Source organism: Methylobacterium endophyticum (assembly GCF_050591105.1).
In the GTDB taxonomy this organism is placed as follows: Bacteria; Pseudomonadota; Alphaproteobacteria; order Rhizobiales; family Beijerinckiaceae; genus Methylobacterium.
The window spans coordinates 1-112,616 of record NZ_JBNHES010000015.1 but is presented as its reverse complement, the minus strand read 5'-3'; the positions used below and the strand labels follow the sequence as shown (position 1 = coordinate 112,616).

Annotated in this window: 101 protein-coding genes and 1 tRNA gene (1 of these 102 running past the window's edge); 24 read left to right on the top strand and 78 right to left on the bottom strand. The window is 68.9% G+C overall.

The features are described 5' to 3' along the window. Window positions 1-1,017, bottom strand: partial view of a M24 family metallopeptidase gene (locus ACP56T_RS16620; RefSeq protein WP_430913246.1) — the 5' portion only. The gene continues 813 nt to the left of window position 1, outside the view; the window shows 1,017 of its 1,830 coding nt (coding positions 1-1,017); its start codon is at window positions 1,015-1,017; its stop codon lies off the left edge, out of view. Between the two features lie 39 nt (window positions 1,018-1,056). Further along, window positions 1,057-1,974, bottom strand: a complete 918-nt coding sequence (locus ACP56T_RS16615; RefSeq protein WP_430913245.1) for a 50S ribosomal protein L11 methyltransferase — start codon at window positions 1,972-1,974, stop codon at window positions 1,057-1,059. A gap of 182 nt (window positions 1,975-2,156) precedes the next feature. Here ACP56T_RS16615 and ACP56T_RS16610 point away from each other — a divergent pair, with 182 nt between their 5' ends. The 3 genes from ACP56T_RS16610 (at window position 2,157) to modC (ending at window position 4,281) form a co-directional block, all read left to right on the top strand. After that, the gene (locus tag ACP56T_RS16610; RefSeq protein ID WP_430913244.1) at window positions 2,157-2,360 is read left to right on the top strand and encodes a hypothetical protein; all 204 of its coding nucleotides are present in this window, start codon (window positions 2,157-2,159) and stop codon (window positions 2,358-2,360) included. A 119-nt stretch (window positions 2,361-2,479) separates the two neighbouring features. Continuing rightward, on the top strand, window positions 2,480-3,175 hold the full coding sequence (gene modB, locus ACP56T_RS16605) for a molybdate ABC transporter permease subunit (protein WP_430913243.1): 696 nt from the start codon (window positions 2,480-2,482) through the stop codon (window positions 3,173-3,175). Further along, window positions 3,172-4,281, top strand: a complete 1,110-nt coding sequence (modC, locus tag ACP56T_RS16600; protein ID WP_430913242.1) for a molybdenum ABC transporter ATP-binding protein — start codon at window positions 3,172-3,174, stop codon at window positions 4,279-4,281. Before modB ends, modC begins: the two co-directional genes overlap by 4 nt. Window positions 4,282-4,507: 226 nt before the next feature. Here modC and nudC read toward each other — a convergent pair whose 3' ends face one another. From nudC to ACP56T_RS16580, 4 genes are all read right to left on the bottom strand, one after another. After that, window positions 4,508-5,428 (bottom strand): NAD(+) diphosphatase, encoded by a 921-nt coding sequence (gene nudC / locus ACP56T_RS16595; protein WP_430913241.1) that lies wholly within the window; start codon window positions 5,426-5,428, stop codon window positions 4,508-4,510. Window positions 5,429-5,430: 2 nt separating this feature from the next. Next, the gene (locus tag ACP56T_RS16590; RefSeq protein WP_430913240.1) at window positions 5,431-5,847 is read right to left on the bottom strand and encodes an HIT domain-containing protein; all 417 of its coding nucleotides are present in this window, start codon (window positions 5,845-5,847) and stop codon (window positions 5,431-5,433) included. 51 nt (window positions 5,848-5,898) lie between these two features. Beyond that, entirely contained in the window at window positions 5,899-6,762 is an 864-nt protein-coding gene (locus ACP56T_RS16585) for a universal stress protein (protein WP_430913239.1), read from the bottom strand. A 90-nt stretch (window positions 6,763-6,852) separates the two neighbouring features. After that, window positions 6,853-7,947 carry an acyltransferase family protein gene (locus ACP56T_RS16580; protein ID WP_430913238.1) on the bottom strand — a complete coding sequence of 365 codons (1,095 nt, stop codon included), beginning with the start codon at window positions 7,945-7,947 and terminating at the stop codon, window positions 6,853-6,855. Window positions 7,948-8,171: 224 nt separating this feature from the next. Here ACP56T_RS16580 and ACP56T_RS16575 point away from each other — a divergent pair, with 224 nt between their 5' ends. Further along, the gene (locus tag ACP56T_RS16575) at window positions 8,172-8,879 is read left to right on the top strand and encodes a DUF4142 domain-containing protein (protein WP_430913237.1); all 708 of its coding nucleotides are present in this window, start codon (window positions 8,172-8,174) and stop codon (window positions 8,877-8,879) included. A 64-nt stretch (window positions 8,880-8,943) separates the two neighbouring features. Here ACP56T_RS16575 and ACP56T_RS16570 read toward each other — a convergent pair whose 3' ends face one another. Next, window positions 8,944-9,609 carry a carbonic anhydrase gene (locus tag ACP56T_RS16570; RefSeq protein ID WP_430913236.1) on the bottom strand — a complete coding sequence of 222 codons (666 nt, stop codon included), beginning with the start codon at window positions 9,607-9,609 and terminating at the stop codon, window positions 8,944-8,946. Window positions 9,610-9,669: 60 nt separating this feature from the next. Further along, window positions 9,670-10,194: an NUDIX hydrolase gene (locus tag ACP56T_RS16565; RefSeq protein ID WP_430913235.1), complete on the bottom strand. Its 525-nt coding sequence runs from the start codon at window positions 10,192-10,194 to the stop codon at window positions 9,670-9,672. 111 nt (window positions 10,195-10,305) lie between these two features. On the opposite strand from ACP56T_RS16565, the gene dut reads away from it, so the two are divergent. The 3 genes from dut (at window position 10,306) to ACP56T_RS16550 (ending at window position 12,583) form a co-directional block, all read left to right on the top strand. Further along, window positions 10,306-10,791 (top strand): dUTP diphosphatase, encoded by a 486-nt coding sequence (dut, locus tag ACP56T_RS16560; RefSeq protein ID WP_430913234.1) that lies wholly within the window; start codon window positions 10,306-10,308, stop codon window positions 10,789-10,791. A gap of 42 nt (window positions 10,792-10,833) precedes the next feature. Further along, window positions 10,834-11,331 (top strand): RrF2 family transcriptional regulator, encoded by a 498-nt coding sequence (locus ACP56T_RS16555; RefSeq protein WP_430913233.1) that lies wholly within the window; start codon window positions 10,834-10,836, stop codon window positions 11,329-11,331. A gap of 205 nt (window positions 11,332-11,536) precedes the next feature. After that, window positions 11,537-12,583: an HD domain-containing phosphohydrolase gene (locus ACP56T_RS16550; protein WP_430913232.1), complete on the top strand. Its 1,047-nt coding sequence runs from the start codon at window positions 11,537-11,539 to the stop codon at window positions 12,581-12,583. Window positions 12,584-12,603: 20 nt separating this feature from the next. Here ACP56T_RS16550 and fabI read toward each other — a convergent pair whose 3' ends face one another. Then, a complete protein-coding gene (fabI, locus tag ACP56T_RS16545) occupies window positions 12,604-13,434 on the bottom strand; it encodes an enoyl-ACP reductase FabI (protein ID WP_430913231.1) in 831 nt (276 codons plus the stop codon). 153 nt (window positions 13,435-13,587) lie between these two features. Here fabI and ACP56T_RS16540 point away from each other — a divergent pair, with 153 nt between their 5' ends. Further along, complete coding sequence (locus ACP56T_RS16540; protein WP_430913230.1) at window positions 13,588-14,031, top strand: DUF3291 domain-containing protein; 444 nt, start codon at window positions 13,588-13,590, stop codon at window positions 14,029-14,031. Here ACP56T_RS16540 and lpxB read toward each other — a convergent pair. From lpxB to rseP, 8 genes are all read right to left on the bottom strand, one after another. Continuing rightward, complete coding sequence (lpxB, locus tag ACP56T_RS16535) at window positions 14,006-15,193, bottom strand: lipid-A-disaccharide synthase (RefSeq protein ID WP_430913229.1); 1,188 nt, start codon at window positions 15,191-15,193, stop codon at window positions 14,006-14,008. The two genes, ACP56T_RS16540 and lpxB, sit on opposite strands and share 26 nt — an antisense overlap. Beyond that, entirely contained in the window at window positions 15,178-16,038 is an 861-nt protein-coding gene (locus ACP56T_RS16530; protein ID WP_430913228.1) for an LpxI family protein, read from the bottom strand. Before ACP56T_RS16530 ends, lpxB begins: the two co-directional genes overlap by 16 nt. A gap of 38 nt (window positions 16,039-16,076) precedes the next feature. After that, window positions 16,077-16,892, bottom strand: a complete 816-nt coding sequence (gene lpxA, locus ACP56T_RS16525) for an acyl-ACP--UDP-N-acetylglucosamine O-acyltransferase (RefSeq protein ID WP_430913227.1) — start codon at window positions 16,890-16,892, stop codon at window positions 16,077-16,079. Next, window positions 16,889-17,353, bottom strand: a complete 465-nt coding sequence (fabZ, locus tag ACP56T_RS16520; RefSeq protein WP_430913226.1) for a 3-hydroxyacyl-ACP dehydratase FabZ — start codon at window positions 17,351-17,353, stop codon at window positions 16,889-16,891. Before fabZ ends, lpxA begins: the two co-directional genes overlap by 4 nt. Before the next feature lie 105 nt (window positions 17,354-17,458). Continuing rightward, a complete protein-coding gene (locus ACP56T_RS16515) occupies window positions 17,459-19,705 on the bottom strand; it encodes a hybrid sensor histidine kinase/response regulator (RefSeq protein WP_430913225.1) in 2,247 nt (748 codons plus the stop codon). 127 nt (window positions 19,706-19,832) lie between these two features. After that, the gene (lpxD, locus tag ACP56T_RS16510; protein ID WP_430913224.1) at window positions 19,833-20,900 is read right to left on the bottom strand and encodes a UDP-3-O-(3-hydroxymyristoyl)glucosamine N-acyltransferase; all 1,068 of its coding nucleotides are present in this window, start codon (window positions 20,898-20,900) and stop codon (window positions 19,833-19,835) included. Window positions 20,901-20,944: 44 nt separating this feature from the next. Beyond that, window positions 20,945-23,497 (bottom strand): outer membrane protein assembly factor BamA, encoded by a 2,553-nt coding sequence (gene bamA, locus ACP56T_RS16505; RefSeq protein ID WP_430913223.1) that lies wholly within the window; start codon window positions 23,495-23,497, stop codon window positions 20,945-20,947. 386 nt (window positions 23,498-23,883) lie between these two features. Then, window positions 23,884-25,035 carry an RIP metalloprotease RseP gene (gene rseP / locus ACP56T_RS16500; protein ID WP_430913222.1) on the bottom strand — a complete coding sequence of 384 codons (1,152 nt, stop codon included), beginning with the start codon at window positions 25,033-25,035 and terminating at the stop codon, window positions 23,884-23,886. 339 nt (window positions 25,036-25,374) lie between these two features. Between rseP and ACP56T_RS16495 the strand changes: the two genes are divergently transcribed. Beyond that, window positions 25,375-25,578 (top strand): hypothetical protein, encoded by a 204-nt coding sequence (locus ACP56T_RS16495; RefSeq protein ID WP_430913221.1) that lies wholly within the window; start codon window positions 25,375-25,377, stop codon window positions 25,576-25,578. Window positions 25,579-25,645: 67 nt separating this feature from the next. On the opposite strand, the gene ACP56T_RS16490 is transcribed toward ACP56T_RS16495, so the two are convergent. After that, window positions 25,646-27,160, bottom strand: coding sequence for a DHA2 family efflux MFS transporter permease subunit (locus tag ACP56T_RS16490; protein WP_430913278.1), 1,515 nt, complete (start codon window positions 27,158-27,160; stop codon window positions 25,646-25,648). Between the two features lie 71 nt (window positions 27,161-27,231). Continuing rightward, window positions 27,232-28,452 carry an HlyD family secretion protein gene (locus tag ACP56T_RS16485; RefSeq protein ID WP_430913220.1) on the bottom strand — a complete coding sequence of 407 codons (1,221 nt, stop codon included), beginning with the start codon at window positions 28,450-28,452 and terminating at the stop codon, window positions 27,232-27,234. A gap of 141 nt (window positions 28,453-28,593) precedes the next feature. Between ACP56T_RS16485 and ACP56T_RS16480 the strand changes: the two genes are divergently transcribed. Continuing rightward, the gene (locus tag ACP56T_RS16480; RefSeq protein WP_430913219.1) at window positions 28,594-29,262 is read left to right on the top strand and encodes a TetR/AcrR family transcriptional regulator; all 669 of its coding nucleotides are present in this window, start codon (window positions 28,594-28,596) and stop codon (window positions 29,260-29,262) included. Window positions 29,263-29,264: 2 nt separating this feature from the next. On the opposite strand, the gene dxr is transcribed toward ACP56T_RS16480, so the two are convergent. From dxr to ACP56T_RS16400, 16 genes are all read right to left on the bottom strand, one after another. Continuing rightward, the gene (gene dxr / locus ACP56T_RS16475; RefSeq protein WP_430913218.1) at window positions 29,265-30,443 is read right to left on the bottom strand and encodes a 1-deoxy-D-xylulose-5-phosphate reductoisomerase; all 1,179 of its coding nucleotides are present in this window, start codon (window positions 30,441-30,443) and stop codon (window positions 29,265-29,267) included. Window positions 30,444-30,455: 12 nt separating this feature from the next. Continuing rightward, complete coding sequence (locus ACP56T_RS16470) at window positions 30,456-31,307, bottom strand: phosphatidate cytidylyltransferase (protein ID WP_430913277.1); 852 nt, start codon at window positions 31,305-31,307, stop codon at window positions 30,456-30,458. Window positions 31,308-31,309: 2 nt separating this feature from the next. After that, complete coding sequence (locus tag ACP56T_RS16465) at window positions 31,310-32,092, bottom strand: isoprenyl transferase (protein ID WP_430913217.1); 783 nt, start codon at window positions 32,090-32,092, stop codon at window positions 31,310-31,312. 244 nt (window positions 32,093-32,336) lie between these two features. Further along, the gene (gene frr, locus ACP56T_RS16460; RefSeq protein WP_430913216.1) at window positions 32,337-32,900 is read right to left on the bottom strand and encodes a ribosome recycling factor; all 564 of its coding nucleotides are present in this window, start codon (window positions 32,898-32,900) and stop codon (window positions 32,337-32,339) included. A gap of 114 nt (window positions 32,901-33,014) precedes the next feature. Further along, a complete protein-coding gene (pyrH, locus tag ACP56T_RS16455) occupies window positions 33,015-33,737 on the bottom strand; it encodes a UMP kinase (RefSeq protein WP_430913215.1) in 723 nt (240 codons plus the stop codon). 222 nt (window positions 33,738-33,959) lie between these two features. Then, a complete protein-coding gene (gene tsf / locus ACP56T_RS16450; RefSeq protein ID WP_430913214.1) occupies window positions 33,960-34,886 on the bottom strand; it encodes a translation elongation factor Ts in 927 nt (308 codons plus the stop codon). A 124-nt stretch (window positions 34,887-35,010) separates the two neighbouring features. Then, on the bottom strand, window positions 35,011-36,078 hold the full coding sequence (locus tag ACP56T_RS16445) for a 30S ribosomal protein S2 (RefSeq protein WP_430913213.1): 1,068 nt from the start codon (window positions 36,076-36,078) through the stop codon (window positions 35,011-35,013). A gap of 165 nt (window positions 36,079-36,243) precedes the next feature. Then, complete coding sequence (locus ACP56T_RS16440; protein WP_430913212.1) at window positions 36,244-36,984, bottom strand: pseudouridine synthase; 741 nt, start codon at window positions 36,982-36,984, stop codon at window positions 36,244-36,246. Then, on the bottom strand, window positions 36,981-37,901 hold the full coding sequence (locus tag ACP56T_RS16435; protein WP_430913211.1) for a class I SAM-dependent methyltransferase: 921 nt from the start codon (window positions 37,899-37,901) through the stop codon (window positions 36,981-36,983). Before ACP56T_RS16435 ends, ACP56T_RS16440 begins: the two co-directional genes overlap by 4 nt. A gap of 330 nt (window positions 37,902-38,231) precedes the next feature. Continuing rightward, window positions 38,232-39,134, bottom strand: a complete 903-nt coding sequence (era, locus tag ACP56T_RS16430; RefSeq protein WP_430913276.1) for a GTPase Era — start codon at window positions 39,132-39,134, stop codon at window positions 38,232-38,234. A gap of 70 nt (window positions 39,135-39,204) precedes the next feature. Further along, window positions 39,205-39,981, bottom strand: a complete 777-nt coding sequence (gene rnc / locus ACP56T_RS16425; RefSeq protein WP_430913210.1) for a ribonuclease III — start codon at window positions 39,979-39,981, stop codon at window positions 39,205-39,207. A gap of 35 nt (window positions 39,982-40,016) precedes the next feature. Then, window positions 40,017-40,790, bottom strand: a complete 774-nt coding sequence (gene lepB, locus ACP56T_RS16420) for a signal peptidase I (RefSeq protein WP_430913275.1) — start codon at window positions 40,788-40,790, stop codon at window positions 40,017-40,019. A 184-nt stretch (window positions 40,791-40,974) separates the two neighbouring features. Beyond that, window positions 40,975-41,388 (bottom strand): holo-ACP synthase, encoded by a 414-nt coding sequence (acpS, locus tag ACP56T_RS16415; protein ID WP_430913209.1) that lies wholly within the window; start codon window positions 41,386-41,388, stop codon window positions 40,975-40,977. Then, complete coding sequence (locus tag ACP56T_RS16410) at window positions 41,385-42,149, bottom strand: pyridoxine 5'-phosphate synthase (protein WP_430913208.1); 765 nt, start codon at window positions 42,147-42,149, stop codon at window positions 41,385-41,387. Before ACP56T_RS16410 ends, acpS begins: the two co-directional genes overlap by 4 nt. Window positions 42,150-42,333: 184 nt before the next feature. Further along, window positions 42,334-43,077: a class I SAM-dependent methyltransferase gene (locus ACP56T_RS16405; RefSeq protein ID WP_430913207.1), complete on the bottom strand. Its 744-nt coding sequence runs from the start codon at window positions 43,075-43,077 to the stop codon at window positions 42,334-42,336. A gap of 80 nt (window positions 43,078-43,157) precedes the next feature. Continuing rightward, window positions 43,158-43,919 carry a sulfotransferase family protein gene (locus ACP56T_RS16400; RefSeq protein WP_430913206.1) on the bottom strand — a complete coding sequence of 254 codons (762 nt, stop codon included), beginning with the start codon at window positions 43,917-43,919 and terminating at the stop codon, window positions 43,158-43,160. A gap of 365 nt (window positions 43,920-44,284) precedes the next feature. Here ACP56T_RS16400 and ACP56T_RS16395 point away from each other — a divergent pair, with 365 nt between their 5' ends. Beyond that, complete coding sequence (locus ACP56T_RS16395; RefSeq protein WP_430913204.1) at window positions 44,285-49,234, top strand: methyltransferase domain-containing protein; 4,950 nt, start codon at window positions 44,285-44,287, stop codon at window positions 49,232-49,234. 276 nt (window positions 49,235-49,510) lie between these two features. Here ACP56T_RS16395 and ACP56T_RS16390 read toward each other — a convergent pair whose 3' ends face one another. The 5 genes from ACP56T_RS16390 to ACP56T_RS16370 all read right to left on the bottom strand — a co-directional run bounded on the left by ACP56T_RS16390 (window position 49,511) and on the right by ACP56T_RS16370 (window position 55,441). Then, window positions 49,511-50,629: a GNAT family N-acetyltransferase gene (locus ACP56T_RS16390; RefSeq protein ID WP_430913203.1), complete on the bottom strand. Its 1,119-nt coding sequence runs from the start codon at window positions 50,627-50,629 to the stop codon at window positions 49,511-49,513. After that, window positions 50,626-51,972 (bottom strand): lipopolysaccharide biosynthesis protein, encoded by a 1,347-nt coding sequence (locus tag ACP56T_RS16385; RefSeq protein ID WP_430913202.1) that lies wholly within the window; start codon window positions 51,970-51,972, stop codon window positions 50,626-50,628. The genes ACP56T_RS16390 and ACP56T_RS16385 overlap by 4 nt, the downstream gene beginning before the upstream one ends. A gap of 73 nt (window positions 51,973-52,045) precedes the next feature. Further along, complete coding sequence (locus ACP56T_RS16380; protein WP_430913201.1) at window positions 52,046-53,086, bottom strand: SGNH/GDSL hydrolase family protein; 1,041 nt, start codon at window positions 53,084-53,086, stop codon at window positions 52,046-52,048. Beyond that, window positions 53,053-54,144, bottom strand: a complete 1,092-nt coding sequence (locus tag ACP56T_RS16375; protein ID WP_430913200.1) for an OpgC family protein — start codon at window positions 54,142-54,144, stop codon at window positions 53,053-53,055. The genes ACP56T_RS16380 and ACP56T_RS16375 overlap by 34 nt, the downstream gene beginning before the upstream one ends. A 118-nt stretch (window positions 54,145-54,262) precedes the next feature. After that, entirely contained in the window at window positions 54,263-55,441 is a 1,179-nt protein-coding gene (locus ACP56T_RS16370; RefSeq protein ID WP_430913199.1) for a hypothetical protein, read from the bottom strand. Window positions 55,442-55,561: 120 nt separating this feature from the next. Here ACP56T_RS16370 and ACP56T_RS16365 point away from each other — a divergent pair, with 120 nt between their 5' ends. The 3 genes from ACP56T_RS16365 to der all read left to right on the top strand — a co-directional run bounded on the left by ACP56T_RS16365 (window position 55,562) and on the right by der (window position 58,413). Beyond that, window positions 55,562-56,155 (top strand): NnrU family protein, encoded by a 594-nt coding sequence (locus tag ACP56T_RS16365; RefSeq protein WP_430913198.1) that lies wholly within the window; start codon window positions 55,562-55,564, stop codon window positions 56,153-56,155. A gap of 130 nt (window positions 56,156-56,285) precedes the next feature. After that, entirely contained in the window at window positions 56,286-56,996 is a 711-nt protein-coding gene (locus ACP56T_RS16360) for a tetratricopeptide repeat protein (RefSeq protein WP_430913274.1), read from the top strand. 76 nt (window positions 56,997-57,072) lie between these two features. Next, window positions 57,073-58,413, top strand: coding sequence for a ribosome biogenesis GTPase Der (der, locus tag ACP56T_RS16355; RefSeq protein ID WP_430913197.1), 1,341 nt, complete (start codon window positions 57,073-57,075; stop codon window positions 58,411-58,413). An 84-nt stretch (window positions 58,414-58,497) separates the two neighbouring features. Here the strand turns inward: der and ACP56T_RS16350 are convergent, their stop codons facing one another. The 13 genes from ACP56T_RS16350 to rpsF all read right to left on the bottom strand — a co-directional run bounded on the left by ACP56T_RS16350 (window position 58,498) and on the right by rpsF (window position 70,637). Beyond that, window positions 58,498-59,622: a carboxylate-amine ligase gene (locus ACP56T_RS16350; RefSeq protein WP_430913273.1), complete on the bottom strand. Its 1,125-nt coding sequence runs from the start codon at window positions 59,620-59,622 to the stop codon at window positions 58,498-58,500. A gap of 159 nt (window positions 59,623-59,781) precedes the next feature. After that, window positions 59,782-60,189, bottom strand: a complete 408-nt coding sequence (locus ACP56T_RS16345) for a dihydrofolate reductase (protein ID WP_430913196.1) — start codon at window positions 60,187-60,189, stop codon at window positions 59,782-59,784. Window positions 60,190-60,195: 6 nt separating this feature from the next. Beyond that, on the bottom strand, window positions 60,196-60,939 hold the full coding sequence (locus ACP56T_RS16340) for an SDR family NAD(P)-dependent oxidoreductase (protein ID WP_430913195.1): 744 nt from the start codon (window positions 60,937-60,939) through the stop codon (window positions 60,196-60,198). 11 nt (window positions 60,940-60,950) lie between these two features. Continuing rightward, the gene (gene purF, locus ACP56T_RS16335; protein ID WP_430913194.1) at window positions 60,951-62,432 is read right to left on the bottom strand and encodes an amidophosphoribosyltransferase; all 1,482 of its coding nucleotides are present in this window, start codon (window positions 62,430-62,432) and stop codon (window positions 60,951-60,953) included. Window positions 62,433-62,535: 103 nt separating this feature from the next. Next, entirely contained in the window at window positions 62,536-63,150 is a 615-nt protein-coding gene (locus tag ACP56T_RS16330; protein WP_430913193.1) for a CvpA family protein, read from the bottom strand. 181 nt (window positions 63,151-63,331) lie between these two features. Next, window positions 63,332-64,768 (bottom strand): DNA repair protein RadA, encoded by a 1,437-nt coding sequence (gene radA, locus ACP56T_RS16325; RefSeq protein WP_430913192.1) that lies wholly within the window; start codon window positions 64,766-64,768, stop codon window positions 63,332-63,334. A 39-nt stretch (window positions 64,769-64,807) separates the two neighbouring features. Next, entirely contained in the window at window positions 64,808-65,902 is a 1,095-nt protein-coding gene (gene alr, locus ACP56T_RS16320; protein ID WP_430913191.1) for an alanine racemase, read from the bottom strand. Then, on the bottom strand, window positions 65,899-66,393 hold the full coding sequence (locus tag ACP56T_RS16315; protein ID WP_430913190.1) for a DUF29 domain-containing protein: 495 nt from the start codon (window positions 66,391-66,393) through the stop codon (window positions 65,899-65,901). The genes alr and ACP56T_RS16315 overlap by 4 nt, the downstream gene beginning before the upstream one ends. A 34-nt stretch (window positions 66,394-66,427) precedes the next feature. After that, window positions 66,428-67,915, bottom strand: a complete 1,488-nt coding sequence (locus ACP56T_RS16310; RefSeq protein ID WP_430913189.1) for a replicative DNA helicase — start codon at window positions 67,913-67,915, stop codon at window positions 66,428-66,430. 247 nt (window positions 67,916-68,162) lie between these two features. After that, a complete protein-coding gene (gene rplI, locus ACP56T_RS16305) occupies window positions 68,163-68,735 on the bottom strand; it encodes a 50S ribosomal protein L9 (protein WP_430913188.1) in 573 nt (190 codons plus the stop codon). A 39-nt stretch (window positions 68,736-68,774) separates the two neighbouring features. Then, window positions 68,775-69,761 (bottom strand): DUF2232 domain-containing protein, encoded by a 987-nt coding sequence (locus ACP56T_RS16300; RefSeq protein WP_430913187.1) that lies wholly within the window; start codon window positions 69,759-69,761, stop codon window positions 68,775-68,777. A 135-nt stretch (window positions 69,762-69,896) separates the two neighbouring features. Then, window positions 69,897-70,163 (bottom strand): 30S ribosomal protein S18, encoded by a 267-nt coding sequence (gene rpsR, locus ACP56T_RS16295; protein WP_430913186.1) that lies wholly within the window; start codon window positions 70,161-70,163, stop codon window positions 69,897-69,899. A 3-nt stretch (window positions 70,164-70,166) separates the two neighbouring features. Then, window positions 70,167-70,637, bottom strand: a complete 471-nt coding sequence (gene rpsF / locus ACP56T_RS16290; RefSeq protein ID WP_430913185.1) for a 30S ribosomal protein S6 — start codon at window positions 70,635-70,637, stop codon at window positions 70,167-70,169. A gap of 569 nt (window positions 70,638-71,206) precedes the next feature. Between rpsF and ACP56T_RS16285 the strand changes: the two genes are divergently transcribed. From ACP56T_RS16285 to ACP56T_RS16270, 4 genes are all read left to right on the top strand, one after another. Further along, window positions 71,207-72,250, top strand: coding sequence for a GHMP family kinase ATP-binding protein (locus ACP56T_RS16285; RefSeq protein WP_430913184.1), 1,044 nt, complete (start codon window positions 71,207-71,209; stop codon window positions 72,248-72,250). A gap of 105 nt (window positions 72,251-72,355) precedes the next feature. Next, window positions 72,356-73,594 carry an HAD-IIIA family hydrolase gene (locus tag ACP56T_RS16280; protein WP_430913183.1) on the top strand — a complete coding sequence of 413 codons (1,239 nt, stop codon included), beginning with the start codon at window positions 72,356-72,358 and terminating at the stop codon, window positions 73,592-73,594. A gap of 1 nt (window position 73,595) precedes the next feature. Next, window positions 73,596-74,741, top strand: coding sequence for an AGE family epimerase/isomerase (locus ACP56T_RS16275; protein WP_430913182.1), 1,146 nt, complete (start codon window positions 73,596-73,598; stop codon window positions 74,739-74,741). A gap of 261 nt (window positions 74,742-75,002) precedes the next feature. Next, window positions 75,003-75,710, top strand: coding sequence for a glutathione binding-like protein (locus ACP56T_RS16270; RefSeq protein ID WP_430913181.1), 708 nt, complete (start codon window positions 75,003-75,005; stop codon window positions 75,708-75,710). Between the two features lie 6 nt (window positions 75,711-75,716). On the opposite strand, the gene ACP56T_RS16265 is transcribed toward ACP56T_RS16270, so the two are convergent. From ACP56T_RS16265 to ACP56T_RS16185, 17 genes are all read right to left on the bottom strand, one after another. Beyond that, on the bottom strand, window positions 75,717-76,583 hold the full coding sequence (locus ACP56T_RS16265; protein ID WP_430913180.1) for an MBL fold metallo-hydrolase: 867 nt from the start codon (window positions 76,581-76,583) through the stop codon (window positions 75,717-75,719). 85 nt (window positions 76,584-76,668) lie between these two features. After that, a complete protein-coding gene (locus ACP56T_RS16260; RefSeq protein ID WP_430913179.1) occupies window positions 76,669-79,878 on the bottom strand; it encodes an efflux RND transporter permease subunit in 3,210 nt (1,069 codons plus the stop codon). 129 nt (window positions 79,879-80,007) lie between these two features. Further along, window positions 80,008-81,099 carry an efflux RND transporter periplasmic adaptor subunit gene (locus tag ACP56T_RS16255; RefSeq protein WP_430913272.1) on the bottom strand — a complete coding sequence of 364 codons (1,092 nt, stop codon included), beginning with the start codon at window positions 81,097-81,099 and terminating at the stop codon, window positions 80,008-80,010. Window positions 81,100-81,299: 200 nt separating this feature from the next. Continuing rightward, window positions 81,300-81,623 carry a rhodanese-like domain-containing protein gene (locus tag ACP56T_RS16250; RefSeq protein WP_430913178.1) on the bottom strand — a complete coding sequence of 108 codons (324 nt, stop codon included), beginning with the start codon at window positions 81,621-81,623 and terminating at the stop codon, window positions 81,300-81,302. Between the two features lie 137 nt (window positions 81,624-81,760). Beyond that, window positions 81,761-83,038 carry a glycosyltransferase family 4 protein gene (locus ACP56T_RS16245; RefSeq protein WP_430913177.1) on the bottom strand — a complete coding sequence of 426 codons (1,278 nt, stop codon included), beginning with the start codon at window positions 83,036-83,038 and terminating at the stop codon, window positions 81,761-81,763. Between the two features lie 209 nt (window positions 83,039-83,247). Continuing rightward, window positions 83,248-83,325, bottom strand: a tRNA-Pro gene (locus ACP56T_RS16240). 70 nt (window positions 83,326-83,395) lie between these two features. After that, window positions 83,396-84,958, bottom strand: a complete 1,563-nt coding sequence (locus ACP56T_RS16235) for a SpoVR family protein (RefSeq protein ID WP_430913176.1) — start codon at window positions 84,956-84,958, stop codon at window positions 83,396-83,398. A gap of 238 nt (window positions 84,959-85,196) precedes the next feature. Further along, a complete protein-coding gene (locus tag ACP56T_RS16230; protein ID WP_430913175.1) occupies window positions 85,197-86,498 on the bottom strand; it encodes a YeaH/YhbH family protein in 1,302 nt (433 codons plus the stop codon). Window positions 86,499-86,592: 94 nt separating this feature from the next. Then, window positions 86,593-88,545 (bottom strand): PrkA family serine protein kinase, encoded by a 1,953-nt coding sequence (locus ACP56T_RS16225; protein WP_430913174.1) that lies wholly within the window; start codon window positions 88,543-88,545, stop codon window positions 86,593-86,595. A gap of 205 nt (window positions 88,546-88,750) precedes the next feature. Beyond that, a complete protein-coding gene (locus tag ACP56T_RS16220; RefSeq protein WP_430913173.1) occupies window positions 88,751-89,215 on the bottom strand; it encodes a 4-aminobutyrate aminotransferase in 465 nt (154 codons plus the stop codon). A gap of 131 nt (window positions 89,216-89,346) precedes the next feature. After that, the gene (locus ACP56T_RS16215) at window positions 89,347-89,766 is read right to left on the bottom strand and encodes a hypothetical protein (RefSeq protein WP_430913172.1); all 420 of its coding nucleotides are present in this window, start codon (window positions 89,764-89,766) and stop codon (window positions 89,347-89,349) included. 86 nt (window positions 89,767-89,852) lie between these two features. Further along, window positions 89,853-90,359, bottom strand: coding sequence for a MerR family transcriptional regulator (locus tag ACP56T_RS16210; RefSeq protein ID WP_430913171.1), 507 nt, complete (start codon window positions 90,357-90,359; stop codon window positions 89,853-89,855). Between the two features lie 44 nt (window positions 90,360-90,403). Further along, the gene (locus tag ACP56T_RS16205) at window positions 90,404-90,724 is read right to left on the bottom strand and encodes an integration host factor subunit alpha (RefSeq protein ID WP_430913170.1); all 321 of its coding nucleotides are present in this window, start codon (window positions 90,722-90,724) and stop codon (window positions 90,404-90,406) included. Between the two features lie 139 nt (window positions 90,725-90,863). Beyond that, window positions 90,864-91,841, bottom strand: a complete 978-nt coding sequence (locus ACP56T_RS16200) for a beta-ketoacyl-ACP synthase III (RefSeq protein WP_430913169.1) — start codon at window positions 91,839-91,841, stop codon at window positions 90,864-90,866. A 25-nt stretch (window positions 91,842-91,866) separates the two neighbouring features. Continuing rightward, the gene (gene plsX / locus ACP56T_RS16195; protein WP_430913168.1) at window positions 91,867-92,901 is read right to left on the bottom strand and encodes a phosphate acyltransferase PlsX; all 1,035 of its coding nucleotides are present in this window, start codon (window positions 92,899-92,901) and stop codon (window positions 91,867-91,869) included. Between the two features lie 111 nt (window positions 92,902-93,012). Further along, window positions 93,013-93,540 carry a YceD family protein gene (locus ACP56T_RS16190; protein WP_430913167.1) on the bottom strand — a complete coding sequence of 176 codons (528 nt, stop codon included), beginning with the start codon at window positions 93,538-93,540 and terminating at the stop codon, window positions 93,013-93,015. Next, the gene (locus ACP56T_RS16185) at window positions 93,537-94,082 is read right to left on the bottom strand and encodes a ubiquinol-cytochrome C chaperone family protein (RefSeq protein WP_430913166.1); all 546 of its coding nucleotides are present in this window, start codon (window positions 94,080-94,082) and stop codon (window positions 93,537-93,539) included. The genes ACP56T_RS16190 and ACP56T_RS16185 overlap by 4 nt, the downstream gene beginning before the upstream one ends. Window positions 94,083-94,280: 198 nt before the next feature. Here ACP56T_RS16185 and ACP56T_RS16180 point away from each other — a divergent pair, with 198 nt between their 5' ends. Beyond that, window positions 94,281-94,778: an outer membrane protein assembly factor BamE gene (locus ACP56T_RS16180; RefSeq protein WP_430913165.1), complete on the top strand. Its 498-nt coding sequence runs from the start codon at window positions 94,281-94,283 to the stop codon at window positions 94,776-94,778. A gap of 7 nt (window positions 94,779-94,785) precedes the next feature. On the opposite strand, the gene ACP56T_RS16175 is transcribed toward ACP56T_RS16180, so the two are convergent. The 4 genes from ACP56T_RS16175 to ACP56T_RS16160 all read right to left on the bottom strand — a co-directional run bounded on the left by ACP56T_RS16175 (window position 94,786) and on the right by ACP56T_RS16160 (window position 99,609). Continuing rightward, entirely contained in the window at window positions 94,786-95,451 is a 666-nt protein-coding gene (locus tag ACP56T_RS16175) for an HAD hydrolase-like protein (RefSeq protein ID WP_430913271.1), read from the bottom strand. Between the two features lie 19 nt (window positions 95,452-95,470). Beyond that, the gene (locus tag ACP56T_RS16170) at window positions 95,471-97,348 is read right to left on the bottom strand and encodes a PAS domain S-box protein (RefSeq protein WP_430913164.1); all 1,878 of its coding nucleotides are present in this window, start codon (window positions 97,346-97,348) and stop codon (window positions 95,471-95,473) included. A 138-nt stretch (window positions 97,349-97,486) separates the two neighbouring features. Continuing rightward, a complete protein-coding gene (locus ACP56T_RS16165) occupies window positions 97,487-98,578 on the bottom strand; it encodes an alkene reductase (RefSeq protein WP_430913163.1) in 1,092 nt (363 codons plus the stop codon). A gap of 296 nt (window positions 98,579-98,874) precedes the next feature. Then, window positions 98,875-99,609, bottom strand: a complete 735-nt coding sequence (locus ACP56T_RS16160) for a class I SAM-dependent methyltransferase (protein WP_430913162.1) — start codon at window positions 99,607-99,609, stop codon at window positions 98,875-98,877. Between the two features lie 301 nt (window positions 99,610-99,910). On the opposite strand from ACP56T_RS16160, the gene guaA reads away from it, so the two are divergent. Both guaA and ACP56T_RS16150 read left to right on the top strand, forming a co-directional pair. Continuing rightward, window positions 99,911-101,470 (top strand): glutamine-hydrolyzing GMP synthase, encoded by a 1,560-nt coding sequence (gene guaA / locus ACP56T_RS16155; protein WP_430913161.1) that lies wholly within the window; start codon window positions 99,911-99,913, stop codon window positions 101,468-101,470. Window positions 101,471-101,788: 318 nt separating this feature from the next. Beyond that, a complete protein-coding gene (locus tag ACP56T_RS16150; protein ID WP_416418135.1) occupies window positions 101,789-103,045 on the top strand; it encodes a tyrosine-type recombinase/integrase in 1,257 nt (418 codons plus the stop codon). Here the strand turns inward: ACP56T_RS16150 and ACP56T_RS16145 are convergent. Both ACP56T_RS16145 and ACP56T_RS16140 read right to left on the bottom strand, forming a co-directional pair. Then, complete coding sequence (locus ACP56T_RS16145; RefSeq protein ID WP_145752293.1) at window positions 103,023-103,307, bottom strand: helix-turn-helix transcriptional regulator; 285 nt, start codon at window positions 103,305-103,307, stop codon at window positions 103,023-103,025. The genes ACP56T_RS16150 and ACP56T_RS16145 overlap by 23 nt on opposite strands. Window positions 103,308-103,463: 156 nt before the next feature. Beyond that, a complete protein-coding gene (locus tag ACP56T_RS16140; RefSeq protein WP_242219595.1) occupies window positions 103,464-104,093 on the bottom strand; it encodes a hypothetical protein in 630 nt (209 codons plus the stop codon). Window positions 104,094-104,284: 191 nt separating this feature from the next. Between ACP56T_RS16140 and ACP56T_RS16135 the strand changes: the two genes are divergently transcribed. The 3 genes from ACP56T_RS16135 to ACP56T_RS16125 are packed head-to-tail and all read left to right on the top strand — an operon-like array spanning window position 104,285 to window position 107,611. Continuing rightward, a complete protein-coding gene (locus ACP56T_RS16135; RefSeq protein WP_416418139.1) occupies window positions 104,285-105,778 on the top strand; it encodes a recombinase family protein in 1,494 nt (497 codons plus the stop codon). After that, window positions 105,778-106,683 carry a plasmid partitioning protein RepB C-terminal domain-containing protein gene (locus ACP56T_RS16130; RefSeq protein WP_416418141.1) on the top strand — a complete coding sequence of 302 codons (906 nt, stop codon included), beginning with the start codon at window positions 105,778-105,780 and terminating at the stop codon, window positions 106,681-106,683. Before ACP56T_RS16135 ends, ACP56T_RS16130 begins: the two co-directional genes overlap by 1 nt. Further along, window positions 106,676-107,611 carry a plasmid partitioning protein RepB C-terminal domain-containing protein gene (locus ACP56T_RS16125; protein ID WP_416418142.1) on the top strand — a complete coding sequence of 312 codons (936 nt, stop codon included), beginning with the start codon at window positions 106,676-106,678 and terminating at the stop codon, window positions 107,609-107,611. The genes ACP56T_RS16130 and ACP56T_RS16125 overlap by 8 nt, the downstream gene beginning before the upstream one ends. 202 nt (window positions 107,612-107,813) lie before the next feature. Here the strand turns inward: ACP56T_RS16125 and ACP56T_RS16120 are convergent, their stop codons facing one another. Further along, on the bottom strand, window positions 107,814-110,822 hold the full coding sequence (locus ACP56T_RS16120; protein WP_416418144.1) for a helicase: 3,009 nt from the start codon (window positions 110,820-110,822) through the stop codon (window positions 107,814-107,816). Further along, the coding region (locus ACP56T_RS16115; RefSeq protein ID WP_430913160.1) for a phospholipase D family protein at window positions 110,819-112,616 on the bottom strand (1,798 nt) is incomplete at its 5' end. The genes ACP56T_RS16120 and ACP56T_RS16115, both read right to left, overlap by 4 nt.

The following is a 112,616-nucleotide window of genomic DNA, read 5'->3' as shown; positions in this document are numbered from 1 at the left end:
CAGGAAGCGCACCAGCGCCACCCCGTCGCGGCGATGGGCGGCGCGCGTGCCCGCGATCTCGGCGGCGTTCTTCACCGCCTTCATCGCCGTGACCGGGTCCGGCCCGACGTCGGCGGTGCCGCCGCCCGCCTCGACGGCCAGCTTCAGCGCAATGCCGGCGGTGGCCGCGTCGAGCCGAACGCGCAGGCCGTTCAGAGCGGCGAGCGCATCGGCGAAGGCGGCGCGCGGCTTCAACTCGGCCACCGGGGCGAGCGCGGCGCGCAGGTCCGGCGCGATATCGGGAGAGGTCAGGAACAGCGCCGGCCGCCCGTCGCGGGGGACGAGGGCATAGCCCAGCGCCAGCGGGGTATGGCCGACATCCTGGCCGCGCAGGTTGAACGTCCAGGCGAGGTTGTGCGGATCGGAGATCACCAGGTCGTCGCACCCGGCCTCCGCGAGGGCGGCGCGGATGCGGGCGAGCTTGCCCTCCACGCCCTCCCCGGCCAGGGCCTCGGGATGGGCCACGACCCGGCCGGAAGGCGGCTTCGGACGGCCGGCCCAGACTGCGTCGACCGGGTTCCCGGCAAGGGCCTTCAGCGTAGCGCCGGCCTTGGCAGCGGCCCGCTCCAGCCGAGCGACGCCCTCGGGCGTGTGAAGCCAGGGATCGTAGCCGAGGACCTGTCCCGCCCCGAGAGTCTCGCCGATCCAGGCTTCCGCCGTCCGCTTCGCCAGCGGCACCACGGCGATCACCCCGGTATCGACCTGCGCGGGCGCCTGGAGCGTGTAGCGGCCGTCGACCACCAGCGCGGCGCAATCCGCAAGCACGATCGCCGTGCCGGCCGAGCCGGTGAAGCCGGTGAGCCAGGAGAGCCGCTCGGCATCGGCGGGCACGTATTCGGACTGGTGCTCGTCGGCGCGCGGCACCACGAAGCCATCGACGCCGGCCTCCCGCAGCGCCGCCCGCAGCGCGGCGATCCGCTCGGGGCCCTTTCGGTGGCCGGGATCCTCGAAGGTCTGGAAGCGGGGGCGGCTCGTCATCCCGCCAGGGTTAGCCCGCGCGCCCGAAGGCGACAATGCTCACAGCGGCCGCGCGGCGGCGCCGCCCCTCCGCAGCACCAGGGTCGCCCATCCCTCGATGACGCCGCGATGCGCCAGCCGGAAGCCGCGATGCCCGTAGGTGGAGAGCACGCCGGGCACGTCGCGCTCGATCAGGCCGGAGAGCACGATGGTGCCGCCCTCGGCGACCACGGCGGTCAGCGAGGGCGCGAGCTTCTTCAGCGGGCGGGCGAGGATGTTGGCGAAGACGAGATCGAACCGGCGCGGCCGGTCGGCGAGCGCGTGGCGCACCCCCGGCCCCTCGTAGAGGCGCAGCGTGGGCCCAAGGCCGTTGAGGCGGGCGTTGGAGCGGGCCGTCGCCACCGCCTCCGGGTCGAGGTCTCCGGCGATGACGGTGCTGCGCAGCGCCTTGGCGGCGGCGAAGGCGAGGATGCCGGTGCCGGTGCCGACATCGAGCACATGGGCCGGGCGGCCCTTCTTCAAGACGCCGACGAGCGCCCGCAGGCAGCCCAGGGTGGTGCCGTGATGCCCGGTGCCGAAGGCGAGCGCCGCCTCGATCTCGATGGCGAGGTCGTTCGGCCGTACCTGCTCGCGGTCATGGGCGCCGTGGACGACGAAGCGCCCGGCCCGCACCGGCTTCAGTCCTTCGAGGGAGGCGCGGACCCAGTCCTGGCGCTCGATGGTCTCGAACACCGCGTCGTCGGCGCGCTCGCCCACCACCGCGCGGATCATCTCGCGCACGCCCTCCTCGTCGGGCTCCTCCGAAAAGTAGGCTTCGAGCAGCCAGCTCTTGCCGTCGGCGGCCTCGAAGGCGGCCACCGCCGTCTCGGTGGGATCGAACATCTCGCCGATCAGGTCCGTCGTCGCCCGCGCCGAACGCTCGTCCGTCGAGAGACGCATCACATGCGTGGGGCGGTTCGGGTGCAGACCTTCGAGCATGGCGGCGCTCTAGCACCCGCGCGCGCGCTTCGCCACCGAAGCCGCGCGCGCCGCGAAAACGCACAGCGATGCGGCAAAATGTTCACAGAATAAGCGTATCTGGGTCGGGAACGGAGGCCGTCGCGCCGGGTTGCCGCTCAACCAATGGACCGAACGCGATCACCGAGGCCCGATTCAGCGCCATGACTCCCCGCCGATTCCGCCGCCGCGCGCCGATCGTCCTGGCCGGGAAGGCGCGCCCCCGCCGCCGGCCGGACCGCGAGCGCGATGCCGTGCTCGGCGGCGACGCGCTGGAGGCTCCGGTGCCCGGCCAGCTCCTCGTGCTCCTCAGCCGCCTGCACCGCGCCGAGCCGCCGCAGCCCGGACGGGACGACGCCGAAGCCTGAGCGCTTCCACGCCCGCCGCCGCTTCCCTATGATCGGCCGTATACGGCGGTCGCGCCGGCGGACGGATCCTTCATGACACCGATGCGGAGCCTGCCGGGCGGCCGGAGGGCGGGCGCCCCTTGCTCGATCTGACCCCCGACGAATGGAGCGCGCTGGCGCTGAGCCTGCGCGTGGCGGGGGTGGCGACGCTGGCGAGCCTGCTGCCGGGGCTCGCCACGGCGTGGCTGCTGGCGCGGCGCGACTTTCCCGGTCGGGCGCTGCTCGACGGTGTCGTGCACCTGCCGCTGATCCTGCCGCCCGTGGTGACGGGCTACCTGCTGCTGCTCACCTTCGGCCGGCGCGGGCTGATGGGCGGTCTGCTCGCCGAGATCGGCATCGTCTTCTCGTTCCGCTGGACGGGGGCGGCGCTGGCCTGCGCGGTGATGGGCTTTCCGCTGATGGTGCGGGCGATGCGGCTCTCCATGGAGGCGGTCGACCGCGGGCTCGAACAGGCGGCCTCCACCCTCGGGGCCTCGCCGGTCATGGTCTTCCTCACCGTGACGCTGCCCTTGAGCCTGCCCGGCATCCTGGCCGGCGCCGTGCTCGCCTTCGCCAAGGCCATGGGCGAGTTCGGCGCGACCATCACCTTCGTCTCCAACATCCCCGGCGAGACGCAGACCCTGCCCTCCGCCATCTACACCCTGACCCAGGTTCCCGGCGGCGAGGCGGGCGCGCTGCGGCTCACGCTGATCTCGGTGGCGGTCTCCATGGGGGCGCTCCTCGCCTCGGAATGGCTGGCGCGGCGCGCCGCCCGCCGCATGGGCGGCCTGTCATGAGCCTATCCGTCGACGTGGCGCTCACCCGAGGCGCCTTCTCCCTCGACGTCGCCTTCGAGGCCGGCGCCGGGCTCACCGCCCTGTTCGGGCGCTCAGGCTCGGGCAAGAGCACGCTGATCCACCTGATCTGCGGCCTCGCCCGGCCAGACCGGGGCCGCATCGCCGTGGACGGCCGGACGCTCGTCGACACGCAGGCCCGCATCCGAGTGCCGGTACACAGGCGGCGGATCGCCTGCGTCTTCCAGGACGCGCGGTTGCTGCCGCATCTGAGCGTGCGCGCGAATCTCGGCTACGGCCGCTTCTTCTCCGGGCGCGGCGAGCAGGCCGGCGCGCCCGATGTCGGGACCGTGGTGGAGATGCTCGGCATCGGGCACCTGCTGGAGCGGATGCCGGCGGGACTCTCGGGGGGCGAGAAGCAGCGCGTCGCCATCGGCCGGGCGCTGCTCGCGCGCCCCCGCCTGCTGCTCATGGACGAGCCGCTCGCCGCGCTCGACGAGGCGCGCAAGGCCGAGATCCTGCCCGCCATCGAGCGGCTGCGCGACGAGGCGGGCGTGCCCATCGTCTATGTCAGCCACGCGGTGGCGGAGGTGGCGCGGCTCGCCAATACCGTGGTGGTGCTGGAGGGGGGACGCGTCGCCGCGACCGGCCCGGCCGACGCGATCCTGCGCCGGCCCGATCTCTTCCCCGACCGGCAGGCGGAGGCCGGCGCCGTCCTCGACATGATGGTCGAGTCGTCGGACGACGCTTCGGGCCTGACCCAGCTCTCGGGGATCGCGGGACGGCTGAGCGTGCCCGGCCTCGCCCTGCCGGCGGGAAGCCCGGTGCGCATCCGCATTCCCGCCCGCGACGTGCTGGTGGCGACGCAGGTCCCCGTGGGCCTGAGCGCCCGCAACGTGATCGCCGGCGAGGTCGCCGCCCTGACGCCGCTGGGCGCCGCCGTGATGGTCGAGATCGCCTGCAACGGCGCCGTGATCCCCGCCCGCGTCACCGGCGCCTCCGCGCGCGACCTGGGGCTGGAGGTGGGACGGCGGGTCTATGCGGTAATCAAGAGCGTCGCCTTCGATCCGGCCGGCGTCGGCACGGGACGGCGGCCCGTGGAGATCTGATACCGTTTCCGGCGGATACATGCGTTCAGCTACGCGCGTCCTCCCTCCCCCCGCTGCGGGGGAGGGTGGCCCTCGCGTCAGCGAGGGTCGGGAGAGGGGAGCGCGCTATCCGGCACCGTCGCTCCCCTCACCCGACCCGCTTCGCGGGCCACCCTCTCCCGCAGGGGGGAGAGGGGCGCCGGGCGGCGTCGGACGCATCGACCGGAACCCGTATGTGGCCACCGGCTCAGGCCTGCCCGTCCACGAAGGCGCGCATCAGCGCATGCGCGATGGCCATGGGCTGAGGCGCGGAGATGCCGGCCCCATGCCGGCGCCCCAGCATCGCGGCGACCTCCTCGCGCGGGAACCAGCGGGCATCGGCGAGCTCGGTCGGGTCGGGGACGATGGTCTCGTCCAGCGCCTCGGCGACGCAGCCGATCATCAGCGAGGACGGGAACGGCCAGGGCTGCGAGGCGAGATACGAGACCGCGCCGATGCGGATACGGGTCTCCTCGTAGGTCTCGCGGCGCACCGCGTCCTCGATGGTCTCGCCCGGTTCGAGGAAGCCGGCGAGGCAGGAATACATCCCCTCGGGGAAGCGCGGCGCCCGCCCGAGCAGGCAGGCGTCCCCCCGGCGGATCAGCATGATCACCACCGGGTCCACGCGCGGGAAGTGATGGGCGCCGCAGGTCGGGCATTCGCGCCGGAAGCCGCCGGCGCGCACAAGAGAGGGCGAGCCGCAATTGGCGCAGAAGCCGTGCCGGGCGTGCCATTGCAGCAGCGAGCGGGCGGTGGCGAGAAGGCCGAGCTCGTGCGGCTCCAGCGATCCCTCGACGGCGAGGCCGCGCAGGTCGACGCAGCGGAAGGCCGGCTCGTCGGCGAGCCGGGGAGCCTCGGCGGGATCGATCTCGGCGGCGAAGACCGGGCGCCCGTCGAGCCGGCCCAGGAAGATCTCGACGGCGGCGCGGCCGGCGCGGTCCCGGTTGCGCGGGGCGAGCAGGGCCGATCCGCCGGCCACCAGCACCTTGTCCGCGCAGAAGGCGGCATGCAGTCCGTCCTCCGCGCCGGACGGCGGCACCGTCGCCTCGTCGGCCTCCGCCGAGTGGCGCACCAGCCGGCTGCGGACGAAGCCCAGCCGGGCGAGGCGCTCGTCGGGCATCTCCGGCATGGTCAGGCCGCCGCGAACAGCGCGGCCGCGCGCTCGGCGAGCTGCGCGGCGGCATGGGGCGGATAGGGCCGGCGCTCGCCCTGCCCCCAGACCGGGCCCGGCCAAGCCGGATCGGAGCGGAAGCGCCCCACCACATGCAGGTGGAGCTGCGCGACCACGTTGCCGAGCGCCGCAACGTTCACCTTGTCGGGCCTGGCGAGGGAGAGCATTACCCCCGCCGCGAGGCGCGCCTCCTCCCAGAACGCGCGGCCGTCCTCGGCGGAGAGATCGGTGATCTCGCTCAGGCCCGCCCGGCGCGGCACCAGCACGAACCAGGGGAAGCGCGCATCGTCCATGAGCAGCACGCTCGACAGGGGCAGGTCGCCCACCGGCAGCGTGTCGGCGGAGAGACGCGGATCGAGGCGGAAGCCGGTATCCATGCGCCGCTGTTTAGCGGGCTTGGCCGGTGGAAGCGAGGTCTGCCGCGTCCCTCAATGCGCCATCAGCACCGGCAGATCGGCATAGGCGAGCAGATGGCTCGTCGGGCCGCCGAAGATCATCTGGCGCAGGCGGCTCTGGGTATAGGCGCCCTTGATGAGCAGGTCGCAGCCGAAATCGGCGGCCTCGGCCAGGAACGTCTCGCCGGGGGTGCGGCGGTCGGCGGGCAGCGCCTTGTGGGCGGCGTCGACCCCCTCGCAGGCGAGCGCGCGGGCGAGATCCTCGGCGCTCGGCCCCGGAACCATGCCGCCCTCGACGGTGAGCACCAGGATGCGCCCGGCCGTGCGCAGGAAGGGCATGGCGAAGGCGACGGCGCGGGCGGTCTCGGTGGAGCCGTTCCAGGCGATCACGATCGACTCGCCGAGGCTTTTGGGCGGGGTCGGCGGCGCCAGCAGGATCGGCCGCCCGCCCTCGAACAGCGCCGTCTCGAAGGTGCTCATGCGGGGCGAGCCGTCCTCCGAGCCGGGCCGCCCGACGATGGTCATGGAGAACAGCCGCGCATATTGCCCGAGGAAGGCGTCCCCCGCCGGCACGTCCTGGCGCCAGCGGAAACGGGCGCTCGATTCGGCGATCTTCTCGGGGATGCAGCGGCCGTCGCGGGCGTGGCGGGGCACGCCGTGGCCCTCGAGGAAGGCGACGAAGCGCTCGCCCGCCTCCTCGGCCTCCGCCCGGTCGGCCTCCTCGTCGCGCAGCCAGGTCATGCCGCCGACCATGTCGACGGGCACGTATTCCGCCAGCGCCGGGCGCAGGGACACGCCCTCGATCAGGCTGCCGAAACGGCGCGCGGCGAGCAGGGTCGTCTCCAAGACGGAACCGAGCCCGTCATGCAGCGCGACGGGGACGAGGAGGGTCTTCATCGCGAGGGACCTCGACAAGCGGAGCACGGGCGCGGACGGACTCACGCTAATTCCCTTCCGCCGCGCGGGAAACCGGGCGGCGGCGCGGGCTCACACGGTTTTCCCCGCATCCGGCGAGGGGCCGGGATCGAGCAGCCGCCGCGCGCGGCGCGTCATCGGACGCTCGATCAGGCGATGGACGGCGAGCGCCGCCGGCACCGTCAGCGCCAGCATCAGCCACAGGCACGCCTCCGGCCCGAGGAGGGAGGCGGCGCCGGAGCGCAGCAGCGCCTCGCGCGCGGCGCGCAGCACGAAGGGATGGATCAGGTAGAGCGCGTAGGAGGCGTCCCCGACGGCCGAGAGGCCGAGGAGGAGCCGCGAGGGCGCTTCCCCCGCCGGCCGCGACGGTCCGAACACGGCGGCGGCCACGAGCAGCATCGCCGGCAGCCCCTGCGTCAGCGGGCGCGCGAAGCCCCCCGGCTCGCCGATGCTGCGCGCCACGAGGGCGAGCAGCAGGAGGCCGGCGAGCGCGCAGGCGGCGCGCACCACGCCCGACAGGCGAAAGCCCTCGGCGCGGGCCAGGCCGAGACCGGCCCCGAAGGCGAATTCGAGGATCACGGGCTCCGACCAGAAGGCGAGCGGCATCGGCAGACCCGGCACGAGCGCGCGCATCAGCACCAGCGCCCCGAGCGCGCCCGCCACCGCCGCCACGGCGGCGCGGCGGCCGAGCCCCAGGACCAGGGCGAAGAGCGCGTAGAAGGCCATCTCGAATTCGAGCGTCCAGCCGAGCCCGTAGAGGGGCTGGGCCGTGCCGTCCGGCCGCAGCGCCGGCCAGAACAGGAAGGAGGCGGCGACATAGGCCGGATCGGGGGCGCCCTCGGCGGCGACGAGGCCGGGCCTGGCCAGCACGACGGCGAGATAGAGCCCCGTCACCAGCCAGTAGAGCGGCACCACCCGCGCGAGACGATGCGCGAGGAAGACCCGCCGCCCGCCCTCCCGCCCGTAGAGCGGCGCGGCGGCGTGGACGATGATGAAGCCCGAGATCACGAAAAAAACGTCGACGCCCGCCGCCCAGGGTAGCAGCCGGCTCGGGACGAAGGCGGCGCCCGTCCGCTCGGCCAACGCGGCGGCCTCGTGCTGCGCGTGATGCATGGCGACCAGGAGCGCCGCGAGCGCCCGCAGCACCTGAACGAGGACGAGCCTCACGCGCGGCCTCCGCGAGGCAAGAGGGACATATGCGCGCAGCAGATTCCCATCCGATGTGAAGAAGTCACGCGATACGGCCAAGTCGACGACAATGGACGTCCGGAAAAAGCCGGAACAATAGCCTTCCGGACCCGTTGAACGCCCGAAGCGCCCGCCGCGTGCCGTCGAGCCCGCTCGCGAAACACGCTGGCCGCGCGTCGCTCATCATGTTTCCAGAGGTTCTTATGCTCAAGACGTATACTGCCGCCGCCGCCCTGCTGTGCGCCGTTTCGGCGCCCGCCTTCGCCCAGGGGATGCCCGGCGATTTCCGCCTCCAGGCCATGCAGGCGAACGCGTTCGAGATCCAGTCCAGCCAGATCGCGCTGTCCAAGACCCGCAACGCCGCCGTCCGCTCCTATGCCCGCGACGCCCTGCGCGACCATCGCTCGGCGAATGTCGCGCTTGCCGGCGGCGAGCGGAACTACGTCGCCGCCCGCGCCGGCGGCCCGGCCGACCTGATCGGCGCCCCGCTGGCGGTGGCCGGCGGCGCGGTGGGCGCGGCGACGGGGGCCGCGGCCGGCGTCGTCGGGGGCACCCTCGAGGGCGGCCCGGTGGCGGGCGTCGAGGGCCTCGGCTCGGGCGCGGCGCGCGGTGCCGCCGCCGGAAGCCGGATCGGCCGCATGGATGTGGACGAGACCGCCGGCACCACCGTGGTGGCCCCGAGCCCCGAGCAGCAGCAGATGCTGGCCGAGCTGTCGTCCACCCCGGCGGGCGCGCGCTTCGACCGGGTCTATGCCCGCCAGCAGGTGCAGGCGCATCAGATGACCATCGGGATGACGCAGGCCTATGCCTCCACGGGGCCGAACCCGGCCCTGCGCAACTACGCCCAGCAGGCGCTGCCGGTGCTCCAGCAGCATCTCGCCATGGCCGAGCGCCTGCCCGGCGCCCGCTGAGCCCGGAGCAGGCACGACCTTCGGAAGGGGGCGGCGGGAGGGATCCCGCCGCCCCTTTCTCGCGTCACGCGCAGGAGATGAAGGCGGCCGGGTTCGGCGTGCGCCCGTCCGCCTGGAGCAGCGGCGCGAAATCGCCGGTCGCGGGATCGCGCACCTGAAGCTGGCCGGTGGCGACGCCGAAATGCGCCCCGTGCAGGGACAGCAGGCCGTTCTTCACCCGCGCGGAGACGAAGGGGAAGGTCATCAGGTTCTCGATGCTCTGGCTGACCATCGCGTGCTCGAGCCGGGTGATGAAATCGGGCGCCGAGGATTCGCCGGCCTTCTCCACGGCGGGGGCGACGAGCGACACCCACTTGCCGATGAAGTTGCTGCCCGAGAGCGGCGCCACCCGGTTCGCATAGGCCTTGATGCCGCCGCAGGAGGCATGGCCGAGCACGACGATGTGCTTCACCTGGAGCGCCTGCACCGCGAACTCGATGGCCGCCGAGGTGCCGTGATACTCGCCGCCGACCTCGTAGGGGGGCACGATGTTGGCGACATTGCGGATCACGAACAGCTCGCCCGGCCCCACGTCGAAGATGGCCTCGGGGGCAACGCGGCTGTCGCAGCAGCCGATCACCAGAACGTCCGGCTCCTGCGAGGTGCCGAGTTCGGCGTAGCGTCGGCTCTCGTTTGCGAAGCGCCCCTGCATGAAGGACACGTAGCCGTCGGTCAGGCGCTTGGGCAGCATCGGGAAACGTCCTCCGGTCGATCTTTTCGGCGACGGACTTGTCCCGAAGCGCCGCCGGGTTCAAGCGCCATGCCACGCAAGGCGCACCGGCTCCGGTGGAGTATCGCCCGCCGCCACCCGGCGCGCCAGCGCCGCGAGACCCGCCGGCTCCACCCGCTCGGCGGTGGCCGCGAGCTCGTCGAGGCTCCACCAGCGCGTGCCCCGCACGGGATTGTCCTCCGTCTCGGCGAGCCGGCTCGTGTCCACGCGGTCGTCGGGAAGGCGGACGACGAAGTAGCGCTCGCGGGCATGGCGCGGCTGGCGGAAGAGCGTGAACGGGCCCTCGCAGCGCGCCACCTCCGGGCCGATCACCGCGTCCGCGACGCCGATCTCCTCCGACAGCTCGCGGCGGCAGGCCTCCACATGGCTCTCGCCCGGCTCCAGGCCGCCGCCGGGCATGAACCAGAAGACGCGCTCGTCCGCCGCCGCGCCGGGGACGGGGCGCACCGATTCGTAGGCGATGAGCAGGAGCCGCCCCGCCGGATCGAAGACCAGGGCGCGGGCGACGTCGCGGGCGGGGAATTCGGTCGTCGTGTCGGCGCTCATGCCCGAGCCGATAGCAGGAATCCGCGCGCCGCTCACGCGGGCCGGGCCGCTTGTCCCCGCCGGACGGGGGCGGTATCCGCCGCCTCCAGGGCCGCGCGGGGACAGGAACCGATGATCGATCAGCCTCCCGGCGTCGGCGTGCGCCTGCTCGACCCCCGCCTGACCGGCTGGGGCTTTCCGCGCTGGGGCTCGGCGGCGGCGGCCGGGCTCGACCTGCACGCCTGCATCGAGACGGAGCTCGTTCTGGAGCCGCAGGCGCCGGCGGTGCTGATCCCGGCGGGCATCGTCGTGACCATCCGCGATCCCGACTGGTGCGCCCTGGTGCTGCCGCGCTCCGGCCTCGGCCATCGCGAGGGGCTGGTGATGGGCAACGGCACCGGGGTGATCGACGCGGATTACGAGGGGCAGATCCTGATCTCGGCCTGGAACCGCAACCCGGCGCCGGGGCCCGGCATCGCCGTCGCGCCCGGCGACCGCATCGCGCAGCTCGTGTTCACGCGGATCGGCCGGCCGCTGCTCTCCATCCACGAGGACGCCCCCGAGGGGCCGGGCTCCGGGCGCGGCGCCGGCGGCTTCGGATCGAGCGGGCGGCGCTGACCCCGCGCAATCGCGCGCCGAACCGGGTAAGACTTGGCGCCGATGCTCGATCGACCTGAGTCCGCGCCCCCCTCGACACTCGCCCGCGACGCGGCCGGTCCGGTCGCGCTCGGCCGCCTGCGCCTCGCCGTCGCGGCCGTGGTGGACATCGCCCTCCATGCCCGCCCGCAGCCGGTGAACGCGCGGCTCCTCGCCGAGCGGCACGGCCTGCCGCCCCGCCATCTGGAGACCGTCCTCCAGGCCCTCGTCCGGCACGGGCTGCTCAAGGGGATGCGCGGGCCTCGCGGCGGCTACGAGCTCGCGCGGGAGCGCCGCCGCATCAGCCTCGGCGACATCGCCCGCGCCACGGCCGGCGACGGAGCCTCGGAGGGGGGAACGGCCCCGCCCGCCATCGCCGCCCTGGCGGAACCGGTGCTGCGGGAGGCCCAGGCCGCCTTCCTCGCCGCCCTCGACACGGTGAGCGTGGAGGATCTCTGCCGGCGGGCGGAGGCCGCCTCCGCCACGCGGACCCAGCCGGCCCCTCCCCAGTTCGACATCTAGAGTCCGTCCGGGAGAGGGGCATTCCGGCTTTTCGCCCGGACATACGCCGGCACAACAACCTGAAGTTCGTCCGACGCTCATGACGGCGCCGGACGCGCTCGGGCGCCGTCATCGAAGCCGGCTTTCAGCCTCGCTTAACGGGCTGCGTCGCAGGATGGCATCGGACGTCCCCCAAGCTCGGGCGGGCGTCCGGGAGTTCACCGAGATGGCATACGAGGGTGCGGGGCTGCCGATCGCCGTCCTGTCGGCGAGCATGCCCTTGCAGATCGTGCTGAGCCTCCGCGCGCTCGGCTACGAGACGCATGTCTTCCAGCCCTCCGAGGTGGCGCTGATCGAGGGGGGGCCCTGCGCCCTCGTCATCGTCGACGCGGAAGGGCTCGACGCCCCGCCGCTGATGCGCGGGCTGCGCGGATTCTGCCGCCACGAATCGACGCCGCTCCTGCTCGTCGCCTCCGGCAAGGCGCCCGCGCAGCGCCGGGAGGCCCTGGAGGCCGGCGCCTCGGACATGATCGAGCGGCCGCTGGACCCGCTGGAGCTTCAGGTCCGCGCCCGCAACCTGATCGATCTCGGGCTCGCCCGGCGCGAATCGCAGCGGGCGGCCTCGCTCCTGCGCATGCGGATGGCGGAGGTGGAAGCGGCGGCGCGCGAGCGCGAGCGCGAGACCATCCACCGCCTGATGCTCGCCGCCGAGTTCCGCGACGACCAGGCCGCCGACCATCTCACCCGCGTCGCCGGCTGCTCCATCGCCATCGCCGAGGGGCTGGGCCTGAGCGAGGACGAGGCGAACGACATCGCGCTCGCCTCCACCATGCACGACATCGGCAAGATCAGCGTTCCCGACAGGGTGCTGCTGAAGGCCGGCCCGCTCGATGCCGAGGAGCAGGAGGAGATCCGCCAGCACACGGTGCGCGGGCACATGATGCTCGCGGGCAGTTCCTCCCAGCTCCTGCAACTCGCCGCGCAGATCGCCTTGAGCCATCACGAGCGCTGGGACGGCAAGGGCTATCCGCATCGGCTGGCCGGCGAGGCCATCCCCATGGCGGGCCGCATCGTGGCCGTGGCGGACGTGTTCGACGCCCTGGTCTCCGAGCGGGCCTACAAGAAGGGCTGGCCGCTGGAGAAGGCCCGCGACCACCTGATCGCCAATGCCGGCAGCCATTTCGACCCGGTCTGCGTCGACGCCTTCCTGTCGCGCTGGGAGGACGTCGTCCTGCTGATGCGGGAGCGGCCCTCGACCTACAAGGCCGCCTGACGCGCTCGCTCCGACATGCTTCAGGCGTCGCCGACGACGCCGGCCTCGTCCTGCGCCTGGAGCACGTCGGGGCGCGGCATCGAGATGATGTTGTAGCCCGAATCCACGAAATGGACCTCGCCGGTGACGCCGCCGGACAAGTCGGAGAGCAGGTAGAGGGCCGAGCCGCCGACCTCGTCCTGCGTCACCGTCCGCCGCAAGGGAGCGTGCGCCTTCTGGTGGTTGAACATCAGCCGCGCGTCGGAGATGCCGGCCCCTGCGAGCGTCCGCATCGGACCCGCCGAGAGCGCGTTGACGCGGATGCCGTCCGGCCCGAGATCGGCCGCGAGATAGCGCACGGAGGCTTCCAGCGCGGCCTTGGCGACGCCCATCACGTTGTAGTTCGGCATCACCCGCGTGGAGCCGCCATAGGTGAGCGTCAGGAGCGAGCCGCCCTTGTCCATGCGCCTGGCCGCGCGCTGCGCGATCTCCGTGAAGGAGAAGCACGACACCGTCATCGTGCGCGAGAAGTTCTCGCGGGTGGTGACGTCGACATAGCGGCCCTTGAGCTGCGCCTTGTCGGAGAATCCGATGGCGTGGACGACGAAGTCGAGCCGGCCGTCGAAGCGCTCGTCGAGCCCCGCGAAGGTCGCGTCCACGGAGGCGATGTCCTCGACGTCGCAGGGCAGCACGATGTCGGAGCCGAGCTTCGCCGCGAGGGGCGTCACCCGTCGGCCCAGCGCCTCGCCCTGATAGGTGAAGGCGAGCTCCGCGCCGTGGGCGTGCAGCATCCGCGCGATGCCCCAGGCGATCGAGTGATCGTTGGCGACCCCCATGATCAGGCCGCGCTTGCCCGCCATCAAACCCGTCATACGCTCGGCCCGCTTCGGTTCGCGGCTCCCTTTCGGGCGCCCGGATCAGGCCACGACGCTTAAAGGGGGCCCGGCGCGCTGTCCAATCCGGGTGTTGCACAGACGCCGCGAGGGATGCGCTATGGGGCCTCGTCACCGGGGGATCGCGCAGGAATGGCCTTCATCAGCGTCACGCGGCTGCGGATCCGCTCGATCCGCTTCCTGCCGGCCTTCGCGCTGGACGCTTGGCGGACCAAGAGGCAGGCGGCGCGGGCCGAGGGCTTCCTCGGCGGCTCGCTCCTCGGCGGCCGGGGCCGGGCCTTCTGGACGATGACCGCCTGGGACGGCGAGGCGAGCATGCGCGCCTACATGACCGGCGGCGCCCATCGCACGGCGATGCCGCGCCTCATGCACTGGTGCGACGAGGCGTCGGTGACGCATTGGATCGAGCCGGGCGAGGCGCTCCCCTCCTGGACGGAGGCCGTGAGGCGCATGCGCGCCGAAGGCCGCATATCGAAGGTCCGCCACCCGAGCCCCCGGCACGCGGACATGAGCTTCGACGATCCGCGCCTGACCGGGACGGCGATCCCGATCAGGCCGGCGGCGGGGCGGGTCTGATCCGGGCGGCGGACAGCACGATCCCGGCGGCGCTGCGGCTCGGGTCCCCTCCGCAGGGCAGCCGCATCAGGCCGTCCAGCCGGTCGAGAGCGCCGACCTGACGGTCCCGCTCCGGGCCGCCGGCGAGCAGCGGCGCCAGCGCGTCGGAGAGGGTTCTCGGGTTGCAGTCGGCCTGCACGAATTCCGGCATGGCGTTCTCGGCCAGGATCAGGTTCGGCAGCACGATGCTCGGCACCTTGATGAGGCGGCGCGCCACCACCTCCTCGATCCGCGAGACCTTGTAGCCGACCACCATGGGCACGCCGGAGAGCGCCAATTCGAGGGTCACGGTGCCCGATGCGGCGAGCGCCGCCCGCGCCCGGCGGAAGGCGGCGAATTTCTCCGCCTCGCCATGCACCAGCCGCACCGGCACCGTCCAGGCGAGCGCCAGCCGCTCGATCAGCGCGCGGTGACGGTTCACGGCGGGCAGGGTGGCCTCGACGGGACCGATGCGCTCGACGACGCGCGCCAGGGTCTCGCCGAAGACCGGCATCAGCCGCTCGATCTCGGAGCGGCGCGAGCCGGGCAGCACCACGAGATGCCGGGGCTCGCCCGTGCGCAGCAGCCGCTCCGCCGGGTCCGGGCGCAGCACGTCGAGCCGCTCGATCAGCGGGTGGCCGACATAGGTGCAGAGGGGACCGCCGAGCCGGCGATGGGCCTCGGGCTCGAAGGGCAGCAGCGCCATGACGTGGTCGATGAAGGGCCGCATCTTCGCCGCCCGCCACGGGCGCCAGGCCCAGACGCTCGGGCTGACGTAATCGACGATTGGGATATGGGGCGCCGCCTTGCGCACCTTCGCGGCGACGGCATGAGTGAAGCCGGGGCTGTCGATGATGACGAGCACGTCGGGATCGGCCGCGACCACGTCGGCGACGGTCTCGCGGATGCGCCGCAGGAGCGTGCGGGCGCGCGCCAGCACGGGCAGGTAGCCCATCACCGCCACGTCATCGAGGGGGAAGAGCGAGGCGAACCCCTCCGCGATCATCGCCTCGCCGCCGACGCCGCCGAAATCGATTGTCTCGCGCGACGTTTCGCGCAGCACGCGCATCAGCTTGGCGCCGAGCTGGTCGCCGGAATCCTCCCCCGCGACGAGCCAGATTCTCTTGGTCACGCGCGGCCCCATGCGGCTGGCGGCAAGCCGATCAGGAACAGGCCGAGCCTGTCGGCTTCCGCCGCCGTCTCGGACCGGTCGATGACGAGCGTACGCCCGGCCTCGATGCCGATCCCGCAGCAGCCGGCGGCATGGGCGGCGCGCACGGTACGCGGTCCGATAGCCGGCAAATCGACGCGCAGGTCCTGGCCCTCCTTGGCGAATTTCACGAGCACCGTCGCGGCATGGGGCTTTCCCCGGCCGAAGGGCTTGCGGCCGAGGGCGCGGGCGCGGGCGAGCATGCGGTCGGTGCCCTCGGGGCCCTCGACGGCCAGCGCCCGCTCGGAGGCGACCACCGCCGCCTGCCCGACATCGTAGGGCGAGAGCGCGGCGAGCAGCGCTCGGCCGGTGGCGAGGGAGGCCAGCGCGCCCGCGTCGGGGGCATGCCGGCCGAGCTGCCCTTGCGGGCTCAGGAGGTCCGGCGCGGCCTCGTGGACGCCGAGGACATGGTGCCCGTTCTCCTCCAGCAGGGTGAGCGCGGCGCGCAGCAGGCGGTCGTCGCCGCCCGCCGTGATCCGGCGCAGGGCCTCGCGGTTGCGGAGCGCCGCGGCGGCGTTGAGGATCGCCGCGGGGCTCGGGCGGGCGACGCCCCCGGCGGGGATGACCTGGGCCGGCCCCCACCCGGCGAGGATCCTCAGCGCGCCTGCCACGTCGAGGAGATCGACGCTGGCATCGGCGCGGGCGCGCAAGGAGCGGTCGGTGAAGCCGCGCAACGCCAGGATGCGGAACGGGCGCCCGGCCTCCCGCAGGGAATCGGCGACGAGCTCCGGCAGGCGTCCGGCGCCGGCGACGAGCACGAGCGTCCCCCGCCCGTCCATCGCAGCCGGAGCCCGCGCCGTCGCCTGCGGGGCGGCGCTCAGGCCGGCCCCGCCGGCGGCGTCCCGCGCGGGGTGCAGATCGAGCGCTTGCCGCCTTCCCGGACGAAGTCGAGGATCTCCCGCACCGCCGGATGCGCCTCGAACTCCACCGCCACGTCCTCGACGCGCTCCAGCAGCGTGCCCTCGGGCGCGAACAGGGCGCGGTAGGCCCGGCGCAGGGCGTGGATGTCCTCGCGCGCGAAGCCGCGCCGCTGGAGGCCGATGATGTTGAGGCCCGAGAGATAGGCGCGGTTGCCGACCACCATGCCGTAGGGGATGCAGTCGTTCTCCAACCCCGAGAGGCCGCCGACGAAGGCATGCGCGCCGACCCGCGCGAATTGGATCACCGCCGCGCCGCCCCCCAGGATGGCGTAGTCGCCGACGCTGCAATGGCCGGCGAGCATGACGTTGTTGGAGAAGACCACCCCGTTCCCGACCCGGCAATCGTGCCCGACATGGGAATTGGCGAGGAAGGCGCAGCGGTCGCCCACCACCGTCTCCATGCCGCCCCCGGCCGTGCCGGGATTCATGGTGACACCCTCGCGGATCTGGCAATCGGCGCCGATGCTCAGCGTCGAGGGCTCGCCCTTGAACTTCAGGTCCTGCGGCTGGTGGCCGATGGAGGCGAAGGGGAAGATCCTCGTGCGCGGCCCGATCGTGGTGCGGCCGGCGACGACGACATGGCTCACGAGCTCGCAGCCCTCGGCCAGCACCGCCTCCGGGCCGACATGGCAGAACGGGCCGATCGCGACGCCGTCCCCGATGCGGGCGCCGTCCTCGACGACGGCGCTCGCGTGGATGCGCGCGGCGCTCACTCGGTCACCAGCATGGCGCCGATCTCGGCTTCGGCGACGAGCGCGCCGTCGACCCGCGCCTCGCCGCGGAACCACCACATGGTCCTGCGCTGGTTCAGCTTTTTCATGTGGTAGCGCACCGTATCGCCCGGCACGACGGGCTTGCGGAACTTGCACTTGTCGATGGTCATGAAGAACACCTGCTTGGTCCTCACCTCCTGCGTCATGATGTGACGGCAGCAGATGGCGCCGGCGGTCTGGGCCATGCCCTCGATCAGCAGCACGCCGGGGAAGACGGGCAGGTTCGGGAAATGGCCCGTGAACTGCGGCTCGTTGACGGTGACGTTCTTGATGCCGACGCAGCTCTCGTCGCGGTCGATCTCGACGATCCTGTCGATCATCAGGAACGGATACCGGTGGGGCAGGTATTCGAGCACCTTCTGGATGTCGGCCGTCCCGAGGTCGCTTGTCGTCTCGCTCATGAAATCCCGCTCGCCGCACCCGCCCGTCATGCCGCCCCGAAGGCGGCGGTCGCGCCGTCTTCGGCAGAAATCGGCGCGGATGCAAGCCCTTGCGGCCGCGCGGGCTCAGGCGCCGGCCACTACCGCGCGGACCTTGCGCCCGAGGCTCGCCGCCGTGAACGGCTTGACGATGAGATGCACCCCGTCGTCGAGGCGGCCGTGGTGGATGACCGCGTTGCGGGTGTAGCCGGTGGTGTAGAGCACCTTGAGCCCCGGCCGGCGGCGCGCCGCCTCGTCGGCGACCTCGCGGCCGTCGAGCGGGCCGGCGAGCACCACGTCGGTGAAGAGCAGGTCGAGCTCGGGATGGGCGTCGAGGAGGTCGAGGGCCGCCGGCCCCTCCGCCGCCTGGATCACCCCGTAGCCCGCCTCCTCGAGCGCCGCGACGGAGAAGGCGCGCACCATGGCGTCGTCCTCCACCACGAGTACGGTCAGCCCCGCGCGCGGCGCCCGCTCCAGCGCGCCGGGGATCAGGGTCGGCGTCTCCATGGCGGCCCGCGCTCCCGAGCCCCCCTCCTCCGCCATCGGGACGTGACGGGGGAAATAGAGCTTCACCACGGTGCCCTCGCCGGGCTCGGAATAGATCGCGGCATGGCCGCCCGACTGCCGCAGGAAGCCGTAGACCTGCGCCAGCCCGAGCCCCGAGCCCTTGCCGCTCGCCTTGGTCGTGAAGAACGGCTCGAACACGCGCGGCAGCAGGTCGGCCGGCATGCCGGAGCCCGTGTCGCTCACCGCCACCAGCACATAGGCCCCCGGCGCGACCTCGTGACGGGCCGACGCGTAGGCGTCGTCGAGATGGACGTTGCCGGTCTCGATAGTGAGCCGGCCGCCCTCCGGCATGGCGTCGCGCGCGTTGACCGCGAGGTTGAGGATCGCGTTCTCGACCTGGTTGACGTCGGCGAGCGTGCCCCAGAGGCCGCCGGCCAGCACCGTCTCGACGGCGATCCGCTCCCCCAGCGTGCGGCGGAAGAGGTCGGACATGCCGGCGACCAGACGGTTGAGGTCGACCCGCTCCGGGGCCAGCGGCGACTGGCGCGAGAAGGCGAGGAGGCGCTGCGTCAGGATCGCGGCCCGGCGCGCGCCCTCCATGGCGTTCTCGATGCCGCGCATCGCCCGTCCGCCGGCCTCCCCCGCATGGCGCTGGGCCATCTCGAGGTTGCCCATCACCACGGTGAGCAGGTTGTTGAAATCATGCGCGACGCCGCCGGTGAGATGGCCGACCACCTCCATCTTCTGGGCCTGCCGGAGCTGCGCCTCGGCCCGGCGGCGCTCGGCCGCCTCCGCTTCGAGGGCGTCGGCGGCCTGGCGCCAGCGCGCGGTGGCGAGACGCTCCTGCCGGCTCTGGCGCTGCGCGAACAGGGACGCCGCCAGCAGCGCCAGAGCCGCCAGCGCCGCGACGGCGCAATAGCCGGCGAGGTTGCGCCGCCAGGCCGCCAGCACGCCGCTCTCGCTCAGGCCGAAGCCGATATAGACCGGATAGGGATCGACCTTGCGGAAGGCGAAGATCCGGTCGATGCCGTCGACGGACGAGCGCGCCGTGTAGGGACGCGCATCCCCCGATGCGATCGCCCTGAGCATCGGCGCGACGGCCGGCAGCCTCGTGTTCTCCGCGCCGGGCTCGCGCACCAGGATCTCCCCGTCCGCCCGGATCAGCACCACCGCATGGGCGATGTCGGGATCGATCTCCCGGTAGAAGCGCTCGAAATAGGAACGGTCCACGGACAGGGCCACGGCCCCGGCGAAACCGCCGTCCGGTCCGTCGAGCCGGCGCGCGAGGGTGAACACCGTCTGTCCCGTCTGGCGGCCGACATAGGCGCGCGACACGTAGGTACCCCGCCGCCCGGAGGCGGAGAGCACCCGGAACCAGTCGCGGTCCGCGAAGGACACCGCCGAGCCGTCGCGCGGGGGGTGGCTGCCGGCCGCCATGCGCCCGTCCGCATCGGTGACGGCGATGGCGGCGACCTGATCGTAATCGTTCGGCAGCGAGGCGAGGAAGGTCTCGAAATCGGCCTTCGTCCGGGGATCGCGCAGGTCGACGGTGCGCAGCCGCCCGGCGACGCGGTCGAGGATGAGCCTCTGCGTCTCGAAGACCTTGTTGGCGTGCTCGTGCAGGACGCGGACCGTGCGCTCGACCCGCTCGCCCGCCTCGCGCAGCACATCGCGCCGGTTCTCGAGAGCCGCCAGGACGAGCACCGCGAGAGGCAGCAGGACGGCGAGGAGGACGAGCATGCGCCCGGCCCGGATCGCCCCCGTCGTGCCGGCCGGCGCCGGGGCCGGCGGCGCCCGGTCGGGCTCGCGGGCGAGGCCAATGCCCATGCTGGCGTCGAATCCCTGGCGGCGAATCGGAGGCCGGCAACCTTAGGGAAAGAGGCGCCGGGACGGAAACCCTTTGCCCGCCGCGACGGTCAACGCGGCATGAACGCGATGTCCGAAAGCCGCCGGATCAGGCGTCCGGCTCCCCCGGCCCCTCGGCCTTCCCGCCGGACCGCTCGGCCAGCCGCGCCAGGGTCGTCAGTTCGCGGAACCAGGCCCGCACGGGCTTGGCCGGCGTGCCGCCCCAGCGGCTGCCCGGCGGCACGTCGCGGTTGACGTTGGAGGATCCGGCGATCTGCGAGCCGCGCCCGATGCGCAGATGCCCGACGACGCCGACCTGCCCGCCGAGCACGACATAGTCCTCCAGCGTGGTCGAACCGGAAATGCCGACGCCCGAGACGATCACGCAGTGCCGCCCGACGACGACGTTGTGGGCGATCTGCACGAGGTTGTCGATCTTGGTGCCCTCGCCGATGATCGTGTCGCGGCTGGCGCCCCGGTCGATGGTGGTGTTGGCGCCGATCTCGACGTCGTCCTGGACGATGACCCGCCCGATCTGCGGCACCTTCAGGTGGCTCGCGCCCATGGCGAAGCCGAAGCCGTCCTGGCCGATGCGGGCGCCGGGATGGACGATGACGCGGTTGCCGACGAGGGCATGGGTCAGCGTGGCGCCGGCCCCGATGGAGCAGTCGCGCCCGATCCGCACGCCCGGTCCCACCACGGCGCCGGGACCGAGCACGCTGCCCGATCCGATCTCGGCCCCCGGACCGACCACGGCGCCGGGATCGACGCGCACGCCCGCCTCCAGCAGCGCATCCGGGTGGACATGGGCGCCGGCCGAGACGCCGGGGGAGCCGTAGAGCGAGCCGGGCCGGGCCGCATCCGGGTGGAAGCGGGCGAGAAGGCCGGCATAGATCCGGTAGGGGTCGCGCACCACGAGCGCGACGGTGCCCGCCGGCACGCGGGCGGAGAAGCGCGGCGCCACGAGGCAGGCCCCGGCCCGCGTCGCGGCCAGCGCGTCGCCGTAGCGGGCGTTGTCCATGTAGGCGAGGTCGGACGGGCCGGCGCTCTCGAGGGGCGCCGCTCCGGTGAGGAGCACCGCCGCGTCGGTGCCGGGCGGCAGCGAAACGCCGGCAGCCTCGGCGACGGCGCCGAGGCTGAGGGAGGTCGCAGCGGTGAAGAAGGTTGTGCTGTTCATGCCGGACAACGCGCCGCCCTCGCGGACGGCGCGTCGGTCCCTCGTCAGAAGCGCGAGCCGCCGGAGAAGCGGAACGCCTGCGTCTGGTCCTTGCCGACGCGGAAGTTCGTGCCGGGCACCTTCACGCCCTCGTCCTTGGTGACGGCGTAGGCGTAGTCGAAGCGGATCGGGCCGAGGGGCGAGTTCCACAGGATCGAGGCGCCGATGGACGAGCGGATCGCGGCCTTGTCGTGGACGTTCACGCATTCCGGCTCGACGCCGATGGTGAAGGCGTTGAAGCTGCAGGTCCCGTTCGGGGCGATGCCGTTGATGAAGGCGTCGCCGTTGACGTTGAAGGCGCGCCGGCCGTGATAGCCGAACAGCGTGCCGGCATCGGCGAACACGGCGCCCTTCAGGCCGAGATCGCGCGGGATGCCCCAGATCGGGAACTGAACTTCGAGCGTGCCGCCGACATAGGTCGAGCCGCCGATGGCGTTGGAGCGGCTGTCGGCGATGCCGACGTCGCGCGGGCCGATGCCGTTCGGGGCGAAGCCGCGCACGAGCGACGGTCCGAGGAAGAACTGGTCGGTGATGCGCAGGGGCTTGTCGTCCAGCGCGGTGACGTGACCGCCCTGGAACTTCACGAAGCCGACCACGTCCTCCCAGAGTTCCTTGTAGTAGCGCGCCTCGCCGGTGACGCGGAAGAACTTCGAGTCGCCGCCGATGCCGGCGACGTCGGGCTTCAGCTCGGCGTAAAGGCCGTTCTTGGGCGAGCTGAGGCTGTCGAGGTCCGAATAGGCGAGCGTCAGACCGGCGAGCGAGGTCAGGGTCGAGGCCTGCGAGCCCTTGATCGCGATCGACGCCTCGCCGTTGTAGGCGCAGTTCGGATAGATCGCGAGACCGCCGACGTTCTGGCCACCGATGATCGTGCCGGGAGCATAGACCTGGGTGAGGCCGGGGATCGGGATCGAGCAGTCGTTATAGGGCTTCTTGATGCTGTTGGGCACCTTCAGCTCGGTGTTGTAGAGCGAGTAGCGCAGCGTCACGCCGAACTCTTCCGTCACCGGCAGGCCGACACGGACCTGGCCGCCATAGACGGTGGTCTCGTAGCGCGAGTAGCGGGTCAGGTCGCTGTACTTGTAGAAGGCGTCGAAGCCGGCGGCCAGACGGTAGCCGAGGAAGTACGGCTCCGTGAACGAGAAGTCGATGCCGCGCGAATACTGGCCGCCGGTGGCGGCGAGGCGCACGAACTGGCCACGGCCGAGGAAGTTCGATTCGGAGACCGAGACCTCGCCGATGATGCCGTCCTGGCTCGAGTAGCCGCCGGCCACCGAGAACGACCCCGTGGGCTGATCCTCGACATCGATGTTGATGATCACGCGGTCCGGCGAGGAGCCCGGCTCGTTGGAGAAGCGGACCTTCTTGAAGAAGCCGAGGCCGTTGATGCGGCGCTCCGCGCGGTCCGTCAGGACGCGGTTGTAGGCGTCGCCCTCGGTGATATCGAGCTCGCGGCGGATGACGTAGTCGCGGGTGCGGGTGTTGCCGCGGATATTGATGCGCTCGACATAGACGCGCGGGCCGTCCTCGATGACGAAGCCCAGCGCCACCTGATGGGTGGCGCGGTCGCGCTGGCCGGTGGGACGCACCTGCGCGAAGGGGTAGCCCTGGCGGGCCACCTGCGTGGTGACGCCGGTGAGCGTCTTCTCGACGTCCTCGGCGTTGTAGACGTCGCCGACGGTGGCGCGGATGTCGCCGTTGAACTGCTGCGCGTCGAGGCCCGACAGGCGCGAGTCGATGGCCACCGCGCCGACGCGGTACTGCTCGCCTTCGTCGACGGTGATCGTGACCACCCAGCCCGTCTGGTCGGGGCTCTCGACATAGCGGGAATCGGCGCTGACGACGCGGAAATCGGCATAGCCGTTCTTCAGGTAGAAGCGGCGGACGAGCTCCACGTCGCTGGCGATGCGATCGGGATCGTAGACGTCCGAGGTCTTGACGAAGCTCAGGAAGTTCATCTCCGACGAGGACATCAGGTCACGGAGCTTCGACTCCGAATACGCCTGGTTTCCGACGAAGTTGATCGCCACGATGCCGGTCTTGTCGCCCTCGTCGATCGTGTAGATCACGTCGATGCGGCCGTTCGGCAGGTCGACCGTGCGGTAGCTGACCTTGGCGGTGCCACGGCCGGCACGGCGATAGACTTCCTTGATCCGCTGGATGTCGGAGTTGATCACCGCCGGGTTGAAGGCGCCGCGGCCCTTGGCCTCGACCTCGGCCTCGAGCGTGGCCTTCTCGACCTTCTTGTTCCCCTCGAACACCACCCGGTTGATGATGTTGTTCTCACGGACGGTGACGACGGTGCTGGCGCCGCTGCGCGAGACCTTCACGTCCGAGAACATGCCGCTCGCCAGCAGGTTGCGGCGGGCTTCCTCGACCGAGCCGGAGGCGGTGCCGGTCACATAGGAGCGGATCGTGTCCGAATCGACGCGCTTGTTGCCCTGAACGACGATCTGCTGCGCCTGCGCGGAACCGCCAAGCACCACGCCGGCCGCGGTGGCGACTAGGACGATGGCCCGTTCCACCGACTTGCGCCGGCGCTTCCCCGTCATCGACATCATTCAATCGCCCGTCTGTCTTATTGTTCGGAGCGGGTTTGCACCCGCAGACAGGCGATCGTTGGCCGATCGTCCCGTCCTCTGGTCCCGGCTGAGCTTCTAACGGGAAACGGGGTCGAAGCAACCGCCGGCCCGTGCCGCGAGGGGGATTCTGAGAGGACGTGGCCTTCGCGCCACTTAACGGGCGCGAAACGCTGTTTGGTATCTCGCATCAGAGTGAATGCGGCGTAAATGCAGCCGCTCGCTGAGCTTTCCGAAATGAGACAGCGGTTGCCGCAACACTTCGTTAACCATAAGGCCCGGCCTTGGAACGACTCGAAAGGAGCCGCCCGGCCGAGCCGAGGAGACCGTCCAGGCAGGGACGCGGCGGGCGCCCGAGGGAGGCCCGCTCAGGTGCCGCTGCGCAGGTAGGCGCCGACGGTGTCGTTCCAGGTAGCGAACAGCATCAGCATCAGCACCAGGGCGAGACCGATGCGGAAGCCGATCTCCTGCGTGCGCTCGGGCAGCGGCTTTCCGCGCACCGCCTCGAAGGCATAGAACAGCAGGTGCCCGCCATCGAGCAGCGGCACGGGAAACAGGTTCAGCAGCCCGATCGAGACCGAGAGCAGCGCCACCAGCCCGACGAGGCCGCCGACGCCGCCCACCTTCGCCACCTCGCCGGAGACCCGCGCGATGCCGATGGGGCCGGAGAGCTGGTCGGCGGATTCGCGCCCCGTCACCAGCTTGCCGAGATAGCTGAAGGTGCGCTCCACCACGAAATAGGTCTCGTGGACGCCGAGCGAGAGGGAGTCGACGGGCCCGTACTGCACGAGCTTCGCCTCGCTGCCCTTCGGCCCCTGGATGCCGAGCCGTCCGAGCCGGTGCCGCCCGAAGGGCGTGCGCTCCTCGTAGACCTCCGGGGTGGCGGTGATCTGCTTGGCATCGCCGGCCCGGTCCACGGTGAAGACGAGGCTCGTATCGGCGCTCGACGAGACCGTGCGCTGCATGGCGACGAAGTTGCCGACCGGCGCGCCGTCGATGGCGGTGATGACGTCGCCCGGCTGGAATCCGGCGCGGGCGGCGGCGCTGTTCTCCATCACCGCCTCGACGCGGGCGGGCAGCTCGTAGCGCCCGCTGACCCAGATGGCCCCCGAGAACAGGGCGATGGCCAGGATGAAGTTCGCCACGGGGCCGGCCACGACGATGGCCGCGCGCTTGGCGACGGGCTGGGTCGGGAAGCTCGTCGCGCGCTCCTCCGGGCTCATCCGGGCGACCGCCTCGGGGTCGGGCACGCTGGCGCCGTTGGCGTCGCCCTTGAACTTGACGTAGCCGCCGAGCGGGATGGCCGAGAGCTTCCAGCGGGTGCCGTGGCGGTCGTTGAAGCCGAAGACCTCCGGCCCGAAGCCGATGGAGAAGGCGTTCACGGAAACGCCGCACCAGCGCCCGACGAGGAAATGGCCCAGCTCGTGGACGAAGACCACGATGGTCAGCACGATGAGGAACGGGATCACCGCGCCGAAGAAGCCGGCGGCGGTGCCGCCCATGGCGTTCAGGAAGTCCATCAACCGTCCCTCGTGGGCCCGCGCGCGGGGACGACGTCGAGCCCGCCGCGATCCATATCAGATCAGGGGGGCGCCCCGCCAACGCAAACCGCCGGTACTGTGACACCGCGCCCCGCCGCCGGGGATGCGGCCGCCGGCGCCGTCCCCGGAATCCCGCCGCGACCGGGAGGATGGATCGCCGGAAGGGTTAACGCGCGGCTTCCGCCGGCACCCGAGCGCCCAACCTCGGGCCCGTGTGCCGTTCGTTACCGACGCCCGCGCCACGGCCGATCTAAACCAACCTCACACCGGCACCGGCTCGGTGCCACCGGCCGCAACGCAACACCTTGGAGAAGCCCGATGTCCGACCTCGCTTTCGACACCGCCCGCACCGCTCTCTCGACGATCGCCATCGCGCCGCAGGCGATCGATCAGCACCTGGACACGGACGAGCTGAGCATGGACGAGCTCGACGAAGCCGATGGCGGCCTGATGATTCCCCTGCTCTTCGCCGCCGGCTTCTTCGGATACATCGGCTACCACCACCTGCGGTATTGCAAGTAAGGGCTGGCTCCGCGCGGCTTCGGACCGACATCGGACGGCCCCTGGACGGGGGGCTGCCGACCTCCCCTCAATGGGCGCCAGCCGCAGCCGGCGCCGGGCGCGGCCGGCGGATCAGGGGCGTGGCCAGCGCCATGGCCAGGAACAGGCCGGTCAGCACCAGGAAGACGTCCGAGAAGCCCATGATCAGCCCTTGCATGCGCACGGTGTTGGTCATGGCCTTGAGCGCCTGCGCGTTCGCATCTCCCCCGAGCACCTCGAACTGACAGCGCATGGCGTCGAGCCGCTCCAGCGCGGCGGTGTTCGTCCAGGTGAAGCGGTCGTGGAGCCGCGCGAGGTGGAGGTCCCAGCGGTCGTTCAGCATCGTGTTGATGAGGGCGAGCCCCACCGCGCCGCCGAGGTTGCGGGTGAGGTTGTAGAGGCCCGAGGCGTTCTTCATCCGGGCCGGCGGCAGCGTGCCGAGCGCGATGTTGTTGATCGGGATCATGCACAGCATCAGCGAGCAGCCGCGCAGCACCTGCGGCCAGAGCAGCTCCCAGAAATCCCAGTCCTTGGTGATGCCGGTGACGATGAAGGTCCCGGCGGCGAAGCCCGACAGGCCGATGGCGAGCAGGATGCGCGGATCGGCCTTGGCGAGGAAGCGCCCGGCGATGGGCGCCGTGGCGAACATGCAGAGCCCCGAGACGAACATGGTCTCGCCGATCTGCAACGCCGAGTAGCCGCGCACCCGCGCGAGATAGACCGGATAGAGATAGGTCAGCCCGTAGAGGCCGATGCCGAGCACGAAGCTCGCGATGCAGCCGGTGGCGAAGTTGCGGTCGGCGAAGGCGCGCAGGTCCACGATGGGCTCAGCAGCCGTGAAGGCCCGCCAGAAGAACGCCACCCCCGAGACCGCGCAGACGACCGCGCAGGCCAGCACCGCCTCGTCGGCGAGCCAGTCGTGGTTCGGGCCCTCCTCCAGCACGTATTCGAGGCAGCCGAGGAAGCCGGCCATGAAGGCCAGGCCGAACCAGTCGAAATGCTCGAACAGGGCGAGGTTGGGCTTGTCGAAATCGACGAGCAGGAAGGTCGAGACCGTGACGACGATGCCGGGGATGGCGTTGATGAGGAACAGCCAGTGCCAGGAGAAGAGGTCGGTGAGGTAGCCGCCCACCGTCGGGCCGATGGTGGGAGCGAGCGTCGCCACGAGCCCGATCATCGGCGAGACGATGGAGCGCTTCGAGGGCGGGAAGATCGTGAAGGCCGAGGCGAACACGGTCGGGATCATGCCGCCGCCGATGAAGCCCTGGAGCGCGCGCCAGACGATCATCTCGCCGATGCTGCTCGAGGTCGCGCACATCAGGCTCATCAGCGTGAAGCCGCCGGACGCGATCACAAACATCCACCGCGTCGAGATCACCCGCGACAGGAATCCCGAGAGCGGGATCATGATGACCTCGGCGATGAGGTAGCTGGTCTGGACCCAGGGGATCTCGTCGGCGGAGGCCGAGAGCCCCGCCTGGATCTCGTTGAGCGAGGCCGAGACGATCTGGATGTCCAGGATCGCCATGAACATCCCGAAGACCATGCACAGGAACGCCACCATGCGGCGGCGGTCGAGCGGCGGCTCCGCGGCGGGCGCGGGTATCGCGGGGACGGCGGCCACGGCGCCCCGCCCTACTGCGCGATCGCCGTGCGGACGCGCGGCTCGCGCCCGTCGCGGGTATCGACCCTCACGTAGACGGAGAGGCCCGGCCGAAGCAGGCCCTCGCGGGCGACCTCCTCGGGCACGCGCACGCGCACGGGCATGCGCTGGACGATCTTGGTGAAGTTGCCGGTGGCGTTGTCGGGGGGCAGCAGGCTGAACACCGAGCCCGACGCGGGCGAGAGCGCCTCGACCTGCCCGACGATGTCGCGGTCGGGATAGGCGTCGACGGCGATGTGGACGGTCTGGCCCGGCCGCATATGGGCGAGCTGCGTCTCCTTGAAGTTCGCGTCGACGCGCACGCTCTGGAGCGGCACCAGCGCGGCGATGCGCGAGCCCGGAGACACGTAGGCGCCCGCCTCCACCGCCTTGTTGCCGACGACCCCGTCGAAGGGCGCGCGGATCACGGTGAAGGTGAGGTCGCGGGCGGCGCGGTCCTCGGCGGATTTCAGCTCCACCGCCAGTCCCTCGGCCTCCTTCTGCTGGGCGCGCAGCACCTCGACATTGGCCTTCATGGCGACGAGGGCGGCCTCGGCGCCCTTCACGGCGGCGTCGGTGCGGTCGCGGTCGGCGCGGGCCTGCTCAATGCGGGACTTGGCGACGTAGTCGGACTTCTCGAGCTGCTGCTGGCGCAGGTAGTCGGCCGCCGCGCGCACGGAATCGGCCTTCGCCGCGTCGACCTGCGAGGCCGACTGCGCGATCTGCGCCCGCGCGGCCTCCACCTGCCGGGCGATCCGCTCGATGGTGGCGCGCTGCGTCGCGAGCTTGTCCTGCGCGGCCTCCAGGGCGAGGCGGTAGTCGCCGTCGTCCAGCGTCGCGATGACGTCGCCCTTCTTCACGGCCTGCCCGTTCCAGACGGGCACGGCGGCGAGATAGCCCGGCACCTTGGCGGCCAGAACCGAGATGTCGGCCTGCACATAGGCGTCGTCCGTCGCGACGAAGAAGCGGCCCACGGTCCACCATTTGTAGCCCTGGTAGCCGCCGCCCGCGAGCGCCGCCGTCAGGAGCGCCGTCAGCACGAGCCGGCGGACGGGACGCGCGCGCTTCTCCGAGGGAGCGTCCGGCGCGCCGGACGCGGACGGCACGGCCGGGGCAAGGGCGGCGACCACGGCGGGCGGGGTGCGCCCGGCGCCCTCGGCCTCCTGGGGAGCCACGATCTCGTCGCGGCTGGAATCGGTCTCGCGCAATGTCATCGCCGCCTCTCGGGCCTTCGACGGAAATTTTTGGACACGCATTGACCGAACGGTTCGGTCAACAATAAGGCCAGGTGTTGACGCACCGCGCCGCCGCGGCATAGATAAAATGACCGAACGGTTCGGTCAATAGGATTCAGAATGCCAGGGGCGGCCACCATCGCGCGCCGGGACGCGGAGAAGACGGCGGACGGACAGTCCGCGCGCGCCTCGTCCGAGACGGACAAGCGCCGCCAGATCCTCGAAGGCGCCCGCGTGGTTTTCATGGCGGCCGGCTTCGACGGCGCCAGCATGGGCGAGATCGCCAAGGCGGCCGGGGTCTCGAAGGGCACGCTCTACGTCTATTTCGACAGCAAGGAAGCGCTGTTCGAGGCGCTGACCATCGAGGAGAAGCGCGGCCTCGCGGAGGCCCTGTTCGATCTCGATCCGAACGACGCCGATCTCGGGGGCGTGCTGACGCGGCTCGGCCGCATCTATCTCACCGAGCTGTCGCGCCCGAGGCACATCCAGATCGTGCGCATGGTGATCGGCGCCACGGAGAAGTTTCCGCATCTCGGCCGGGCCTTCTACGAGGCGGGGCCGGCCTGCGGCATCGGCCGGCTGACGCAGTATCTCGACGGTCAGGTCGCGGCCGGCCGGGTCGTCGCGGCGGACACGGAACTCGCCGCCAAGCATTTCATGCATCTCTGCCAGGCGGGCCTCCTGACCCGCCTGCTCTTCGCCGGCGGCACCGTCACCGAGGCGGAGATCGACCACCGGGTCGGGGAGGCCGTGCGCGTCTTCCTGGCCGGATACGGCGCGAAGGTCTGATCCTACTCGGCCGCCCGGCTCACGGGCAGCGCCTCGGCGCTCCAGGCGCGGACATGGGCGTCGATGGCGAGCGCCTCGTCGACATCGGCGGGCGCGCTTGCGTAGGTGGCCGCGAACCGGGTGCAGGCCCGCTCCACCAGATCGGCGATGCCGTAGAACGGGATCCGTCCGGCGATGAAGGCCGCCACCGCGATCTCGTTGGCGGCGTTCATCACGGTCGGCGCGGCGCCCCCCTCGGAGAGCGCCGCGCGGGCGATCCGCAGGCAGGGGAAGCGCGCCTCGTCGGCCGCCTCGAAGGTCAGGCTGCCGGCGGCCGCGAGATCGAGGGGCCGTCCGCGCGCGATGGTGAGGCGGTCGCCGAGCCCGAGGCAATGGGCGATGGGCACGCGCATGTCGGGCATGGCGAGCCCGGCGGTGACGGCGCCGTCGAGCCAGTAGACCAGCCCGTGCACGATGGACTGCGGATGCACGATCACGTCGAGCCGCTCCGGCTCGATGGAGAAGAGATGGTGCGCCTCGATCAGCTCCAGCCCCTTGTTCATGAGCGAGGCGGAATCGATGTTGATCTTCATGCCCATCGACCAGGTCGGATGGGCGGCGGCCTCCGCCGGGGAAGCGGCCTCAATGCGCTCGCGGGCCCAGGTGCGGAACGGGCCGCCCGACGCCGTGATGGTCATCTTGGCGACGTCCGAGACGAGCCCCTCGCCCAGCGCCTGGGCGAGGGCGTTGTGCTCGGAATCGACCGGCAGCAGCTTGGCGTCGTAGCGCTTGGCGTCGCGCATGAAAGCGTCGCCGGCGCAGACGAGGCTCTCCTTGTTGGCGAGCGCCACGGTGCGCCCGAGCCGCAGGGCCGCGTGGGTGGGCTTGAGCCCGGCGGCGCCGCTGATCGCGGCGACCACGATGTCGGCGTCCCGCCCCACCGCGTCGAGCACGGCCGATTCGCCCGCGCCATGCGCGATGCCCGATCCCGAGAGCGCCTCGCGCAGCGCAGGCCCGGCGCTCTCGTCGGCAAGCGCGGCGAAGCTCGCGCCGGTCTCGCGGGCGAGCTTCGCCAGTGCCGCCGCATCCTTGCCGCCGACCACCGCGCCGACGCGGAAACGCTCGCCGTGCTGGGCCAGCAGGTCCGTGGTCGAGCGTCCGATGGAGCCGGTGGCGCCGAGGATGGTGACGGTGAGGGTCAACGCGGCATTCCTTCAGGTCGCGGCGCGGAGCGCAAGGGTGAGGCCGGCGAGCAGGGCCACGGCGAAGAAGCCGTCGAGCCGGTCCATGACGCCGCCATGGCCGGGGATGGAACGGCCGGAATCCTTGACCCCATACACGCGCTTGAACGCCGATTCCACGAGATCGCCCCCCTGGCTGAGCACGGAGGCGAGGCCGCTCACCAGCGCCGCCGCGACGAGGGGCACCGCCGCGAGGTCGCCGCCCTGCCCGCGCGCGTAGGCGACGACGGCCGTCCCGGCGGCGACCGCCGCGAGGAGCCCCCCGATGGCGCCGGACCACGTCTTCTTCGGGGAGACGGAGGGCATCAGCTTGGGGCCCCCGAGCGTGCGGCCGGTGAAATAGGCGGCGACGTCCGTCGACCAGACCACGGCGAACATCCAGGCCGGACCGGCGATCCCGATCCCCGGCGCGTCGCGCAGGGCCGAGGGCACCACCGCGATGACGGCCCCGCCGAGGAGGCCGCCGAGCGCCCGCAGGCGCCCGCGTCCGCCGCGCGCCACGATGAGCACCGCGAGCACGCCGACGCCGAGGGCGGCGAGCCCCGCGAGCGGCGAGACGGTCCTCGCGCAGACGACGAGGGCGACGAGGGCGAGGGCGACGAGGCCGGTGAGCAGGCGCTCCGGCGCCGTGCGGCTGATGCCGATCCACTCGGCCGCCCCGACGATGCCGGCGGCGAGCCAGACCAGGGCGAAGGGCCATCCGCCGGCGACGAGGGCCGCCACCACGACGACCGCGAGCACGATACCGGAGACCACTCGCAGGCCCAGCTCGCGCCCGGCGAACGGTCCGCGCCGCGTCGCGGGCGCGGTCTCGCCCGGCGCGATCATCAGCCGGCCTTCTCGCTCAGGCCCCCGAAGCGGCGGTCGCGGCGATGGTACTCGTCGATGGCGGCGGCGAAGGCGGCCCGGTCGAAATCGGGCCAGAACTCCGGCAGCACCACGTATTCGGCATAGGCCGTCTGCCAGGTGAGGAAGTTCGAGAGCCGCTGCTCGCCGGAGGTGCGGATGACCACGTCCGGGTCCGGGATGCCGGTGGCGTCCAGCGCCCCCGTCACCGCCTCGGCGTCGATCTCCTCGGGCCTCAGGCGCCCGGCGGCGACGGCCTCCGCCAGACGGCGGGCGGCGCGCACGATCTCTTGGCGGCCGCCGTAGTTGAAGGCGATGACGAGCGTCAGGCCGGTGTTGCGGCAGGTGCGCTCCTCGGCCTCGGTCAGCAGGCCGGCGATGTCGGAGCTCAGGCCCTGGCGGTCGCCGATGATGCGCACGCGCACGTTGGCGGCGTCGAGCTCGGCGAGGTCGCGGCGCACGAACAGCTTGAGCAGGCCCATCAGGTCGGAGACCTCGGCGGCCGGCCGGCGCCAGTTCTCCGAGGAGAAGGCGTAGATGGTCAGGTAGCGCACGCCGAGCTCGGTGGCGGCGCGCACGGCGCGGCGCACGGCCTCGACGCCCCGGCGGTGCCCTTCCACGCGCGGCAGGCCGCGCCGCGCCGCCCAGCGCCCGTTGCCGTCCATGATGATGGCGACATGCGCGGGCGGGGGGGATGACGTCAGCCGCGCGGGCGCCACGGGAGGGGCGCTCGGGCGGGCAACGGTCTGGCTGTCGCTGATCATGTCCGCCTCGACCCGGTGCGTGTGCTCCGACCGCTCCACGCCAACCCCCTTGCTCGCCCCGACGCGGCAGCCGAACACAACCTTAGGGCATTTTCAGGTCCGAAGCGTCGTCGAATGACCGGCTTCGCAACATTCTGTCCGCGGCGGCGCCCGTTCGGAGCCGCATCCGATCGCGTCTCCAAGCCCTGCCGGGCCGCGCATGTCCGCGCCGAACCGGTGGCGCCGGCCTCGGCGGAGCGCGCCCCTAGACCTGCATGATCTCTTTTTCCTTCGAGGCCAGCACACCGTCGATCTCGGCGATATGCGCGTCGGTGGCCTTCTGGACGTCGCCGGCCTGACGCTTCTCGTCGTCCTCGCTGATGGCGCTGTCCTTGAGCAGCTTCTTGAGATGGTCGAGCCCGTCGCGGCGGACATGGCGGACGGCGACGCGCGCCTCCTCCGTGTACTTGTGCGCGACCTTGACCATCTCCTTGCGGCGCTGCTCGTTCATCTCGGGGATGCGCAGCCGGATGGTCTGGCCCTCGGTCTGCGGGTTGAGGCCGAGATCGGATTCGCGGATCGCCTTCTCGACGGCCGTGACCATCGAGCGGTCCCAGACCGAGATCGAGAGCAGGCGGGGCTCCGGCACGCTCACGGTGGCGACCTGGGCCATCGGCATCATCGAGCCGTAGGCGTCCACCTGGATCGGGTCGAGCAGGCTCGGGGTGGCGCGGCCGGTGCGCAGCGATCCGAGATCCTTGGAGAGCGAGGCGACGGCACCCTGCATGCGGCGCTTGATGTCGTTCAGGTCGAAGTCCGGTGTGGCCATGTCCGGGCGATCTCCACACGTTTTGGTTGAATCGTCTCGCCCGGCCTGGAGGCCGTGGCGCGTCGGGGCTTCAATGGACGAAAAAACGCAACGCCGCAAACGGGCTGGCGCCGCTCACGGCACCACCAGCGTCGAGGGCGCCTCGGCCGTCAGGATGGCGGTGATCGAGCTCGGCGGGTGCACCGATCCGACGACGATGGTCAGCCGGCTCTCGCGGGCGAGGGCGAAGGCGGCGGTGTCCATGACCTTGAGGTCGCGCGCGATCGCCTCGTCATGGGTGATGCGGTCGTAGCGGGTGGCGGAGGGGTCGCGCTTGGGGTCGGCGGAATAGACGCCGTCGACCTGCGTCGCCTTCAGCACGGCGTCGCAGCGCAGCTCCGCCGCGCGCAGCACGGCCGCCGTGTCGGTAGTGAAGAACGGGTTGCCGGTGCCGCCCGCGAGGATCACCACCTGCCCCTTGTCGAGATGGTGGAGCGCCGGCTGGCGCGCGAAGGTCTCGCAGATGGTCGGCATCGAGACCGCCGACATGGTCCGCGCCGGGACGCCGGCGGCGTTCAGCGCCGTCTCGAGCGCCAGCGAGTTCATCACGGTGGCCATCATGCCGAGCGAATCGCCGGTGGCGCGGTCGATGAAGCCGGCCTGGGAGATGCGCGCGCCGCGGATCATGTTGCCGCCGCCCACCACCAGCGCGACCTCGATCCCCGCCTGGATGGTGCGGGCGAGGTCCTCGGCGAGGCCGGCGAGCGTCGGGGGGTGGAGCCAGTAGCCGTCGGGGGCGGCGAGCGCCTCGCCGGAGAGCTTCACGAGCACGCGGCGAAACGGCGTCGTCTCCGGCATCGGGTCCATCCCTCGTCGCCGGCCACAACGCGCCGGACTCATCTCACGCAAGCCGAGGCGCTTCTACTTAAGCAGGCCTGCGGCGTCGAGGGGGTGCGGAGCCCTCCTCCCCCTTGCGGGGAGGAGCGGGAGGTGGGGGTAGCGCCGAAGAGAACACGCCCGGCGCCTCCTGCACCGCCCCCACCCCGGCCCTCCCCGCAAGGGAGAGGGACATGCCTGCGTTCAGGCGCGGCCGGCCTGCTGCGCCACCTCGGTGGCGAAGTCCGGGCCCTCTTCCTTCTCGATGCCCTCGCCGAGCGCGTAGCGCACGAACGCGGTCAGCGTCACGGGAGCGCCGACCTTGCCGGCGGCCTCCTTGAGCACCTGCGAGACGGTCTTGGAGCCGTCATGCACGAAGGGCTGCTCCAGGAGGGTGACCTCCTTGTAGTAGCTCTTCAGGCCGCTCTCGACGATCTTGGCGAGGACGTGGTCCGGCTTGCCGGCGTTCTTCTCGCGCAGGATGTTGCTCTCGCGCTCGAGCACCGCCTGGTCGACGCCGGAGGCGTCCAGCGCCACCGGGTTGGTGGCGGCGACATGCATGGCGATCTGGCGGCCGAGCGTCGAGAGCGCATCGACATCGCCCTCGGACTCGAGCGCGACCAGCACGCCGATCTTGCCGAGCCCCTCGACGACCTGGTTGTGCACGTAGCTGGCGATCACGCCCTTGGTCACGTCGAGCTTGGCGACGCGGCGCAGGTTCATGTTCTCGCCGATGGTGGCGATGAGGCTCTGGAGGCGGTCGGCCACCGTCACGGACTCGCCGGGGAAGGTCGCCGCCTGGAGCCCCTCGAGGGTGCCGTCGGTGTTCAGCGCGATCTTGGCGGCCTCGCGGGCGAAGGCCTGGAAGCTGTCGTTGCGGGCGACGAAGTCGGTCTCGGAGTTCACCTCGACGATGGTCGCGTGATGGCCGGAGGACTCGACGGCAACGAGACCCTCGGCGGCGACGCGGCCGGCCTTCTTGGCGGCCTTGGAGAGGCCCTTCTTGCGCAGCCAGTCGATGGCGGCCTCGATGTCGCCGCCGGTCTCGGTCAGCGCGCCCTTGCAGTCCATCATGCCCGCGCCGGTCGTCTCGCGGAGCTCCTTCACCATCGCGGCGGTGATGTTGGCCATGGCCGGTCCTTCCTTGGATAGGGTCTTGAATGTGAGCGAGCCCGGCGCTCGCTGTGAGAGCCGGGCCCGAAGGGATCTCGGATCGCTCCGCCGCCGCCTTTCGGGCAAGCGGCGGTGCGGCGCATCAGGCGGCGGCGGCGGCCTCGACGAAGGCGCGGGCCTGGTCGACCCAGCCGTCGCGGCCGATGCGGCCGTTGAGCTTGAGGTCGGCGTCGAGCTTCGCCACGTCCTCGGCCGTCATCGCGGCGATCTGCCAGTAGTGGAAGATGCCGGCATCGTTGATCTTCTGCACGATCTGCGGACCGGCGCCGTGGAGCTTGGACAGGTCGTCGGGGGCGCCGCGGGGAGCGGCGAGCAGCTCGAAATGCTCCGTCGACTCGGCGAGAGCGGCGACGTCGGCCTGCGAGATGGCGCCGGACTCGACGGAGGCCGCCACGTCGTCGTTGACGGGCAGCTCCTCGGCCACCGGCTCCTCGGAGGCGCCGAGATCGACGCCCGACGAGCCCTGGCCGCGCGAGATGCCGTCGATGGCGGCGCGGGCGACGAGGTCGCAGTAGAGCGCGATGGCGCGGCCCGCGTCGTCATTGGCCGGGACCACGTAGGTGATGCCGTCCGGGTTGCAGTTGGTGTCGACGATGGCCGCCACCGGGATGCCGAGGCGGGTCGCCTCCTTGATGGCGAGCTGCTCCTTGTTCGTGTCGATGACGAACAGGAGGTCGGGCACGCCGCCCATGTCCTTGATGCCGCCCAGCGCCTTCTCGAGCTTGCCCTTCTCGCGGGAAAGCATCAGGCGCTCCTTCTTGGTGAGGCCGGGACCGCCGGTGTCGAGGGTCTCGTCGACCTTGCGCAGGCGCTGGATCGAGCCGGAGATGGTCTTCCAGTTGGTCAGCATGCCGCCGAGCCAGCGGGAGTTGACGTAGTACTGGGCCGAGCGCTTGGCGGCGTCGGCGATGGTGTCGGCCGCCTGGCGCTTGGTGCCGACGAACAGCACGCGGCCGCCCTTGGCGACGGTGTCGCTCACGGCCTGGAGCGCCTGATGCAGCGCCGGCACGGTCTGGGCGAGGTCGATGATGTGGATGTTGTTGCGGGTGCCGAAGATGTAGGGCTGCATCTTCGGGTTCCAGCGGTGCGACTGGTGCCCGAAATGGGCGCCGGCCTCGAGGAGCTGGCGCATGGTGAAATCGACGGCCATGATCTTACTGCTTTCTTTCCGGTTTATGCCGCCGCGGAGGTAGCGACCGCCCCGTCAGGGGCAGGCCACCGGAAACGCCTCATTCAGGCATGAGGCCGGCTCCGCGTGTGGAATGGGCGGGCCCATAGCAGAGGTCGCCGGGATCGGCAAGCCGGGCGGGGCGGTTCAGCCCGCCGCGAACACCGCCGCGATCTCGGTCTCGCCCATCGGCCGGAAGGCGCCGGGCTTCAGATCCGCCGGCAGGTCGAGGGCGCCGATGCGGTCTCGGTGGAGGCCGACCACATGGTTGCCCATGGCCGCGAACATGCGCCGGACCATGTGGTAGCGCCCCTCCGTCACCGTGACGGCGGCGTGGGTCTCGTCCTCGACCTCGAGGAGCGCCGGCAGCAGCGGCTTGTCCTCGCCCTCCAGCAGCAAGCCGCCGGAAGCGACGATGCCCACCTCGTCGCCCCGCATCGGCCGGTCGAGGGCGACGCGGTAGCGCTTCGGCACGGCGGCCTTCGGCGAGATGATCCGGTGCAGGAGCGCTCCGTCGTCGGTGAGGAGCAGGAGGCCCGACGTCTCCTTGTCGAGGCGCCCCACCGTGGAGATCGCGGGATCGCGCCGGCGCCAGCGCTCGGGCAGCAGCGCGTAGACCAGAGGCCCCGCCTCCTTGTGCGAGCAGGTGACGCCGAGCGGCTTGTGCAGCAGGAGCGCCAAGCCCGGCGGCGGGTCGACGGGCTCGCCGTCGATCTCCATGCGTGCGGGCAGGTCGGGCGTCACCGCGATTCGCGCGGCCGCGTCGCGCAAGGGCTGTCCGTCGAGGCGGATCAACCCGGCGCGGGCGAGACCGGCGATCTCGCGGCGCGACCCGTATCCGAGATTGGCGAGGAGCTTGTCGAGGCGCGAGGACGGCGCCCCCTTCACCGGCGCGCCTCGAAGACCTTGTAGCCGTTGGCCGAGGCCCTCAGCGTCACGCTGCGGAAGGCGGCGTTCAGCCCCGCCTCGTAGGGCAGATGGACATTGGCCGTCAGCCAGAGCACGCCCCCCGGCCGCAGGGCCTCGGCCGCCCGGCGGATGAAGGTCTGGCCGAGGGCCTGGTCCTCGCTGCCGCCGTCGTGGAAGGGCGGGTTCATCACCACGAAGTCGAGGGCGCCGCGCTCGATCTCGGCGTCGCGGACATCCGCCCAGCGGAAGGTGGCGCGCGGGTCGCCGACATTGCGCCTGGCCATCTCGACGGCGCGCCGGTCGATGTCGAGGAGGGCGAGCCCCGTCACCTTGTCGGAGGCAAGGACGGCGCGGGCCAGCACCCCGAGGCCGCAGCCGAGATCGGCCCCCTCCCCCGAAAGCGCCGGCAGATGCGCCATCAGCAGCGCCGTGCCCGGATCGATCCGGTCCCAGGAGAAGACGCCGGGCTGGGTGCAGAGGGCGAGATTCTCGATATGGCGCGGGGCGCCCGCCTCGATGGCCTCGCCGAGGGGCAGCTCGGCGGCGGGCCGCTCCAGGGTGCAGATGCGGTGATGCTTGCGCGCCTCCTCGGAGAGGTCGCAGCCGAGATCGCGCAGCTCGCGGGCGAGGCGCGCGCCGCCGCGATCCTTCGGCGCCATCACCGAGAGCCGGCCGCCCGGTCCCAGCGCCCGCAGGGCCAGCGCGACCGCGTGGCGGCGCTCGATGGTGCCGGGGGCGGCGAGCATGACGAGGGAGCGCGCGCTGCCCGCCTCCAGGTCCTCCAGCCGCACGGAGCCCGGAATCAGGGGCGAGACCTGGGCCGCGCCGGCCGGGATCTCGGCGAGCCCCTGCGGGGGCAGGCCGTAGACGACGTCCGTGGCGGGAATGGCGTTCATCGACGACGAATCCGGGCGCGACGACGGGCTGCGTCGCGGCTCGCTTGAGAGACAGGGATGGGAGGCGCCGGGGACTCGAATCGAGGCCGGCGACGAATTATTAGCCGCCCACCGCATCCGTGGAAAGATTAGACTCACGCCATCCTCAGACATCCGCAGATCGTGCGAATCGGGGAAAAGCATGCGCTGCACCAATCGGACGCGGCGCGAAAGATGTAGAGCGCCTCAGGCGAGTGATTCTCAGGCCCGCATGCGGGGATGCAGGCCGTTGATCCCGCGTTGCGGAAAAGAATTCGCCAAGTCTTTCGATTGCTTAGGCTCGATTGCCGCTCACCCGCGCGGGAATTCGAGGCCCATCTCGCGGTAGCGAGCGGGATCGTCGCCCCAGTTCTCGCGCACCTTGACGTGCAGGAAGAGGTGGACGGTGGCTTCCGCCGCTTCCGCGATCTCGATCCGGGCCGCCTGACCGATGGCCTTGATGGTGCGCCCGCCCTTGCCGAGCACGATGGAGCGCTGGCTCTCGCGCTCCACGAAGATGGTCTGCTCGATGCGCACCGAGCCGTCCGGCCGCACCTGCCACTGATCCGTTTCGACCGTGGACCGATACGGGAGTTCCTCGTGCAGCCGGTCGTAGATCTTTTCCCGCGTGATCTCCGCCGCCAGCATCCGCAGCGGCGCGTCGGAGACCTGATCCTCGGGATAGAGCCACGGGCTCGGCGGCATCAGGGCGGCGAGCGCCTTGCGCAGGTCGTCCACGCCGTCGCCGTTGAGCGCCGAGATCATGAAGGTCCGCGCGAAGGGAAGCCGCGCGTTCAACGCGGCGGCGAGCGCCAGCAATTTCTCGCGGGGAATCAGGTCGATCTTGTTGAGGATCAGGAAGCGCTCGCGCTTCAGGTCCGGCAGGCGCGCGAGCACCGCCTCGACCTCCTCGTCGAGCCCCTTGCGCGCATCGACCAGCAGGCAGATCGCGTCCGCGTCGCCGGCGCCGCTCCAGGCCGAATGCACCATGGCGCGGTCCAGCCGGCGCTTCGGCGCGAAGATGCCGGGCGTGTCGACCAGGATGACCTGGGCCGTGCCCTCCATCAGGATGCCGCGCACGAGGGCCCGCGTCGTCTGCACCTTGCGCGAGACGATGGAGACCTTGGTGCCGACGAGGCTGTTGAGCAGGGTCGACTTGCCGGCGTTCGGCACGCCGATCAGCGCGACGAAGCCGGCGCGGGTGTCCGCGGGCATGCCCGCAGGCACGGGCACGTCCGGCTGCACGGGAGCGGCGGAATCCTGTTGGTGATCGTCCGACATCGCCTCAGGCTCCTTCGCCACTGTCCGGCGCGTCCTCGCCGGCGGCCCGCGCGATGCCCTCGCGCTCCAGGACGGCGCGCGCGGCCTCCTGCTCGGCGAGCCGCTTCGAGGGACCGACACCCTCGCCGGCCGGGACGCCCTCCACGGTGACGGCGATGCGGAAGACCGGCGCATGGTCCGGCCCCGCGCGCTCCACCACCGCGTAGGCCGGGATCGGCAGCCCGCGCCCCATCGCCCATTCCTGCAAGGCCGACTTCGCGTCGCGCCCGCGCGGCGCGGTCGTCACCTCCGCCGGGCGGAAGGCGCCTTCCACGACGGTGCGGGCGGCGGGATAACCGGCATCGAGGAAGATCGCCCCGAGGATCGCCTCGCAGACATCGGCGAGGATGGTGGCGTTGCGCCGCCCTCCCCCCAGCACCTCGCCCTGGCCGAGGACGAGATGGGGCCCGACCTCCCAGGCCGCCGCCACGGCAGCGCAGGTCTCCCGGCGCACCAGTCCGGCGAGGCGGCGCGAGAGCTCGCCCTCGTCCGCGTCGGGCAGCGCCGCGTAGAGCAGGTCGGCCACGGCGAGGCCGAGCACCCGGTCGCCGAGGAACTCCATGCGCTGGTAGCTGCCGACGCGCTCGTCGGCGCGGCTCATATGGGTGAGCGCGCGTTCGAGCAGGGCACGGTCGGCGAAGGCGTGGCCGATGCGAGCCTCGAGCACGTCGAGGGGCGGCTTCGGCTTGTGGGCCCGGCGGGCGCGGCTCGAGGGCCGCGCGGGTCGCTCGGCCGCCGTCATCGCCGCGAGCCCTGCGTCGTCATGGGCACGGGCGCTCAGTGGATGGTGTTGAACAGCCGGTTCCAGCGCACCTTCGCGGGCCAGTTCCAGATCTGCCAGGCGGGGGTGCCCTCGTCGATGGAGAAGAAGATCATCTCCGCGCGCCCGACGAAGTTGTCGAAGGGCACGTAGCCGACATTGGCGAGGTCGCGCGAATCCGTCGAGTTGTCGCGGTTGTCGCCCATCATGAAGAAATGGCCCGGCGGCACCGTGTAGAGCTCGGTGCGGTCCCAGAAGCCGTTATCGCCGTCGCGCTCGATCACCGTGTGGACCACGCCGTTGGGCAGGGTCTCGAGGTATTGCGGCACCTTGGTGGGCTGGCCGTAGGGATCGAAGGTCTCGTAATCGGCGATGCGCTCGCGCTTCACCGGCTTGCCGTTGATATTGAGGATCCCGTCGATGACCTGGATCTTGTCGCCGGGCAGGCCGATGACGCGCTTGATGTAGTCGGTGGCGTTGTCCTTGGGCAGCTTGAACACGGCGATGTCGCCGCGCTTGGGCTCGGCTGCCCAGACCCGGCCGGACATCTTGCCGGGAATGTACTCGCTCAGGGGCAGCGAGTATTTCGAGTAGCCGTAGGAATATTTCGACACGAACAGGTAGTCGCCGATCAGCAGCGTCGGGATCAGCGATCCCGAGGGGATGTTGAAGGGCTGGAACAGCAGCGTGCGCACCACCAGCGCGATCAGCAGCGCCTGGAGGCCGACCTTCAGCGTCTCGCCGATGCCCGCCAGGGCGCCGCCCGAGGCCGAGCCGTCGGCGGGCCTGATCTCGCGGTTCGTCTTCTGGTCCACGCCTGCGCCTTCCCTGCTTCGCGAGGTCCCCTCCGGCGCCCGTCCGGCGGAGGCGGGCCGGAGACGCGGCCGCGACCGGCGGCCTCGCGACCGGCGCCGCCCGCTCGCGAGCCGGGGTCTAGACCATGCGCGGTTGCCCCGCAACGCGCGGCCGCGCCGGCTAATCCCGGCCGGTGCCCGCCGGCACCGCCTCGACGATCACGAAGGCCTGCGCCATGGGCGGGTCGTCGGTGAGGCTCACATGCAGCCGCGCCTCGTGCCCGGCCGGCGTCATCGCCGCGAGCCGTGCCAGCGCGCCGCCGGTGAGGCGCAGGGTCGGGCGCCCGCCGGGCAGGTTCACGACCTCCATGTCGCGCCAGAACACGCCCTGGCTCATGCCCGTCCCGAGCGCCTTGGCGCAGGCCTCCTTCGCGGCGAAGCGCCGCGCGTAGGAGGGCGCCCGCGCCGCCCGCCTGTCGCAGCGCGCCCGCTCGCCATCGGTGAAGATGCGGTGTGTGAAGCGCTCGCCGTAACGCTCGAGCGAGCGGGCGATCCGGTCGATGTCGCAGAGGTCGGAGCCGATGCCGAGGATCATGCCAATGCCGAGCCCCCGTCTCTGCCCCGGTCCATGGCCGCGCGCATGTCGCGCACGGCCTGGGCGAGCCCCACGAAGATCGCCTCGGCGACGATGGCGTGCCCGATGTTCAGCTCGGCGAGCTGCGGCAGCGCCGCCACCGGGCCGACGCTGTCGAGGCTGAGCCCGTGGCCGGCATGGATCTCGAGACCGAGCGCCGCGCCGTATTGCGCGGCCCGCTCGATCCGGGCGAGCTCGGAGGCGGTGGCGGCGGCATCCCCCGCCACGGCCGCCTCGCAATAGGAGCCGGTATGGAGCTCGACCACCGGCGCGCCGAGCTCCCTGGCGGCCTCCATCACCCGCTCGTCGGGCTCCACGAACAGCGAGACGCGGATGCCGGCCTCCGACAGCGCCGCGATGCGCGGGCGCAGGTGATCGCGCCCGCCGACGATGTCGAGGCCGCCCTCGGTGGTGCGCTCCTCGCGCTTCTCCGGCACCAGGCAGGCGGCGTGCGGACGGACCTTCAGCGCGATGGCGACCATCTCGTCGGTGGCGGCCATCTCGAAATTGAGCGGCACCCGCACCCGCTTCTTCAACGCGGCCATGTCGGCATCGCGGATGTGGCGGCGGTCCTCGCGCAGATGCGCGGTGATGCCGTCGGCCCCCGCTTCCACCGCCACGAGCGCCGCGCGCACCGGATCCGGCCACGCGCCGCCCCGCGCGTTCCGCACGGTGGCGACGTGGTCGATATTGACGCCGAGGCGAAGGCGCGAAGCGGACATGATGCGGCTTTCCGTTTACTCCCGCCGCCCCTCTAGCCGAGCCGTGCCGGCGCCGGAAGCGGACGAGCCCTTATGCATCATGGCGGCAGCGGCGCGCAGCATCTCGCGCTCCGCGAGGCCAAGCTAGGTCCAAGCCCCGGCCGCGCGACTCGAACCGAACGGCCGCCGGGAAACATGGGGCCGCTCAGGGTTTCCGGCCGTAGACGATGACGCGCGTGCCCCTGTGGAATTGCTCGTAATCGCCCTCCCCGCTCGGGAGCACCTGCAATTCGGTGAAGCCAAAATTCCGCAACAGGAAGAGCAGGGCATTCAGGGACGGAACCAGGGCGATATCCGTCGAACCGCCTTCGCGCCGGGCCGCGTAATCGGGCGTGAGCCCGAAGACGCCCTCGATCGGGCGCAGGCTGTCGTAATGACCGTCCTCGATCTTTCCGGTGACATCATAGGGAAAGACCTGCGTTTCGACGAGAATGTGCTTGCGTGACATCCGGCTCGCCAGACGCAGCACATGGATCGGATCTTCCATGTGATACAACAAGCCGTAGAGCAGAATGAAATCGGCCGTCCGGTCGGGATCGAACGGCATCTCTTGCAGGTCGGCCTTGACGTAAGTGACGTTCTCGACACCGAGCACCTTCGTGATCAGCTCGGCGGCCTCTCGGCTCGAATCGCGGATCTCGAATCCGCATACGGATTTGAAATGCCGAGCCAGCGCGATCGAATAATATCCTTCGTGCGAGGCGAGATCGAACGCCGTCAGATCACCCGCGCCCGAAACATGCTCCGCGATGATGTTTATGAGCTTGTCTCTTCGAGAGGTATGGATCGGGAGAATCGCGGCCGGAATGTTGGTCGACGTACGCGTTCCGTCCGGCAGATCGAACTCGTAGAACCACACTCTCTCCTTCACCATCTGGATGTGCTGCATCTTATCCATGATCGACCCCGGAGATTGGATTTCAACCGATCTCGCCGCCCATGAGCCACGCCCATCGGGACGGCAACCCGCTACAGAGACCAGTCCAGCGGACGGCCGACGAGACGATCGACACGCGCCGTCAAGTCTCCGAAATACGCGTCCATGAAGGCATCGCTCTCCGGATCGCAGGGAGAATAAGGCGGCGCCACATTGGTGACAGGGATCTCGCCCCCGAACCCAGCCGCATCGACATCCAGGAAACGGCCGATCGCCTGCACGGCATTCACCGGATCGCCTGTAAACTCGGCCAAACTCATGACCAGGAACCGATCACGATGGTACAAATCAAAATATCTCTGCAACTGAATATCATAGCATGACGACCTCATATACATGAAATTCCAGAAATAGTGTCGAGATTTTTCAAAGAATTCAGCAGATACGAAGCGCTCGCCTTCCAGGCGTAAAGCCTCCGGGAAAGTCTCAGCCAGATCCAGCGGACGACCATCGGCGTGCATGGCCCGCCGCATGTGCTGATACAGGGAATACGCACGCGCCTTGGGCTGACGCAAGATGACCAGAAACTTTGCGTCCGGAAAAAGGCTTTTCAGGACAGGAGCGGTTTCCGGGTTGGAAAAATAGACGTGCGAGGCATCCACACAATACTTCTTCTGTGGATCGAATAATTTAAAATATTCTATTGGATTTTTGACGACCTGAAAGTAACTACAGAAAAAACTGGGCTCCTTTACGTCACTGACCTTGATCTCCGGATGATTTTTCAGGAGGTGATAAAGCGATGTCGTGCCGGATTTGCCGGCGCCAACAATGAACAAATTCGGCTTTGCCATGAATTACCTTGATACAATCCTTGAAAGCGAATGGAAGTATTCAGCATTCCATCGCTCCCCGATGACGACTAAATTGCAGCCCCTCCAGCATTCCAGCCATCGTGTCCCACGGACGTCGATGATGGCAGATGAGAGGAGTGAGGTGAAGCCGCCCCGCGCGCATCGCACCCTGCTGCGGATCCTCGCGGTTTCGCCCGGGCTCGGCCACGTAGGCGACCACGCGGCGGCGCACCGCTACGCCCGAGATCCTACAGCGCGAGCCTGCGCGCGAGGCCGCTTCCGCCCTGGGCATGCCGCGTGACATGACGTCCCTCGACCTGCTAAAGAGCATTCAGATTGATACGGACCAATGGGCAGGCAAGTAAATGCCGGATATCGAGAGATACGAGCCAAGTTATTCTGGAAAAATTAGATATGAACATTTTCATCGATACGCATTTGCGAAAGACTACGTCACCGACGCCGTAGTTCTCGATATCGCTTGCGGTCAGGGCTACGGATCGGCGGTTCTGAGCACCGTTGCCAAGCGGGTCGTCGGCGTCGACATCGACGCAACGGTGGTCGCTCAAGCCAATTGGCTTTACGGCAGGCCCTCTCATCTCGAATATGTTGTTGGAAATGCCAACGACATTCCATTCCCCGACGGCAGTTTCGACGTCGTTGTCTCGATGGAGACAATCGAACACGTAGCCGAAGCGCAGAAAGTCATCAAAGAATTTAGGCGGGTTCTGCGGCCCGGTGGATTGTTGATCATTTCCTCGCCGGACCGAGAGATATACAACAGATATAAATCGGAGCCCAACGTTCATCACGTTCATGAAATGAACGCTCCTGAGCTGCTCGAGTTATTGCGAGCATCCTTTGCCAACGTTGCCCTGCTTGGGCAAAGAATGGCGCTATCCTCGTTGATCGGCCCAGTGCGATCCGACGACAATAGCCCGAATATATCGGAATATCGAGGTTTCCGAGCCGAAATCGCCTCGGAGGGGGCCCCTCATATTGGTCCGGGTATTTGTCGCTTGCCGTCGCCGGAATACCTCATAGGCTTGACCAGCGACGCCGAAATACCAGTCCCGGCCCCTCGCGACTCCATCTTCATGATGCGCGAGGACGATCTATGGGAAGAGCATTCGCGCATCATGCATTGGGCATCGGGGCTTCATCAGGAAGATGAAGTCCTTCGCGCACGCGTAAGGGAAATCGAGGCGGAGCTCGGCAAGCGCGGGCAAGAGCACCAGCTCGCCTTGACGGCGGCCCGAAAAAACCACTTGCAAGAACTTCAGGTTCTGCAAGCGAGAGAAATCGATCATCTTTCCGCGAAATCCAATGCCGCCGACCTCACGGGACTCGCGTCCATCCTGACCGAGATCGACGGGAGCGAGGTCGCCCCCCAAAACCAGTCGGTCTTCCGCGTACTCACGCGCGTGGCCATTCGATGCGCCACGCAAAAGCATCGCATCGACGACCTGGAAGCCGCTCTCGCCGCCCAGAATATGGATGCCGGCAGAATGCAGGGCCTGGTCGAGGCCGCCACCCGCGCGATTTCGATGCAGGTGGAGATCAAGGAAGCGGCCTGGAGGACCGAAGAGAGCCTGCGCCAAGCGGCCCTGGAGCGGGATCGCGAACTCGCAGAGGCGCGGCGGCTGCTGGACGACGCGGCAAGCCGGGCCGAAGACCGCGAAAAGGCGCTCCTTCAGGAGGCGGCCTCGCTCCGCCAAGCGGCCCAAGAGCGAGATCACGAACTCGCGGAGGCGCGCCGGCAGCTGAACGACGCCGCAAGCCAGGCGGAAGGACGCGAGACGGCGCTGCTTGAGGAGGCGGCCTCGCTGCGCCAAGCGGCCCTGGAGCGGGATCGCGAGTTCGCGGAGGCGCGCCGGTTGCTGGACGACGCCGCAAGCCGGTCCGAAGGACGCGAGACGGCGCTCCTTCAAGAGGCTGCATCGCTGCGCCGAGCGGCCCTGGAGAGGGACCACGCGCTTATCGCCGAACGGGAAGTATTCCTGAGGGACGATGTCGAAGAACTGAGGCGGATGTCTGCCTTTGGCGCACATTTCGATGCCATGAGACGGGCCTACCAGGCCGTTTTGTTCGAGCACCGTCAATACATCGACGCATTGGCATGGGCGCGAGAGCATGTGCGGATTTGGCCCCGTCGCCTGAAAGAACCACTCGAACGGGTTTTGACAAAGAAGAAACTCGAATTGTTCCGGGCAGCCGGCTTTTTTGATGCTGAGTATTATAGGTCCAACGCCGGCCTGGCCAAACAAAGCGATGCATGGTCCGACTTTCGGGCACGAGGCTGTCGGGCTGGAATTTCTTGCAATCCGATTCTTTCGACCCCCTATCTGGTCGCGCATGTTCCGAGCTTTTCCGGACGCTCCGCGAGCTACACTCAGGTCGTTGCATCCGGTCTCTACGACGACGTCATGCACCCTCTTTTCGACCCGGAATACTATGTAATATCAAATAAGCTGAGCTTATCGGACAATGAATCTCCCCTCACCCACTACATGGTGGAGGGACGACGCAGAGGATTGTCCACTCATCCGCTCATCGATGTAGATTGGCTGCGCGAGAAGCAGTCTGACATTGAAACTTTTGATCTCGTTCGGTATGTATCCGATCCCGCTTGGTATCGTTTGCCGATTCACCCACTGTTTGATGCCGATTTTTATATGCAGTCGAACAGCGATGCCGCGGCATCCGGAATAAACCCCCTGGAGCACTACGTTGCCCACGGATGGCGTGAAAACCGGGCGCCCAATAGATTGTTCGATAATTACTGGTACCTTGCAACGTATCCAGATGTTGCGAAATTTGAATTCATACCGTTGTCTCATTATAGCCTCTTTGGAGCACACGAAAACAGGAAGCCGCATCCGTTTTTCGATCCCATCTTCTATCGCGATACGTATAGGGATTTGCGTCTTTCAAGCCGCGAACTTTATAGTCATTTTCTCAACGTCGGCTGGGCGGAGGGCAGACTTCCCTCGTCCCGCGCGGCTTCAGTCGTCGCGGCGTATCCGGCCTGGCCGTCAGCGAAAGTGATGGAACACCTTCTTACGGGAAGAGTCGAATTCTCGGCCATCGAGCCGACGTTGCCTATGCCTGCGTCCAAATACACATGGGGACGCTCAAGCGAAAACCATTACTATCTGCCCCAAAGACTCAGAGACTATATCATCGATCGATTTGGCGAAGAGGTCATCGATTTTTATGTGTCGATATTTTCTGTTATCAGCAGATACGAAAACAATACAAAAGAATTCGATTTCAGTCCAGAACTCGATGAAATGCTTGCCGGACTACGCTTCCTGTCGAAGAAAAGTTATTTTTCAATTCCGTCCGTATCGATCGTGATCCCTGTGCACAATAATCTTGTGTACACCCTAACATGTATTTATTCTATCCTCCAAGCGCCCGCAAATCATAGCTTCGAGATCATTGTTGCCGACGACGTTTCGACCGACCGGACGGCTGAAATCATCAGCGCGATCGGGGGATGTGTACGCCATCTGCGACAAGCGTCGAATGTCGGATTTCTTCACAATTGCAATGAAGCCGCGGCCCGATCGAGCGGGCGCTATATCATCTTCCTCAACAACGACACGGTCGTGTTTCCGGGCTGGCTCGAGCATCTGATCACGCCCATGGAGGCCGATCGATCCGTCGGCCTTACCGGCTCGAAGCTCATAAATGGCGATGGCACACTGCAAGAAGCAGGTGGCATTCTCTGGCGCGATGGATCGGCCTGGAACTATGGGCGCAATCAGGAGCCTTGGCTTCCTGAGTTCAACTACGCAAAGGACGTGGATTATATTTCGGGCGCCTCGATCGCATTGCCCCGAGATCTCTGGGAGGAACTGGGCGGGTTCGATCCAATCTATGCTCCTGCCTATTGTGAAGACTCGGATATCGCCTTTCGGGTCCGGGCGGCGGGGTATCGGACGCGTTATCAGCCGCATTCGATGCTGGTCCACCACGAGGGACGCAGCCACGGCCGCGATGTGGAATCGGGCATCAAGAATTATCAGATCTTGAACAACGTCAAGTTTTTCGAGCGCTGGCGCGACACTCTTGAAAACGATCATGAGCCGAACGCGGAAAACGTCTTCCTGGCTCGTGATCGTTCGCGCAAGAAACCGCATATTCTCATCGTAGATCACTATGCGCCGCAGTGGGACAGAGATGCGGGCTCCCGGACGATGTTCGTCTATATCAAACTGTTTGCCGAGAGTGGCTTTGCCGTCACCTTCTGGTCAGATAACTTGTATGAAGATCGTGAGTATGTGCCGACTCTTCAACGCATGGGCGTAGAGGTCATCTACTCACATGCTTATATAGATCGATTCTCGGATTGGCTTTCTTCGAACGGGAAATACCTCGATTATACCCTCTTGAGCCGTCCGCATATTGCGGAGAAATATGTCGACGACCTTGCGAATTTTCCGAACATCCGGAAAATGTATTATGGGCACGATCTTCATTTTCGAAGGATAATGCTCGAACACGCTGTTAGCGGAAATGACGACCTGCTTGCAGAAGCGGAAAAGTGGAAAGATACCGAGCTAAAAATCTGCTCTACTTCAGATATAGTCTTATATCCAAGCTCCGACGAAATCGATTTCCTTCGTGGGCACCTCCCTGCTCGGGTGGAAATGTCCGCGATACCGATGATCATCTTCAGCGACGCTGAGCTGGTGGAAGCTACCGCACGGCTGGCTCTGAGCGAACATGCCGATCCCTTCAAGCTGCTCTTTGTAGGAGGCTTCTCACACGGTCCGAATATCGATGGCATCGTATGGTTCGTGGAAGAGGTATTTCCCCTGCTGCGGCAGGCAGACAAGCGATTCCACCTGTCGATCGTCGGATCCAATACACCCAATTCCGTCAGAGATCTGGCCGGCGATGGTATCGATGTCCTTGGAAGGCTGAGCACAGCCGATCTCGATAAACTGTATCGGACTTCCGGCCTTTCGATTGCGCCTCTGCGCTTTGGAGCAGGGGTCAAGGGCAAGGTGATCGAGGCCATGGCCAACGGAGTGCCCGTGGCCATGACGAGCGTCGGCGCGCAAGGCATTCCGGATGCGGAGCAGATGGGATTCGTCGGCGATACGCCGCGCGCATTCGCGGATGCCGTCTTGCACGCGACTTACGATCGCCCGGATGCGCTTATCCGAGCCGGCCGAGCCGTTGCATTCCTCCGGGACCGGTATTCGGAACAGGCCGTTCGGGATCTGCTGGCGTCGATGATCCCGGAAATCGGCAACAACCCGCGATCATCGCAAACGGACGCAGGGAAGAGGATGGTTTGATTTTTCCTCAAACGAACTCTGCCGAGCTATCTCTGAATGGTAGGTGATAAAATAGTTTTATTTGGCTCGACCCAGAATTTTGTCGAGATGTCACCTGATCCAAAACAGAGGAGGGCGTCAAATCTGCGCTCTCCTCAACTTGCGTGGAAGGGATTGAATACGGTCTGGCTGTTAAGTCCCGGCAATTAGCTGGAGCAGGTCGAACCCGAAGCGGCCGATCTCTTGTCGTGCCGCGTGCGTTTGCGCCGTGCCGGCTCCGCTGTGGCTGAATGCGGCCTATCCGCGTCCGAGAAGCCGCTTGGCTTCCGCGCGGGCGCTCGCTTCCAGGCGCATCAGCCGCAGCCGCGTCTCAAGGACCGGCCCCGGTGCGCCCGGCGGCAGCGCCACGATCTCGCGGAGGATCTCGCGGTCGGGATAGAGGCTCTCCAGCGCCGAACCCGGCAGCGTCGCCGAATCCAGCCTGTCCGCGAAGGCGGTCTCGTGCATCCGAGCCACGATGCGGGCCTCGAGCAGCAGGCCCGGCGCATGGGCGCGCCGGCTCTCGTCATAGGCCGTCTTCAGCAGGGTCGCGCTACCGCCCGCCACCAGGGCGAGGCTGATCGCGATGGGGCGGCCGTCGAGCAGCAGGGTATCGGCGCGCGGACGCACCGGGCCGGGCGCGCCGGAGAACAGGGCGCGCGCGAAGGCGTGCGTTTCCGGGCGGCAGGCCAGGGCGGTGCCGGCCGCGCCCTTCCAGCCGCTCCGCTCCAGGGCCAGGAACGCCGCGACGGCGGCGGCGAGCGCCTCGCCCTCCGTCGCCGTCTCGAAGGCGACCGCCCCCGCCTCGGCCAGCCGGCGCTCGCGGCGGCGCAGATCCTTGAGGCGGCTCTTGTGGGGATGGCCGGCGAGGAAGGCGTCCTCGCTCGCGCGCCGGTTCAGGACCGGACGCGCGAAGCTGTGCGCGATGCCGATTCGCCAGCCTGCCCGCTCCATCGCGGCGACGAGCGCGTCTCCGGTCGCGTCCTGCGGCAGCAGCGGCCAGCGCCAGCCGCGTCCGCCCGACGCCAGCGCCAGCCCGGCGACGAGGGCGTCGAGAACATCCTCGCCCCCCGAGACGAGAGGTGGGGTCGCGGTGACGAAGGGCGAGAGGAACGGCTGCGCCACGGGCGCGCCGAGCGCGCCGAGATCGCGGCGCAAGCGGAAGGGCAGCAGCGCCGCGAGGCGCCCGCCCGCACGGACCGTGACGAGATGCAGGTCCGCCGGGGCGAGACCGGCGGCGCGGTGGGCGGCGATGCCCTGGCGGCCGAAATGGGGATGGGGCGCGGCGGCTTGCAGACCGTCCCACTCCGGCGCCGAAACCGCGTCGGCCGCGACGAGGGCGATGTCGAGCCGCGACGATGCGCGCTCGGGGATCATCGCGCCCGGCTCCAGACCGGCGTGGACAACCCATGGATGGCGCGCGCCGCCCGCGCCATGGCGAAGCCCCGCAGCATCGCGATCAGGCTCATCGCGACGGCCGCTCCCGGCGCGCCGAAACGGAGGACGAGCGCCCATGTCAGGAGCACGGCCAGCGCCAGCATCGCCGCCGTGATCGCGGCGCAGACGCGCTCGCCGCCGAGCATGGTCAGAAGGTCCTCGCCGGGACCGAAGAGCGCCGCGCCGACGCTGCCGGCGACGAGGATCGCCAGGACCGGCAGGCTGTCGCGGAAATCCGGGCCGAACAGGCCGAGCAGCAGCGGGCCGGCCGCCAGCACGCCGAGCCCGACGAGGGCGGTCGCCGCGAAGGTCGCGCGTGCCTGGCTGCGCACCAGCCGCGCCAGCCCGGCGGAGTCGCCCCCGGCCTTGGCGGCGCTGAAGCGCTGGGCCGTCGCGGCGGAGGCGGCGTAATGCACGAAGGCCACGAACTGCACGATGCGCGTCGCGGCGAAATAGAGCCCCACCGTCTCCGGGGGGCAGAGCGCGCCGAGGATCACCACGTCGACGAAGCCGAGCGCCGCACCGGCGAGGTCGGTGGCGGCGATGGGCAGGCAGGCGCCCATCCATGTCCGCCAGCGGAACGTCTTCGGACCGGGCGGAAGGAGCCGGCGCAGATGCGCGGCGAGCAGCACCGCCTGCACCGCGACGGCGATCCCGGTCGCGAGGAGCGTGCAGCACACCGCCACCTCCGCCCGCGCCGGCGCCCCGAGCAGCACCGCGCCGAGCATCGCGGCCATCAGGATGCCCTGCCGCAGCAGGTAGGGCGGAGCGATGGCGAGGGCCGCGCGGTTTAGGCTGCGGGCGACCCCTTCGAGATAGTCCTGGAGCGCGAAGAGCGGCAGCACCAGCGCCGCGACGAGGAGCGGCGGCCCGTAGGCGCCGCCGGGAAGCTCGGTGGCGGCATGGACGATGGCGAGGCCGATGCCGGCGACGGCGATGCCGCTCGCGGCGCTCACCCAGGCGCCCCCGATCAGGAAGCCGCGACAGGCCGCGAGATCGCCGCGCACGAGGTCGGCGGGGAGGAAACGGCAGGCGCCCTGCGACAGGCCGAGGGTGGCGGAATGGCCGAGGATCGCCGTCCACACCCAGATCGCGGCGAAGACGCCGTATTCGGCCCCGCCCATCAGGCGGGCCATGAGCACCTGGGCGCCGTAGGCGAAGCCGGCGGCCGAGACGCGGATGGCGAAGACGTCGAGCGCGGCGCGGGCAGGGCCGGCGCGCAGGCTCCGTATCCGGTCGAAGGCGAGGCCCAGCGCCGTTCCGGGAAGGAGACCCGCCGCCATGTCCGCCCTCGCTGCCCGCCGCAACGGGGCGCGGCGCGAAGGACCGGACTACACGCGCCCGGTTGCGCCCCGGTTAATAGGGCGAGGAGAAGGCCGGCTCGCCGTCCCCGTGGGGCGCCTCCGAGGTGTGGGCCCCGGATTTGGGCGGCTCCGCCTTCGCCGGGGTGTCCTTCGCCGAAGTCTCCTTCGCTGGGGCCTCCTTGGCCGGGATCTCCTTGCGCGGCAGGTCCTTGCCGAGCACCGTGCCGGCGCTGCCGGTGGCGTCGGGCTGGAGCAGCGAGAGCGTGATGGCGCGGGTGACGTGCTCGGCCATGCAGCGCAGGCCGAGGTCGTTGAGCCGGAACTGGCGCCCGAGGAAGTGGTCGTCCGCCTTGTCGGGGCGGCCGGAGAGGTAGCGCATCGCCTCGTAGCGCTGCACCAGCGGCACGCCCTCGCGCTTGGCCACCTCCAGCACCTTGCGCACGACGCTGTTGTAGTACTCGTCCTCGGCGAGGCTCGCCGTGTAGAGCGGATCGACCAGCACCACGTCGATGTTGTGGGACTTGATCCACCGCACCGTCTCGTCGAGAGCGTCTCCGAAGGAGTCGAGATCGACGCGGGCGAGCGCGTCGTGGGTGCCGACCTGCCAGATCACCAGATCCGGCTCGATCTCCGCCACCATGGCGCGCAGGCGCTCGGCGGCGCCCGAAGCGATCTCCCCCTGGAGGCCGCGCGCCTCGATGACCACGTCGACATTGGGAATCGAGCGCTCCAGCGCCGATTCGAGCCGCACCGGATAGTTCGCCGAGGCGCCCGGCGCCGAGGAGGTCGAGCCCACCGCGAGGACGCGCACCGGCCGGTGCTCCTTCAGGGCCGCCTTCACGGCCTTGAGCCGGGCGAGGGTGTAGAGCTTGGAGCCGGGCACCCGGCATTCCGGGGAGAGGCTCGGATCGGCGGGCTCGGCGCTGGCCGCGGGGGCGGGCGGCGAGACGATCACCGGCACGGGCGGGGGCGGCGCTTGCGGCGGTGCCGCCGGCTCCTGTGCGAGACCGGGCGAGGCCGCCAGCGCCAACAGGGCGGCGAGGAGGGCGCGGACGGATCTCATGCCGGGAGCCGCGGCTTGCGGGAGCGCCATTCGACGAACCATGCGGTGGTGCCGAGCGCGAAGAGCCCGACGCTCAGGACCAGAACATCGACCAGGAAGCCCCCGCCCGTCCAGAAGCGGAAGAGCTGCCCGGCGAGGCTGAGGATCGATCCCATCGAGAAGACCGCCAGCGAGTTGCGGCCCAGTCCGGTCAGGTATTCGACCGCCAGACCGATTCTCGGGGCGATCAAGCCGTAGACCGATTGGAAGGCGAGCAACATGCCGAGGAAATGGATCAGCCGCGCGGGCGACAGGTAAGTCTTGTCGAAGGTAAAAATAAGGCGCGGCTCGGGGACCATCATCGGATCGGGCCGGAGTTCGAATACCGAGAGGACGATCCCGAGGATCACCAGCACGACGCCGAGCGGCATCAGGCGCCGCGACCACTTGCGCAACGTGCCGCTGCGGGCATTCCAGTCCTGCATCACGAAGCCGAGGACAAGGAGGAGCTGCCAGCAGAACGGATCGAAGAACCAGTCCCCCTCCCCCGGCCAGGAGGGGATGTTCCATTCCTCCACGAGGCTCGTCACGTAGAGCGCCGCCGACAGGCCGAGCGCCGCCAGCCGGCTGACGCGCGCCAGCAGCACGAAGACCGGGGCGATGCCGAGCAGCACCACGTAGAGCGGCAGGATGTTGAAGAAGCCGAGCTGATGGGTCAGCAGCACCACGCCGACCGTGGTCTGGATCGGGTCGGCGAAGAAGCCGCCGGCATTGTGCCATTCGAGGATGAGCGGGTTGTCGAGGACGAGCGCCGTGCCCGCGATCATGGCGAGCGCGATCATCATCACGGTGATCTGCGCCCGGTAGACCTCGATGGTGCGCGACAGGAGCCGCAGCACGCTGCGTCCCGGCGGCTCGCGGGTGCCGTCGCGGTTGCGCGTGGCGATGCCGATCGACCAGCCGGCCAGGAACACGAACAGCTCGGCGGCGTCCGAGATGCCGTATTGCGAATAGGTATAGCGCTCGAAGGTGTTGCCCGGAACGTGGTTGATGAAGATCGTGACGAGGGCCAGCCCGCGCCAGAAATCGATCGCGTTCGGTTCCCGCATCGGGTCGGCGGCTCCGGAGGCTGGCGGATGGGCGGGCGCGCCCTGATAGGCGCAAGGCCCCCGATCTGCAAAGTCGCCTTTGGTCGCCCCGGCCCGCCGGAGGGCCGCGCGGAAGGGCTCAGGGCCAGACCTTGATGGCGAGCGGCCGGCGCAGGAGGTCGCGGTCCGAGGTGACGGCGCAGCCCTGCGTGCGCAGGGTGGCGTAGGTGAGGAGCGCGGTGTCGCCGGTATCGTCGAAGTTGCGCCCCCGCGCCTGCGGATCGAGGAGCGAGGGGTAGGCGATGAGGCCGCCGGGCGCGGCGCAGGGGTCGTCGTAGAGCGTCGCCCCCGCGAGCAGCAGGCGCGGCGTGTCCCAGGCGAGGAGATCGCGCGAGGTGGTCCAGTAGAAGCCCGATTGCGGCAGGCCGCGCGCGGGATCGGCCTTGGCCATGAACACCGCGATGAACGCCCCCGTGGCGCGGTGACGCACCACCGCGCCGACGCCGGCCGGGAACGGCGCCAGGGGCAGGCACGCCTCCGGCGGCTTCGGCGCTCCCCGGTACGGGTCCGGGAAGGCCGCGGTGAAGCCGCGTCCCGTCCAGCCGCGCCAGCTCGCGGCATCGCCCGGATCGCCGGTGCGGAAGAGGCAGGTGCCGGGCTCCTGTCGCCCAGGTTTGTCCCAGCCCGTCGTCGAGACGAAGACGTAGCGCCAGCGCCCGTCGGCCACGATGTTCGAGGGGTTGAAGAAGCCCCGGTGCCGGCCCTGGCCGACCTCCTGGCGGAAGGGAGCCGCCATCGCCACCACCGGGGGAGCGGCGCGCCGGAAGCTGCGGCCGCCGTCCTCGGAGCGGGCCGCGACGACGGTGTTGTACCAGCAGGCGAGATAGCTCGCCTCCCGGCAGCGGCCGGGATGCTCGTTCGCCTGATACTCGTGATGCAGCAGCGCCTCGACGCGGCGGCCGTCCTCGCTCCAGGTGGCGGCGATCCAGGAGCGGTCGTCATAGGCCGCCGGGTCGGGGGCCTCGCCCGAATCGAGCACCACCGCGCAGTCGAGCTTGAGATGGTCGAGATCGGGCCCGCGCATCGCGCGGTTGCGGTAGTGCAGGCCGAACAGCGCGACGGCCCCGGAGGGCTCACGCAGGGCGCGGGCCGAGATGTCGGGCACGTCGGCCCCGTCGCAGGCGTCGCGCCCGGCCTTGAACACGATCGCCGGCGGCCCGACCAGGGTGAGGCTCGACAGCGGCGGCTCGGAGGAGGCCAGCGCGCGCGCCGTTCCGGCGAGGCAGGCGAGAACGGAGAGGACGGTCCGGCGCGGCATCGGGGAAGCCTGGGGAGGACTGCTCATTGCGCTTGAGAACGGTTACAGACTGCTTGACCGGCGCGTGGAAGCGGGGCCCGGTCCACAGGCTTCCTCCCATCCTCCCCCGGAAAGCGATCCATGGCGCTGCTGATCCTCGGGCTGGTGCTGTTCCTCGGCACCCATGCCTTCTCCATGGCCCGCGGGCCGCGCGCGGCGCTGGTCGAGCGCCTCGGCGCGAACGGCTTCAAGATCGGCTATTCGGTGCTCTCGGTGGCGGGGCTGGTTCTCGCCGTGGTCGGCTTCGGCGCCTATCGGTCGTCCGGCTACATCCAGGTCTGGGATCCCCCGGTCTTCACGCGCCACCTCGCGTTGCTCCTGATGCTGCTCGCCTTCATCGTGCTCGCCTCGATGAACCTGCCGAGCCATATCCGCGCCTGGGCGAAGCATCCGATGCTGCTCGGCGTGAAGATCTGGGCGACGGCCCATCTGCTGGCGAACGGCGATCTCGGCTCGATCCTGCTCTTCGGCGGGTTCCTCGCCTGGGCGGTGGCCGCCCGCATCAGCGCCAAGCGCCGGCCGCTCACGCCCGTCCAGGCGGAGCGCCAGACCGCGCCGGCCGGCTGGCGCAACGACGTGATCGCGGTGGTGGCCGGCACGGTGGTCTGGTTCGTGTTCGCGCGCTTCCTGCATTATCCGCTGATCGGGGTCTACGCGTGGCCGGGTCTTGCGTGAGGAGAGTCTTGCGTGCGGAACGCCTCGCCTGAGGCGTGTCGCCAATCCGACGGCAACGTGCTAGGCGCGGGCCGTCGAGATTTTCACGGACGAAGGCGGCCGGCGCCGGACGCGGCGGCCCATGGGTACGATGGCTGACAACAACGAGTTCTTCCGCGAGGTCAACGAGGACTATCGCCGCGACCAGATCGCCAAGATCTGGACCCGCTACAGCGGCCTGATCATCGCCGTGGCGGTGCTGATCGTGGCCGGCGTCGGGGGCTGGCGGTATTGGCAGACCACGCAGCGCAACGCCGCAGAGGCGGCGTCCGAGCGCTTCGACACGGCCAACCGCCTCGCCCGCGACGGCAAGGCGGAGGAAGCCGACAAGGCCTTCGACGCCCTCGAAAGCGAGGGTCCCTCGGGCTATCGCCTGCTGGCGCGCTTCCGCTCGGCGGCGGAGCTCGGCAAGCGCGACGCGGCGGCCGGCGCCAAGGAGTTCGACGCCCTCGCCGCCGATACCAAGCTCGGCGACGGCCTGCGCGACCTCGCGCGCCTGCGCTCCGCCCTGCTGCGGCTCGGCGACGCCGACCCGGCACCGGCGATGGCGAGCCTCCAGGGGCTCGCCGCATCGAGCCCCTACCGCTTCACCGCCCGCGAGATGCTCGGCCTCGCCGCCCTCGAGCGCGGGCAGTACGAGGAGGCCGGCCGCTGGTTCGACCAGCTCGTCGCCGACCCGGAGACGCCGCAGAACCTGCGCCAGCGCATCGAGGTCTACGCCGCCCTCGTGGCCGGCGGTGCCGTCGCCGTCACGCAGGCCAAGCCCGAGGCCGCCGCCCCGCCGCCGCCGATCACCCGCTGAAGCGGCCGGATTTTTGTATTCTCGGGATGGCGCGGGGCGACCCGGCCCCGCCGGCCCGATCTAGGAACGTACCGCCATGGACATGCCGACCGTCGCGATCGTCGGACGGCCGAACGTCGGCAAGTCGACCCTCTTCAACCGCCTCGTGGGCAAGAAGCTCGCCCTCGTCGACGACCGGCCGGGCGTGACCCGCGACCGGCGGGAGGGCGACGTCGCCTTCGGCGGCCTGAACTTCCGCATCATCGACACCGCCGGTCTCGAGGACGCGGAGGCCGACACGCTGCTCGGCCGCATGCGCGCGCAGACCGAGATCGCCATCCTCGAAGCCGACGTGGTGCTGTTCGTCATCGACGCGCGCGCCGGCATCCTGCCCGCCGACCAGCCCTTTGCCGACATGGTGCGCCGGGCCGGCTGCCCCGTGGTGCTGATCGCCAACAAGGCGGAGGGCGGCACCGGGCTGTCCGGCGCCTACGAGGCGTTCTCGTTGGGGCTCGGCGACCCGATCCCCTTCTCGGCCGAGCATGGCGAGGGCTTAGGGGAACTGCACGAAGCGCTGCGCGAAGCGCTCCCCGAGCGGGACGAGGACGACGATGCGGACGAGGCCGACCGGGCGCTCAAGGTCGCCATCGTCGGGCGCCCCAACGCCGGCAAGTCGACCCTCATCAACCGCATGATCGGGCAGGACCGGCTGCTCGTCGGGCCGGAGGCGGGCATCACCCGCGACTCGATCTCGCTGGACTGGGAGTGGCGCGGCCGCCGCATCCGCCTCCACGACACCGCCGGCATGCGCCGCCGCGCCCGCATCGAGGACAAGCTCGAGAAGCTCGCGGTCTCGGACGGCTTGCGCGCCATCCGCTTCGCCGAGGTCGTGGTGGTGCTGCTCGACGCCACCATCCCGTTCGAGAAGCAGGACCTCACCATCATCGATCTGGTGGAGAGCGAGGGCCGCTCCGTGGTGATCGGCCTCAACAAGTGGGACCTCGTGGCCGACCAGCCCGGCCTCCTGAAGACATTGCGCGAGGACTGCACCCGCCTGCTCCCGCAGGTGCGCGGCGTCGCCGTGGTGCCGCTGTCAGGGCTCGCCGGCGAGGGCATCGACGCCCTGATGAAGGCGGTGGTCGGCGCCGCCGAGGTCTGGAGCCGGCGCGTCTCGACCTCGCGCATCAACGACTGGCTGAGCGAGGCCACCAGCCGCAACCCGCCGCCGGCCGTCTCAGGGAGGCGCATCAAGATCCGCTACGCCACCCAGGTGAAGAGCCGGCCGCCGCATTTCGCCCTGTTCGGCAACCAGCTCAACGCGCTGCCGAAATCCTACACGCGCTACCTCGTCAACGCGCTGCGCGAGGCGTTCGATCTCCCCGGCACGCCGATCCGGCTCTCGCTGAGGACGAGCGAGAACCCGTTCGACAAGGGCTGATCCATCCCGGTTAAGCACGGGGTGCGCCTCTCCCCGCATGGCGGGGAGAGGGAATGCGCACGGATCGCGGGATCTGCGAGGCCCTCAGCCGCCTGCGCTCGTCTCCGCCAGCCAATCCACCACCGCGTCGAGGGCCTGCCGGTTGCTGGTGTCGCCGGTGCGGGTCTCCTCGAAGATCGCGATCTGTCGGTCGGCGCTGGTGCCCTCCGCCAAAATCGTTCTGGCGCGCGCGACCTCGGCCGTGCAGCCCAGCGCCTCCGCGTCCTCCGCGATCAGCGCCAGCAGACGGTCGAGGGCGTCGGCGAAGGGATGCGCCTCCTCGTCGGCCTCGTCGATCAGCTCGGCCTCGGTGCCGCTGCGCTGCGCCCGCCAGAGGTTCTCCTCGGCGAGAGCCCGCGAGACCGCGTCGAGCCCCGCGTTGAGCTCCGGGCGGCGCACTGCGAGGCGTACGAGGCAGCGGAACAGGGCGGCGATGGTAATCGCGTCGTCGAGCCGGGTGCAGGAATCGGCGATGCGCAGCTCGAGGGTCGGGAACTTGATCGAGGGCCGTAGCGACCACCACAGGAAGCTCGCGTCCTGGATCGAGCCGGCCCGCGTCATGATGCGCACGTAGCGCTCATAGGCGGCGGCATCGGGAAACAGTTCGGGCAGGCCGGTGCGGGGCAATTCCCCAAAGGCGCTGAGGCGGTAGGCGGTGAGCCCCGTCGGCTTGCCCTGCCAGAAGGGCGAGGAGGCCGAGAGCGCGAAGAGCAGCGGCTGGAACGGCAGCAGGCGGTTCATCAGCGCGACGCGGGCGTCCGGGTCGGGCACCTCGACATGGACATGCATGCCGCAGATCAGGCTGCGCCGGCCGGCGAGGCCCACATCCTTGAGGATGCCGCGATAGCGGTCGCCCTTGGTGGGCAGTTGCCGGGCCCAGTCCGCCACCGGATGCGTGCCGGCTGCGAAGACCAGCAGGCCGTGCCGCCGGCCGAGATCGGCGAGCGCCGCGCGCTGCCGCCCGAGCACGGCGCGCGCATCGGCGAACTCCGTCGAGGGCGGCGTGCAGACCTCGACCTGGCATTGCAGCAGCTCGCGCCCGATCTCCGGCAGGCGCTCGGCGGCGTCCGCGTGGAACGGCTTCACCGAGCGGCGCGGGGTGCCGCGCGTCTCGGCATCGGCCAGGAAATACTCCTCCTCGATGCCGAAGCGGTAGCTGTGCGAAGTCATCATGCCCCTCGGGTGTCGCGCGTGCGACAACTCGCGAGGGGCCGCTTGGTGCCTCTCGTCGCATCTCATGGGTCGGAACCCATGAGACTCGGCGGACGGCCGCCGCCCCGCAGTCGCGGGGGCCGTCTCTCCATGAACCGCGTTCATGGAGAGACCGTATCAGCCTCGGAGCGGGCCGCCGACGAGCCAGGCCGGATCGAACCAGCGGTCGGCCTCGCCGTCATAGGGCAGGCGGGTGATGTCCCAGTTCTGGATGTATTGCGCGTAGACGTTCCAGACCGCGATGCCGCCGCCCACGAAGATGCGCCGGCCGGGATAGCGAGCCAGCACCGCTTCCGGGTCCTCGTGGGAGCGGATCACGTCGATGGTGCGGTCCCTGAAGGCGAATTCGGGCACGGAGGCCACCGTCTTCGGGCCGGCGATGAGGACATGCCCCATGGTGAGCGCGAAGAAGCGCGTCACGTCCTCCACGAAGAGCGGATCGGTGTTGCCTTCCCAGGGCAACTGGCCGTTCAGGCCGAGCTGGCCCCGCAGGCCGATTGCGCAGATGCAGCGGACGTCGATCATCGCCGCCTACTCCGGCGAGCGGAAGGCGAGCACCCGGTCGCTCGGGAAATCGTAGAGCTTGCCGCTCTCGGTCCAGTCCGGGCTCGCCAGCCGGACGAAGAGCGGGGCGAGGTCGTCGGGGGTCTTCAGGGTCTCCGGGTCCTCGCCGGGCATGGCGGCGTAGCGCATGGCGGTGCGCAGCGGGCCGGGGTTGAGCAGCATGGCGCCGACATGCGTGGTCTCGTTCTCGGCGGCGTAGGTGCGCACCAGAACGTCGAGGGCCGCCTTCGAGACGGCATAGGCCCCCCAATAGGCGCGGGCCTTGTGGGCGGCGCCGGAGGTCACGAAGATCGCCCGCCCCGCATCGGACTTGCGCAGCAGCGGATCGAGCGAGCGGATCAACCGCCAGTTCGCGGTGACGTTGATGTCCATCACCTGCTGCCAGACCTTGGGCGGCACATGGCCCAGCGGCGCGAGGTTGCCGAGGATGCCGGCATTGCCGACAAGCACGTCGAGGCGGCCCCAGCGCTCGTTGATCGCCGCGCCCAGCCGGTCGATGGCGTCGTAATCCGTCAGGTTCAGCGGCACCAGCGTGGCGCTCGATCCCGCCTGCCGGATCGCATCGTCGAGCTCCTCCAGGGCCCCCTGCGTGCGGGCGACGGCGACGATATGGGCGCCGGCCCGCGCCAGCGCCAGCGCGGCGGCGCGCCCGATGCCGCGCGAGGCGCCGGTGACGACGGCGATGCGCCCGTCGAAGGGTCTGTCGGACATGGGGAGGACGCTCAGTCGGCTTCGGCGAGCATCGCGAGGCGGCGCGGCCCGGTGATGGCGAGATCGGTCAGGCCGGTGGGATACTCGCCGGTGAAGCAGTGGTCGGTGTATTGCGGGCAGGCGTCGTCGCGCCGCTCCTCGCCCATGGCGCGGTAGAGGCCGCCGATGGAGAGGAAGGCCAGGCTGTCGGCGCCGATATACTGGCGCATCTCCTCCAGCGTGTGCGTGGCGGCGAGCAGCTTCTCGCGCTCGGGCGTGTCGATCCCGTAGAAGTCGGGATAGGTGATCGGCGGCGAGGCGATGCGGAAATGCACCTCGCGGGCGCCGGCCTCGCGCATCATGCGCACGATCTTCACGGAGGTGGTGCCGCGCACGAGGCTGTCGTCGACGAGCACGATGCTCTTGCCCTCGATCGCCGCCCGGTTGGCCGAATGCTTCATGCGCACGCCGAGCTCGCGCACGGACTGCGTCGGCTGGATGAAGGTGCGCCCGACATAATGGTTGCGGATGATGCCCATCTCGAAGGGCGTGCCCGTCTCCTGCGCGTAGCCGAGCGCCGCCGGCACCCCGGAATCGGGCACCGGCACCACCACGTCGGCGCAGGCCGGCGCCTCGCGGGCCAGCTCGATGCCGATGTTCTTGCGCACCGCATAGACGCTCTTGCCGTTCACGCGCGAATCCGGCCGGGCGAAATAGATGTACTCGAAGATGCACGGCCGCATCGCGACCTTGGGCGCGAAGCGGATCGACTCGATGCCCTCCTCCGAGATCACCACGATCTCGCCGTTCTCCACGTCGCGCACGAAGCGGGCGCCGATGATGTCGAGGGCGCAGGTCTCCGAGGCGAGGATGTAGCGGCCGTCGAGCTCGCCCAGCACCAGCGGGCGGATGCCGAGCGGGTCGCGCGCGCCGATGAGCTTCTTGTTCGTGAGGGCGACGATGGCGTAGGCGCCCTCGATGCTCTGGAGCGCGTCCATGAAGCGCTCGATGATGCGCGGCTTCCGGCTGCGGGCGGCCAGATGCAGGATCACCTCCGTGTCCGAGGTGGACTGGGTGATGGCGCCGTCGCGCACGAGGTCGCGCCGGATCGAGAGCGCGTTGGTGAGGTTGCCGTTATGCGCCACCGCGAGGCCGCCGCCGGCCAGTTCCGCGAAGAGCGGCTGGACGTTGCGCAGGATGGTGCCGCCCGTGGTCGAGTAGCGCACGTGCCCGATGGCGGCGGGGCCCTTCAGGCGCTCGATTGTGCCGGCATCCGAGAACGAGTCGCCGACGAGACCGGGGCGGCGCTCGGAATGGAAGACCTCGCCGTCGAAGGAGACGATACCCGCCGCTTCCTGCCCGCGATGCTGGAGCGCGTGGAGGCCCAACGCCACGATGGCCGAGGCGTCCGGGTGCCCGAAGATGCCGAAGACGCCGCACTCCTCGCGCAGCGTGTCGCCGTATCCGTCGTGGTCGGGGGCCGGGGTGAAGGCTGACGCGGTGCGGTCTGACATGAGCGTGCCGATTCCTGGTGCCGCGGACAACGAGGTCCGGCGCCCCTCGAGAGCCGCCTATGTAAGCGGCCGGTGCCGGCGGTCCAAGCGGTCCGGCGGCATGTCAGCGTCGCGGCGCGGGCGTGGCTGCGGGGGACGCGTCGCTGCGGCGCGCCGGGGCGTCGGTCTCGGCCGGAGCCTCGACGGGCTCGTTCTGCGGCGTCTCGGGCTTGGGCTTCTTGAACTGCTTCAGGAAGCCTTCCGGGTTCTCGGGAAGCTGCGCGACCAGCGCGTCGCCGGACTTCTCCAGCATGGGGCGCGTCTTCGCGAGCGCCGCCCATTCCGGCATCTTGCCCTGCACCAGCCAAGCCAGAAAAACCCAGCCGATCACGCAGATGAGGAAGCCGCGCGCCGCGCCGAACAGGAAGCCGAGGGAGCGGTCGACGGCGCCGATGCGCGAATCGAGCACCACGTCCGAGATCTTCACGGTGATGATCGAGACGACGATCAGCGTGCCGAGGAAGATCGCCGCGATGGAGGCGACGAGGGCCACCGTATCGCTGGTGACGTGCTGCTTCACCGTCGGCAGCAGCAGCGGATGGAACGACCAGGCCACGGCGGCGGCGGCGACCCAGGCGATGATCGCGAGCACCTCGCGCGTCACCCCGCGCACGGCGGCGAGGAGCGCCGACACCAGCACGATGCCGAGCACGGCGAGATCCAGAACGGAGAACGGCATCGCGATCGACGGGTCACACGGGCGAGGCGGGAGCGCCGCGACGGAGCGGCGTCCCCTTTGCGGGTGAGCCGATATACCCCGCCGAACCTCGGCCGTCACCCTCGCCCGGCTTCCCATCCCGTCCCGCGGTCGGGCAGACGGGCGGATCGGGGCTTGCGGGCCCCCGGCCGCCCCTCCCGATTCAATCCGGCTCTGGCTCGCGGCGGGCCCCGCGCCCCCCGCCCGCGACCCGCCGCCGGGGGCCGTCCGCCGCGATGCCGGCGACGAGATCGGCGATGTGGCGCAGGGTCTCCGTCGCGATCGCCTGCTTGCCGTCCTCGCCGCGCCCCTGCGGGGTCATCGCGCGTGCGAATCCGAGCTTTTGCGCCTCCTTGAGGCGCGCCGCTCCCTGCGATACCGGCCGGATCGCGCCCGAGAGCCCGATCTCGCCGAAATACACCGTCTCCGCCGGCAGCGCCGTGCCGGACAGCGAGGAGACCAGCGCGGCGGCCACCGCGAGGTCGGCGGCGGGCTCGGCGACGCGCAAGCCTCCCGCGATGGTGAGATAGACATCGTGCGTCCCGAGCCGGATGCCGCCATGGGCCTCCAGCACCGCGAGCACCATGGCGAGCCGGCTCGGGTCCCAGCCGACCACGGCGCGGCGCGGCATGCCGAGCGAGGAGGGCGCCACCAGCGCCTGGATCTCCACGAGCAGGGGCCGCGTGCCCTCCATGCCGGCGAAGACGGCGGTGCCGGGGGCGGCATGGTCGCGCCCGGCGAGAAACAGGGCGGAAGGGTTCGGCACCTCGGCGAGGCCGGCGCCCGTCATCTCGAACACGCCGATCTCGTCGGTGGGGCCGAAGCGGTTCTTCATCGCCCGCAGGATGCGGAAATGGTGGCCCTGGTCGCCCTCGAAAGAGGCCACCGCGTCGACCATGTGCTCGACCACGCGCGGGCCCGCGATCTGCCCGTCCTTGGTGACGTGGCCGACGAGGATCACGGCCGTGCCCGTGGTCTTGGCGAAGCGGATCAGGGCCTGGGCCGAGCCGCGCACCTGCGTGACCGTGCCCGGCGCCGATTCCACGGTCTCGGTCCACATGGTCTGGATCGAGTCGATGATGGCGAGCGCGGGCGGGCGCCCCTGCGAGAGCGTCTCGACGATGTCCTCCACGTTGGTCTCGGCGGCGAGCTCCACGGCGCGGTCGGCGAGCCCCAGGCGCTCGGCGCGCAGCCGCACCTGCGCCACCGCCTCCTCGCCGGAGATGTAGGCGACGCGCTCGCCCTTGCCCGCCATGGCGGCCGACGCCTGCATCAGCAGCGTCGACTTGCCGATGCCGGGGTCGCCGCCGATCAGGATCACCGAGCCGCGCACGAAACCGCCGCCCGTCACCCGGTCGAGCTCGGCGATGCCGCTCGGCACGCGCGGCGCCTCCCGCGCCTGTCCGGTCAGCCCCTCCAGCGGAAAGACCCTTCCGCGCGCGCGGGAGGGTCGGGTGGAGGCGGGGCCCGTCTGCGGGCCGGTCGCGCCCGTCTCCTCGACGATCGTGTTCCAGCCGTTGCACGCCTCGCAGCGCCCGCGCCAGCGGTTGTAGACCGCCCCGCAGGACTGGCAGACGAAGCTCTGTTGGATCTTGGCCATTTCTTTGGGGACTATGCCGCGAGGGACCGGCCTTCGCCGTCAGCCGATATAGTCGCGAACATAGCGGGAACCCAGCGAGGTCAGCACCTCGTAGCCGATGGTGCCAGCGGCCCGGCCCACGGCATCGACGCCGAGATCGTCGCCGATGAGCGTGGCGGGCACGCCGCGCGCGGCCTCCGGCGCATCGGTGACGTCGAGGATGACGAGATCCATCGAGATCAGCCCGAGGATGGGGCAGGAGACGCCGCCGACCAGCGCCCGGCCGCGATTGCTCGCGGAGCGCGGATAGCCGTCCGCGTAGCCGAGGGACAGCGTGGCGAGCCTGCGGCGGCCCGGCGCCGTCCAGAGGCCGTTATAGCCGACGCTCGTCCCCGCCTCGACGGTCCGCACCTGGAGGATCGGGGCCTCGAGCCGCACCACGGAGCGCATCGGGTTCTCGCGGCCGGGGGTGGGGTTGCCGCCGAACAGCGCGTAGCCCGGCCGCAGCAGGTCGTGATGGGCGCCCGCGCCGAGAAATACCCCGGAGGAGTTGGCGAGCGAGGCCGGCACGCCCGGAAACCCCTCCCGCAGGCGGGCGAAATCGGCGAGCTGGCGGGCGTTGACCGCCTCGTCCGGCCGCTCGGCGCTGACGAGATGGCTCATCAGCAGGTCGATGCCGGCCTCCCGGATCACCGCATGACCCGCGAACGCGAGCCCCTCCTCCACCGACAGGCCGAGCCGGTTCATGCCGGTATCGACATGCAGCGCCGCCGGATGGGCGCCATGCGCGAACCCGGCCCATTCCCGCAGCTCCTCCTCCGAGCCGAGCACGGGCCGGAGCGCGTGCTCGCGACAGGCGGCGGCGCTGCCGGGGCAGAGCCCGTTCAGGACGTAGATCGCGGCCTCGGGCAGGACGGCCCGCGCGGCGATGCCCTCGCCGAGATGGGCGACGAAGAAGGTCCGGCAGCCGGCCGTCCACAGGGCGCTCGCGACGGGGCCGAGGCCGCAGCCATAGGCGTCGGCCTTGACGACGGCGGCGCAGGGAATGCCCGGCGCCCGCGCTCCGAGCCGGCGCCAGTTCTCCGCGATCGCGCCGAGATCGACGGTGAGGCGACCGCCATGGGCGGCCTCCTTCGGATCGTGATGAGCCCTCACGATTCCTCGGACGCGTCCGGCCACGGAAAGCCGCGTTCCATCACCTCGTCGAAGCCGTAGGGGCAGTCGTGCGGAAAATCCCGCTCCGGGAGCCCCGTCTCCGAGGCCGCCTCGATCCGGGCCCTGCGATAGGCGCGCGCCATCAGCAGGGCGCGTTCCGGCAGCAGGCTCGGACTGTCCTCGAGACACTCGGCGACGGCCAGCCGCTGGGTGCGGATCGTGACCGTCCAACTGCGGCTGCGACGCTCCCGCTGACGGTCCCATTTCAGCATGTGGAGGAGGATGAGGCGCAGCGCGCTCGTGAGGGCGTGCCGTTCCGCGCGCGACAAGGCTTCGATCTCTTCGGCGAGGTGGGCCACGTCGATCTCGGCCCAGCGGCCCGCGCGGAGATGCCCGGCCTGCTCCAGCGCCCATGCCGAGACGTCGGCGGCATAGGCCGTTCCCCTCGCGCCGTCCCCCGTCCGATGCGCGGCCCGCCTGGGAACTGCCACGTCGTGCTCCTTCCGCAACCCGGACGGCATCCTATCACATCCGCGCCGGCAGCCGGTCGTCGCTGGCGAGGTTCGAGAAGCGGGTGATGTTGGCGTCGAACTGGAGCTCCACGGTGCCGGTGGGGCCGTGGCGCTGCTTGCCGATGATGACCTCGGCCTTGCCGTGCACGCGGTTCATCTCCGCCTCCCAGGCGAAGAACTCCTCGGTGCCCTCGCGGGGCTTCTTGTTGTTGACGTAGTATTCCTCGCGGAACACGAACATCACCACGTCGGCGTCCTGCTCGATGGAGCCGGATTCGCGCAGGTCCGAGAGCTGCGGGCGCTTGTCGTCGCGGCTCTCGACCTGGCGGGAGAGCTGCGAGAGCGCGATGATCGGCACGCCGAGTTCCTTGGCCAGCGCCTTCATGCCGGTGGTGATCTCGGTCATCTCCTGCACGCGGTTGTCGCTGCGCCGGCCGGAGCCGGAGAGCAGTTGCAGATAGTCCACCACCAGAACGTCGAGGCCCTTCTGGCGCTTCAGGCGCCGCGCGCGGGCGGCGAGCTGGGCGATGGAGATGCCGCCGGTCTGGTCGATGTAGAACGGGATGGTCTGCATGTCCCGTGCCGCGTCGGTGATCTTGTAGAAGTCCTCCGGGCGGATATCGCCGCGGCGGATCTTGTAGGAGGGCACGCCGGACTGCTCGGCGATGATGCGGGTGGCAAGCTGCTCGGCCGACATCTCCAGCGAGAAGAAGCCGACGATGCCGCCGTTCTTGGTCTGGATGGTGCCGTCGGCCTGCTTCTCGCCCCGGTAGCCCTTGGCGATGTTGAAGGCGATGTTGGTGGCGAGCGAGGTCTTGCCCATGGCCGGGCGCCCGGCGAGGATCACGAGGTCGGAGGATTGCAGGCCGCCGAGCTTCTGGTCGAGGTCGGACAGGCCCGTGGCGATGCCCGAGAGCTTGCCCTCGCGCTGATAGGCCTTGGCCGCCATGTCGACGGCCGCCGTGAGCGCGTCGGCGAATTTCTGGAAGCCGCCGTCGTACTTGCCCGATTCCGCGAGCTCGTAGAGCCGCCGCTCGGTCTCCTCGATCTGGTCGCGGGGCGCCGCCTCGACCGGTGCCTCGTAGGCCCCGTTCACGAGGTCCTCGCCGATGGTTATGAGGCGCCGGCGGATGGCGAGGTCGTAGATGGCGCGGCCGTAATCGCCCGCGTTGATGACCGTGGTGGCGTCGGCGGCGAGCCGCGCGAGGTACTGCATCACCGTCTGGCCGCCGAAATCGGCGTCGCCCAGATAGGTCTTGAGGGTGATGGGCGTGGCGAGCTTGCCGGCCTTGATGAGGGTGGTGGCGACCTGGAAGATCTGCTGGTGCGCGTCTTCCATGAAATGCTCAGGCAGCAGGAAGTCGGACACGCGGTAATAGGCGTCGTTGTTGACGAGGATCGCGCCGATGAGCGCCTGCTCGGCGTCGATGTTGTGGGGCGCGACACGGTATTCGGCCTGGACCGATTCGAGCTTCGCGGTGATCGCGTTCGGCAGGGCCATCGGCTCAATCGCTCCGAATCTTTTTCGCACGGGCCGCGCGGGTCGCCGCCAGGCGATCTAGAGGCGGACCATGGCATCGGCATGGTTAGCCGATTCTGAAAACGCCGGGTCCCGCCTCACGCAAGACGCCCGCCGCCGATCTCCGGCAACGGGCGCCATGCTGGAACAAAACTGGAACGTGTCAACCCTCGCGGGCCGCGCTCCCCGTTGTCCACCGATGCGCGGTGGACAACGGGACGAGCGGTTCTCAGTCGTCGCGGCCGCGATCGTCGTCGCCTTCGGCCAGCGCCGCGCCGACCTCGAGGCCGAGATCGTCGAGGTTGAACTGCTCGCGCTCGGTGACGGACTCGCCGCGCGCCTGACGCTCGGCTTCCTCGGGGCTGCGGGCGACGTTGACGGTGACGGTGACGTCGACTTCCGGGTGCAGCGTCACGGGCACGGTGTGCAGGCCGAGCGTCTTGATCGGCTGGTTGAGCACGAACTGGTCGCGGCCGACGCTGAAGCCGTCCTTGGTCACGACCTCGGCGAGGTCGCGGGTGGAGACCGAGCCGTAGAGCACGCCGGACTCGCCCGACTGGCGGATGAGCACGAAGCTCTGTCCGTTCAGCTTCTCGGCGACGCCCTCGGCCTCCTTGCGGCGCTCCAGGTTGCGGGCCTCGAGCTGGGCGCGCTGGGTCTCGAAATGCTTCTTGTTGCCTTCGGTGGCGCGCAGGGCCTTGCCGCGGGCGAGCAGGAAGTTGCGGGCGAAGCCCGGCTTCACGTTCACGGTCTCGCCCATCTGGCCGAGCTTGGCGACGCGTTCGAGGAGGATGACTTCCATGGGGGTGTCCTTTCGGGTTTCGCCGGAATGGCGGGAGGGTCAGGCGCCGCCGCGCGGGCGACGCCGTTCGAGGGCCGTGTCGGCGATGCCGAACAGGGTCAGCGCGAACAGGGCGATGCCCTGTGTCACGAAGAGGATGAGGTAGAGACCGAAGAGCAGCGCCCCGCGCCCGGCCTTGCCCCGGCTGCGGTCGTGGAAGGCGGCGAGCCCCTGGAGCGCGAAGGCGGCGCTCAGCGATCCGGCGAGCGCGACGCCGAGCACCCCGAAATAGCCCGGCAGAAAGCCCAGCACCACGGCGAGCCCGAGCAGCGCGATCACCGCGCGGGGCATCTGGGTCGAGGGGATGTCGGGCCAGGGCCGGGCGAGCCGGCCGGAGATCTTCACGATGCGCGCGGCGGCCCAGAGATAGAAGGTCAAGAGCAGCGCGAGCCCCTGTGTCGCCAGGGCCGGGGCGATCCGCGCCAGCGCGTCGGCGACCTCGCTCTGGGTGGCGTCGGCCGGCGTCGTGCCCGAGGACGACTGGTCGGCGGGCGCCTCGGGCTTGCTCTCGGCCTTCGGAGGGGCGGGCTGGCCGGACTGAATGCGCACGATCGAGGCGGTCATGGTGCGCAGCTGCGCGGCGAAGGCGTCGTAGCTCGGCGCCGCGATCACGGCGATGGCGACGAAGGCGAGCGCGGCGGTGCCGGCGATCCAGCCGAGCAGGCGCCCGGTCGGATACCATTCCAGCGAGCCGTCCGGGTTCGGCCGGCCGAGCATGGCGAGATAGGCGAGCCACCAGGCCGGCACGGCGAGATAGGCGCCGAATCCGAGGCCGAGGAAGGGCGAGACGATGAGCGCCAGCGCCAGCGTGCCGGTGGCGGCGGCGACGAGGGCCGCACGGTGGCTCCAGCCGAGCCCGACGATGAGGATCGGCAGGGGAGCGAGCAGGTAGAGGAGGATGGCGAGCGGCGTCGCCTTCAGCAGCACCCCGAACAGGAGTGCGGAGACGAGGCCCGCGCCGATACCGATGCCGAGATGCTGTACCATCTGTTCCCGCTGTCCCGCCGCGTCCGTCTGGAGCGGGGTTAGAGGCGTTTCGTGTCGCCCCAGCGATACCGGCGCCCGTGAGGCGGGCGCCGGCCGAAAATCGCGAGTAACGGCCCGCCGGAGCGGGCCAAAACCCTACTTGATGACGTAGGGGAGCAGGCCGAGGAAGCGCGAGCGCTTGATCGCCTGGGCGAGCTCGCGCTGCTTCTTGGCCGAGACCGCCGTGATGCGGGACGGGACGATCTTGCCGCGCTCCGAGACGTAGCGGGACAGGAGCTTCACGTCCTTGTAGTCGATCTTCGGGGCGTTGGGCCCCGAGAACGGGCAGGTCTTGCGACGACGGAAGAAGGGACGACGGCCACCGCCGCCGGCGGCTCCACCAGCACTAGCACCGAAAGCCATGGCTCAGTTCTCCCCGCCGAAGCTGCGCTCGGGACGATCGCCCCGGTCGCCGCGATCCCCACGGTCGCGGTCGCCGCCGAAGCCGCCGCCGCCGAACCCGCCCTCGTCGTCACGACGACGGCCGCGGTCGCGATCCTTGCGGTCGTCGCGGTCGCGCTTCTGCATCATGGCCGACGGCTCGGACTCGAGCGTCTCGACGCGGATGGTCATGAAGCGCAGCACGTCCTCGGAGATCTGCATCTGGCGCTCCATCTCGGCGAGAGCCGCCGGGGGAGCGTCGATGTTGAGGAGCGTGAAATGCGCCTTGCGGTTCTTCTTGATGCGGTAGGCGAGGGACTTCACGCCCCACATCTCGATCTTCTCGACCTTGCCGCCGTTCTGCTCGACGACGCCCTTGTAGGTCTCGACCATGGTCTCGACCTGCTGGGACGTCACGTCCTGGCGCGCCAGGAAGACGTGTTCATAGAGAGGCATTTTCGGGCCCTTCAAAGTGAATAGGGGCCCTGGCGCCGCGCTTCGGCAGCGCGGTCGTTCGGGCCGGTTCGTAACGCAATCGCCCGGCGCCAAGCCCTCCGAGCCGTTATCGGGCCCGAGCGGTTGATCGAAGGCGGAGACACCGGACGACGGATTCTCGAAGGAAGCCCATGCCGCGAGCGGCACCGTCCGTTCAGCCCCCAGCCGGAGCGAACGCGAGGCGCGGCACTTAGCGGAATTCGCACGAATGCGCAAGCTTTGATGCGAATCGGGCGGCGGCCCGTGCGCCCGATCGTCGGCGCGGGCGACGCCGACGAAATCCGCCCCAGCTAGGCGTTCATCCCTCGATGCTCTCGGACGAATTGCTGCCGCCGGCGCGAACGGCCGCGAAGCGGACTTGGTTTCGCGCTCCGAAGTCTGGGAAAAGATGCCCTCGTTGCGCTGCGGCAAGACGTGGGGCAAGAGGTCGGGATGCGCTATCGATTCGCGCATATCGACAGCGGCGGATGGTCATCTTATCGCCCGAGAAGATCGGCTACCAGATCGTCAAGCACTGACACGGATCGACGATGACGACTGGCAAGGACATTCGCAAGATACGCGCCCGAGCACCTCTGCGGCTCGGCCTCGCGGGCGGCGGAACGGATCTGTCACCGTATTGTGAACAGTTCGGCGGCGCGATTCTCAACGTCACCGTTGGCCGCTACGCCTTCGCCTCGATCCTGCCGCGTGACGACGGACGCGTGGTGTTCGAGGCCGACGACATCGGCGAGCAGGATGTCTTCGAGGAGGGGAGCCCGATCAACGAAGGGCTGATGCTCCACCGCGCCGTCTACAAGCGCCTGATCGACCAGTTCAACGACGGCGTCCGGATTCCGCTCACGATCCGGACCACGGTGGATGCGCCGGCCGGCTCGGGGCTCGGCTCCTCGTCCGCCCTCGTCGTCGCCCTGGTGGACGGCATGCGCGAGGTTCTGGGCGCGCCGCTGGGCCAGTACGACGTGGCTCATCTGGCCTGGGAGATCGAGCGGGTCGATGTCGGCCTGTCGGGTGGCCGGCAGGACCAGTACGCCGCGGCCTTCGGCGGCGTGAACTTCATCGAGTTCCTGGCGAACGACCGGGTCATCGTGAACCCGCTCCGAATCTCCGAGGCGATCTCGCGGGAGCTGGAGAGCTCGATCGTCATCTGCTTCTCCGGGCGCTCGCGCCAGTCCGCCGCGATCATCGACCGCCAGACCTCGGGCCTGCGAACCGCGAGCACCGCCACCCTCGATGCCATGCATCAGCTCAAGGCGGATGCGATCGCGATGAAGCAGGCGTTGACTGTGGGCAATATCGACGTCATGGCCGATATCCTCGGCCGGTCCTGGAAGGCGAAGCAGGCGACGGCGAGCGGCGTCTCGACGGACACGATCGACCGCCTCTTCGAGACGGCCCATGCGAACGGCGCCCTGGCCGGCAAGGTTTCCGGTGCGGGCGGCGGCGGATTCGCCTTCTTCTTCGTCCATCCGGAACACAGGTTCCGCCTGATCGAGGCCCTGAACGCCGCCGGCGGCCAGGCAAGCCCCGTACAGTTCACGCCGCACGGGTCCGAGGTCTGGCGCTTCCGCTGAGGCGCTAGCGCGCTTCATGCGCATCGGCATCGCCCCGAATCCGATGTCGAGGGCGATGCCGATCCGCATGGAAGGCTCGGCCGCAGTCCGACGAGGGAGAGGATCATGCGCATCCGGCAAGCCGTCATTCTCTGCGGCGGCCTCGGCAGTCGCCTCGGCGACCTGACCCGTGAAACGCCCAAGCCCCTGCTTCCGGTCGGCGACCGGCCCTTCCTGGAACTTCTGATCCAGGAGGTCACCCGCTACGGCGTCGATGCGATCCTGCTACTCGCCGCCTACAGGTCGGAGCGCGTCGAGGCCTTCGCCGAGACCCTGCCCGCCCGCCTGGGCCGCCCGGTCGGCGTCACCATCTCCATCGAGCCGGAGCGCGCCGGCACGGCGGGGGCGCTGTACCATGCCCGCGACAAGGTCGACGACGCGTTCTTCCTGCTCAACGGGGACTCGCTGTTCGACGTCGACCTGATCGCCCTTCGGAACCTCCTCGACCAGGCACCCGAAGCCAAGGCGGCGGTGGCCTTGCGGGCGCTGCCCCGGCCCGAGCGCTACGATACCGTCGACCTCTCGGGCACGCGTGTGACGCGCTTCGGGGGCCGGACCGACGCGGACGGTCCCGTCCTGATCAACGGCGGGGTCTACGCGATGCGCCGCGCGATCATCGAGGATCTGCCCGCCGACGGCTCCCTCGAACGCGACGTGCTCCCGCGCCTGGCGGCCGAAGGGCGCCTCTGCGGGCTCGCGGCCGGAGGCTTCTTCCTCGACATCGGCGTGCCCGACGATTTCGCACGGGCTCAGACCGCGGTCCCCGCCTATCGGCGCAGGCCCGCCGCGTTCCTCGACCGCGACGGCGTCCTGAACCACGACCATGGCCATGTGGGCACCCCCGAGCGCTTCGCATGGATCGACGGCGCCCGCGAGGCGATCGCGATGCTCAACGATGCGGGGTTCTACGTCTTCGTCGTGACGAACCAGGCCGGAATCGGGAAGGGGTTCTACACGGAGGCCGACTACCATCGCCTCTCCCATCACATCCGCGACGAACTGGCGCCCCACGGCGCCCGGATCGACGACGAGCGCTACTGCCCCGACCACCCCGAGGCCATCGTCGCGCGGTATCGGCGCGCCTCGGATCAGCGCAAGCCGGAACCGGGCATGCTGCGCGATCTCCTCGACGCATGGCCGGTCGATGCGGCGCGGAGCTTTCTGATCGGGGACAAGGACACGGACCTCATGGCGGCCGAGGCCGCCGGCATTCGGGGCCATCTCTTCGCAGGAGGCCGGCTCGACGATTTCGTGGCGCGTCTCCTCGCCTTGGATTGCGCCTCCCAGGAAGGATCGGAACCGTAGCATGTCGGGTTACGCAGCAACCTTCGAGCAGCTCCGCGACTGGCTCTTCGACGCGGCCCTCCCCCTCTGGTCCACGGTCGGGACGGACCACGTCCATGGCGGCTTCCACGAGAAGCTGACCACGGACGGGCGGCCGACGGACGATCCGCGCCGCGCCCGCGTGGTGGGCCGCCAGATCTATTCCTTCGCCACCGCCGTGCGGCTCGGATGGACGGGGGAAGGGCGAGAGATCGTCCGCCACGGCCTCGATTTTCTCGAACGCCATCTCATCTCCGAGACGGATACGGTCGTGCCCCTGGTCACGCCCGAGGGACGGCGCCTCGCCACGGGGTTCGATCTCTACGATCAGGCCTTCGTCCTGTTCGGTCTGGCGGCGGCGGCCGCGATCGGGGAGCGGAGCGAGACCGTGGTGCCGCTCGCAAGCCGCCTGCGCGACCGGATGATCGCCGGCTGGCGGCATCCGGAGGCGGGCTTCGAGGAGGCGCGGCCGCGCCAGCTTCCCCTCAAGGCCAACCCGCATATGCATATCTTCGAGGCCAGCCTGGCCTGGGTCGAGGCCGGGGGCGACGCGGCCTGGCAGGCGCTCGCGGACGAGATCGCCGAACTCTGCCTGAGGCGGTTTCTCGACCCCGCGACTGGGGCGCTGCGCGAGTATTTCGACGGCGATTGGCGTCGCCTCGACGGGGACGGCCTCGATGTCGTCGAGCCGGGCCATCAGGCGGAATGGGCTTGGCTGCTGATGCGCTGGGGACGAGCCCGAGGCCGGCCGGACGCCCTCGCGGCGGCGGCGGCCCTGATGCGCGTCATCGAAGAGCACGGCATCTCGGAGACGCAGGGTCTGGCCGTCAACGAGTTGAACGGCGACCTCTCCATGCGCGATCCCCGCCTCCGGCTATGGCCCCAGACGGAGCGCATCAAGGGCTGGGTCGGCCGCCGGGCGCTGATCGCGGAGGATGCGGCGGCGGCGGCGGCGTGCGACGCGCGGATCGCGGAGCATGGCCGGCAGCTCTTCCGCTACTTCGAGCATCCCGTGCGCGGCGCGTGGTGGGAGCACCTCGACCCCTCCGGGCGCCCGATGCCGGAACCGGCGCGCGCGAGCAGCCTGTACCACATCACCTGCGCCATCGCGGAGCTCGCTCCGGCATAGGGGCGCGCCCTCTTCGGCCGAAACTCCTTCGGGATGCGCGAGCGGGCCTGCCCCCGCACGTCTTACGCGAGTGCCGATTCGTGCCGATCGCGATCCGGGAGGCCCGCGCCTTGCTTTCTTGAGGCCGGACCGCGGCGATGTGGATCGCACCCGCGACAGCAGCCGGTGGCCGGGTCTCAGGCAAAGCCGCCTTGACCGCGCCGGCCGAGGAACCCACCTGCGCCGGCAGGGGCGGTTCACCCGCGACGACAGGACACGAGCATGATCGACCTCTACTACTGGCCGACGCCGAACGGCCACAAGGTGACGATGTTCCTTGAGGAGGCCGCGCTTCCCTATACGATCAAGCCGGTGAACATCGGTGCCGGCGAGCAGTTCAAGCCGGATTTCCTGAAAATCGCCCCCAACAACCGCATGCCGGCCATCGTCGACCACGACCCGGCGGGCGGCGGCGAGCCGGTCGCGCTGTTCGAATCGGGCGCGATCCTGCTCTACCTCGCCGAGAAGACCGGCCGCTTCATCCCCTCCGACCTGCGCGGACGGGCCGAGACCCTGCAATGGCTGTTCTGGCAGATGGGCGGGCTCGGGCCGATGCTCGGCCAGAACCACCATTTCTCCCAATACGCGCCGGAGAAGGTCCCCTACGCGATCAACCGCTACGTCAACGAGACCAACCGGCTCTACGGCGTGCTCGACCGGCGGCTGGCCGACCGGGAATTCGTCGCCGGCCCGGACTACAGCATCGCCGACATGGCCGCCTACCCGTGGATCGTGCCGTGGGAGAAGCAGGGCCAGACGCTCGACGATCATCCCCACCTGAAGCGCTGGTTCGAGGCGATCGCCGCGCGCCCCGCCACCCAGGCGGCCTATGCCCGCGCCCCCGAGGTCAACCCCGACCACGGCAAGACCATGAGCGATGAGGCCAAGAAGGTGATGTTCGGGCAGACCGCCTCCAACACCAAGCGCTGAGCCTCCTCAGTCGCGCAGGCTGTCCAGCGGCACGGGCGCGGCGTGGGGCCGCGTCCCGAGCATGGAATCGATCAGCGCCAGCACCTCGGCCCGGCCGCAATTGGCGGCCGGCTCGAAGGGCGTCCAGGTCTGGGTGAAGTCGAGGCGCTCGAACACGTCGCGGTAGCGGCGCAGCTCGGCGGTCGTCAGCGGCACCCCGCGCACGAACGCCTTGTGGGCCGAGATCGTGGTGGCGCGGCGGAAGTCGCCGGGATCGAGCTCGAATTTCAGCGCGTCCCCGCAGAACAGGATCTTTCGGGCCCGGTGATAGAGCACCGCGTGGCCGTCGAAATGCCCTGCGGTCCGGTGCAGCTCCAGCCCCGGCAGGGGCTCCAGGAAGTCGTCATAGGGCCAGGAGACCTGGAGCGCCGCGCTCCAGGTGAAGTCGGCGGCCGGCAGGCACAGTTCGGGATCGAAGCGGTCCTGCAACTGCGCCAGCGCCGCGTAGGAATGCGGGTGCGAGGCCGAGAGCACCTGTAGCCCGCCGAGCGACGCGATATGCTCCAGCGCCACCTCGCTGAACACGGGGCAGGACTCGAAGCCCATGTTCCCGGCCGGCGTCTGGATGAGATAGGCGCTCGGCCCGATGCCGTTGACGGGCTCGTTCCAGAACCGCCAGATGCCCGGCTCCAGCTCCTGCCAGTGGCAGGGGAAGAGGTCCTGCGCCTGCTTCTCCGTCCAGAACCGCCAGCCGCCCTGGGGCACGACGTGGCGGGCGTCGAGGCAGATGGGACAGCTCGTCGGCGCCTCGAAATGGCGCTGCCAGAACCCGCAATTGTCGCAGGTATAGGCCGGAAGCTTCAGGGCGCCCGCGAAGGGCAGATAACCGGGCACGGGAGCCATCCTCGGCGGAGCGACGGGCTAAGGGAGGTCATCCCTTAGCCCCGCCGGCCCGTTCGAGGAAGGCGCGCCCGGCGCCTCAGGCATGCGCGGGCGCGCCGTGGCCGTGATCGCTCGGCGCGCCGCCCGAACCGCCTTTGCCGCGCTTGCGCGCGATCCAGATCAGCACGTTGCGGATCGTCACGTAGAAGACCGGCGTCAGGAACAGGCCGAAGAAGGTCGCGCCGATCATCCCGAAGAACACCGCCGTGCCGAGCGCCTGGCGCATCTCGGCGCCGGGGCCGGTGGCGACGACGAGCGGCAGCACGCCGAGGATGAAGGCGAAGGCCGTCATCAGGATCGGGCGCAGGCGCAGGCGGCAGGCCTCGACGGCGGCGGCCACCGGGCCCTTGTGCTCACTCTCCTCGATCTGGTGGGCGAACTCGACGATCAGGATCGCGTTCTTCGCCGCCAGACCGATGAGCACGATCAGGCCGATCTGCGTGAGGATGTTGTTGTCCTGCCCCCTCAATTGCACGCCCGCCAGGGCCGCCAGCACGCCGGTCGGCACCACCAGGATGATGGCGAGCGGCAACGCCCAGGATTCGTACTGCGCAGCGAGCACGAGGAACACGAGCAGCACGCCGAGCGCGAACACGTAGATCGCCGTGCCGCCGGCGGCCTTCTGCTGGAAGGCGAGCTCGGTCCAGTCGTAGGAGTAGCCTTCCGGCAGCGACTTGGCCGCGATCTGCTCCATGGTGTCGAGGGCCTGTCCGGTGGAGACGCCGGGCTTGGCGACGCCCTGGATCGGCACCGAGTAGAACAGGTTGAAGCGCTGCACGATCTGCGGACCGGTGATCTCGCGGATGGTGGCGAGCGTCCCCATCGGCACCAGGGCGCCCGTCGAGGAGCGGACCTTGAGCTGCTCGATGTCGCGCTTCGACAGCCGGAACGGCGCGTCGGCCTGCACGCGCACCTGATAGATGCGGCCGAGGGTGTTGAAGTCGTTCACGTAGGCGCCGCCGAGATTGGCCTGCACCGTGGCGAAGACGTTGGCGAGCGGCACGTTGAGCATGCGCGCCACCGTGCGGTCGATGTCGAGATAGAGCTGCGGCGTGTCGTTGCCGAAGGTCGTGAAGACCCGCTGCACGTCCTTGCTCTGGTTGGCCTGGCCCAGCACCTCGCCGGCCGCGGCGAGCAACGGCCCGATGGCGGAGGATTGCCGGCTCTCGATCTGCATCTTGAAGCCGCCGCCGGTCCCGAGGCCGCGCACGGGCGGCGGCGGGATGACGATGATGCGGGCCTCCTGGATGCCGGCCGTCGCCTTCAGCACGTCGCCGGTGATGACGGCGGCGCTGCGGCCCTCCTTGGCGCGCTCCTTGGCCCCCTTGAGGGTGAGGAACATCACCGCCGCGTTGGTGGTGTTGGTGAAGGTGGCGCCGTCGAAGCCGGCGATGATGACGGTGTTGGTCACGCCGTCCACCTTGCGCGCCTCCGCCGCCGCCCGGTTGACCACGGCCGTGGTCCGGTCGAGCGAGGCCCCGGAGGGGAGCTGCACGACGCCGATCAGGTAGCCCTGGTCCTGGTCCGGGATGAAGCCCGTCGGCGTGGTCTGGGCGAGATGGATCGTCCCGGCGATCGCCGCCGCGTAGAGGAGCAGCATCGCGATCAGCCCGATGGCGTGCCCCGTGAGCCAGCGGATGGTGCCGGCATAGGCGTTGGAGGTCGCGTCGAAGGCGCGGTTGAACATCTCCGCGCACCAGGCGAGGAAGCGCGCCAGGAAGAATTTCGGCGGCTTGTGCTCGTGGTGCGGCGTCAGCAGCAGCTTGCAGAGCGCGGGCGAGAGCGTCAGCGAGTTGAAGGCCGAGATGATCGTCGAGGCGGCGATGGTCAGGGCGAACTGCTTGTAGAACTGGCCCGAGATGCCGGGGATGAAGGCGGTCGGGATGAACACCGCCGCCAGCACCAGCGCGATGGCCATCACCGCGCCGCCGACCTCGTCCATGGTCTTGTGCGCGGCCTCTCCCGGCGAGAGCCCCTGCGCCATGTTGCGCTCGACGTTCTCCACCACGACGATGGCGTCGTCGACCACGATGCCGATGGCGAGCACCAGCCCGAACAGGGTCAGGTTGTTGAGCGAGAAGCCGAAGGCGGACATCGCCGCGAAGGTGCCGACCAGCGACACGGGGATCGCGATCACCGGGATCAGCGCCGTGCGCCAGCTTTGCAGGAAGACCAGCACCACGATGACGACGAGGCCGATGGCCTCGAAGAGGGTCTTGTAGACCTCCTGGATCGACTCCTCGATGAACTCGGTCGGGTTGTAGGCGATGCGGTACTCGACGTCCTGGGGGAAGTTCTTCTTCAGGGTCTCCATCGTCGCCCGGACGCTCGCGGCGGCGTCGAGGGCGTTGGTGCCGGGACGCTGGAAGGCGCCGATGCCGACGGCGGGCGTCGCGTTGAGGAAGGAGTTGGTGGTGTAGTCCTTCTGGCCCATCTCGACGCGGGCGACGTCCTTGATGCGCACAAGGCGGCCGTCCGAGGCCTTGACGATGACCTCGGCGAACTCCTCGGGCTGCTGGAAGCGCCCCTGCGACTGCACCACGAGCTGGAACGCGTTCGAGGACGGCGCCGGCGGCGAGCCGAGCGCACCCGCCGCGACCTGGACGTTCTGCTCCTGGAGGGCGGTGACGATGTCGGTGGTGGTCAGCCCGTAGGCGGCGAGCTTGTTCGGGTCGAGCCAGATGCGCTCGGCGTATTCGTTGCCGCCGAAGATGGTGATGTCGCCGACGCCGTCGAGGCGCAAGAGCTCGTCGCGGATGTTCAGGTAGATGTAGTTGGCGAGATAGTTCTGGTCGTAGGTGTTGTTGGGCGAGAGCAGGTGCACGACCAGCATCAGGTCGGGCGATGCCTTGCGCACGGTGACGCCGAGGTTGCGCACGTCCGGCGGCAGGCGGGGCTGGGCCACCGAGAGCCGGTTCTGCACGAGGACGTTGGCGATATCGAGGTTGGTGCCGACCTTGAAGGTGACGGTGAGCTGCATGTTGCCGTCGTTGGTCGACAGCGAGGTCATGTACAGCATGTTGTCGACGCCGTTGACCTCCTGCTCGATGGGCGTCGCGATGGTGGCGGCGACCGTCTCGGCATTGGCGCCCGGATAGGACGCGCGCACGACGACGGTCGGCGGCACGATCTCGGGATACTGCGAGACCGGCAGCTTCTCGTAGGCGACGAAGCCGAGGATCAGGAAGACGATCGACGTGACCGAGGCGAAGATCGGCCGATCGACGAAGAAATGGGCAAAGCGCATCGGTCACACCTTTCGGCCGCCGGCGCCCTTTCGGCGCCGCGCGGCCTGCCGCATCGTCAGCGCCGCGCCGGTCGCGCGGCGGACCTCTTGCCGGAAACGGGCGCGCCGGAGCGCCTGCGTCCGCCTTCGTCAGCCGCGCGTCGGCGGCAGCGTCTTCGATTCGGGCTTCACCTTGGCGCCGGGGCGCACGCGGCTGAGGCCGTTGACGACCACGGTCTCGTCCCCCTTCAGGCCCTCGCGGATGACGCGGTAGCCGTCCACGACGGGGCCGAGCTTGACCTCGCGGGCGGAGACGGTGCCGTCCTCGGCGACGAGGTAGACGATGCGCTTGTCCTGGTTGGCGGCCACCGCGTCGTCGGGCAGCAGGATGCCCTGGAAGGGCTTCGTCGCGGGCAGCGAGACGATGCCGAACAGGCCGGGCTTGATGAACCCGTCCGGGTTCTCGACGGTGGCGCGCAGGAGCACCGTGCCGGTGGCGTTGTCGACGCGGTTGTCCACGAAGTCGAGGCTGCCCTTGCGGGTCGGCTTGTCCTCGCCGGTGAGCGCGATGAGGATCGGCACCCCCTTGCCGCGCTGCGTCTCGCCCATGCCGATGCCGAGCGTCGACTGGTATTTGAGGAAGGACTTCTCGTCGACGGTGAAGCCGAAATAGATCGGGTCGAGGGAGACGATGGTCGTCAGCATCGTCTGGTCGGTGACGACGATGTTGCCCTCGGTGACGAGGCGGCGGCTGATGCGGCCGGCCACCGGCGCCTTCACCTCGGTGAAGTCGTAGTTGAGCTGGGCGTTGCGCAGCGCCGCCTCGGCGTTGTCGACATCGGCCTGCGCGGTCTGCGAGGCCTGCCGCCGCTGGTCCGTGACCTGCTCGGAGATGTTGCCGCCCTTCGAGAGCACCTGGGCGCGCTCGAGGTCGGTCTGCGAGAAGGAGAGCCGGGCCTTGGCCGAGACGAGGGCCGCCTGGGCCTGCTCAAGGGCCGCCTTGTAGGGCCGGCGGTCGATGACGAAGAGCACCTCGCCCTTCTTCACCGTGGCGCCGTCCTGGAAGGCGATCTTCTCGAGATATCCGGTCACGCGGGCGCGGACCTCGACGAACTCGATCGGATCGAAGCGGCCGGTATAGGTGTCGCGCTCGACGATCTCGCGGACGACGGGCTTGGCCACGGTGACGGTCGGCGGGGGCCCGCCTGGGGCCTGCGCGAACGCCTGTCCCGCCGGCAGCATCGCGGCGACGCCGAGGGCCGCGAGACGCGCGATGAGACGGAGGGGGAGCCTCGGGGAGAGCCTTGGACTGTGCATGATCGACCGTTCCTGCCTCCCGCGCCCTAGAAGCTCGGCGCGCTTCGTGTGGTGCGCCAGCGCACATGTCCGTGCGGCAGCGCACACGCCACCGGCTCTCCCGCTTGGCCTCCGAGGAGGGCCGATCAGGATTCCACCGGCTCTCCGGCCGCGTACCAGTCCTTGAAGCCGCCCTTGTAATGAGCTTCGATCGGCAATCCCGCGCCCTGCGCCGCCCGGAGGGCGTGGACCGAGCGCACGCCGGAGCCGCAGGAGAAGACGGGCATGCGGGCATCGTCGCGGATCAGCGCGGCGACGGCGTCGGTGTCGAAGGTCGAGAGCGGGTGCGGGACGGCGCCCGGAATGTGGCCCGCCTCGTATTCGTGCGGCTCGCGCACGTCGATGACCAGCATCGACCCGTCGGCGAGGCCGCGCTTGACCGCATCCCTGTCGAGATCAACGACCTTCATCCGGTTCCCTCCCGTGGCGCCAGCCTAGGCCATATAGGGCGGCCCGCGCGAACGGCCGAGCCCAATCCGATCGTCCGCGGGCCGGCCGTCTCCCGACGGTTGTCCCTATGCGTCGCGTCAGGACGGCGCAACACCGCTCACAGGCTCGCGAAGGCGGCGTCCGCCCGCTGGAAATGAGTCGTCCAGCTCGGAGGCCGGTAGCCCGCGAGCCGGCCGGCCATCTCCCGCCTCAGGGGAGAGCCCGGAGCGCACAGGTCCTCGACGGCCTGCATCCAGCCCGGCCCGTCGAGGGGATCGAGGAAATGCGCGAAATCATCGCCGATCTCCCTGTGGACGGCGATGTCGGAGGCGACCACCGGCAGGCCGGACGCCGCCGCCTCGACCACCGGCAGGCCGTAGCCTTCCGTGAAGGAGGGCATCAGCAGCGCGGTGGCGCTGCGCATCAGCGCCGCCAGACCGTGGGTGGACAGCCCCGAGACCTCGACGACATGCTCGCGGACGGCCGGGCAGCGGTCGAGCAGGTCGATCACGTTCTCCGCCTCCCAGCCCCGACGCCCCACGAGGACGAGGCGCGGCGTCGCCGGCCCGAGCCGCTGCGCGAGCTCCCGCCACAGATGCAGCAGCAGCAGATGGTTCTTGCGCGGCTCGATGGTGCCGCAGACGAGGAAGGTCGGACGCTCCGGCGCGAAGGACGGCCCCTCGGGGGCGAAGGCCGCCTCGGTGCCGAGATGGGCCACCGTCACCGGAGGCGCGCCGAACCCCTCCGCCGCGAGGTGCCGAGCGGTCCGCGCGCCGACATCGGCGGAGTTGACGACGATCCGGGCCGCGTGCCGCCCGATGGTGCGCAGCCGCTCCCGATGGCGCCCGGCCTCGCCGGGGCGGCCGTATTCGGGATGGGTGATCGGGATCAGGTCGTGGACGAAGAAGGCCGCGCGCACATCGCGACGGCCGTAGAGCCAGTCGAACCTCTCCGGCCGGTCGAGGCGCAGATGCGAGGTATGCAGGTAGAGCGTCCCCTCCGGCAGCGCCGCGACTCCGCGCGCGCGAAAGGTCCGCGCCGCGCTCTCCGCCTGCGCCCGCCTGCGCGCCCAGGCGCCGGAGCGCGCGCGGGCGGTTCCCGAAGGCGGGGGAGCGGCGCCGGTCAGGCGCGCCGCGAGCCGGAGATAGACCGGATCCGCCTGCGCCTCGACATCCTCGACCCAGCCCGCGCTCACCGCCTCCACGATGCGCGCCGCATCCGCGCGATCGAGCACACGCGGCCCGAGCCCCGTGGCGATCACCCCGAAGCGCGGCCCCTGCCCGGACAGCGCGTGGCGCGCATAGGCGAGATCGACCCGGTCGATGCCGCTCGGGCTCGCATGGCCGAGACGCGTGACGAGGCGGGTCAGGTCGAAGGCGACGGGGCGGGAATCCATGATGCTCCGGCTCGCGCAGGGCCGCCTGTAGGGGGCGACGGGCGCGGATGCCGCGCGATCCGGGAAGCCCCTCGATCATCGGGCCTTCGCGAACAAGCGGCAGCGGCAAAGAGAACGGATCGACAAAGGAACGGTTGGAAACCGCTCGAAAACCGGAAACCGCCGCGCCGCGAACGGTCTCCAAAAACTCAACCGCGTGAAGCGGTCAATGGTCGGAGCGAGAGGATTCGAACCTCCGACCCCTAGTCCCCCAGACTAGTGCGCTAACCGGGCTGCGCTACGCTCCGACACCCTTTCGGGGTGGCGCGTCTTAGCTTTTGCCCTCGGCCGGCGCAACCCGGAAAAAGCCCGGCCGGCTCAGAAGAAGATCGGCCGGGCGCTGGCGGAGTGCTCGCCGAGGAGATCGCCGGTGGCCGGATCGATCTCCTTCATCACCACGTCGTAGCCCCAGAGGTCGGCGAGGTGCTGGAGGACGCGCCGCGCGTCGTCCTTCTGGAGGGTGATGCGGTTCAGCGCCTTGTGGTGCAGGACCAGCCGGCGGTCGCCCTCGAGGTCGACATCGACCACCTCGATGTCGGGATCGAGCCAGGCCACGTCGTACTGGCGGGCGAAGGAGCGGCGCATCTTGCGGTAGCCGCGCTCGTCGTGGATCGCCTCGACCCGCAATTCGGGCTCGGACGGATCGTCGGTGACGTGGAACAGGCGCATGTCGCGCATCAGCTTCGGCGACAGGAACTGCGCGATGAAGCTTTCGTCGCGGTAGTTCTCCCAGCAGTCGCGCAGCACGCCCATCGCATCGCCCTGGCCGGCGATCTCGGGGAACCACTGCCGGTCCTCGGCCGTGGGGTTCTCCACGATGCGGGCGATGTCCTGCATCATGGCGAAGCCGATGGCGTAGGGGTTGTGGCCGCCATAGGACCGCTCGTCGTAGTTCGGCTGGCGGATCACGTTGGTGTGCGACTGGAGGAACTCCAGATAGGCCGCCTCGCCGATCTGCCCCTTGCGCGAGAGCGCGTTCATGATGCGGTAATGCGTATAGGTGGCGCAGCCCTCGTTCATGACCTTGGTCTGGCGCTGCGGGTAGAAATACTGCGCCACGAGCCTCACGATGCGCAGGATCTCGCGCTGCCAGCGCTGGAGGCGCGGGGCTACCTTCTCCAGGAAGTAGAGGATGTTCTCCTGCGGCAGCTCGAGCAGCGCCTTGCGGCGCTCGGCGGCGAGATCGGGCCGGAGCGTGCCGGCCTTCTGCGGCAGGGTGCGCCAGAGGTCGTTGTAGATCTGCTCGCCGTGCTCGACGCGCTCGCGCTCGCGGCGCTGCTCGGAGGCGAGGTCGGGCCGCTTCTTGCGCGGATAGCGGTGGACGCCCTGGCTCATCAGCGCGTGGGCGGCGTCGAGCACCTGCTCCACGGCCTGATGCCCATAGCGCTCCTCGCAGCGGGTGATGTAGCTCTTGGCGAAGTCGAGATAGTCGAGGATGCCTTCCGCGTCGGTCCACTGCTTGAAGAGATAGTTGTTCTTGAAGAAGTGGTTATGCCCGAAGGCCGCGTGCGCGATGACGAGCGTCTGCATCGTGGCCGAGTTCTCCTCCATGACGTAGGAGATGCACGGGTCCGAGTTGATGACGATCTCGTAGGCGAGCCCCATCAACCCGCGCCGGTAGCCGGCCTCGTGCTGGGCGAAGTGCTTGCCGAAGGACCAGTGCTTGTAGAACAGCGGCATGCCGATCGAGGCATAGGCGTCGAGCATCTGCTCGGCGGTGATGATCTCGATCTGGTTCGGATACCAGGACAGGCCGAGCTCCGGCCCCGCGATGGCCTCGCAGGCATCGTGGATGCGCCGGATGGTGTCGAAGTCCCAGTCGTTGCCGGTGAAGAGCAACGGGGAGGCTCCGGCGGTAGTCTTGGGAGCGGAGCGTATCATGCCGTTTCCAGACGGGTCGAGCTGCGTTCCCCTCTCCCCGCCCGCGGGGAGAGGGCCGGGCCGACCTCGTCGTCGGCGCGGCGAGGCGGCAGCCGAAGGTGAGGGGGCGCGTCCGTAGGAGCCTCGTGCGGAGACGCCCCCTCACCCTCGCTCCGCTCGCTGCATGCACGACGAGGTGCATGCAGCCCTCTCCCCGCCCCGCGAGGAGAGGAGGATGCGCGAACTGCTGACGCCGGGCTCACGCCTCGGCCTCCGCCCGCGCGTCCTTGCGGCCGAAGAGTTCGCGAAAGACGGGGTAGATATCGCGACGGTGGTTGACCTTGCGCATGGCGATGGGGCCGCCCGCCTTGGCGATGGCCTCGTAGGTGCGCCACAGGGTCGTGCGGTGCTCGATGAAGCCGGCGCGCGGGCCGTTCTCGTCGCCGACCTCGAGATAGGCGAAATGCTGGCAGGCGGGCAGGATATGCGCGCGCAGCAGTTCCGTGGAGGTCGGGCCGTCGCTCGAGACGTTGTCGCCGTCCGAGGCTTGCGCGGCGTAGATGTTCCAGTCGTTCGGATCGTACCGCTCGGTGATGACGCGCTTCATCTCGACCAGCGCCGAGGAGACCAGGGTGCCGCCGGTCTCGCGCGAGCCGAAGAAGGTCTCCTCGTCCACCTCCGTCGCCCGGTCGGTGTGACGGATGAAGACGATCTCCACATGCCGGTAGCGGCGCGTCAGGAAGATGTGCAGCAGGATGTAGAAGCGCTTGGCCAGATCCTTCATGTGCTCGGTCATCGAGCCCGAGACGTCCATGAGGCAGAACATGACGGCCTGGGCGATCGGGCGCGGATAGGGCTCGAAGCGGCGGTAGCGCAGGTCGATGGGATCCACGTAGGGGATGCGCTTGGCGCGCTCCCGCAGCATGTCGAGATCGAGGCGCATGTCGGCGAGCCTCGGATCGCCCTCCCCCGCCGCGCCGATGCGGGCTTCGAGCTCGGCGATCTCCTCTGCCTTCGGGCGCTTCAGCGCGATGCGCCGCGACATCGAGTTGCGGAGCGTGCGCGACAGGGCGAGATTCGCGGGCGAGCCCGAGACGGTGTAGCCGGCCCGCCTCAGCCCTTCCGTTTCCACCACCGCAAGCCGGCGCTTGGCGAGATCGGGCAGTTCGAGATCCTCGAGGAAGAGTTCCAAGAACTCCTCGCGGGTCAGCACGAAGCGGAAGGCGTCCTCGGAATTCTCGCCGCCTTCGCCGCCCTCGCCGGAGCCCCCTCCCCCACCGCCGCCGGGCGGGCGCTCGATGCGGTCGCCTTCGACATAGGTCTTGTTGCCGGGAAGGATGTGGTCCTGAAGGCCGGTGCCGGGCTGGCGGGCGAAGCGCGGCTCGCGCACCCCGTCGGCCGGCACGGTGACGCGGCCGTCCTTGCCGAGATCCTTGATGTCCTTCTCGCGCGCGGATTCGCGAACGGCATGCTGCGCCACGTCCTTGACCCGACGCAGGAAGCGCTGCCGGTTGGCGAGGCTCTTGCCGCCTGGATTGAGCCGACGGTCGACGATGTGCATCCGGTGTCTTCGCCCTCGCCGTGTGGCCGGCGGCCGGGGGATCGGCACCCCGGCCGCCGGCGCGAAACCGTGGCGGCTTGGCGGGCAGCGCCCGTCAGCCGGCCTGCTTCACCCGCATGTACCATTCCACCAGACGGCGGACCTGCCGCTCGGTGTAGCCGCGCTCGACCATGCGGTCGACGAACTCGCCGTGCTTCTTCTCGGTCTCGCCGTCCTTCTTGGAGCCGAAGGAGATCACCGGCAGCAGTTCCTCGACCTGGCTGAACATGCGCCGCTCGATGACCTCGCGCAGCTTCTCGTAGCTCGTCCAGCTCGGGTTGCGGCCGCCGTGCTGCGCGCGGGAGCGCAGGGCGAACTTCACCACCTCGTTGCGGAAATCCTTCGGGTTGGCGATGCCCGCCGGCTTCTCGATCTTGGTCAGTTCCTGGTTGAGGAGCTCGCGGTTGAGAAGCTGACCGGTCTCGGCATCCTTGAAGTCCTGATCCTCGATCCAGGCATCGGCGTAGTCGATGTAGCGATCGAACAGGTTCTGACCGTAGTCGTGGTAGGATTCGAGATAGGCCTTCTGGATCTCGTGGCCGATGAACTCGGCGTAGCGCGGCGCCAGCTCGCCCTTGATGAATTCGAGATAGCGCTTCTCGGTCTCGGGCGGGAGCTGCTCGCGGCGCAGCGCCTGCTCCAGCACGTACATCAGGTGCACCGGGTCGGCCGAGACCTCGGTGGTGTCGTGGTTGAAGGTCGCCGCCAGCACCTTGAAGGCGAAGCGGGTGGAGATGCCGTCCATGCCCTCGTCGACGCCGGCGGTGTCCTTGTACTCCTGCATGGAGCGGGCGCGCGGATCGACCTCGCGCAAGCTCTCGCCGTCATAGACCCGCATCTTCGAGAAGGGGTTCGAGTTCGAATGCTCGCGCAACCGCGAGAGCACCGAGAAGCGGGCGAGCATCTGGAAGGTGCCGGGCGCGCAGGCCGCCTGAGACAGCTCGGAGCCGGAGATCAGCTTCTCGTAGATGCGCTGCTCCTCCTGAACGCGCAGGCAGTAGGGCACCTTGATGACGTAGATGCGGTCGATGAAGGCTTCGTTGTTCTTGTTGGTCTTGAAGGACTGCCACTCGGCCTCGTTCGAGTGGGCGAGGATGACGCCCGTGAAGGGGATCGCGCCGATGTTCTCGGTGCCGACATAGTTGCCCTCCTGCGTCGCGGTGAGCAGCGGGTGCAGCATCTTGATCGGCGCCTTGAACATCTCGACGAACTCGAGGATGCCCTGGTTCGCGCGGTTGAGGCCGCCCGAGTAGGAATAGGCGTCGGGATCGGCCTGCGAGAGGGTCTCGAGCCGGCGGATGTCGACCTTGCCGACGAGGGACGAGATGTCCTGGTTGTTCTCGTCGCCGGGCTCGGTCTTGGCCACGGCGATCTGGCGCAGGCGCGAGGGCCGGACCTTGATGACCGTGAATTTCGAGATGTCGCCCTCGAACTCGTCGAGGCGCTTCAGGGCCCAGGGGCTCATCAGGCCGGTGAGGCGGCGGCGCGGGACGCCGTAGCGCTTCTCGATCTCGGACCCCATGGTTTCGGGATCGAACAGCCCGAGGGGGCTCTCGAACACCGGCGAGATCTCGTTGCCGGCCTTGAGCACGTAGATCGGGTGGACCTCCATGAGCGCCTTCAGGCGCTCGGCGAGCGACGACTTGCCGCCGCCCACGGGGCCGAGCAGGTAGAGGATCTGCTTGCGCTCCTCCAACCCCTGCGCCGCGTGCCGGAAGAACGAGACGATCCGCTCGATCGTCTCCTCCATGCCGTAGAACTCGGCGAAGGCCGGGTAGGTACGGATGGTGCGGTTCATGAAGATGCGGCCGAGGCGCGAATCCTTGGCCGTGTCCACGAACTCGGGCTTGCCGATGGCGTCGAGAATGCGTTCCGCCGCGCTCGCATACATCAGCGGCTCGTCGCGGCAGGCTTCGAGATAGTCGGAGAGGGTCATCTCCGTGTCTCGCCGCGCTTCGTACCCTCGGGCGAAGCTCTGAAAAAGGTCGTTGGTCGCGTGCAGAGCCATGCGATAACCCTCTCAGGACAGGAACAGCTTCATCCTGTCTCGGCTTGGATGCAACTCACAGGCCCGTATTTGTCGCAGTGCGGTCAACGGACCCGATGAGCGTGTGCTGCTTGCAACACTGCAACACTCCGCGCCCTCTGTGTCTTCTTCGCGGCGCCCGAGCGACGGCGGCGCGACGGCGCCGTCGCCCCCATCGCGGCGAGGATCAGAGGTCGGTGGCATCCTTCTTCTTCGGCTCCCCGTCCTTCTTCGTCGCGGCCGCCTCGACGGTGATGCGGATGTTGCGGGTCTGCACCTGGCCGTCGGCGGTCTTGATCTCGACGGTCATCTCGTCCGAGCCCGTGAAGCCGTCCTTGCTCTGGTAGAACAGCGCCTGCACGCCGGCCTCCTTGTTCGGGCAGCGGTAGCTCGACGGCGTCTTGGTCTTGGCCGTCTTGGTGATGGTCGAACCGTTCTTGGGCGCCGTCACGATGCGGAACTCCGGCAGCGGGCCGATGGAGCAGTCCTTCTTCAGGTTCGGCGCCACGACGACGCGCACGCTCTTGCCGCTCGCGGCGGCCTCGTTGTGCGAGGTGGCGGGCTCCGCGAGGGCGGCGCCGGACAGGACCGCGCCGGCGGCGAGCGCCGCTGCGAAGGAGCGGATCGCGGTCATGCGGCGGCTGGTCTCCATGGATGCGTTCTCCCGGCGGCGCCTCGTCCGGGGCCGATCCCCGGCCGCGAGCCCCGCGCCGCCGGGATGTGGGGACGCCCGCCCGAAAGGTCGAGGGCCGGCCGCTCGGAAGCCACGTTCCTGGACGGACCTCAACGTTGCAGCACGGCCGCCACCGCGCCCGTCACGCGCGCCACCTGAGCGGCGCTGAGCTCCCCCGACAGCGCCTCCGCCAGGCGGTTCTCGACGCGCGCCCGCTCGTCGATATCGGCCGTCGGCGAGGGCGGAATGTCGGCCTCATCGAGCCCGCAGGCGGCACGGATGGCGTCCGCCGCTTGCAGAAGGAGTCTGCGCTCGGCGGGCGCCAGCTCCCAGGCGGGATCGCGCAGGCGGCTGACGACCCGGCGGGCGTCGCGGTAGTCGCGGTCGACGGTGACCAGCGCCTCGATCTGGCCGACCAGGAACATCAGTTCCAGGACCTCGCCCGCCGCCTCAGGGCAGAGCCGCACGATCCGCAAGACGCGGGCGGTGAGCTCCTGGGTCGGCGACAAGCGGCGGCGCGGCGCGGTCATGGCCCGGAAACGCCCGGCGCCGCGCGAAAGTTCGCCGCGCCCGAAGAGCCCAGCACCAGAGCGGGGAACGTCCGACGACGAGGCGGCTAAGCCTCCGCCGGATCGGGCAGGGCGCGCAGGGCCGCCAGCGCCGCGCGGCAGGCGTAGAGCTCCCGCAGCACGTCCTCGACGGTGCCGAGATCGGAGGCATGCAGGGCATCGGGGCCCGGCTCGTGATTCTCTTGTGCCGGAAGCGTCTCGGCTTCCGAATCCTGCGGGCTCGGCGCGCCGGCCGCCGCCTCGCCCCGGCCGATCGCCTGGACGAAGCGCACGCCGCCCTCGCGCAGCACGCGCTGAGCGCCCCGGATGGTATAGCCCTGGCCGTGCAGAAGCTGGCGCACGCCCTTGATGAGATCGACGTCCTCGGGGCGGTAGTAGCGCCGACCGCCGCCCCGCTTCAGCGGCTTGATCTGGCTGAAGCGCGTCTCCCAGAAGCGCAGGACGTGCTGGGGCACCGCGATGTCCTCGGACACCTCGCTGATGGTGCGGAAGGCGCCGGGGCGCTTCTCGGCGGCATCGCGGCCGGTCTCGATGGTCATGCCCGCGAGCGTCATGCGTCCCCGATCCTAGCCGCAGAAGTCGATACCGGTCCGCCGCGTCAGGCGTCGTCGTCCTGCGCGGCGCCGTTGGCGCCGTTGATGCGGGCCTTCAGCACGTTCGACGGCTTGAACACCATCACCTGCCTCGGCTCGATGGCGACCTCGACGCCGGTCTTCGGGTTGCGGCCGACGCGCTTGCCCTTCGAGCGGACCACGAAGGAGCCGAAGGAGGAGAGCTTCACGGTCTCGCCCTGCGACAGGCAGGTGCAGATCTCGGCCAGAACCGTCTCGACGAGGGCGGCCGATTCGGTCCGCGACAGGCCCACCTGCTGATAGACGGCCTCGCTCAAATCGGCGCGCGTCACCGTCCTGCCCGACATTCCATCCCCCTCGCCCGATTCGCCGTGCGGCAGCGTATCTCTATGATCCGTCACGCTAATCGGCGCTGGTCGCGGGGTCAACCGCGCGGCCGGGACGCGCACCGACGAAATGTCGCCGGCCGCCCTTCCGATTGCCGGCTCACCAGCGGATCAGCGCCGCGCCCCAGCTGAACCCGCCGCCGATGGCCTCGATCATCACGAGGTCGCCCTCGCGGATGCGCCCGTCCCGGCGCGCGGCGTCGAGGGCGAGCGGGATGGAGGCCGCCGAGGTGTTGCCGTGCCGGTCGACGGTGAGCACCACCTTCTCGCGCGGGATCCCGAGCTTGTCGGCGGAGGCCTCGATGATGCGGCGGTTGGCCTGATGGGGCACGAACCAGTCGAGGTCCTTCGGCGTGAAGCCGGCCTGCGCGAAGGCGTCCTCGATCACGTCGAGCACCGAGCCGACGGCGAAGCGGAAGACCTCCTTGCCCTGCATGCGCAGATGTCCGGTGGTGCCCGTCGAGCCGGGGCCGCCGTCGACATAGAGCTTGTCGCGGTGGCGCCCGTCCGAGCGCAGGCTCGCGGAGAGCACGCCGCGATCGGCGTTCGTGCCACGGCCCTCGCGCGCCTCCAGCACGATCGCGCCCGCCCCGTCGCCGAACAGGACGCAGGTGGTGCGGTCCTCCCAGTCGACGATGCGCGAGAAGGTCTCGGCGCCCACCACCAGCGCGCGGGTGGCGCCCCCCGTCCTCAGGAAGCGGTCGGCGGTGGAGACGGCGAAGACGAATCCGGCGCAGACCGCCTGCACGTCGAAGGCGCAGCCCCGCTCGACGCCGAGCGCCGCCTGGATCTGCGTCGCCGTCGAGGGGAAGGTGTGGTCCGGCGTGGAGGTCGCGCAGATCACGAGGTCGATGTCGGCGGCGCTCAGGCCGGCATCGGCCAGCGCCGCCTGGGCGGCGCGGGTGCCGAGCACCGAGGTGGTCTCGTCCGAGGCCGCCAGATGCCGGCTGCGGATGCCGGTGCGCTGGACGATCCATTCGTCGGAGGTGTCGACCCGCTCGGCGAGCTCGCGATTGGACACGGCGCGAGCCGGAAGGCTCGACCCGCAGCCGACGACGACGGAACGCAGGGCTGCCATGGTGCCTCCTCCCGCTCGCCGGAGCTCACGCCGTGATCGCGGCGGGCGCCTGGTCGAGCATGTCGCGGATCGTGCGCATCAGGTCGTGCCGCGCCATGTCGTGGGCAAGGTCGATGGCCGCGGCGAATCCTTGCGCGTTCTCGGAGCCGTGGCTCTTGATGACGATGCCCTCCAGCCCGAGGAAGACGCCGCCATTGGCCCGGCTCGGGTTCATCTTCTCACGCAGCGCCGTGAACGCCTGCCGGGCGAAGAGATAGCCGATCTTGGCCATCAGGGTCCGGCTCATGGCCGAGCGCAGGTAGCTGCCGATCTGCTTGGCGGTGCCCTCGGCGGTCTTGAGCGCGATGTTGCCGGTGAAGCCTTCGGTGACGACCACGTCCACGGTGCCCTTTCCGAGGTCGTTGCCCTCGACGAAGCCGTGATAGGCGAGCGTCGCGATCTCGGTCTCGCGCAGGATGCGGGCGGCCTCCTTCACGGCCTCGTTGCCCTTCATCTCCTCGGTGCCGACATTGAGGAGCCCCACCGTCGGCCGGTCGATGTCGAAGACGATGCGGGCCATGGCGGCGCCCATCACCGCCATCTCCACGAGATGCTCGGCATCCGTGCCGATGGTGGCGCCGACATCGAGCACGACGCTCTCGCCGCGCACGGTGGGCCACAGGCAGGCGATGGCCGGGCGCTCGATGCCGGCCATGGTCTTGAGGCAGATCTTCGACATCGCCATGAGCGCGCCGGTGTTGCCGGCGGAGACGGCGGCGTCCGCCTCTCCGTCCTTCACCGCCTGGATCGCCTTCCACATGGAGGACTTGCCCCGCCCCTGGCGCACGGCCTGGCTCGGCTTCTCGTCCATGGCGATGGAGACGGCGGTATGCCGGATCTCGACGGCGCCCTTGAGCCGGGGCTCGGCCTCCACCAGCGGGCCGAGCACGGCCTCGTCGCCGAACAGCAGGAAGCTCGTCTCCGGGTGCCGCTCGCGGGCGATGGCCGCTCCCGGCACCACCGTGGACGGCCCGTGGTCGCCGCCCATGGCGTCGAGGGAGATGCGCACGCTTTGAGACATGAAGATCCGGTCGGAGCCTGGCCGGGCGGTGCATCGAGACGGACGCGCCGGCCGGCGCGGCGGAAAATAGCGATCCGGGCCGGCCGGGCAAACGAATTCTGGCGGGCGCCCCTACTCGCCGCCGGGACGCAGCTTGCGCAAGCCCGCGAGCGGCTTCTCGTCGTCCCCCGCCGCGACCTCCTCGAAGGCGACGCCGGGCTTCCTCGGATAGGGATCGAGCCCCAGCGCCAGGAACTCGGCCGTGAGCGCGCCGAGGTCGATGCGTCCGTTGACGAGGGCATCCGGCGTATCGAGATCGGGCATGCCGTTCTCGTCGAGCGCGTCCGCCTCCTCCGGCGTGACCTCGTCGCTGAACGTCACCTCGACGGGCTCGGAGACGGCTGCCTCGAAGGGCTCGAGGCTGACGCCGCAGGTCTGGGTGACGACCGCCTCCACCGTTCCGGTGACGCGCAGGAGGCTGGTCGAGCCGCCGATCTCGAAGCGGCCGACGAGGTCGCGCACGGCGACGATGCCGAAATCCTCGGCCAGCGCCGCGCATTCCTGCGGGGTCGCCTCGACGGTGAAGCTGCCGCGCCCCTGCGGCAGGCGCTCGACATTGACGGGCCGGGAGAGCGGAAGGGGGCTTGCGTCTCGTGTCATCGATGGCTCCCGTAGGGCGACGGGTCCGGGAAGAGCGGGCCGGCGCCGAGGAACACGGCGAGATCGGCCGCCCCGAGGACGTCGGCGGAAGCCCGGACATAATCCGCCAGCGGCCCCGCGTCTGCCTCTTCGCGACCGATGACGTTGCGGGCGAGCGCGGCGGCGAGCGCGTCCCGGTCGCCGGCATCGAGGGCGGCATCGTAGCCGGCGGCCCGGCCGTAGAAGGCGGCGCCCAGCTTCTTCATGCGCTTGGGCACCCCCATGTCGCCGACGCCGAGTTCGCGCAGCGACGCGTCGAGCTGGAGAAAGACGGAGTTGACGAGATCCTGGGCGATGTCGGGGCCCGGTTCGGGCAGCCGGTTCAGCCGCCGCAGCGCCAGGATGACGTGCAGGCACAGGCATTCGAAGCGGCCTTCCACCGTGTCCGGCACGCCGAGCCCCTCATAGAGCGCGGGCCAGCGCGAGGCGTCGTTGATCCGCCCGTGGAGGGTCTCGACGGTCCGGCGGCGCTCGCCGCCGCGCCGCAGAAGGCGCCCGATCATCGCGTCCGCCCTTTGCACCCTTTGGACGCGGGGTGTGTCCGCGCTTGCCTTGTCAAAGCCATAACCCGGCGGTACGGCACCTCACGGTCAAGGTGCAAGCCTTCGCAAGGCAAGAGCCTGCAAGGCGGACGCCGCGTTTCGGCCCCTGTTCGCGGGTGTCGCGCGCTGCGTGTCTCGCAACGCAATCAAGGGGGGCCGATGTCGCGCCGTCTCGTCTCGTCGCTCGCTCGTCTCGCCGTGATCGGCCTCGTGGGCACGGCCCTGTCCGGCTGCATCGGCGAGGATATCCGCCACGGCTACCAGATCGACCAGACCGCCCTGGCCTCGGTCAAGCCCGGCGCGAGCCCGGAGCAGGTGCTCCAGACGCTCGGCACGCCCTCCACCGTCTCCACGGTCGGCAACAAGTCCTGGTACTACATCTCCCAGAACACCCGCCGCACGGTGATGTTCATGGGCGAGCAGGTCGAGGACCAGCGGGTGGTGGCCGTCTACTTCACCCCCGGCTTCAAGGTCGAGCGCGTGGCGCTCTACGGCCTCCAGGACGGCAAGGTGTTCGACTTCATCGAGCGCACCACCCCGTCGAGCGGCGCCGACCGCGCCTTCCTCGGCCAGCTCCTGCGCGGCCTGACCAAGTACGAGCCCTTCGGGTCCGGCAAGGGCACCAGCATCGTGCCCGGCGCCAATCGCGGCCTCTGAGGCCCGCTCATCCCGCGGGCGCCGCCGCCCGCGGTCCCACGGCGGAGACGATCTCCGCCGGACTGCCGAAGAGATGCGCCGGCCCGAGCGCGGCCAGCGCATCCGCCCGCGTGTAGCCCCAGGCCACCGCTCCGAAGGCGCAGCCCACCTTGCGCGCCGCCTCGGCGTCGCGGATCTCGTCGCCGACGCAGAGCACGTCCTCCGGCGCATGCCCGCTCGCCCGGACCAGGGCGGCGAGCCGGCGGGCCTTCCCGAACAGCGAGGCGCCGCAGGCGTAGCGCGAGAAGCGCGCCGCGTTCCCCGATCCCAGAATCCGGCGCACGTTGGCCTCGTCGTTGGAGCTGAGCAGCGCGAGGGCGGCGCCTGCGGCATCGAGCTCCGCCAGCATCGCCTCGATCCCCGGAAACAGCCCGATCAAGGCGGCGTCGCGGGCGGCGAGACCGTGCATGTGGCGGGCGATCATCGGCAGCTTCCAGGCCGGCACGCCGAGGCGGGCGACGATCTCGCGGGCGCCGAGCGCGCGCAGTTCGTCCCGCTCCTCCTCCGCCACGCGGTGGAAGCCGTAGCGGTCCGCCACGCCGTTGAGTACGCCGCAGAACCAGTCGAAGCTGTCGGCGAGCGTCCCGTCGAAATCGAACACGACGAGCCGGTAGCGCGGCCGGGCGCCGTCCATCGCGCGCGGCAACGGCGCCTCAGAAGCGCAGGTTCGCCAGCGGCACGCGCAGGCTCAGCACCAGCCCATCCGGGGCCCAGTCGTGCTCCAGGCTGCCGTCGAGCTGGCCGGCGACGCTGCGCTCGGCCAGGACCGTGCCGAAGCCGCGCCGCTCGGGCACGCTTGCGATGGCGGGGCCCCCCGCCTCGGCCCAGCGCAGGTGATAGGCGCCGTCCTCCACCCGGCCGGTGAGCGAGACCGTGCCGGTCTCGGTGGAGAGGCCGCCATACTTGACGGCATTGGTGGCCTGCTCGTGCATGACGAGCGCGAGCGAGGTCGCCGCGCGCTCGCCGAGGGGCGCGTCCTCGCCGCCGATGGCGATGCGCTCGCGCCCGGAGGCGGCATAGGCGGCCATCAGCAGGCGCATCAGCCCGAGCACCGTCTGGCCCTTCACCGCCGGCGCGCTCTCGTCCGAATGCGGGCGCACGTATTCGTGGGCCTGCGCCAGGGCTCCCAGGCGCTCGCGGAAGGTGGCGACGAAGCCCTTGGCCTCGGGCGCGCCCCGCGCCGACAGGGCCGCGATGCCGCCGACCACGGCGAAGATGTTCTTGATCCGGTGCGACAGCTCCCGGATCAGCAGGTCGCGGGCCTCCTCGTGGCGCTTGCGCTCGCGCAGGTCGCGGCTGACCGTGGCGAAACCCACCTCGCGACCCCCGGCGTCCCGCAGGGGGAAGAGGTTGTAGAGCATGGCGATGGGCTCGCCCGTCTCGAAATGCCGGAAGGCGATCTCGCCCTCCCACCAGCCGTCGCGGCGCGCGGCCGGGAGCGCGTCCTCCATCACCATGCGCCGGCTCGCGGGCATGATGTGGTCGGCGATGCAGGTGCGCTGGGCGGCGGCGAGGCTCGGCAGCCCGACGAGCCGCATGGCGGCGTCGTTCAGATGGGTGACGCGGCCGTCGAGATCGGCGATACCGATGAAGTCCTTCGAGGTCTCGACCACGGCGGCGAGCTGGCGCGCCTCGGTCTCGACCCGCTTCAGGTCGTGGATATCGGTGCAGGTGCCGAACCAGCGCTCGATCCGGCCTTCGGCGTCCCGGATCGGCATGGCCCGGCCCAGCGTCCAGCGATAGGCGCCGGACCTGTGCCGCAGGCGGTATTCGATCTCGTAGGGCTCCCCCGTCGCGAGGCTGTGGCGCCAGCGCGCCCAGGCCCGCTCCTGGTCGTCGGCGTGGAACATGCCGTTCCAGCCCTCGCCGTCCGTGCTGCCGTAGGGGACGCCGGTGAACTCGTACCAGCGGTCGTTGTAATAGTCGTGGAAGCCGTCCGGCAGGGTCGTCCAGACCATCTGCGGCATCGCTTCCGTCATCACCCGGAAGCGCCGCTCGTTGGCGGCGAGGCGGTCGAGATTGCGGCGATGATCGAGCAGCGTCGAGATCTGCCGGGCGAGCGCCGTCAGCGTCGCCGCCTGCTCCGCGCTCAACCCGTCGGGACGGGGCGCATGGTCGAGGATGCAGAGCGAGCCCAGCGCGGTGCCGCTGGCGCCGCGGATCACGGCGCCGGCATAGAAGCGGATATGCGGCGGTCCGGCCACGAGGGGATTGCCGGCGGTGCGCCCGTCGGCGGCAAGGTCCGGGACGACGAGAAGGGCCTCCTCCTTCAGCGCGAACTTGCAGACCGACATGTCGAGGGGCGTCTCGCGGCAGCCGAGCCCGACCTCCGCCTTGAACCACTGCCGGTCCTCGCCGACGAAGCTCACCAGGGCGATGGGCGCGGCGCAGACATGGGCGGCGATCCGCGCGAGATCGTCATAGGCCGCCTCGGGCTCCGTATCGAGGATGTGGAGGGCGCCGAGCTCGGCGATCCGATCGGAATCGGGAGAGTCGCCGGACGGTGTCGCGCAATGCGCTTTCGCAGCCAAATCCCGCGCTCCTGCCCGGATGCCGCTTACGCTCCAGGGCCGACGACGGACATAGGAACGGGGCGCGGGCGAGTCCAGCTTTCATGAGCGCCGCCCCCCGCCGCGAGAGACAGGCGGGAGCGGCGCGGTCTCAGGCGCTCAGGCGGCCTTCGAGCCCGACAGGGTCGGGTAGTCGATGTAGCCTTCCGGGCCCTGGCTGTACCAGGTCCGGGGCACATCCTGGTTCAGCGGGGCGCCCTCGGCGATGCGCTTCGGCAGGTCGGGATTGGCGAGGAAGGTCCGGCCGAAGGCGATGGCGTCGGCCTTGCCCTCGTCGAGGGCCGCCTGCGCGCTCTTGCCGTCGTAATCGGCGTTGAGGATCAGCGGGCCCTTGAAGGCCGCCTTCATCACCGGCGCCACGGGGGCGTGGTTGGCCTTGCCGAAGGTGCCGTCCGGGCCGGGCTCGCGCAGCTCGAGGAAGGCGATGCCGATCTCGGAGAGCACCGCCGCCGCCGCTCCGAACAGCGCGTCCGGGTCGGAATCGTCGACGCCCTGGATGAGGCCGTTCGGCGACAGCCGCACGCCGGTGCGGTCCTTGCCCGCCTCCCCGGCGACGGCCCGCGTCACCTCGTCGAGCAGCCGGACGCGGTTCTCGATCGCGCCGCCGTAGCGGTCGGTCCGCTTGTTCACGCCGTCGCGCAGGAACTGGTCGATGAGGTAGCCGTTCGCGGCATGGATCTGCACGCCGTCGAATCCGGCGGCCAGCGCGTTGCGGGTGGCGTTGCGGTAGTCCTCCAGCAGGCGCGGGATCTCGTCGATCTCGAGCGGGCGCGCCTCGGCATAGGGCTTCTTGCCCTCGTAGGTATGGGCGCTGTCCGGCGCCGTGGTGGCGGAGGAGGAGACGGGCTTGGCGCCGCCGAGGAAATCCGGGTGGACGATGCGGCCCATGTGCCAGAGCTGGGCGACGATGCGGCCGCCGGCCTCGTGGACGGCCTGCACCACCGGCTTCCAGGCCGCGACCTGCTCGGCATTCCACAGGCCGGGCGCGTAGGGCCAGCCGAGCCCCTCCCGGCTGATGCCCGTCGCCTCGCTGATGATGAGGCCGGCGCCGGCGCGCTGGGCATAGTACTCGGCCATGATCGGCGTCGGGACATGCTCGCGGCTGGCGCGCCCGCGGGTCAGCGGGGCCATGAGAATGCGGTTCGGCGCCGCGATGGCGCCGAGGCGGATGGGGTCGAACAGTGAGGGCATGCACGATCTCGCTTGTCGGCGCCGGACCGCGCTGCGGCCGGCGCCCGGTGATGCGGTGCCGCTAACGTGGTCGCCCGAGCCGGCATCTCCAGGCCGGGGAATGCTCCGGCGGCGCCGGCTGTGCGGCGGCGCACATGGCGGTGCGGATCACGGCGCGGAGCCCCGAAGGATGCCGGACATGGATTCGCGGTTCCCGGCCTCGAACCCGCGTCCGACCTTGCGGCGCTGCCTCCCGCGCCCCCCGTCTCGTCGTCCCCCCCCGGACCGGGCCTCCGCGAAACCGGCGGCAGGCCATCCTATCGGGATGCCACGACCGTAAAGGTGGTATACATCCGCGACTTCATGTGTTCATGCTCGCTCAGGCTTAGCTTGATATCGTTATAGCCGAGCACCTTCAGGTATTGCGCGAAGAAATCCGAACTGAAATTCCACCACGTATCCCAAGTCTGGTTTTCCGCCGTCGGAACCAGACGGCAAACCGCCTGCCCTTCGAGTTCCGGGTAGTGCATCTCGCAAAGAATGATCTTCCTACTGCGCTTGGCGCATTCCTGTATGATACGAACAGGATTTTCAGTGTGCAGCAGGACATTGGCCAAGACGGCAATGTCGAACTCGCCGAGCCCGTCGTCCAGCTTGCAAGCATCGCCATAGACCAGCTTGGCTTGCGAGCCGAAGGCTTCGTGCATGAACCAATAGGAATTCTTGAGGCGTGTCATGATACGCCGGCGATCGGGCATGATCGGCGCCAGCACGCCATCCGGGTAGGGCACGAAATCCCAACCCGGATCGTCGGGAAGCTCGATGCTGGTGACGTCGGCTCCAGCCCGTTCCATCCAGTAGGTCAGGTATCCGCTGGCGGGACCGATTTCGAGAACACGCTGCCCCTGGAAGTCCACGCGTCCGAGCATGTCCGCCGTCTGCGGGCGCAAATCCCAATCACCGACGACTTCGCCGACGCCTGGCACGTCCACCGTATGGTAGAAATGGCAGTCGTCGACGGACAAACCTTTTACAGGCTGCACATATAGCATATCACCTCCGCAAAGACACGCTGGAGCGCGCCTTTATCCGTCACATGAATTCCAAACATTGCCGAAGGCGCCCCCCCTGAACTACACCAGGAAGGCCATCGGCCCTTGATTAGGCTGCCATGGGACCATTGTACAGGCTCGCTGCGACGGGCGTGGCGCTGACGACGGGTTCCGGAACCCGCCGGCCCCGATCGCGCACGAGACGCGGCCCCGCCGGGCGGCGGTTCATGCACGGCTCGATGGGGAGGCGCGCCGGCGGATGCGTTGCACCGCATCCGGCCCTCGTCTAACTCCTCAAGCCATGATCACGACCGACCACGACAAGATTCTGATCGTCGATTTCGGCTCTCAGGTGACGCAGCTCATCGCGCGGCGCGTGCGCGAGGAGGGCGTCTATTGCGAGATCGTCCCCTTCACCAAGGCGGCCGAGGCCTTCGCCGAGCAGCGCCCCAAGGGCGTGATCCTCTCCGGCGGCCCGGAATCGGTGACGAGCGAGGCGAGCCCGCGCACCCCGCAGGCGGTGTTCGAGTCGGGGGTGCCGGTCTTCGGCATCTGCTACGGCCAGCAGACCATGGCGGCTCAGCTCGGCGGCGAGGTCGAGGGCGGCCACCATGCCGAGTTCGGCCGCGCCGAGATCGAGATCCTCTCCGACTGCGCCCTGTTCAAGGGCGTCTGGCATGTCGGCGAGCACTACCCCGTCTGGATGAGCCACGGCGACCGGGTGACGAAGCTGCCGGACGGCTTCACCACCGTAGCGATCTCGAAGAACGCGCCCTTCGCGGCGGTGGCCGATGAGGCCCGCAAGTTCTACGCGGTGCAATTCCACCCCGAGGTGGCCCACACGCCGCACGGCGCGCTGCTGATCCGCAACTTCGTGCGCGACATCGCCGGCTGCACCGGCGACTGGACCATGGGTGCCTATCGCGAGGAGGCGATCGCCAAGATCCGCGATCAGGTCGGCAAGGAGCGCGTCATCTGCGGTCTCTCCGGCGGCGTCGATTCGGCGGTGGCGGCGGTGCTGATCCACGAGGCCATCGGCGAGCAGCTCACCTGCGTCTTCGTCGATCACGGCCTGCTGCGCATGGGCGAGGCCGAGGAGGTCGTGCGGCTGTTCCGCGACCACTACAACATCCCGCTCGTCCATGTGGAGGCGCAGGAGCTGTTCATCGGCGCGCTCGAGGGCGTCAGCGACCCCGAGGTCAAGCGCAAGACCATCGGCCGCCTGTTCATCGACGTGTTCGACGCCGAATCCAAGAAGATCGGCGGCGCCGCGTTCCTGGCCCAGGGCACGCTCTACCCGGACGTGATCGAGAGCGTCTCCTTCACCGGCGGTCCCTCGGTGACGATCAAGAGCCACCACAATGTCGGCGGCCTGCCCGAGCGCATGAACATGAAGCTCGTGGAGCCCCTGCGCGAGCTGTTCAAGGACGAGGTGCGGGTGCTCGGGCGTGAGCTCGGCCTACCCGACGCCTTCGTCGGCCGCCATCCCTTCCCCGGTCCGGGCCTCGCCATCCGCTGCCCCGGCACCATCACCGCCGAGAAGCTCGACGCGCTGAGAAAGGCCGACGCGATCTATCTCGACGAGATCCGCAAGGCCGGGCTCTACGACGTGATCTGGCAGGCCTTCGCGGTGATCCTGCCGGTGAAGAGCGTGGGCGTGATGGGCGACGGGCGCACCTACGACCATGTCTGCGCCCTGCGCGCCGTCACCTCCGTCGACGGCATGACGGCGGATTTCTATCCCTTCGAGATGGCCTTCCTCGGCCGCGTGGCGACACGCATCATCAACGAGGTCAAGGGCATCAACCGCGTGACCTACGACATCACCTCGAAGCCCCCCGGCACCATCGAGTGGGAATAATTTTTGCCCCTCCGGGCGTATCCGAAATCACGCTATAATGCGACATAAGCCAATGAAAATGCTGAAAAAATCCCTCTGAGACTTTCAGCATCTATCGCGGGGTTAGCCTCCCGTTTGACGGTATGGCTGGCGGTATGGCGCGTCTTGTCTCAACCGAAAAACGCATATACCGTCAGGGGCAAGAGAGCTTCTGACGGTATATTTTTTGGCCTAACCTTTTGTAAGTGCTGAATAAAAATCCTGTCAGGCGGCCTAATTTTGGCCTGACGGTATAATTGGGTGCTCTCCTGCATTTTTTGACCGATCTGGAGGGTGCAGATGCTGACCGACGCCGCCATCAAGGCACTGAAACCAAAAGATAAATTATACAAGATTGTGGATCGTGACGGTATGTACGTCGTGGTCCAACCTTCAGGTTCAATCGTGTTCCGCTTGGACTACCGGCTCAACGGCCGTCGGGAGACCTTGACGTTGGGTCGTTATGGCCCGGCGGGTCTGTCTCTGGCCCGGGCGCGTGAGAAGCTGATTGATGCCAAGCGCGCGATTTCCGAGGGTCGCTCGCCGGCGCAGGAAAAGCAGCGCGAGAAGCGGAGGATCAAGGAAGCCAAGAGCTTCGGCCAGTTCGGTGAACGCTGGCTTCAGGAAGCGAGGATGGCGGACAGTACACGCGCGATGCGGCGGTCGATCTTCGAGCGCGACATCCTCCCGGCGTTTCGCAATCGACTGCTAACCGAGATCCTGCCGGAGGATTTGCGCGGGTTGTGCGCGAAGGTAAAGGAACGCGGGGCGCCGGCAACAGCGGTCCACGTCAGAGACATTGTGAAGTTGGTTTTCGCCTTCGCCATCCTGCACGGGGAGAAGGTCGCCAACCCGGCCGACGAGGTTGGCCCATCGTCGATCGCGACCTTCGTGCCGAAGGACAGGTCGCTATCCCCCGCGGAGATCCGAATCATGCTCGGACAGCTTGAGCATGTCCCGACGCTGCCGACGATCCGTCTCGGGATAAAGCTGATCCTGCTCTCGATGGTGCGAAAGAGCGAATTGCAGGATGCAGTCTGGGACGAGGTCGATTTTGAGAACGCCGTCTGGTCGATCCCCAAGGAGCGAATGAAGCGCTCGAAGGCGCACAACGTCTATCTATCGCAGCAAATGCTCGACATCTTCATCGCTCTCAAGACCTGCGCCGGTAACTCGAAATACGTCCTGCCGTCGCGCTACGACGCTGACGCGCCGATGTCGCGGGCCACGTTCAATCGGGTCACGACGGCGGTGGTGGTGCGGGCCAAGAAGGAAGGAATGCCGCTGGAGTCCTTTACGGTTCACGATCTCCGACGCACCGGCTCGACTCTGCTGAACGAACTGGGCTTCAACAGCGACTGGATCGAGAAGTGCTTGGCGCACGAGGATGGCCGATCGTCACGGGGCATCTACAACAAGGCGGAATATGAGCATCAGCGCCGGCATATGATCCAGGAATGGTCCAACATCGTGGACGCTTGGGTCGTGGGGGAGAAATACACGCCGATCCTTTATCCGCCGACAATGGACCTGCTTACGCCCGAGCCGGATGTTTGATGGGGCGCGTCTTGCGAAGCTGGACATCGGGCATGGGCGCGCGTTTCACGGTTTTCGCGCGTGAGGCGCGGCGGCGCTCCTCGAGCCAGGCTTCGACTTCGGCGAGGTCCCAGACCACGCAGCGAGACGTAAGATAGAAGCGCTGCGGAAATTCACCGCGCTGCTCCATGTCGTAGATTGTCGTGTCGGCCAACGGGACGATTTGCCGAAGCTCATGCCGCCGGATGGTCCGTGTCACGGCGGGAGGTTCTTGTGATTTCATCAGAGGACTCCGTCAGCCATTGGGTTCGACGGATAGAAGTCGATAGACGACGTTGAAAGAAAGCCCGGATTGAGGGGCGTAGAACGGTATCGTGCTCTGGCGTGCATATCGGAAAAGGCGCGGCCATCGCCGCGCCCAGCCAGACCGCCAATCGGTTCATTTGGATGATCGTCGATACCGGCCCTTCCGGCGTGAGCCGACGTAGCATATGAGACCAGCCACCTTGAGCGCGGCGATGTCCCGACGCGCAGTTTTCAGGCTGACTGCCCACACCGCCGCAATATCCCGTGCGTCACTTCGGACCTCCCCGACTCGGTCGAGAAACCAGTGCTGCCGCTCGTTGAGTTCGGCTCGATCAGGGACATTTTTAGGGTCGCGTTCAGGGACACGTTCAGGGACATTTTTCCGCGCGCCCGTTGCCGATCGTCCCCCTGCGGCTTCCCCGGCAGCATAGGCTTCACGGGCTCTAGCCAGGGAAATGCGATCCACTGGGCCGGTCAACGGGATGGCTGCCGGCCCATCGACCAGGCCGAGAACGAAGGCCCTGATGACTGGGGACGAGACCACCAGCCGCAGGAAATAGACGCTGTCTGGCCCGTGCTGGCCTGAAAGCCAGTGCTTGACGGTTCGCTCGCTTGCGTCCGTCTGGCGCATGAGCTGCTTAATCGCGCGGCGACTGTCGCCATGCTCTTTGCGTAGCAGCTCAGCGATGGTCCGCGCATAGACTTCGCGTCCGCCAAGAACGCCTGTCCATAGGGGTAATTTCCTGCCCGTTTTCGGCAACATCTTCCGTTTTCTCCGCATCTAAACTGTTCCAGTGCGGAGTGACGGCAGAGGCCCGTCATGCGCTGCGGCGGTAGGTCGCCCGGACCGCCGCAGGCAAGTTCGTGAGGCGTAATGTGATGAGCCGGAGAGATTACGATAATGATCGGTCAGAGCAGCCCGAACGTCCTCTTCGGGCTGCCGAATACGTCCGCATGTCGACGGATCATCAGAAGTATTCGACGGAAAACCAATCCGACGCGATCAAGCACTATGCCGAGGCGCGCGGAATCGAGATCGTCTGTACCTACGCCGACGAAGGAAAGAGCGGGCTCAGCGTCGATGGTCGTGATGCGTTCAAGCGGCTGATCGCGGACGTCGTGGAAGGCCGCGCCGACTTTGAGATGATCCTCGTCTACGACGTGAGCCGCTGGGGGCGCTTCCAGGACACCGACGAAAGCGCCTACTACGAATATATCTGCAAGCGCGCCGGCGTTCGTGTCCAATACTGCGCCGAACAGTTCGAGAATGACGGAAGCCCGATCGCGGCCATCATCAAGGGCGTGAAGAGCGCCATGGCCGGGGAATATAGCCGTGAGCTTTCCGTCAAGGTTTTCGCCGGCCAGGGGCGCCTGATCGAGAAAGGGTATCGTCAGGGAGGCCCGGCGGGTTTTGGACTACGGCGAACGCTCATCGATGAGCACGGCGCTATCAAGGGGTGTCTTGAACGCGGCGAGCAGAAGAGTCTCCAGACTGACCGCGTGATCCTGACACTCGGCCCGGCCGAGGAAGTCGATCTGGTTCGCAAAATCTACCGGGCGTTCGTCCATCAAGGGTATAGCGAGAGCGAGATCGCGGCCGATCTCAACAGGCGGGGTATTTCCACCGACCTTGGGCGACCCTGGACCAGGGGAACCGTCCACCAGATTCTCATCAACGAGAAATATGTCGGCGACAACGTATGGAACCGCCGCTCTTTCAAGCTGAAGAAGAAGCGCGTCCGGAACGATCCCGGTATGTGGATCAGGGCGCAGGATGCGTTTGCGGCCGTCATCGAACGCGAACTGTTCGAGGCGGCCAGGACCATCATCGGTGTGCGCTCCTTCCGGCTGAGCGACGAAGAGATGCTGCAATCTCTGAGGGCGCTTTATCAGCAAAAAGGTTTGCTCTCCGGCATCGTCATCGACGAATCCGATGGGATGCCGTCCAGCAGCGCCTACAGCTCCCGCTTTGGCAGCCTGCTTCGCGCCTACGGTCTCGTGGGCTTCACGCCGGATCGCGATTACCGCTACGTTGAAATCAACCGCGACCTGCGAAAGCTCCATCCCGGTATTCTTCGTGAGGTGCTCGATGGATTGCGGGCAACGGGCAGCGATGCCTGGCAGGATCTCGAGGCCGACCGGATAGTCGTCAACGGTGAGTTCAGCGTCTCGTTGGTGATCGCGCGGTGCATCGAGACGCCGACCGGGCTCCTTCGGTGGAACCTGCACTTCGATACCTCGCTCGCGCCCGACATCACGATTGTCGCGCGGATGGATAGAGCCAATCGCGCGCCGTTCGACTTCTATCTGTTCCCTCGCATTGACATGCTCTCCGAAAAGCTGCGGCTAGGAGAGGAGAATGCGCTCGCGCTCGATGCCTACCGCTTCGACGACCTTGAGCTTCTCTATGACATCGCCGCGCCTGTTCCTCTTGGGGAGGCCGCCTGATGCCTGCTGTTCGACCGAACAAGATCGAAATGATCCCTATCTCCCGGATCACGGTTCTGAACCCTCGCGCACGCAACAAGCGCCAGCATCGGGAGATCGTGAACAACATCGAAGCCATCGGCTTGAAGAGGCCGATCACGGTGAGCCGCCGCGATGGCGCAGGCGGGCCGAGATATGATCTCGTCTGTGGTGAGGGCCGGTTGGAAGCCTTCCAGATGCTTGGTCAGACCGAGATTCCGGCCGTGGTGATCGAGGCCAGCGAAAGCGAGTGCCTCGTCATGAGCCTGGTCGAGAATATCGCCCGGCGCACGCCGCGGCCCATCGATCTCATGAAGGAGATCGGCGCGCTACGATCTCGCGGTTACAACGACACTGCCATCGCGGAGAAGATCGGTGTCGGGGCATCCTGGGTGAACATGATCGCGTCGCTCCTCGAGCGTGGCGAGGAACGGCTGGTGTCCGCCGTCGAAACCGGGCTCATTCCGATCACCTTGGCAATGGAGATTTCCAAAGCCGAAACGGAAGAGGCGCAGAACCTGCTCCTCGACGCCTACGAGACCGGCAAGCTTCGGGGCAAGAAACTCGCCGCGGTTCGACGTCTGCTGGAAATGCGGATGCGCAGCCAGCGCAAGGGTGGATTGCCTGTCGGGCGGTTGGGCCGAAAGGGCACCGGCGTCCGTCGGATGACGGCCGCCGATCTCATGCAGGTCTATCAGCGGGAGGCGGAAAAGCAGCGTCTGCTGGTCAAGAAGTCGGACTTCACCCAGACCCGGCTGCTGTTCGTCGTCGAGGCGCTGAAGGATCTGCTCGGCAATGACGGTTTCATCAATCTGTTGAGGGCGGAGGGGCTGGCGACCATGCCACGCGCGCTCAAGGTCCGTGTGTCGGGAGACGATCATGACTGAAGAACCAAAGGATCCGGATGACGGCCGTATCCATTTTGGCTTCGATCGCGATTTTCTGACGATCCCCGTCGCGGCGATCGTTCCGCTGAAGACGTTGCCGCCCGGCGCCAGGGAGAGCCGATCCTATTCGCAGGTGCTGAGTTCGATCAAAGCGATCGGCCTGATCGAAGCGCCCGTCGTCATGGCAGACGAAAAGAATGCCGGAACCTGGTTTCTCCTCGATGGTCATCTGCGGCTTGAAGCGCTGAAGGAACTCGGCATCTCCGAGGTCGAGTGCCTGCTTGCGGCTGACGACGACACCTACACCTACAACAAGCGCGTGAATCGCATACCGCCGATCCAGGAGCATCGGATGATCGTGCGGGCAATGGACCGGGGCGTGTCATCGACCGACATCGCCGCAGCCTTGAACCTTCAGGTCGAGTCTGTGCTGCGGCGTTTCCGGCTCCTGGAAGGGATCAGCCCCGAGGCGGCCGAGATGCTGAAGGATACGCCCTGTTCGATGAAGGTGTTCGACATCCTGCGCCAGATGACGTCGGTCAGGCAGATCGAAGCCGCAGACCTGATGATCGGTCAGAACAACTTCACGGTCATGTTTGCGCGCGCGCTGCGTGCGGCGACGTCCGAGAACCAACTCGCCGCCGCCCGCAAAGGAAAAGGGGGAGGCAAGCCAACGCCCTCGGGCCAGCAGATCGCCCGCATGGAACGCGAGTTGGCGGCGCTCCAGACCCAGGTGAAGTCGGTCGAGGAAACCTACGGCATCGACAATCTGCATCTGACCGTCGCCCGCGGCTATGTCGCCAAGCTGCTGGCGAACAACCGGGTGGTTCGCTGGCTGGCGACCCATCAACAGGACTATCTCAGCGAGTTTCAGAAGATCGCCGAGATCGACACGCTCGGCCCGATCGCGGAAACGCCGGGCGCCTGAGTCAGATATGGGGACCCGGACCCGATAAGCGCGGGGACCATGGGAGAAGCCGCACCGTGGGGCGGATCAAGCATGGTGGTGGGAATGGCGGCGAACCCGCATGAAGCCCACCAGGCTGGCCCACATATAGCCAGCCGCATGAGGGGGCGCTTCCCCCGCATGAGCAGGACGTGCGTGCCGGACGCGCCGGCCGGCACGCACGTTATTCATCGCGGTGCTTCTGTCGTGAGAATGCCGACAGATCGAGGGTCAATGCTTGCAGCGACCGCGTCGTTTCCACGTCGTGATGGGTCAGGAGATCGACAAGATCCTCCTGGTCCGGCTGCCCCAAAGCAAGGCGATAGAGCAGCCTCTGCGTCCTCAACTTTGCGAACCGATCAATATCGCGACTTTGGGGAAGCGCGAACAAATGTCGCTTCAGTTCCGCACCTTCCATCGCCCACCAAGGGCTGAGGCCGGTTTCGTCGTCCGCGAACGCCTTGTCGGCGTCGCGTGCGATAATATCCCACGGCGAGGATGCTTGGCCGCGTGCCTGGGCCAACGCTTGTTCACCCAGTTTTCGAGCAAGCGGTTGTCGGACAGTCAGTCCGCCGAAGCGCTGGACGCGACCTTCTCGTTGCTCCAGGTCAACCGGGCTGGAACAAAGATCCCAATGTCCCAGCCGGTCGCACCAGCTATGGAAGTCTAGACCTTCCTGTCCGACAGAGGTCGTTGCCAGGACATGGGGCCAGAACGGCGTATTGAACGCGCTGCGGATTTCCTCAGAGCGCGCCGGTGGCGGTTCATTGACATCATGATCCTGCCGATGCGTCTCTGTCTCAGTGCCCCCAAACGGCACCGCAGCGTGACAGCGGATACGGATCTTGTCCTTTTTCTTCGCGCCCTTGAACCCGAAAGTGCCGACGTTCGCTGCAAGCGCCGCCGACAGATCCTCGATCAGTCCATCAGGATTGACCTTGGATTTGCGCAGCCAGAAATGTTCGTCGAGGACGGCTTCCAGGCAGCCATCAACGCACGCAGTCTGATATTTCTGCGTGGCGTCCTCACCGGGCAAGATCGACCAGAAAACGGGCCGATCCAGATAGGTGCGCAGCCTCGTCCAGCAGAAGCGCACAAGCCGCGCGAAATGCTGCTCCTGGTAATCGAAAAGCTCAGGAAGGTGGCGATAGAGTGCTCGGCCCGTCACGACGCCAGGGGCGCCGAGAGCCATATCCACCAGAGCGTCCAGCTCCCATCGGCTTAGCCAGGTGATCGCCTCGGCCTCTTGGCGCTGCTTGAGCAACGTTTGAAGTGTTGCATCCTTCGGGGCGACCCGACCCCAGTTCTTCTGGACCGCCGCGAACTCCCGAGCCAGCGGCGCCTTTTGCGCGCGCTCAATGGCCGCGAGGATCGCCCACGCCGGTTTGCGCCGTCGGTTGCTTCGCGCATTCGGAGCCTCCGGCGCGATGGACGGGGGCAGCGCCTGAATGATCTGCTGCCGCGCCCTGGCCTTGATCTGCTTGATCGCAGCCTTGCCCTTCACATCTAGGGGATCGACAGCGCGGATCAGGAAAGGACTCGGGTGAAACAGGGCGAGCGTGGGGCCTTGGGTCGGCTTCGGGTTCAGGTGGCGTTTCTTCCACGCGGCAGCGTAGGGAAGATTGCTTTTCGCCACGCATTTGCGCTCGACCTCAAGGCTGACAAGGGCTGCCAGGCTTTGCGGTGTGGCCCTGAACCGGCTGAAGATCAGCATCTTGGGCGATTGCGTCACCTTTGCCCATGGGCCGGAAGGCGCCCACCAAGTCAGCGACGGCAACACCCATGGGAGGGCAAGGGCCTCCGTTGGCACAAGGCCGTTGAGGGCACGGAGCTTGGCGCTTCCCCAACCCTCTTTGGGCGGCTTGAAGCAATTGGTGACTCCGAGCCGGGGGACGCTTCGCGTAGCCGGAAAATCTATGTCGCGAGAAATCTGGTATCGGTCTCCCAACGCTTGCGCAGGGAGTGGCACTGACAGCCAGTAGGCGATCGCGCTGCCTGCGAGCTTGGGCGACACATGGTCCGTGAAATGGCGATAGACGTCGAGATCGTGGGGCTCGATCCTTACGGACGGCGGCGCAGGCTCTCCGGCATGGTCGGAAACCGGACGCTCGGTCCGCGACATGAGTGGTGTGAGAAGCGCCTCGAGATGGTGCTTGAGCGCTTGCGCCTCTTCGATCGCCGCCGTGCGGCTATCGGGCGGCAGGTGGCCGATCAAATGCAACAGATCGCCAAAACGACGAAATTGGGATTCAGCCTCGGCGCGTACAGCCGACCCGCCCAGAAATTCGATAATCTCGAAGAATTCGACATGGGGGGCAGCCCCAGAGCCGCTTTCCCAGCGCTCGGCATAGAAACGGTAGGGCGTGGCGGACAGGAGGAGGATCGGCGGCGGCGTCCCGCCATCTGTTCCCGCCAGCAGTTGACGCGCCAGGGGATTATCGGCGCCTGCATTGAGCAGTTCGCGATAGCATTGGAACTCGTCGAAAATTACGAGATCAGGCGGGGCGGAATCCAGAGCGGCTTGAGCGAGCGCCTTCCGCATCCGGCCCAAGCTCTGACCATGTTTGCTCGTATCGATCGCGTGCAGAATGTTTTCGCGGGCCGGCTTGCCAAATTCCGCGCGCAACGCTCGGCCATAGGCCGCCTTGAAGAGGGCGGAGACATTGTCGAATTTGCCCTGAGCCTCCTCGCACGCCCATCGCCAGCCGGACGTTGCGCCATATTCGACATAGCCTTCAGGAAAGGCGGCGGTCAGGCCGGGGTATAGTTCGTCCAACAGGAGCTTGATGAACGCGCGCTCGACTGCCTTTCCGCCGTAGAGGCGCTGCGAGCTGGAGAATGATGTGGTCGGCGTAAAGGCATAAAGCCGCAGCTTTCCCTTGCGCTTTTCCTCGAACGGAATGAGACCGACGCGGTCGATGACGGAGAGTGCGTCCTTGGCTTCGTCCTTCTCGAGGAAGCGCAGCAGTTCGACCTTGTTCTGGTCCGCGACTTTGAGCCCGCTCGTAATATAATAGACGGTAAACTTGCGCGCTTTGCTCGCCAGCTGTGCAAGCGTGTCTCGGGCGACGACGGTTTTCCCGAGGCCGACTTCGTCCGCGACAAGGAACCGGCGCAGTGGGTTGCCTCCCGACAGGGCGACAGTTGCAGCCTTGACCGTCGCGGCCTGAAAGGGTTTCGATCTTGCGCTCATGAGGCAAGCCGGGTGCGCGCGATGGCCCAGATCTGAGCGAGTTCGTTCAAGTCAGCTCTCTCCGCTTCGCTCAGATTTTCACCGTGGGCGAGAAGCGCATCCACATAGGGCGCAAAATGGCGATCGACCCGACCGAAGGCTTTTCGATCGCGTGCCCAAGCCGTGAGAATATCCTCCAATGTGAGGCGGTCATAACCCAGGCTTTGGGGACGGTTGCCCCGTGATCCGACATCTTCATCCCATGCACCGCCACCGACCGGAAGCGTGTCGCCGCCGAGCATCGCACGCATCCAGTCATGAAACGCGCGAAGCCCCATGTGGCTGGCCAGCGCGGCTAGATCCCGCTGCTCTTCGAGAGGCGGATCGACGGTGACGCGCTGCATCCATCGTAAAGCGCCGTCTGGGCCGCTTATCCGGACCTGAATGAAGGCAGACTGGAGTGACAACGGGATCGGTCCAAGACCGAGGCTGAAGGCATCGGTCGGCCAAGGCAGCAGGTCGCCATTTGCAGATCCGGCGTGCAGCACATGGTCGGGGTAGGCGAGCGAAGGAACCGCCCGCGCGTCGATAGAGAAGCATTCCCCGTCGCGGCGCAGAACCGGGTCCCAGGAGGCCATGAGCACCTTGCGCGACTCTTCCAGAGCATCGGTTGCACTTGTGCTGCGCAGGTCCGTGGCGGTGAGTTCCTCTATGGTGACAGGCGTCGCTTTACCGACCAGGAACGCCAGGCCGGAAGCGAACGCTTCGTCCGCCTCGAGTTCGACCATGATTTCCGAGTTGCGCCCCGACCACGCCCTTTCGGTCGCATTGGCGCTCCCGACCCTCAAGATGGTCTTCTCGCCCGAGTGGAAGCAGAAGATCTTCGCATGGAGCGCAAGGGGCGCTGGCTCCACATCATCTTCGGCCACAGGTTCGGTGCCGGGCAGAGCGAGCGTGGACTCGTCAGCAAGCACGTCCGGCGCCGCATAGGCCAGGATTTTCGAGAAACCCGTCAGCGAGGTTCTGGACCGGCTGGCTATTTCGGCAAGGGCCGGCATCGACGAAATCAGCGTCCTGGATCCAGCCGCCTCCCAGTTGCCCGCCTTTTTCAGAAAGTCGGGCGACAGGAACGGGCTGATGATCGTTATGCCATCGACCGCGCCGGAGGGCGGCTCCGCTGGCAAGGGAACACCTTCATCCAGCCCATTGAGGAGGCCGCGTAGGCGAAAACCGTCTGGCGCATCCCACCAGATCGCCTCCAGTTGCTCCGAGATGTTAACGGCATCCTGGCGCGATGCGCAGCGTGCGAGAGTGCTCCCGAGAGCACCGACGCCAGGGAGCCGAACCCGCCCCTTCGCGCGTTTTTCGCTGCCGTCCAGCAAAACGCCGGCGTCGAGATCCTGAGATCGCGTGAGGTTCCGGCTGCCAATCCAGAGCTTCCAGCGGGTTTCCCCTTTGGGGCAGTTATAGGCAACCAAAGCAATCTTCGGATGCCAGCTACGCTCGTGTTCATCGTAGGGTTGCTCAACGATGAACTGATCGAGGATGCCCGCGATCCGGGGGAGAGCGACCGGGCGCGCGATCCGCCCGCGCTGGATGATGATCTTGACGTGATCGCGCAGCCTGTCGATCGCTTCGGCAAAATCGACGGCCGTTCCACTGCCCTTGTCATTGTTACGACCAATCAGGGTGTGATTAGGCGTGGAATAAGGACCCCGTTTTTGGGGTAATCGGCGTCCAAACGGGACCCCAGGACAAGTCATCCACACTGCCTTCCGGCTCGAACGGGAGGCTTGCGCGGGATGTTGGTCGTGG

Excerpts from the sequence above, each read along its gene's own strand:
- ACP56T_RS16615 (WP_430913245.1), bottom strand. The coding sequence starts at position 1,974 with ATGCTCGAAGGTCTGCACCCGAACCGCCCCACGCATGTGATGCGTCTC.
- ACP56T_RS16610 (WP_430913244.1), top strand. The coding sequence starts at position 2,157 with ATGACTCCCCGCCGATTCCGCCGCCGCGCGCCGATCGTCCTGGCCGGG.
- modC (WP_430913242.1), top strand. The coding sequence starts at position 3,172 with ATGAGCCTATCCGTCGACGTGGCGCTCACCCGAGGCGCCTTCTCCCTC.
- nudC (WP_430913241.1), bottom strand. The coding sequence starts at position 5,428 with ATGCCGGAGATGCCCGACGAGCGCCTCGCCCGGCTGGGCTTCGTCCGC.
- ACP56T_RS16590 (WP_430913240.1), bottom strand. The coding sequence starts at position 5,847 with ATGGATACCGGCTTCCGCCTCGATCCGCGTCTCTCCGCCGACACGCTG.
- ACP56T_RS16585 (WP_430913239.1), bottom strand. The coding sequence starts at position 6,762 with ATGAAGACCCTCCTCGTCCCCGTCGCGCTGCATGACGGGCTCGGTTCC.
- ACP56T_RS16575 (WP_430913237.1), top strand. The coding sequence starts at position 8,172 with ATGCTCAAGACGTATACTGCCGCCGCCGCCCTGCTGTGCGCCGTTTCG.
- ACP56T_RS16570 (WP_430913236.1), bottom strand. The coding sequence starts at position 9,609 with ATGCTGCCCAAGCGCCTGACCGACGGCTACGTGTCCTTCATGCAGGGG.
- ACP56T_RS16565 (WP_430913235.1), bottom strand. The coding sequence starts at position 10,194 with ATGAGCGCCGACACGACGACCGAATTCCCCGCCCGCGACGTCGCCCGC.
- dut (WP_430913234.1), top strand. The coding sequence starts at position 10,306 with ATGATCGATCAGCCTCCCGGCGTCGGCGTGCGCCTGCTCGACCCCCGC.
- ACP56T_RS16555 (WP_430913233.1), top strand. The coding sequence starts at position 10,834 with ATGCTCGATCGACCTGAGTCCGCGCCCCCCTCGACACTCGCCCGCGAC.
- ACP56T_RS16550 (WP_430913232.1), top strand. The coding sequence starts at position 11,537 with ATGGCATACGAGGGTGCGGGGCTGCCGATCGCCGTCCTGTCGGCGAGC.
- fabI (WP_430913231.1), bottom strand. The coding sequence starts at position 13,434 with ATGACGGGTTTGATGGCGGGCAAGCGCGGCCTGATCATGGGGGTCGCC.
- ACP56T_RS16540 (WP_430913230.1), top strand. The coding sequence starts at position 13,588 with ATGGCCTTCATCAGCGTCACGCGGCTGCGGATCCGCTCGATCCGCTTC.
- lpxB (WP_430913229.1), bottom strand. The coding sequence starts at position 15,193 with ATGGGGCCGCGCGTGACCAAGAGAATCTGGCTCGTCGCGGGGGAGGAT.
- ACP56T_RS16530 (WP_430913228.1), bottom strand. The coding sequence starts at position 16,038 with ATGGACGGGCGGGGGACGCTCGTGCTCGTCGCCGGCGCCGGACGCCTG.
- fabZ (WP_430913226.1), bottom strand. The coding sequence starts at position 17,353 with ATGAGCGAGACGACAAGCGACCTCGGGACGGCCGACATCCAGAAGGTG.
- ACP56T_RS16515 (WP_430913225.1), bottom strand. The coding sequence starts at position 19,705 with ATGGGCATTGGCCTCGCCCGCGAGCCCGACCGGGCGCCGCCGGCCCCG.
- lpxD (WP_430913224.1), bottom strand. The coding sequence starts at position 20,900 with ATGAACAGCACAACCTTCTTCACCGCTGCGACCTCCCTCAGCCTCGGC.
- bamA (WP_430913223.1), bottom strand. The coding sequence starts at position 23,497 with ATGATGTCGATGACGGGGAAGCGCCGGCGCAAGTCGGTGGAACGGGCC.
- rseP (WP_430913222.1), bottom strand. The coding sequence starts at position 25,035 with ATGGACTTCCTGAACGCCATGGGCGGCACCGCCGCCGGCTTCTTCGGC.
- ACP56T_RS16495 (WP_430913221.1), top strand. The coding sequence starts at position 25,375 with ATGTCCGACCTCGCTTTCGACACCGCCCGCACCGCTCTCTCGACGATC.
- ACP56T_RS16490 (WP_430913278.1), bottom strand. The coding sequence starts at position 27,160 with ATGGTGGCGTTCCTGTGCATGGTCTTCGGGATGTTCATGGCGATCCTG.
- ACP56T_RS16485 (WP_430913220.1), bottom strand. The coding sequence starts at position 28,452 with ATGACATTGCGCGAGACCGATTCCAGCCGCGACGAGATCGTGGCTCCC.
- ACP56T_RS16480 (WP_430913219.1), top strand. The coding sequence starts at position 28,594 with ATGCCAGGGGCGGCCACCATCGCGCGCCGGGACGCGGAGAAGACGGCG.
- ACP56T_RS16465 (WP_430913217.1), bottom strand. The coding sequence starts at position 32,092 with ATGATCAGCGACAGCCAGACCGTTGCCCGCCCGAGCGCCCCTCCCGTG.
- frr (WP_430913216.1), bottom strand. The coding sequence starts at position 32,900 with ATGGCCACACCGGACTTCGACCTGAACGACATCAAGCGCCGCATGCAG.
- pyrH (WP_430913215.1), bottom strand. The coding sequence starts at position 33,737 with ATGCCGGAGACGACGCCGTTTCGCCGCGTGCTCGTGAAGCTCTCCGGC.
- tsf (WP_430913214.1), bottom strand. The coding sequence starts at position 34,886 with ATGGCCAACATCACCGCCGCGATGGTGAAGGAGCTCCGCGAGACGACC.
- ACP56T_RS16445 (WP_430913213.1), bottom strand. The coding sequence starts at position 36,078 with ATGGCCGTCGATTTCACCATGCGCCAGCTCCTCGAGGCCGGCGCCCAT.
- ACP56T_RS16435 (WP_430913211.1), bottom strand. The coding sequence starts at position 37,901 with ATGAACGCCATTCCCGCCACGGACGTCGTCTACGGCCTGCCCCCGCAG.
- era (WP_430913276.1), bottom strand. The coding sequence starts at position 39,134 with ATGCCCGCGGACACCCGCGCCGGCTTCGTCGCGCTGATCGGCGTGCCG.
- rnc (WP_430913210.1), bottom strand. The coding sequence starts at position 39,981 with ATGACGGCGGCCGAGCGACCCGCGCGGCCCTCGAGCCGCGCCCGCCGG.
- acpS (WP_430913209.1), bottom strand. The coding sequence starts at position 41,388 with ATGATCCTCGGCATCGGCTCCGACCTCTGCGACATCGACCGGATCGCC.
- ACP56T_RS16410 (WP_430913208.1), bottom strand. The coding sequence starts at position 42,149 with ATGTCCGCTTCGCGCCTTCGCCTCGGCGTCAATATCGACCACGTCGCC.
- ACP56T_RS16405 (WP_430913207.1), bottom strand. The coding sequence starts at position 43,077 with ATGCAGCACATCCAGATGGTGAAGGAGAGAGTGTGGTTCTACGAGTTC.
- ACP56T_RS16400 (WP_430913206.1), bottom strand. The coding sequence starts at position 43,919 with ATGGCAAAGCCGAATTTGTTCATTGTTGGCGCCGGCAAATCCGGCACG.
- ACP56T_RS16395 (WP_430913204.1), top strand. The coding sequence starts at position 44,285 with ATGCCGGATATCGAGAGATACGAGCCAAGTTATTCTGGAAAAATTAGA.
- ACP56T_RS16390 (WP_430913203.1), bottom strand. The coding sequence starts at position 50,629 with ATGATCCCCGAGCGCGCATCGTCGCGGCTCGACATCGCCCTCGTCGCG.
- ACP56T_RS16385 (WP_430913202.1), bottom strand. The coding sequence starts at position 51,972 with ATGGCGGCGGGTCTCCTTCCCGGAACGGCGCTGGGCCTCGCCTTCGAC.
- ACP56T_RS16380 (WP_430913201.1), bottom strand. The coding sequence starts at position 53,086 with ATGGCGCTCCCGCAAGCCGCGGCTCCCGGCATGAGATCCGTCCGCGCC.
- ACP56T_RS16375 (WP_430913200.1), bottom strand. The coding sequence starts at position 54,144 with ATGCGGGAACCGAACGCGATCGATTTCTGGCGCGGGCTGGCCCTCGTC.
- ACP56T_RS16370 (WP_430913199.1), bottom strand. The coding sequence starts at position 55,441 with ATGCCGCGCCGGACCGTCCTCTCCGTTCTCGCCTGCCTCGCCGGAACG.
- ACP56T_RS16365 (WP_430913198.1), top strand. The coding sequence starts at position 55,562 with ATGGCGCTGCTGATCCTCGGGCTGGTGCTGTTCCTCGGCACCCATGCC.
- ACP56T_RS16360 (WP_430913274.1), top strand. The coding sequence starts at position 56,286 with ATGGCTGACAACAACGAGTTCTTCCGCGAGGTCAACGAGGACTATCGC.
- der (WP_430913197.1), top strand. The coding sequence starts at position 57,073 with ATGGACATGCCGACCGTCGCGATCGTCGGACGGCCGAACGTCGGCAAG.
- ACP56T_RS16350 (WP_430913273.1), bottom strand. The coding sequence starts at position 59,622 with ATGACTTCGCACAGCTACCGCTTCGGCATCGAGGAGGAGTATTTCCTG.
- ACP56T_RS16345 (WP_430913196.1), bottom strand. The coding sequence starts at position 60,189 with ATGATCGACGTCCGCTGCATCTGCGCAATCGGCCTGCGGGGCCAGCTC.
- ACP56T_RS16340 (WP_430913195.1), bottom strand. The coding sequence starts at position 60,939 with ATGTCCGACAGACCCTTCGACGGGCGCATCGCCGTCGTCACCGGCGCC.
- purF (WP_430913194.1), bottom strand. The coding sequence starts at position 62,432 with ATGTCAGACCGCACCGCGTCAGCCTTCACCCCGGCCCCCGACCACGAC.
- ACP56T_RS16330 (WP_430913193.1), bottom strand. The coding sequence starts at position 63,150 with ATGCCGTTCTCCGTTCTGGATCTCGCCGTGCTCGGCATCGTGCTGGTG.
- radA (WP_430913192.1), bottom strand. The coding sequence starts at position 64,768 with ATGGCCAAGATCCAACAGAGCTTCGTCTGCCAGTCCTGCGGGGCGGTC.
- ACP56T_RS16310 (WP_430913189.1), bottom strand. The coding sequence starts at position 67,915 with ATGGCCCTGCCGAACGCGATCACCGCGAAGCTCGAATCGGTCCAGGCC.
- rplI (WP_430913188.1), bottom strand. The coding sequence starts at position 68,735 with ATGGAAGTCATCCTCCTCGAACGCGTCGCCAAGCTCGGCCAGATGGGC.
- ACP56T_RS16300 (WP_430913187.1), bottom strand. The coding sequence starts at position 69,761 with ATGGTACAGCATCTCGGCATCGGTATCGGCGCGGGCCTCGTCTCCGCA.
- rpsR (WP_430913186.1), bottom strand. The coding sequence starts at position 70,163 with ATGGCTTTCGGTGCTAGTGCTGGTGGAGCCGCCGGCGGCGGTGGCCGT.
- rpsF (WP_430913185.1), bottom strand. The coding sequence starts at position 70,637 with ATGCCTCTCTATGAACACGTCTTCCTGGCGCGCCAGGACGTGACGTCC.
- ACP56T_RS16285 (WP_430913184.1), top strand. The coding sequence starts at position 71,207 with ATGACGACTGGCAAGGACATTCGCAAGATACGCGCCCGAGCACCTCTG.
- ACP56T_RS16280 (WP_430913183.1), top strand. The coding sequence starts at position 72,356 with ATGCGCATCCGGCAAGCCGTCATTCTCTGCGGCGGCCTCGGCAGTCGC.
- ACP56T_RS16275 (WP_430913182.1), top strand. The coding sequence starts at position 73,596 with ATGTCGGGTTACGCAGCAACCTTCGAGCAGCTCCGCGACTGGCTCTTC.
- ACP56T_RS16270 (WP_430913181.1), top strand. The coding sequence starts at position 75,003 with ATGATCGACCTCTACTACTGGCCGACGCCGAACGGCCACAAGGTGACG.
- ACP56T_RS16260 (WP_430913179.1), bottom strand. The coding sequence starts at position 79,878 with ATGCGCTTTGCCCATTTCTTCGTCGATCGGCCGATCTTCGCCTCGGTC.
- ACP56T_RS16255 (WP_430913272.1), bottom strand. The coding sequence starts at position 81,099 with ATGCTGCCGGCGGGACAGGCGTTCGCGCAGGCCCCAGGCGGGCCCCCG.
- ACP56T_RS16250 (WP_430913178.1), bottom strand. The coding sequence starts at position 81,623 with ATGAAGGTCGTTGATCTCGACAGGGATGCGGTCAAGCGCGGCCTCGCC.
- ACP56T_RS16245 (WP_430913177.1), bottom strand. The coding sequence starts at position 83,038 with ATGGATTCCCGCCCCGTCGCCTTCGACCTGACCCGCCTCGTCACGCGT.
- ACP56T_RS16235 (WP_430913176.1), bottom strand. The coding sequence starts at position 84,958 with ATGATACGCTCCGCTCCCAAGACTACCGCCGGAGCCTCCCCGTTGCTC.
- ACP56T_RS16230 (WP_430913175.1), bottom strand. The coding sequence starts at position 86,498 with ATGCACATCGTCGACCGTCGGCTCAATCCAGGCGGCAAGAGCCTCGCC.
- ACP56T_RS16225 (WP_430913174.1), bottom strand. The coding sequence starts at position 88,545 with ATGGCTCTGCACGCGACCAACGACCTTTTTCAGAGCTTCGCCCGAGGG.
- ACP56T_RS16220 (WP_430913173.1), bottom strand. The coding sequence starts at position 89,215 with ATGGAGACCAGCCGCCGCATGACCGCGATCCGCTCCTTCGCAGCGGCG.
- ACP56T_RS16215 (WP_430913172.1), bottom strand. The coding sequence starts at position 89,766 with ATGACCGCGCCGCGCCGCCGCTTGTCGCCGACCCAGGAGCTCACCGCC.
- ACP56T_RS16210 (WP_430913171.1), bottom strand. The coding sequence starts at position 90,359 with ATGACGCTCGCGGGCATGACCATCGAGACCGGCCGCGATGCCGCCGAG.
- ACP56T_RS16205 (WP_430913170.1), bottom strand. The coding sequence starts at position 90,724 with ATGTCGGGCAGGACGGTGACGCGCGCCGATTTGAGCGAGGCCGTCTAT.
- ACP56T_RS16200 (WP_430913169.1), bottom strand. The coding sequence starts at position 91,841 with ATGGCAGCCCTGCGTTCCGTCGTCGTCGGCTGCGGGTCGAGCCTTCCG.
- plsX (WP_430913168.1), bottom strand. The coding sequence starts at position 92,901 with ATGTCTCAAAGCGTGCGCATCTCCCTCGACGCCATGGGCGGCGACCAC.
- ACP56T_RS16190 (WP_430913167.1), bottom strand. The coding sequence starts at position 93,540 with ATGACACGAGACGCAAGCCCCCTTCCGCTCTCCCGGCCCGTCAATGTC.
- ACP56T_RS16185 (WP_430913166.1), bottom strand. The coding sequence starts at position 94,082 with ATGATCGGGCGCCTTCTGCGGCGCGGCGGCGAGCGCCGCCGGACCGTC.
- ACP56T_RS16180 (WP_430913165.1), top strand. The coding sequence starts at position 94,281 with ATGTCGCGCCGTCTCGTCTCGTCGCTCGCTCGTCTCGCCGTGATCGGC.
- ACP56T_RS16175 (WP_430913271.1), bottom strand. The coding sequence starts at position 95,451 with ATGGACGGCGCCCGGCCGCGCTACCGGCTCGTCGTGTTCGATTTCGAC.
- ACP56T_RS16165 (WP_430913163.1), bottom strand. The coding sequence starts at position 98,578 with ATGCCCTCACTGTTCGACCCCATCCGCCTCGGCGCCATCGCGGCGCCG.
- ACP56T_RS16160 (WP_430913162.1), bottom strand. The coding sequence starts at position 99,609 with ATGCTATATGTGCAGCCTGTAAAAGGTTTGTCCGTCGACGACTGCCAT.
- guaA (WP_430913161.1), top strand. The coding sequence starts at position 99,911 with ATGATCACGACCGACCACGACAAGATTCTGATCGTCGATTTCGGCTCT.
- ACP56T_RS16150 (WP_416418135.1), top strand. The coding sequence starts at position 101,789 with ATGCTGACCGACGCCGCCATCAAGGCACTGAAACCAAAAGATAAATTA.
- ACP56T_RS16145 (WP_145752293.1), bottom strand. The coding sequence starts at position 103,307 with ATGAAATCACAAGAACCTCCCGCCGTGACACGGACCATCCGGCGGCAT.
- ACP56T_RS16140 (WP_242219595.1), bottom strand. The coding sequence starts at position 104,093 with ATGTTGCCGAAAACGGGCAGGAAATTACCCCTATGGACAGGCGTTCTT.
- ACP56T_RS16135 (WP_416418139.1), top strand. The coding sequence starts at position 104,285 with ATGTCGACGGATCATCAGAAGTATTCGACGGAAAACCAATCCGACGCG.
- ACP56T_RS16130 (WP_416418141.1), top strand. The coding sequence starts at position 105,778 with ATGCCTGCTGTTCGACCGAACAAGATCGAAATGATCCCTATCTCCCGG.
- ACP56T_RS16125 (WP_416418142.1), top strand. The coding sequence starts at position 106,676 with ATGACTGAAGAACCAAAGGATCCGGATGACGGCCGTATCCATTTTGGC.
- ACP56T_RS16120 (WP_416418144.1), bottom strand. The coding sequence starts at position 110,822 with ATGAGCGCAAGATCGAAACCCTTTCAGGCCGCGACGGTCAAGGCTGCA.